The organism is Paenibacillus sp. W2I17 (assembly GCF_030815985.1).
Classification (GTDB): domain Bacteria; phylum Bacillota; class Bacilli; order Paenibacillales; family Paenibacillaceae; genus Paenibacillus.
Map to the genome: position 1 here is coordinate 2,652,891 of NZ_JAUSXM010000001.1, position 115,343 is coordinate 2,768,233.

At 46.4% G+C, this 115,343-nt stretch carries 106 protein-coding genes, 1 tRNA gene, 2 pseudogenes and 1 riboswitch (1 of these 110 only partly in view); of the genes and pseudogenes, 21 read left to right on the forward strand and 88 right to left on the reverse strand.

The features are described from left to right. Positions 1-277: 277 nt before the first annotated feature. From mqnC to metA, 4 genes are all read right to left on the reverse strand, one after another. On the reverse strand, positions 278-1,414 hold the full coding sequence (gene mqnC / locus QF041_RS11570) for a cyclic dehypoxanthinyl futalosine synthase (protein ID WP_307414215.1): 1,137 nt from the start codon (positions 1,412-1,414) through the stop codon (positions 278-280). Between the two features lie 241 nt (positions 1,415-1,655). Further along, a complete protein-coding gene (locus tag QF041_RS11575; protein WP_307414216.1) occupies positions 1,656-2,828 on the reverse strand; it encodes a trans-sulfuration enzyme family protein in 1,173 nt (390 codons plus the stop codon). Beyond that, positions 2,825-4,012, reverse strand: coding sequence for a PLP-dependent transferase (locus QF041_RS11580; RefSeq protein ID WP_091032745.1), 1,188 nt, complete (start codon positions 4,010-4,012; stop codon positions 2,825-2,827). The genes QF041_RS11575 and QF041_RS11580 overlap by 4 nt, the downstream gene beginning before the upstream one ends. A gap of 24 nt (positions 4,013-4,036) precedes the next feature. Then, the gene (gene metA, locus QF041_RS11585) at positions 4,037-4,954 is read right to left on the reverse strand and encodes a homoserine O-acetyltransferase MetA (protein ID WP_036610071.1); all 918 of its coding nucleotides are present in this window, start codon (positions 4,952-4,954) and stop codon (positions 4,037-4,039) included. A gap of 236 nt (positions 4,955-5,190) precedes the next feature. Further along, positions 5,191-5,314, reverse strand: a riboswitch (SAM riboswitch). A gap of 451 nt (positions 5,315-5,765) precedes the next feature. Here metA and corA point away from each other — a divergent pair. Continuing rightward, a complete protein-coding gene (gene corA, locus QF041_RS11590; protein ID WP_062833460.1) occupies positions 5,766-6,701 on the forward strand; it encodes a magnesium/cobalt transporter CorA in 936 nt (311 codons plus the stop codon). A 70-nt stretch (positions 6,702-6,771) separates the two neighbouring features. Here corA and QF041_RS11595 read toward each other — a convergent pair whose 3' ends face one another. The 8 genes from QF041_RS11595 to QF041_RS11630 form a co-directional block, all read right to left on the reverse strand. Next, the gene (locus QF041_RS11595; RefSeq protein WP_307414217.1) at positions 6,772-7,773 is read right to left on the reverse strand and encodes an HRDC domain-containing protein; all 1,002 of its coding nucleotides are present in this window, start codon (positions 7,771-7,773) and stop codon (positions 6,772-6,774) included. A 177-nt stretch (positions 7,774-7,950) separates the two neighbouring features. Further along, on the reverse strand, positions 7,951-8,829 hold the full coding sequence (locus QF041_RS11600; RefSeq protein ID WP_047842269.1) for an ROK family protein: 879 nt from the start codon (positions 8,827-8,829) through the stop codon (positions 7,951-7,953). Positions 8,830-8,901: 72 nt separating this feature from the next. Then, positions 8,902-9,588, reverse strand: a complete 687-nt coding sequence (locus QF041_RS11605; RefSeq protein WP_307414219.1) for an MOSC domain-containing protein — start codon at positions 9,586-9,588, stop codon at positions 8,902-8,904. A gap of 29 nt (positions 9,589-9,617) precedes the next feature. Continuing rightward, entirely contained in the window at positions 9,618-10,724 is a 1,107-nt protein-coding gene (locus QF041_RS11610) for a phosphodiester glycosidase family protein (RefSeq protein WP_301291341.1), read from the reverse strand. 5 nt (positions 10,725-10,729) lie between these two features. Further along, positions 10,730-11,623: a 5'-3' exonuclease gene (locus QF041_RS11615; RefSeq protein WP_307414223.1), complete on the reverse strand. Its 894-nt coding sequence runs from the start codon at positions 11,621-11,623 to the stop codon at positions 10,730-10,732. A gap of 138 nt (positions 11,624-11,761) precedes the next feature. After that, positions 11,762-12,127 (reverse strand): arsenate reductase family protein, encoded by a 366-nt coding sequence (locus QF041_RS11620; protein WP_017689621.1) that lies wholly within the window; start codon positions 12,125-12,127, stop codon positions 11,762-11,764. A 379-nt stretch (positions 12,128-12,506) separates the two neighbouring features. Continuing rightward, positions 12,507-13,490: an RluA family pseudouridine synthase gene (locus QF041_RS11625; RefSeq protein ID WP_307414225.1), complete on the reverse strand. Its 984-nt coding sequence runs from the start codon at positions 13,488-13,490 to the stop codon at positions 12,507-12,509. Continuing rightward, positions 13,487-14,062 carry a cob(I)yrinic acid a,c-diamide adenosyltransferase gene (locus QF041_RS11630; protein ID WP_036610088.1) on the reverse strand — a complete coding sequence of 192 codons (576 nt, stop codon included), beginning with the start codon at positions 14,060-14,062 and terminating at the stop codon, positions 13,487-13,489. The genes QF041_RS11625 and QF041_RS11630 overlap by 4 nt, the downstream gene beginning before the upstream one ends. A 148-nt stretch (positions 14,063-14,210) precedes the next feature. Between QF041_RS11630 and QF041_RS11635 the strand changes: the two genes are divergently transcribed. Then, positions 14,211-14,822 (forward strand): DedA family protein, encoded by a 612-nt coding sequence (locus QF041_RS11635; protein ID WP_074094303.1) that lies wholly within the window; start codon positions 14,211-14,213, stop codon positions 14,820-14,822. 85 nt (positions 14,823-14,907) lie between these two features. Here QF041_RS11635 and QF041_RS11640 read toward each other — a convergent pair whose 3' ends face one another. The 7 genes from QF041_RS11640 to QF041_RS11670 all read right to left on the reverse strand — a co-directional run bounded on the left by QF041_RS11640 (position 14,908) and on the right by QF041_RS11670 (position 19,174). Beyond that, positions 14,908-15,450 carry a bifunctional adenosylcobinamide kinase/adenosylcobinamide-phosphate guanylyltransferase gene (locus tag QF041_RS11640; RefSeq protein WP_076209196.1) on the reverse strand — a complete coding sequence of 181 codons (543 nt, stop codon included), beginning with the start codon at positions 15,448-15,450 and terminating at the stop codon, positions 14,908-14,910. Between the two features lie 37 nt (positions 15,451-15,487). Continuing rightward, on the reverse strand, positions 15,488-16,039 hold the full coding sequence (locus QF041_RS11645) for a type 2 periplasmic-binding domain-containing protein (protein WP_307414228.1): 552 nt from the start codon (positions 16,037-16,039) through the stop codon (positions 15,488-15,490). A 168-nt stretch (positions 16,040-16,207) separates the two neighbouring features. Beyond that, positions 16,208-16,429, reverse strand: a complete 222-nt coding sequence (locus QF041_RS11650; RefSeq protein ID WP_176872852.1) for an aspartyl-phosphate phosphatase Spo0E family protein — start codon at positions 16,427-16,429, stop codon at positions 16,208-16,210. 187 nt (positions 16,430-16,616) lie between these two features. Further along, positions 16,617-17,825 (reverse strand): aminotransferase class I/II-fold pyridoxal phosphate-dependent enzyme, encoded by a 1,209-nt coding sequence (locus QF041_RS11655; protein WP_036610094.1) that lies wholly within the window; start codon positions 17,823-17,825, stop codon positions 16,617-16,619. A gap of 13 nt (positions 17,826-17,838) precedes the next feature. Continuing rightward, positions 17,839-18,339 carry an Lrp/AsnC family transcriptional regulator gene (locus QF041_RS11660; protein ID WP_024628343.1) on the reverse strand — a complete coding sequence of 167 codons (501 nt, stop codon included), beginning with the start codon at positions 18,337-18,339 and terminating at the stop codon, positions 17,839-17,841. Positions 18,340-18,499: 160 nt separating this feature from the next. Next, positions 18,500-18,895 carry a spore coat protein gene (locus tag QF041_RS11665; RefSeq protein WP_124113698.1) on the reverse strand — a complete coding sequence of 132 codons (396 nt, stop codon included), beginning with the start codon at positions 18,893-18,895 and terminating at the stop codon, positions 18,500-18,502. Positions 18,896-18,940: 45 nt separating this feature from the next. Continuing rightward, positions 18,941-19,174, reverse strand: coding sequence for a hypothetical protein (locus QF041_RS11670; RefSeq protein WP_047842262.1), 234 nt, complete (start codon positions 19,172-19,174; stop codon positions 18,941-18,943). Between the two features lie 97 nt (positions 19,175-19,271). On the opposite strand from QF041_RS11670, the gene QF041_RS11675 reads away from it, so the two are divergent. Next, entirely contained in the window at positions 19,272-20,492 is a 1,221-nt protein-coding gene (locus QF041_RS11675; RefSeq protein WP_307414233.1) for an NAD(P)/FAD-dependent oxidoreductase, read from the forward strand. 94 nt (positions 20,493-20,586) lie between these two features. Here the strand turns inward: QF041_RS11675 and QF041_RS11680 are convergent, their stop codons facing one another. From QF041_RS11680 to QF041_RS11695, 4 genes are all read right to left on the reverse strand, one after another. Beyond that, on the reverse strand, positions 20,587-21,801 hold the full coding sequence (locus QF041_RS11680; RefSeq protein ID WP_307414235.1) for an MFS transporter: 1,215 nt from the start codon (positions 21,799-21,801) through the stop codon (positions 20,587-20,589). A gap of 130 nt (positions 21,802-21,931) precedes the next feature. Further along, a complete protein-coding gene (locus QF041_RS11685) occupies positions 21,932-22,498 on the reverse strand; it encodes a hypothetical protein (protein ID WP_307414237.1) in 567 nt (188 codons plus the stop codon). Positions 22,499-22,617: 119 nt separating this feature from the next. Beyond that, the gene (locus QF041_RS11690; RefSeq protein WP_223868827.1) at positions 22,618-23,037 is read right to left on the reverse strand and encodes a DUF350 domain-containing protein; all 420 of its coding nucleotides are present in this window, start codon (positions 23,035-23,037) and stop codon (positions 22,618-22,620) included. Positions 23,038-23,108: 71 nt separating this feature from the next. Further along, a complete protein-coding gene (locus QF041_RS11695; RefSeq protein ID WP_307414239.1) occupies positions 23,109-25,475 on the reverse strand; it encodes an endonuclease MutS2 in 2,367 nt (788 codons plus the stop codon). A 187-nt stretch (positions 25,476-25,662) separates the two neighbouring features. Here QF041_RS11695 and QF041_RS11700 point away from each other — a divergent pair, with 187 nt between their 5' ends. Together QF041_RS11700 and QF041_RS11705 are read left to right on the forward strand one after the other, a co-directional pair. After that, the gene (locus QF041_RS11700; protein ID WP_017689637.1) at positions 25,663-26,022 is read left to right on the forward strand and encodes a phage holin family protein; all 360 of its coding nucleotides are present in this window, start codon (positions 25,663-25,665) and stop codon (positions 26,020-26,022) included. Between the two features lie 217 nt (positions 26,023-26,239). Continuing rightward, positions 26,240-26,635, forward strand: coding sequence for a cupredoxin domain-containing protein (locus QF041_RS11705; RefSeq protein ID WP_373461337.1), 396 nt, complete (start codon positions 26,240-26,242; stop codon positions 26,633-26,635). Positions 26,636-26,739: 104 nt separating this feature from the next. Here the strand turns inward: QF041_RS11705 and QF041_RS11710 are convergent, their stop codons facing one another. The 14 genes from QF041_RS11710 to leuB all read right to left on the reverse strand — a co-directional run bounded on the left by QF041_RS11710 (position 26,740) and on the right by leuB (position 47,627). Next, positions 26,740-29,448 (reverse strand): hypothetical protein, encoded by a 2,709-nt coding sequence (locus QF041_RS11710; RefSeq protein WP_307414241.1) that lies wholly within the window; start codon positions 29,446-29,448, stop codon positions 26,740-26,742. A gap of 138 nt (positions 29,449-29,586) precedes the next feature. Beyond that, positions 29,587-32,040: a phenylalanine--tRNA ligase subunit beta gene (gene pheT, locus QF041_RS11715; RefSeq protein WP_307414243.1), complete on the reverse strand. Its 2,454-nt coding sequence runs from the start codon at positions 32,038-32,040 to the stop codon at positions 29,587-29,589. A gap of 82 nt (positions 32,041-32,122) precedes the next feature. Then, a complete protein-coding gene (pheS, locus tag QF041_RS11720; RefSeq protein WP_017689641.1) occupies positions 32,123-33,157 on the reverse strand; it encodes a phenylalanine--tRNA ligase subunit alpha in 1,035 nt (344 codons plus the stop codon). 634 nt (positions 33,158-33,791) lie between these two features. Beyond that, positions 33,792-35,684: a ribosomal protection-like ABC-F family protein gene (abc-f, locus tag QF041_RS11725; RefSeq protein ID WP_307414246.1), complete on the reverse strand. Its 1,893-nt coding sequence runs from the start codon at positions 35,682-35,684 to the stop codon at positions 33,792-33,794. Positions 35,685-36,200: 516 nt separating this feature from the next. Further along, a tRNA-Gly gene (locus tag QF041_RS11730) sits at positions 36,201-36,271 on the reverse strand. Between the two features lie 161 nt (positions 36,272-36,432). Beyond that, entirely contained in the window at positions 36,433-38,559 is a 2,127-nt protein-coding gene (locus QF041_RS11735; RefSeq protein ID WP_307414248.1) for a bifunctional diguanylate cyclase/phosphodiesterase, read from the reverse strand. A gap of 289 nt (positions 38,560-38,848) precedes the next feature. Continuing rightward, the gene (locus QF041_RS11740) at positions 38,849-39,805 is read right to left on the reverse strand and encodes an aldolase catalytic domain-containing protein (RefSeq protein WP_307414250.1); all 957 of its coding nucleotides are present in this window, start codon (positions 39,803-39,805) and stop codon (positions 38,849-38,851) included. Positions 39,806-39,888: 83 nt separating this feature from the next. Next, the gene (locus QF041_RS11745) at positions 39,889-41,202 is read right to left on the reverse strand and encodes a DUF4129 domain-containing protein (protein ID WP_307414252.1); all 1,314 of its coding nucleotides are present in this window, start codon (positions 41,200-41,202) and stop codon (positions 39,889-39,891) included. Then, on the reverse strand, positions 41,199-42,314 hold the full coding sequence (locus QF041_RS11750) for a DUF58 domain-containing protein (RefSeq protein ID WP_307414254.1): 1,116 nt from the start codon (positions 42,312-42,314) through the stop codon (positions 41,199-41,201). The genes QF041_RS11745 and QF041_RS11750 overlap by 4 nt, the downstream gene beginning before the upstream one ends. 4 nt (positions 42,315-42,318) lie before the next feature. Continuing rightward, a complete protein-coding gene (locus tag QF041_RS11755; protein WP_017689647.1) occupies positions 42,319-43,284 on the reverse strand; it encodes an AAA family ATPase in 966 nt (321 codons plus the stop codon). Between the two features lie 121 nt (positions 43,285-43,405). Continuing rightward, positions 43,406-44,512, reverse strand: a complete 1,107-nt coding sequence (locus QF041_RS11760; protein ID WP_307414256.1) for a PAS domain-containing sensor histidine kinase — start codon at positions 44,510-44,512, stop codon at positions 43,406-43,408. Positions 44,513-44,961: 449 nt separating this feature from the next. Next, positions 44,962-45,378, reverse strand: coding sequence for a hypothetical protein (locus tag QF041_RS11765; RefSeq protein ID WP_017689649.1), 417 nt, complete (start codon positions 45,376-45,378; stop codon positions 44,962-44,964). A 346-nt stretch (positions 45,379-45,724) separates the two neighbouring features. Next, a complete protein-coding gene (locus tag QF041_RS11770) occupies positions 45,725-46,264 on the reverse strand; it encodes a peroxiredoxin (protein ID WP_036610146.1) in 540 nt (179 codons plus the stop codon). 277 nt (positions 46,265-46,541) lie between these two features. Then, positions 46,542-47,627, reverse strand: coding sequence for a 3-isopropylmalate dehydrogenase (gene leuB / locus QF041_RS11775; RefSeq protein WP_133384120.1), 1,086 nt, complete (start codon positions 47,625-47,627; stop codon positions 46,542-46,544). Positions 47,628-47,860: 233 nt separating this feature from the next. On the opposite strand from leuB, the gene QF041_RS11780 reads away from it, so the two are divergent. Next, positions 47,861-48,841 (forward strand): aldo/keto reductase, encoded by a 981-nt coding sequence (locus tag QF041_RS11780; protein ID WP_307414259.1) that lies wholly within the window; start codon positions 47,861-47,863, stop codon positions 48,839-48,841. 261 nt (positions 48,842-49,102) lie between these two features. On the opposite strand, the gene QF041_RS11785 is transcribed toward QF041_RS11780, so the two are convergent. From QF041_RS11785 to ilvB, 4 genes are all read right to left on the reverse strand, one after another. Then, entirely contained in the window at positions 49,103-50,644 is a 1,542-nt protein-coding gene (locus tag QF041_RS11785; protein ID WP_307414261.1) for a 2-isopropylmalate synthase, read from the reverse strand. A 139-nt stretch (positions 50,645-50,783) separates the two neighbouring features. Next, a complete protein-coding gene (gene ilvC / locus QF041_RS11790) occupies positions 50,784-51,776 on the reverse strand; it encodes a ketol-acid reductoisomerase (RefSeq protein ID WP_036669754.1) in 993 nt (330 codons plus the stop codon). 261 nt (positions 51,777-52,037) lie between these two features. Continuing rightward, positions 52,038-52,520, reverse strand: coding sequence for an acetolactate synthase small subunit (gene ilvN, locus QF041_RS11795; protein ID WP_024628317.1), 483 nt, complete (start codon positions 52,518-52,520; stop codon positions 52,038-52,040). Beyond that, a complete protein-coding gene (ilvB, locus tag QF041_RS11800) occupies positions 52,517-54,268 on the reverse strand; it encodes a biosynthetic-type acetolactate synthase large subunit (protein WP_036610160.1) in 1,752 nt (583 codons plus the stop codon). Before ilvB ends, ilvN begins: the two co-directional genes overlap by 4 nt. Positions 54,269-54,872: 604 nt before the next feature. Between ilvB and QF041_RS11805 the strand changes: the two genes are divergently transcribed. Beyond that, positions 54,873-55,316 carry a GNAT family N-acetyltransferase gene (locus QF041_RS11805; RefSeq protein ID WP_036611020.1) on the forward strand — a complete coding sequence of 148 codons (444 nt, stop codon included), beginning with the start codon at positions 54,873-54,875 and terminating at the stop codon, positions 55,314-55,316. Between the two features lie 6 nt (positions 55,317-55,322). Here the strand turns inward: QF041_RS11805 and QF041_RS11810 are convergent, their stop codons facing one another. The 9 genes from QF041_RS11810 to QF041_RS11850 form a co-directional block, all read right to left on the reverse strand. Beyond that, the gene (locus QF041_RS11810) at positions 55,323-55,712 is read right to left on the reverse strand and encodes a hypothetical protein (protein WP_047842246.1); all 390 of its coding nucleotides are present in this window, start codon (positions 55,710-55,712) and stop codon (positions 55,323-55,325) included. A 215-nt stretch (positions 55,713-55,927) separates the two neighbouring features. Beyond that, positions 55,928-56,890, reverse strand: a complete 963-nt coding sequence (locus QF041_RS11815) for an ABC transporter permease (protein WP_062833426.1) — start codon at positions 56,888-56,890, stop codon at positions 55,928-55,930. Then, on the reverse strand, positions 56,891-57,970 hold the full coding sequence (locus tag QF041_RS11820; RefSeq protein WP_307414267.1) for an ABC transporter permease: 1,080 nt from the start codon (positions 57,968-57,970) through the stop codon (positions 56,891-56,893). It lies immediately after the preceding gene. Beyond that, positions 57,963-59,501 (reverse strand): ABC transporter ATP-binding protein, encoded by a 1,539-nt coding sequence (locus tag QF041_RS11825; RefSeq protein WP_036610171.1) that lies wholly within the window; start codon positions 59,499-59,501, stop codon positions 57,963-57,965. Before QF041_RS11825 ends, QF041_RS11820 begins: the two co-directional genes overlap by 8 nt. A gap of 300 nt (positions 59,502-59,801) precedes the next feature. Next, positions 59,802-60,842 (reverse strand): BMP family lipoprotein, encoded by a 1,041-nt coding sequence (locus tag QF041_RS11830; RefSeq protein ID WP_307414270.1) that lies wholly within the window; start codon positions 60,840-60,842, stop codon positions 59,802-59,804. A 579-nt stretch (positions 60,843-61,421) separates the two neighbouring features. After that, positions 61,422-61,781 carry a 50S ribosomal protein L20 gene (gene rplT, locus QF041_RS11835; protein ID WP_017689664.1) on the reverse strand — a complete coding sequence of 120 codons (360 nt, stop codon included), beginning with the start codon at positions 61,779-61,781 and terminating at the stop codon, positions 61,422-61,424. An 88-nt stretch (positions 61,782-61,869) separates the two neighbouring features. After that, positions 61,870-62,073 (reverse strand): 50S ribosomal protein L35, encoded by a 204-nt coding sequence (gene rpmI / locus QF041_RS11840; protein ID WP_017689665.1) that lies wholly within the window; start codon positions 62,071-62,073, stop codon positions 61,870-61,872. A gap of 24 nt (positions 62,074-62,097) precedes the next feature. Continuing rightward, positions 62,098-62,592 (reverse strand): translation initiation factor IF-3, encoded by a 495-nt coding sequence (gene infC, locus QF041_RS11845; protein WP_017689666.1) that lies wholly within the window; start codon positions 62,590-62,592, stop codon positions 62,098-62,100. A gap of 337 nt (positions 62,593-62,929) precedes the next feature. Continuing rightward, a complete protein-coding gene (locus QF041_RS11850) occupies positions 62,930-64,168 on the reverse strand; it encodes a glycosyltransferase family 2 protein (protein WP_307414273.1) in 1,239 nt (412 codons plus the stop codon). A gap of 710 nt (positions 64,169-64,878) precedes the next feature. On the opposite strand from QF041_RS11850, the gene QF041_RS11855 reads away from it, so the two are divergent. Both QF041_RS11855 and QF041_RS11860 read left to right on the forward strand, forming a co-directional pair. Then, on the forward strand, positions 64,879-65,406 hold the full coding sequence (locus QF041_RS11855; protein WP_017689668.1) for a phosphatase PAP2 family protein: 528 nt from the start codon (positions 64,879-64,881) through the stop codon (positions 65,404-65,406). Positions 65,407-65,456: 50 nt separating this feature from the next. After that, the gene (locus QF041_RS11860; protein ID WP_307414276.1) at positions 65,457-66,608 is read left to right on the forward strand and encodes an MGDG synthase family glycosyltransferase; all 1,152 of its coding nucleotides are present in this window, start codon (positions 65,457-65,459) and stop codon (positions 66,606-66,608) included. Between the two features lie 139 nt (positions 66,609-66,747). Here the strand turns inward: QF041_RS11860 and QF041_RS11865 are convergent. The 3 genes and pseudogenes from QF041_RS11865 to QF041_RS11875 all read right to left on the reverse strand — a co-directional run bounded on the left by QF041_RS11865 (position 66,748) and on the right by QF041_RS11875 (position 70,266). Beyond that, positions 66,748-68,302 (reverse strand): annotated as a pseudogene (locus QF041_RS11865) (ABC transporter substrate-binding protein). A 98-nt stretch (positions 68,303-68,400) separates the two neighbouring features. Further along, positions 68,401-69,264 (reverse strand): carbohydrate ABC transporter permease, encoded by an 864-nt coding sequence (locus tag QF041_RS11870; protein WP_370511436.1) that lies wholly within the window; start codon positions 69,262-69,264, stop codon positions 68,401-68,403. 96 nt (positions 69,265-69,360) lie between these two features. Continuing rightward, positions 69,361-70,266, reverse strand: coding sequence for an ABC transporter permease (locus tag QF041_RS11875; protein WP_017689672.1), 906 nt, complete (start codon positions 70,264-70,266; stop codon positions 69,361-69,363). 408 nt (positions 70,267-70,674) lie between these two features. On the opposite strand from QF041_RS11875, the gene QF041_RS11880 reads away from it, so the two are divergent. Beyond that, the gene (locus QF041_RS11880; protein ID WP_307414279.1) at positions 70,675-72,927 is read left to right on the forward strand and encodes an AraC family transcriptional regulator; all 2,253 of its coding nucleotides are present in this window, start codon (positions 70,675-70,677) and stop codon (positions 72,925-72,927) included. A gap of 130 nt (positions 72,928-73,057) precedes the next feature. Here QF041_RS11880 and trmB read toward each other — a convergent pair whose 3' ends face one another. Both trmB and QF041_RS11890 read right to left on the reverse strand, forming a co-directional pair. Further along, positions 73,058-73,813: a tRNA (guanosine(46)-N7)-methyltransferase TrmB gene (gene trmB, locus QF041_RS11885; protein ID WP_307414281.1), complete on the reverse strand. Its 756-nt coding sequence runs from the start codon at positions 73,811-73,813 to the stop codon at positions 73,058-73,060. A 152-nt stretch (positions 73,814-73,965) separates the two neighbouring features. Then, the gene (locus tag QF041_RS11890) at positions 73,966-74,166 is read right to left on the reverse strand and encodes a hypothetical protein (protein WP_036610190.1); all 201 of its coding nucleotides are present in this window, start codon (positions 74,164-74,166) and stop codon (positions 73,966-73,968) included. A gap of 318 nt (positions 74,167-74,484) precedes the next feature. On the opposite strand from QF041_RS11890, the gene mnmL reads away from it, so the two are divergent. The 4 genes from mnmL (at position 74,485) to QF041_RS11910 (ending at position 78,212) form a co-directional block, all read left to right on the forward strand. Next, the gene (mnmL, locus tag QF041_RS11895; protein WP_036669734.1) at positions 74,485-75,438 is read left to right on the forward strand and encodes a tRNA modification radical SAM protein MnmL/YtqA; all 954 of its coding nucleotides are present in this window, start codon (positions 74,485-74,487) and stop codon (positions 75,436-75,438) included. After that, positions 75,439-76,023 (forward strand): tRNA 5-(aminomethyl)-2-thiouridylate-methyltransferase MnmM, encoded by a 585-nt coding sequence (gene mnmM, locus QF041_RS11900; protein WP_036610195.1) that lies wholly within the window; start codon positions 75,439-75,441, stop codon positions 76,021-76,023. It abuts the gene before it with no gap. 189 nt (positions 76,024-76,212) lie between these two features. After that, positions 76,213-77,190, forward strand: a complete 978-nt coding sequence (locus QF041_RS11905) for a type I phosphomannose isomerase catalytic subunit (RefSeq protein ID WP_036610197.1) — start codon at positions 76,213-76,215, stop codon at positions 77,188-77,190. 41 nt (positions 77,191-77,231) lie between these two features. Then, complete coding sequence (locus QF041_RS11910; RefSeq protein WP_307414283.1) at positions 77,232-78,212, forward strand: alpha/beta fold hydrolase; 981 nt, start codon at positions 77,232-77,234, stop codon at positions 78,210-78,212. A 129-nt stretch (positions 78,213-78,341) separates the two neighbouring features. Here the strand turns inward: QF041_RS11910 and odhB are convergent, their stop codons facing one another. From odhB to QF041_RS11935, 5 genes are all read right to left on the reverse strand, one after another. Continuing rightward, positions 78,342-79,613, reverse strand: coding sequence for a 2-oxoglutarate dehydrogenase complex dihydrolipoyllysine-residue succinyltransferase (gene odhB, locus QF041_RS11915; protein ID WP_307414285.1), 1,272 nt, complete (start codon positions 79,611-79,613; stop codon positions 78,342-78,344). A gap of 5 nt (positions 79,614-79,618) precedes the next feature. After that, positions 79,619-82,492, reverse strand: coding sequence for a 2-oxoglutarate dehydrogenase E1 component (locus QF041_RS11920; RefSeq protein ID WP_307414287.1), 2,874 nt, complete (start codon positions 82,490-82,492; stop codon positions 79,619-79,621). Between the two features lie 624 nt (positions 82,493-83,116). Next, complete coding sequence (locus QF041_RS11925; protein WP_307414289.1) at positions 83,117-83,602, reverse strand: GNAT family N-acetyltransferase; 486 nt, start codon at positions 83,600-83,602, stop codon at positions 83,117-83,119. A 359-nt stretch (positions 83,603-83,961) separates the two neighbouring features. Beyond that, entirely contained in the window at positions 83,962-84,471 is a 510-nt protein-coding gene (locus QF041_RS11930; RefSeq protein WP_133384110.1) for an 8-oxo-dGTP diphosphatase, read from the reverse strand. 238 nt (positions 84,472-84,709) lie between these two features. Continuing rightward, positions 84,710-85,498: a DUF3891 family protein gene (locus QF041_RS11935; protein WP_307414292.1), complete on the reverse strand. Its 789-nt coding sequence runs from the start codon at positions 85,496-85,498 to the stop codon at positions 84,710-84,712. 194 nt (positions 85,499-85,692) lie between these two features. Between QF041_RS11935 and coaA the strand changes: the two genes are divergently transcribed. Together coaA and QF041_RS11945 are read left to right on the forward strand one after the other, a co-directional pair. Next, a complete protein-coding gene (coaA, locus tag QF041_RS11940) occupies positions 85,693-86,622 on the forward strand; it encodes a type I pantothenate kinase (protein ID WP_036610217.1) in 930 nt (309 codons plus the stop codon). A gap of 64 nt (positions 86,623-86,686) precedes the next feature. Beyond that, positions 86,687-87,049 (forward strand): DUF423 domain-containing protein, encoded by a 363-nt coding sequence (locus QF041_RS11945; RefSeq protein ID WP_307414294.1) that lies wholly within the window; start codon positions 86,687-86,689, stop codon positions 87,047-87,049. Positions 87,050-87,118: 69 nt separating this feature from the next. On the opposite strand, the gene QF041_RS11950 is transcribed toward QF041_RS11945, so the two are convergent. From QF041_RS11950 to QF041_RS12035, 18 genes are all read right to left on the reverse strand, one after another. Then, positions 87,119-87,670: a histidine phosphatase family protein gene (locus QF041_RS11950; RefSeq protein WP_307414296.1), complete on the reverse strand. Its 552-nt coding sequence runs from the start codon at positions 87,668-87,670 to the stop codon at positions 87,119-87,121. A gap of 24 nt (positions 87,671-87,694) precedes the next feature. Next, positions 87,695-88,477, reverse strand: a complete 783-nt coding sequence (murI, locus tag QF041_RS11955; protein ID WP_307414298.1) for a glutamate racemase — start codon at positions 88,475-88,477, stop codon at positions 87,695-87,697. 295 nt (positions 88,478-88,772) lie between these two features. Beyond that, complete coding sequence (locus QF041_RS11960) at positions 88,773-89,159, reverse strand: hypothetical protein (RefSeq protein ID WP_307414300.1); 387 nt, start codon at positions 89,157-89,159, stop codon at positions 88,773-88,775. A 28-nt stretch (positions 89,160-89,187) separates the two neighbouring features. Continuing rightward, complete coding sequence (locus QF041_RS11965) at positions 89,188-89,379, reverse strand: GNAT family N-acetyltransferase (RefSeq protein WP_307414302.1); 192 nt, start codon at positions 89,377-89,379, stop codon at positions 89,188-89,190. Beyond that, a complete protein-coding gene (locus QF041_RS11970; RefSeq protein WP_307414304.1) occupies positions 89,376-89,657 on the reverse strand; it encodes a hypothetical protein in 282 nt (93 codons plus the stop codon). The genes QF041_RS11965 and QF041_RS11970 overlap by 4 nt, the downstream gene beginning before the upstream one ends. Continuing rightward, positions 89,657-90,373 (reverse strand): GNAT family N-acetyltransferase, encoded by a 717-nt coding sequence (locus QF041_RS11975; RefSeq protein WP_307414306.1) that lies wholly within the window; start codon positions 90,371-90,373, stop codon positions 89,657-89,659. The genes QF041_RS11970 and QF041_RS11975 overlap by 1 nt, the downstream gene beginning before the upstream one ends. 2 nt (positions 90,374-90,375) lie before the next feature. Next, positions 90,376-90,744, reverse strand: a complete 369-nt coding sequence (locus QF041_RS11980) for a hypothetical protein (protein ID WP_307414308.1) — start codon at positions 90,742-90,744, stop codon at positions 90,376-90,378. 93 nt (positions 90,745-90,837) lie between these two features. Then, the gene (locus QF041_RS11985; protein ID WP_307414310.1) at positions 90,838-91,722 is read right to left on the reverse strand and encodes a serine/threonine-protein kinase; all 885 of its coding nucleotides are present in this window, start codon (positions 91,720-91,722) and stop codon (positions 90,838-90,840) included. Beyond that, positions 91,719-92,297: a GNAT family N-acetyltransferase gene (locus QF041_RS11990; protein ID WP_307414312.1), complete on the reverse strand. Its 579-nt coding sequence runs from the start codon at positions 92,295-92,297 to the stop codon at positions 91,719-91,721. Before QF041_RS11990 ends, QF041_RS11985 begins: the two co-directional genes overlap by 4 nt. Further along, a complete protein-coding gene (locus QF041_RS11995; RefSeq protein WP_307414314.1) occupies positions 92,294-92,875 on the reverse strand; it encodes a DJ-1/PfpI family protein in 582 nt (193 codons plus the stop codon). The genes QF041_RS11990 and QF041_RS11995 overlap by 4 nt, the downstream gene beginning before the upstream one ends. Positions 92,876-93,089: 214 nt before the next feature. Continuing rightward, entirely contained in the window at positions 93,090-94,010 is a 921-nt protein-coding gene (locus QF041_RS12000; RefSeq protein ID WP_307414317.1) for an SDR family oxidoreductase, read from the reverse strand. Positions 94,011-94,078: 68 nt separating this feature from the next. Beyond that, positions 94,079-95,407, reverse strand: coding sequence for a F390 synthetase-related protein (locus QF041_RS12005; RefSeq protein WP_307414319.1), 1,329 nt, complete (start codon positions 95,405-95,407; stop codon positions 94,079-94,081). Next, positions 95,404-96,264 (reverse strand): MBL fold metallo-hydrolase, encoded by an 861-nt coding sequence (locus QF041_RS12010; protein WP_307414321.1) that lies wholly within the window; start codon positions 96,262-96,264, stop codon positions 95,404-95,406. The genes QF041_RS12005 and QF041_RS12010 overlap by 4 nt, the downstream gene beginning before the upstream one ends. Further along, a complete protein-coding gene (locus QF041_RS12015) occupies positions 96,258-97,253 on the reverse strand; it encodes an NAD-dependent epimerase/dehydratase family protein (RefSeq protein ID WP_307414324.1) in 996 nt (331 codons plus the stop codon). The genes QF041_RS12010 and QF041_RS12015 overlap by 7 nt, the downstream gene beginning before the upstream one ends. Further along, positions 97,250-98,542 carry an ATP-grasp domain-containing protein gene (locus tag QF041_RS12020; RefSeq protein WP_307414326.1) on the reverse strand — a complete coding sequence of 431 codons (1,293 nt, stop codon included), beginning with the start codon at positions 98,540-98,542 and terminating at the stop codon, positions 97,250-97,252. The genes QF041_RS12015 and QF041_RS12020 overlap by 4 nt, the downstream gene beginning before the upstream one ends. After that, positions 98,532-99,533 carry a beta-ketoacyl-ACP synthase III gene (locus tag QF041_RS12025; RefSeq protein ID WP_307414329.1) on the reverse strand — a complete coding sequence of 334 codons (1,002 nt, stop codon included), beginning with the start codon at positions 99,531-99,533 and terminating at the stop codon, positions 98,532-98,534. Before QF041_RS12025 ends, QF041_RS12020 begins: the two co-directional genes overlap by 11 nt. A gap of 382 nt (positions 99,534-99,915) precedes the next feature. Next, positions 99,916-100,806: a TIGR01777 family oxidoreductase gene (locus QF041_RS12030; RefSeq protein ID WP_307414331.1), complete on the reverse strand. Its 891-nt coding sequence runs from the start codon at positions 100,804-100,806 to the stop codon at positions 99,916-99,918. Between the two features lie 116 nt (positions 100,807-100,922). Then, positions 100,923-101,444: a hypothetical protein gene (locus QF041_RS12035; protein ID WP_307414333.1), complete on the reverse strand. Its 522-nt coding sequence runs from the start codon at positions 101,442-101,444 to the stop codon at positions 100,923-100,925. A 167-nt stretch (positions 101,445-101,611) separates the two neighbouring features. On the opposite strand from QF041_RS12035, the gene QF041_RS12040 reads away from it, so the two are divergent. Both QF041_RS12040 and QF041_RS12045 read left to right on the forward strand, forming a co-directional pair. Further along, a complete protein-coding gene (locus tag QF041_RS12040) occupies positions 101,612-101,986 on the forward strand; it encodes a BlaI/MecI/CopY family transcriptional regulator (protein WP_076209251.1) in 375 nt (124 codons plus the stop codon). Positions 101,987-101,992: 6 nt separating this feature from the next. After that, on the forward strand, positions 101,993-103,345 hold the full coding sequence (locus QF041_RS12045) for a M56 family metallopeptidase (RefSeq protein ID WP_307414336.1): 1,353 nt from the start codon (positions 101,993-101,995) through the stop codon (positions 103,343-103,345). 100 nt (positions 103,346-103,445) lie between these two features. Here QF041_RS12045 and QF041_RS12050 read toward each other — a convergent pair whose 3' ends face one another. The 3 genes and pseudogenes from QF041_RS12050 to QF041_RS31275 all read right to left on the reverse strand — a co-directional run bounded on the left by QF041_RS12050 (position 103,446) and on the right by QF041_RS31275 (position 105,814). Continuing rightward, complete coding sequence (locus QF041_RS12050; protein ID WP_307414337.1) at positions 103,446-104,180, reverse strand: YdcF family protein; 735 nt, start codon at positions 104,178-104,180, stop codon at positions 103,446-103,448. Positions 104,181-104,231: 51 nt separating this feature from the next. Continuing rightward, positions 104,232-104,783: a nucleotidyltransferase family protein gene (locus QF041_RS12055; RefSeq protein ID WP_307414339.1), complete on the reverse strand. Its 552-nt coding sequence runs from the start codon at positions 104,781-104,783 to the stop codon at positions 104,232-104,234. Between the two features lie 213 nt (positions 104,784-104,996). Continuing rightward, positions 104,997-105,814, reverse strand: a pseudogene (locus QF041_RS31275) (AraC family transcriptional regulator). Positions 105,815-106,017: 203 nt separating this feature from the next. Between QF041_RS31275 and QF041_RS12070 the strand changes: the two are divergent. Together QF041_RS12070 and QF041_RS12075 are read left to right on the forward strand one after the other, a co-directional pair. Continuing rightward, a complete protein-coding gene (locus tag QF041_RS12070) occupies positions 106,018-106,548 on the forward strand; it encodes a TetR/AcrR family transcriptional regulator (protein ID WP_307414346.1) in 531 nt (176 codons plus the stop codon). Between the two features lie 88 nt (positions 106,549-106,636). After that, on the forward strand, positions 106,637-107,743 hold the full coding sequence (locus QF041_RS12075) for an MFS transporter (RefSeq protein WP_307414348.1): 1,107 nt from the start codon (positions 106,637-106,639) through the stop codon (positions 107,741-107,743). A gap of 26 nt (positions 107,744-107,769) precedes the next feature. Here the strand turns inward: QF041_RS12075 and QF041_RS12080 are convergent, their stop codons facing one another. Next, positions 107,770-108,378, reverse strand: coding sequence for a DUF1349 domain-containing protein (locus tag QF041_RS12080; protein ID WP_307414350.1), 609 nt, complete (start codon positions 108,376-108,378; stop codon positions 107,770-107,772). Positions 108,379-108,601: 223 nt separating this feature from the next. On the opposite strand from QF041_RS12080, the gene QF041_RS12085 reads away from it, so the two are divergent. Next, on the forward strand, positions 108,602-108,868 hold the full coding sequence (locus QF041_RS12085) for a SunI/YnzG family protein (RefSeq protein ID WP_307414352.1): 267 nt from the start codon (positions 108,602-108,604) through the stop codon (positions 108,866-108,868). 149 nt (positions 108,869-109,017) lie between these two features. Here QF041_RS12085 and QF041_RS12090 read toward each other — a convergent pair whose 3' ends face one another. The 6 genes in view from QF041_RS12090 to QF041_RS12115 are tightly spaced (at most 28 nt apart) and all read right to left on the reverse strand, a layout consistent with a single transcriptional unit that may run on beyond the window. Further along, positions 109,018-109,980 carry a glycosyl hydrolase gene (locus QF041_RS12090; protein ID WP_307414354.1) on the reverse strand — a complete coding sequence of 321 codons (963 nt, stop codon included), beginning with the start codon at positions 109,978-109,980 and terminating at the stop codon, positions 109,018-109,020. Positions 109,981-110,008: 28 nt separating this feature from the next. Continuing rightward, entirely contained in the window at positions 110,009-111,019 is a 1,011-nt protein-coding gene (locus tag QF041_RS12095; protein WP_307414356.1) for a carbohydrate ABC transporter permease, read from the reverse strand. 28 nt (positions 111,020-111,047) lie between these two features. Next, positions 111,048-111,947: a carbohydrate ABC transporter permease gene (locus QF041_RS12100; protein ID WP_076327086.1), complete on the reverse strand. Its 900-nt coding sequence runs from the start codon at positions 111,945-111,947 to the stop codon at positions 111,048-111,050. After that, positions 111,944-114,529: a DUF5696 domain-containing protein gene (locus QF041_RS12105; RefSeq protein WP_307414357.1), complete on the reverse strand. Its 2,586-nt coding sequence runs from the start codon at positions 114,527-114,529 to the stop codon at positions 111,944-111,946. Before QF041_RS12105 ends, QF041_RS12100 begins: the two co-directional genes overlap by 4 nt. Before the next feature lie 14 nt (positions 114,530-114,543). Further along, the gene (locus QF041_RS12110) at positions 114,544-115,164 is read right to left on the reverse strand and encodes a YIP1 family protein (protein WP_307414358.1); all 621 of its coding nucleotides are present in this window, start codon (positions 115,162-115,164) and stop codon (positions 114,544-114,546) included. Next, positions 115,145-115,343, reverse strand: partial view of an NHL repeat-containing protein gene (locus QF041_RS12115; RefSeq protein WP_307414359.1) — the 3' portion only. 1,268 nt of this gene lie beyond the right edge of the window; 199 of the gene's 1,467 nt are visible here — the last part of the coding sequence; its start codon lies beyond the right edge, outside the window; the stop codon is at positions 115,145-115,147. Before QF041_RS12115 ends, QF041_RS12110 begins: the two co-directional genes overlap by 20 nt.

A 115,343-nucleotide genomic window follows, 5' to 3' on the forward strand; every position in this document is an offset into this window, starting at 1 on the left:
AAATTATAGATAAAAAGATTGTTTTTAGAGTTAAAATGTAATTATAATACTAAATAATTCACTAAACCCTTATTAAACACATAATTATTTCCGATTTGAATTTAAATCAATTAAACATGGATATGTACGCTTGCTTTTTAAAATGGTAATATCTCCGGCTTTCTATGCGTCGATTCATCAATATAAAAAAAGCCCGCCAACTCTCTCCTAACGGAGCAGTCAGCGGGCTTATTGCTTAAACAAACACAGGCGAGTAATGAGTTATTAAAGTATTGTATTAGTTCTGCATCACAAAATCTTCATGAACGGCATTCTCTTCATCGAACATCCGCAGGATGTCATAACGGGTGTTACGTTGTGCCGGAATATAACCGGACTCTCGAATCAAACGCAGAATGGATTCAATGTTAACTTTGTAAGTTGCACCAGCAGCAGATACAACGTTCTCTTCAATCATCGTGCTACCGAAGTCATTACAGCCGAATTCAAGCGACTTCTTACCGATCTCCGGACCCATGGTTACCCATGAGGATTGAATGTTCTTGATATTATCCAGCACCAGTCGGCTGATGGCTACAGTCTTCAAGTACTCTTCCGGAGTCTGACGCTCCAGCTTAAGGTTGGTATTGTCTGGCTGGAACGTCCACGGTATGAACGCCAGGAAACCTTCGGAATCATACTTGTTCGCAATACATTCGTCCTGAGCTTCACGTACACGGAGCAAGTGTAATGCACGCTCTTCCATCGATTCACCAAGGCCGATAACCATTGTTGCCGTGGTGTTCATACCGATGCGGTGTGCAGTTTGCATAACGTCCATCCAATCCCGCCATGAGCCTTTCAAGCGGCTGATTTTCCGACGTGTGCGGTCATCCAGAATTTCAGCACCGCCGCCAGGCAAGGAATCCAGTCCAGCTTCGTGAATGGCACGTACAACCTCTTCCAATGTAAGGCCGTCGGATACTTCAACCATTTTCATAATCTCCGCTGGGGAGAAAGAGTGCATCGTGATGTTTGGGAAACGCTCTTTGATGGCTTTCAACAGGTCTGTATAATAGCTGAAAGGCAAGTTTGGATTCGTTCCACCTTGCATCAAAATCTCGGTACCATTCACATCTTCCGTTTCCTGAATCTTCTGGAAAATCACTTCGTCCGGAAGCACATAACCTTCATCCGAACCAGGTCTGCGGTAGAAAGCACAAAAACGGCAGTACACATCACACACGTTTGTGTAGTTGACGTTACGCCCAATTACAAATGTTCTGTATGGTTCAGGGTGCATGCGTTTCATAATGACATTAGCAGCTGCCCCGATTTTGTCCACTTCATTCGATTCAAATAGCTCAATCGTGTCTTCCAAGTCTAAACGTTCGCCCCGAAGGGCTTTATCTAAGATACGGTCTACCGTACTCATCGTAAAAAAGCCTCCCTCATGAAGAGAAATTATATAACGATCCGTCCCAACTTGTTCAAGAAAAGCAAGTTCTGGTAGCAACATCGTATTTCTGTACTCCACATATCGTAACACAGGTTACATGTGAAAAAAAGCACCTTATGTACAGGTGCTTTAAAAATAAGTAAAAATTTTTACATATGGAATGGAATTTATTCGAGATTAAGTGATACGCATCGGCGTATTCGGTCATCCACTTTTACTAGGATTCCTGAAGTGCTTGCTCCAAATCTACAATGAGATCTTCGATATCTTCCAGACCTACGGAGAAGCGCAGCAACCCATCTGTAATGCCACGGTCACGGCGAACCTCAGCCGGCATTGCCGCATGAGACATCATCGCTGGGTAGGACAGAATACTCTCCACAGCTCCCAAGCTTACAGCAACAATAGGTAGCTTCACCCGGTTAAGAACTGCTTTTGCGCGATCGCCTGAACCGACGTCAAATGAAACGACAGCTCCATATCCTGTGGACTGGCGCTCATGTGCCTCGCGGCCCGGATGATCCTCCAGTCCAGGATAAAAGACAGCGGTAATATCACTGCGCTCATTAAGCCATGCCGCCAGTTTGGCTGTGCTCCGTTCACTATGAGCCATGCGAGCCCCCAAGGTTTTCATCCCGCGCATCAGAAGCCAGGATTCTTGTGCCCCGAGTACAGTTCCAAGTCCATTTTGCAACTGTTTCAGTTGTACGCCAAGTGATTCCGTGCGAGCAACGGCTAACCCTGCCAGTACATCACTGTGACCTCCGAGAAACTTCGTAGCACTATGTACGACGATGTCCACACCAAGCTCAATTGGACGCTGATAGTACGGTGTCATAAAGGTGTTATCCAGAATCGTGATCAGGTCATGTTCCTTGGACCAGTCAGTTACGGCAGCGATATCCGTAATACGAAGTGTAGGGTTGGACGGTGTTTCCATATAAACTGCCTTGGTGTTTGGCTTGAGTGCCGCTTTTACTTCATCTATATTGGTCATGTCTACAAAGGTTGTCTCGATCTGCATACGGCTTAATATGGAAGTAAGCAAACGATACGTACCTCCATATACGTCTTCCGTTACAATCATGTGATCCCCTGCGGAGAACATCATGAACACGCTTGATATCGCAGCCATCCCCGAAGAATAGGCAAAGCCTCGTGCACCGCCTTCCAGCAATGTGATGTAATCTTCCAAAGCCTGACGTGTCGGATTACCCGAACGACTGTAATCATGCTGAGGCGGATTGAAGATATCAAAATGATGGAAGGTTGATGCTTGATAGATCGGTACACTGGAGGCTCCAGTGGTTTTGTCAATCTCATCGCCAAAATGGAGCAATTTGGTATCAAATTTCAACTGGGAATTGGGCTTATTGTTGGACTCACTCATGAGTGCACGCCTCCTTCCACTTCCTGCTGTGCAGCTGTCAGAGCATTGCCGAGATCTGCAATCAGATCATCCGCATGTTCAATGCCCACGGAGAACCGGAGCAGACGGTCATCCACACCTACGGCGTCACGAATTTCAAGCGGAATATCCGCATGAGTCTGGACTGCCGGATAAGTCATGAGTGATTCAACTCCGCCGAGACTTTCGGCAAAAGCAATGAGTTTGATATGACGCAGCAACGGTTCAACATAACGTGCATCCTTCACTTTGAAAGAGAAGATACCTGTATTACCCGTGGATTGTTTGTTCTGTATCTCATAGCCCGGATGATCGGATAGGCCTGGATGATACACTTCAACCACCGCTGGGTGCTCAAGCAAGTATTTAGCAATAGTAAGTGCATTGTGCTCATGACGCTCCATACGAAGAGCCAGCGTTTTCATACCTTTCATCAACTGGTAGGAGTCACTTGGAGATAATACCGCTCCAATGGAATTATGCAGGAACGCCATCTCTGCAGATAACGCCTCACCTTTGGTAATGATTAGTCCGGCCAACACATCATTGTGTCCACCCAGATATTTGGTAGCGCTATGAATGATGATATCGGCACCCAGTTCAATCGGACGTTGGAAAAATGGAGTCAACAACGTGTTGTCAACAATGGTCAACAAGTTGTAACTTTTCGCCCAGGAAGCCACGGCTTCCACATCGGTGATCATCATCAGTGGATTGGTTGGTGTCTCAATAAATACAGCTTTGGTATTCGGCTGACGAACCTTCTCCAGTGCTGCAAGGTCATTCGTGTCCACATAACTTGCAGTTACGCCGAAACGGGACAGAATACGTTCCAGCAGACGATAGGTTCCACCATACAGATCCAGCGACACAATCAGATGATCCCCTTGACCAAACATGGCAAAGATCGTTTGCAGCGCGGCCATTCCCGAGCTACAGGCAAACCCTGCATCACCGGACTCCAGCGCTGCGGCGGCTTCTTCCAATACTTTACGGGTTGGATTAGTCGTACGGATATAATCAAACCCAGTGCTTTGTCCAAGCTTCGGGTGGCGAAACGCAGTGGATTGATAGATCGGAAAGTTAATGGCGCCTGTTACCGGTTCATTGATGGACCCAATTTGTGCTAAGCGGCTTTCGATTTTCAACTTGTTGTTGTCTTCCATTGCTGCATCCTCCTGTAATCTCGATTAGATTTGCGGGCCAATATCGTAAGGTGTTTCTTGATACACATAGTAATTGAGCCAGTTAGAGAATAATAAGTTGGCATGAGCGCGCCAAGTAGCCGGTGGCACACGGGAAGGGTCGTCATTCGGATAATAATGTCTAGGCAATGCGATATCCAACCCTTTGGCTGCATCCCGGTCATACTCCCACTTTAATGAGAACGGGTCATACTCGGCATGTCCTGTGGCAAAAATCTGTTTGCCGTCTTTGGTAGCAACCAGGAAGATACCCGCTTCCTCGGATTCAGCCAAAATCTCTAAATTCTCATTCTTTTCAATATCTTCGCGTCTCACTTCCGTATGACGGGAATGTGGAACGTTGAATACTTCATCGAATCCACGCAACAACGGAACATGAGGTTTATTAATGGTATGTGGGAAAACGCCAAAACACTTTTCATCCAGTGCAACCTTGGGCACGTCAAAATGATGGTATAAACCTGCCTGGGAAGCCCAACATATGTGGAGTGTTGAAGTCACATTGGTTTTGGTCCATTCGAAGATTTCCTGGATTTCATTCCAATAGTTCACGTCTTCGAAATCCATCTGTTCCACCGGGGCACCCGTAATGATCATTCCATCGAAACGGCGGTGCTCAATCTCATCGAAGGTTTTATAGAACAGATCCAGATACTCCTGAGACGTATTCTTCGACGTATGGGATTTGGGATGTACGAGAACGACATCCACCTGAATAGGCGTGTTTCCCACCAGACGAAGCAATTGTGTTTCGGTCGTTTCCTTTGTGGGCATCAGGTTTAATATAGCGATACGGAGTGGACGAATATCCTGCTGATATGCAGAAGTTTCATCCATGACGAAGATATTCTCTCCTTCAAGTACTTCTTTTGCTGGCAGAGTATCGGGTATTTTGATTGGCATAGTAAGTCTAACTCCTCCTTGTGCATAGATAGATGCAGCCACCCCTGGCTTGATGTCTTCACATCAATACAGTTATAGACTGCCTTGAGCTTGTAAAAACATTGAATTGCTCTTTCATCCAACGTTACAAACAACCTCAAGTTCCTTAGCGAAAATCACTGCTGAGAAGTCGGGGCATATAACAAAGACCTTCCTCGGATTTCGAGAAAGGTCATATGTAAAAAAGATATGCGCCTCTCTCATCTCTCAGTTACAACAGTGCCACTTGACACTTAGTCGCTGCAAGAATTAGCACCGTGCGGTATACCGCCGGTTGCCGGGTTTCATCGGGCCAGTCCCTCCACCTACTCTTGATAAGATTTCGCTGTATTAGATTGTAATTAAATATGGTTCACCGTCTACTTTATTACATTAATGCCCTCACGTCAAGATGCAGTTCGATGTGTGCTTCCCAGATCGGAACCGTTCATCATCCATTGTCATACACTGCCTCAGGGCGCGAAATAGACACATTTTTGCGCTTGAAAGCACCTTGTACCAGCGGTATACTAAACAAGGTGTTATAAACCCTTATGTGAGAGGTGACATATTAAATGGATGGCGACCCGAGGCCTGACTGGCAGCCGAATTCCGACAAACTGCATAGAGAATTGACATCAGCATGCCGGCAGCGGGACGTGACTTCCGTTTGATTATATAGTGAACGCAGCCCTGATCTCCAGGCTCCGCTGCCGACCGGCTGATTTGTTCTTTTTGCGCCCATAATGATAATATCCGCCAAGTTGGCGGGTGCAGAAGGAGTAGATTAACGATGAAAATCCGGTTGGTAAACAACGGTGTATTTATTCCGGTGGACGACATTCAGCAGGCGCTGACTCCACCAGCGGAAGGATTTTACTGGATTGATGCAGACGTAGACGATTTGGCGGTACTTCAGCCGCTGTTCTTGATGCATGATCTGGCTGTGGAAGACTGTCTCAGTGACGAAGAACAACGTCCGAAGATTGAAATTTATGAGAACCATTATTTTATTGTGATTAATAGCATCCGTTTCGATGATGAAGAGATATTTCTACGTGCGGTCAACTTATTCCTCGGCAGACATTTCATTATTAGTGTTACCAAGCAAAAGGTCAGCGAATTGCGCACACTGAAACCAATCCTGTGGGAACAGGAAATCAGTACACCGGATCGTCTGCTGTATTTGCTGGTTGACTTGATTGTTGATAATTATTTCACCGTAGGTGACCGAATTGAAGCACGGATCGAGAAGCTTGAGGAAGACATTCTGATGCACACCAAAAAGTCACATCTGAATGAAATTATCGGGCTGCGCAGTGAGATTCTGTGGCTGAAAAAAGTGCTTGGACCTCAGAAAGAGGTCATTAACACCCTGAACAAAAAAGATCTGCGTCTCATCGATGATCAACTGCAAAAGTATTTCAGTGACATCTATGAGAATGCTGTAAAAATATCTGAAACCTTTGAGACTTATCGCGACCTGATGGGCAACTTGCGAGAAGCCTACCAATCCAGTATTGCAAACCGGGCGAATGAGATCATGCGTGTATTTACCGCCATCACCACGGTCTTCATGCCGCTGACGGTCATTACCGGTATATACGGCATGAACTTTACGAATATGCCAGAGCTTAATTGGAAATACAGCTATTTTGTTGTGATTGGCCTGATGGTTACTCTGGGCCTGAGCATGTTCTTCATTTTCCGCAAGAAAGACTGGGTATGAACTCGTATGAAATAACAAAGACGAAGCGTTCCTCCGGGAGAAACGCCTCGTCTTTTTTCATTTCTGATCATTAACCAACATTCTTCTCTGTCTCTGCGTGCCGACGAAAACGGATTCGAATCATGCGCAGTCTTTCATAGACCTGCTCCAGACTTCCTCCATCGGGTTTCTCTCCTCCATACACCTTATGTAATACTGGCTTCAGGAACGTATCTCCCAGCTCCTCATACGCACTCCATACGGCCTCTTGTTCGTTCTCTGGCATCACTGCCAGCTCCACATCAAGAAGACAATCGGTGTCATAACCTTCGTGATCCAGTGCCTCTAACAGCTCAACCAACTCGCGTCGGGATAATCCGGATCGATTAACAATCTCCTCTAACGTATACCCTTTCTTCATGCCTTCAAGCACTTGCTTGCGCGTGGTGAACTTATCAAGTTCCTGCTTATACTTCTGCTCTCTCTGCTTGTATAACCAACTCTCATACTCTTCTTCCTTCAGCGCCGTGTATACCCAGTCCAGCGGGAATGTCGTTGAACGCTCCAACCCGTTTGTAATCTCCATCCATTCCGTACCATACTCAGTTGCTTTGCTCTCTCCTACGCCCGGCAGTTGCATCAGTTCATCCAGCGATTGCGGAACAAAGGCACTGATCAAACGCAACAGACGATTTGTTGCAATAAAATACGGTGCCTTCCGGTCAGACACAGCTCTCTTCCTGCGCCATGTGCACAGATCCGTATATAATTGCTCATTGCCGTATAACTCACTGTAACAATGGAGCCGTTGTCCACCATAACTGCGTGACTTCAGATCATCGTTCTCATGAAATAACCCCTGCAACTGCGGTCGGTACCCCTCACTCATCTGTATGGCGAGCTGATGACGGTAAATATGAAGCAGCTCCTCCCAAGAAGTCCCTTCATACCAGATGCTGTCCTCACGCTCTCCTTCCTCGTAGCGACTCCATCCCAGCTGCCAACTATCTTCCTCTTCCCCAATCCATAGCTGTGCATACTCTGCATTCTGATCTGACATTTTGGACAATCTGTTCATGAAAATGACTTCCATTTTCTATTCCCTCCCTTTAACATTTCAGCCTATACGGGTTAGTTACGCTACCTACAGGCAGCACAAAAAAACACCCCTCCTGCAAAATCCATGCAAGAGAGGTGCTTCCTCATTAACCGTACTATGCTGTTGCCCATATCATACCACAATGGTAAAATTCGTCAATCCCTTAATGACCTATTTATTCAATGCCAACTTGGCAAGCGCCAGCGAACCACACAGACCCGCATTGTCTCCAAGTCCTGGTGACACAACATACTGGTCAATGTCGGATTGAAGCGCCGGATGCTGAACGTACCCTGCCAGCAACTCCTGCAGTTTGCTACGCACCATCGGGAACAAATGCTCCTGCTTCATTACTCCGCCACCCATGACGATTTTCTGCGGAGAGAGAATCAGAACATAATTCATCAGTGCATGCGCTAGGTAATGCGCTTCGATCTCCCAAGCTTTATGATCTGCAGGCAGTTCATAAGCCGGTTGCTCCCAACGTTTGTTAATGGCTGGTCCTGCTGCAAGACCTTCGAGGCAGTCACCATGATACGGACAGAAACCTTCGTATGTATCCTCCGGATGTCTGCGTACAATGATATGTCCCATCTCAGGATGTGACAATCCATGGACCATTTTACCGCCAACCACAGCGCCAGCACCAATGCCTGTACCCACAGTGATATACAGACAGCTCTCAAGACCTTGTGCAGCGCCCCAGGTTGCTTCTCCAAGTGCTGCACCATTCACATCCGTATCAAATGTCATCGGTACATCAAAATGCTCCTTGAGCTTGCCAATCACGTTATACTGTCCCCAATGTGGTTTCGGTGTTGTTGTGATATAACCATATGTTGGGCTTCCTTCAATCGGATCAATCGGACCGAATGAACCTACACCCAGAGCTTCAATGCCTTTGCCTTCAAAAAATGAAATCACTTGAGCCATTGTCTCTTCCGGTGTTGTTGTTGGAAAACTTACGCGTTCCAGAACTTCTCCGTTTTCTGTGCCAATACCACATACAAATTTGGTTCCGCCTGCTTCAATTGCGCCTAAGATCGTCATGTTAGTCACACTCCCAAGTTAGTTTAAAAAGGAATTTGGATTACTTTACTTGATGACACAATAATTACCCTGCTACTTGTTCTCCAGCTTGGACAATCGTTTCATTAATGTTTGCCTCCAGCTGTCTGACAGCGCAGGAATGGCCAGCAACGCCTGAATACCTTCGACATTTTCTTTCCCCTGATGCATAATTCGATTGGCTTCAAGAACCGTCATTGAGGCTGGATCGGTGCTGATCCGTCGAAATATCGATGAAGGCCCTACCTCACCTTCTTGCAGTACACGAAAGTAAAAGCCGGTATATCCACTCTCCTGAAAATAAACAGGCAGCTCCTTATAGTCATACCTCGCACCCAGCTTGAAGCAAGGTTGTCTGGGCTGACTGACCTGCACTGTGGCTTCGCCCAACTCGTACACATCACCAATCCGGACATCTTCTTCGGCACAGCCTTCAACCGTCAGATTTTCTCCACAAGCTCCCCAATCCAGCTTGCGATCCATCAGTTGTTCCAGCGCCGGATAACGACTGTAATCGTATACACAAACGGCTTTGTCAGGTCCGCCATGATGCACCAGATCCGCCTGCGCGTCCCCTGTCATTCCAGTGAATGACAGGAAAACCGCGTCGGATACAGGATGTTTCACAATGCCGCTCAGCACTTCACGCTTCTGCCCAGGGAGCGGCTGCGGCAGTCCTACATTAATGGCCAGAACAGCTGTATTGCCCTCCCCTGGCTTTCGATCAGATTTGAGTGTCATTTGCGTCATACCTCCCATAATACTTTCTTTTAACGCACAGAGCCGCCAAATACGAGTGTATTACTCAATAGCCGACCTGGAGAAGTCAGCATTTTGCCCCCGGCATACATACCCGAGGAAGCACCACCATCCAAATTCATGGCCTGTTTGGCACCAAGCTTCTGCATCACCGCTGCCCACTCCTTGATTGTTGCTCCGGAAACGGTAGCCAGCATAACAGAACCGTCCGCCATGATCGCAATACCACTTCTGGCTCCGGAAGCATTAAGAATCTTGGCATCTTTGAAACCTTCGCTCGTCGGATTTACAGCTACCTTGCCGTCTTTCACCAGACGGGGTCCTGCTCCCACAGCTGTCACTACATCTTGCCAAGGGATCTCTTTGCCTGCTGCATTCGTATACTTATAATTCATTTCTACGGTCGAACCAACGGTGAAACGGTCCGAAGAAGACTTCTGATTACCTGTGAAGACCAATACCGAGCCATTCTTAGGAATCGCTACATTGGTATTGGGCACTTTTTTGGTCACGATACCTTTTTCCATAACAACCGCAGTGCCACCTTTGAACCCGACTGTGGCACCTCGTTCAGGCGTATACAGCATTGTTATGCTCGCGTTCGCTGAAGGTGTTCGATTAATAAAGGTCGCATACCAACTGCGTGATTTACCTTTTGTATCCGTTACTTTACCTGTCAAACTCACCTGAAGTGAATCCATGATCGCCGAGCCGTCTTCCTTAAATCCGATGGATGTTCCGTATCTTCCAATATGTATGACCTTACCATTTGCTATTAACATACCGTATGGATCTGGTGCTCCGTTATATGCTTCAAAAAACGCTCCGTTAATGGCTGCTTGCGCACCATAGGCTTTCACAATCGATGGCAATGTTGCCGTCTGGCCAACTTGCTTCTTCGCGAGTCCCACGGTAACCGGTGTTCCCTTTGGAATCGAAACGGTCTGTACGGTAAAATTACGTCCTGCTGCTTTTACTTTCTGTACTTTGGTACTAATTGCTGCTTTGGCATCCACTGTCTGTGGTGCACTTACTGCTCCCGAAAGAATTACGGGCAAGGCCAGGACGAGGGCCATAGCCCCTGTCCACCACTTTTTCCCTGTTCGTACGTTCTTCATGTTGCTCACCCTATTGCCACTCCCATCCAAGAGCCAAGGCTCTTCATCTCAAGTTGTTCAAACTTGTCCATCACCATATCCGGATCAAGACGCAATTCACAGATATCCAGCGCACAGGCAACCGGAACAGCACAATGAATCTCTGCCAGTTTGCGGGACAGATGAAGCATGTCCAGATCATTCTCAATCTTGTTACGCACCGAAGGGGTCAGTTTATCCATGTTGCTCAAAATCCCTTCAATGGAGCCGTATTCCTGTACAAGCTTCAACGCTGTTTTCTCACCAATTCCCCGTACTCCCGGATAATTGTCGCTGGCATCTCCCATCAGACCCTTCATGTCAATCACTTGACGAGGTGTCAGTTGTTTCTCTGCCATGAGCGTTTCAGGGTTGTACACCATGTAGTTGCCATGGCCTTTTTTCATAATAATGATACTTGTGCGGTCATTGATCAGTTGCAACATGTCGTGGTCACCCGTCAGTACCATAACATTCATATCGGTCTCTTCGGTATAATACTTCGCAAGTGTCCCGATACAATCGTCGGCTTCGAATCCTTGTGCACCTATATTCGGAATACCCAGGCTATCCATGACTTCACGAATCAGGGAAAACTGGGGAATCAGGTCATCCGGAGCTTCGGCCCGGTTGCCTTTGTAGGCTGCATATTCTTCACCGCGGAACGTCTTACCGCCCATATCCCAACAACATACGACATGACTTGGCCCAAAAGTCTGAACCGCATCCCAGAAATAACGGATAAATCCGTAGACTGCGTTGGTAGGCACTCCTGCCTTTGTACGTCTGATATATCCGCTTGCAGATGTCGCATAAAAAGCACGGAACAACACCGCCATACCGTCTACCAGCAACAAAGTAGGTTCATTACGTTGATTCACTTGAATTTGTTCTCTCCTATCTAAATCTAGCATATAAAATACGAAACTAATTCTATCATTATAGCATAGTTCCGCCAACCATCGTTCAGCCAAAAAAGCCCTGAATTTTGAACAATTCAAGGCTGATATTCAGCGCGTTTATGCGTTATTCCATTCCTGCTCGTACGTTTCTTCCTTGAATCCAACCGTTACCTTTTCTCCATCCGTAACGATCGGACGTTTGATCAGACGACCATTGGAAGCCAACAAACGAATCTGTTCATCAGCAGACATGCCCGGAAGCTTGTCCTTCAATTGTTGTTCTTTGTATACTTCCCCACTCGTATTAAAGAACTTCTTTACTTCCAGTCCACTCTTTTGGATGAGTTCTGTTAGTTCAGATTCTGACGGCGGTGAGTCAAAAATAGGGATTAACTCCAGCTCATGTCCTTGAGCTTCAAGCCATTTTACAGCTTTGCGGCATGTGCCGCATTTGGCATATTGATATACTTTTAAGTTACTCATGGTATGTGTTCCTCCTGTGGCTCCGGTTTCGACTTCTCGCTTCCCTTGGTTTGCTTCGCAAATCCAAAAGTCGCTCCAAATCGATACCATCGCCATGTAATTTTTACTGACTTTTGCGAATGAGGATCAAAAACACACATTCGGCTATATTTTTTTGGATCAAAATCTTAAAAACTAAGAAATCAAGTTTAAGAGCTAAGCCCTTAGAACCTTTAGGACTAATGAGCCTACAATCCTAAAGATTAGCCTACGGCATGCTGTTCGGGTGCATTAAGCATTCCTCACAAGGGTAAGACAAACAGCGTTGAACTCCAAACAGGACAGGCCATGCAGGAAACTGCGATACGAGGTGCAGATCTAAGGGACTCGTCGCAGCTTCCTACAATTCTTCTCTGGGAGCTGCCTCATCATTCAAACGCTTCTCAAGCGCGGCCATATCTGTTGGAAAAGGAGCCTGGAACGTTATGCGTTCCTGTAGAATTGGGTGTTCAAACGTCAGCTCACAAGCGTGTAATGCTTGGCGTTCGATCCAGCTGTCCCGTTCTTCCCGGACAACCATGGTCTGCTCATCGATCTCGTGCACAGGTAGTGTCTTGTACATTCGATCACCGATCAATGGGCAACCGATGGACGTCATATGTACCCTGATCTGATGGGTTCTGCCACTTTCCAGCTTGAGACTTATCGCACTGGCGCTGCCCCCTGACCAACGTGTTACGGTCGTGTACAACGTTCTTGCAGCGTAACCATCAGGTGTTACGATTCGGCGGTGTGGCTCTTCAGGATCGCGATCAATCGGGCCATCTACTGACCCCTGTTCCGGGACAGGGCTGCCGTGCACAAGTGCAATATATTTCTTATCCACTGTCCCTGCAATCATCTGTTCAGACACATGCTGATGCACATAAGGGTTCTTGGCTATTGCGAGCACACCGGACGTTTCCTGATCAAGTCGATGAATCGGTCTGAATCGGAAGCGCTCGCCCTTGGTTTTCCAGTAATGAACGACTCCATTTGCCAAAGTACCCGTGTAATGTCCATGTGTCGGATGAACGATGATGCCCGCATCCTTGTTGACAATAAGCAAGTGCTCGTCTTCATACAGAACGGTAAAGGGAATAGGCTCAGGCAAAATATCATCCGATTCCTCTTGCTCCATCCGAACTTCAACGACATCACCCGCAGCCACCTTGACGCTAATGTATACGCGCTCCCCATTTAACATGACGCCTTGTTCAGTCAGCTTGATTTTGGACAAAAGCTTACGCGACACCAGCAGCCGCCGCTGAAGCACGGTCTTCAGCAGCCAGCCATCTTCTTGTTCGGTCACCGTGTAGACAATCGGCGAATAATATTGGCTCATTCTTTGCGGCGGAAGACTTTTTTGCTCCGCACATATTCAATATCCGCCACCTGTTGTCTCGCGTTGGCCGTCCGTGCAACCACGAAGAAATAATCAGATAGTCGGTTTAGATACCGTCGTACAGACGGATTAATATCTGTATGTTGTCCAAGTGTTACCGTGCGACGCTCTGCGCGACGACATACAGTACGGCACACATGAAGAGCAGAAGACAGCTGACTGCCACCTGGAATAATGAACCGTTCCACTTTTGGATTCTCTGCATCATACTGGTCGATCCATTGTTCCAGACGTGTGACCATTTCATCTCTCACCTTATATTTGGTCTCACTAATCTTCACAAAGGCCAGATCCGACCCGCAATCAAACAGTTCCTGCTGAACTTCCAGAAGATGCTCACGCAGATCTTCAAATTCCCCTTGAGCAGAGTCAATAAGGCTGATCGCCTGGCCTACAAAACAGTTTAACTCATCAATCGTGCCATAAGCCTCAACTCGGTCATCATCCTTGATGACGCGTCCACCGATGACCGAAGTCTGTCCTTCGTCACCTGTTCGTGTATATATGCCCATCGTTATCCCTCCAATTGGTAATATAATAATGAATACGGGAATGCCATTTTTTCAGAAACCCGTCTATCGCTTTACACGTATATAAGAATTGGTGTGCTCTGCCGAGTATACGACAAATCAAAGGAAACCAAAAGTAAAGGAGACGATTATGCAAAACTGGATAACCGATTTCATGGAACAATACGGCTACATAGGCATTGCACTCATTATTGCTCTTGAGAACGTATTTCCACCGATTCCATCCGAAATCATCTTGCCGTTTGGCGGATTCATGACCACCTATACCAGTCTCACTATTCCAGGAGTTATTATCGCCGCAACTATTGGCTCTGTCCTTGGTGCTGTGATCCTGTATGGTATTGGTCTACTCATTGACGTCGAACGCCTTGAGAAAATTGTGGAACGCTGGGGACATGTTCTGCGCATCAAAAAAGAGGATATTCACCGTGTCGATGCATGGTTTGACAAATATGGCATGTGGACCGTATTATTCTGCCGAATGGTCCCCCTCGTCCGTAGTCTTATCTCCATTCCCGCAGGCATGTCCAATATGAAATTTGGTTTATTCCTTCTCTTTACAACCATTGGTACATTGATCTGGAATGTCATTCTTGTCTGCGTTGGTGCTGCGCTTGGCGCATCATGGGAGAGCATTTTGCACTTTATGGACGTCTATTCCATTGTAGTGTATGTCATTCTGGCCATCATTGTCATCGGATGTATCATCTGGTGGATCAGACGTAGCAAAAAACAGAAATAAAAAGGATAGCTTAATAAATAAAGCCTCCTCGCCACCAATTCGTGGTTAAGGAGGCTTCTTTATGTCACCCGTTTATGTCATCTCGCTATCGTTCATCTTCATTTCGCATGCCCTGACTCTTAAGATCGATAGCCAGACCAGATACCAGCATGTACATCTTTTCAGCATGTATCTGCAGCATCCGATTAACCGAAGCCATTCTCGCTGTAAATATTCGTTCTTCCTCGGTAGGATGCAATGTACCATGCATTTCATTGGTAATCACAAGCAACTTCCCCTGATAAGACAATAAAGCATCAAGCAAAAGCTGTGTCTCTGAACGCTGATGATCCAGATCCTCTGTTGCCCTGAAACCGGCAGCCATCCAGGAGGTCAGACTGTCTACAATTACAATTCGCTGATCCGCCAAAAACAGATTGGATTCCCGATTAATCTGGGTGATCACCTCTGTCAGATGCTGACCGTTCCCGGCATGAATGGCACGATAATGAGCGGATGGCAATTCGGGAATAACGGGATCATGATCACCGGTGGATAAATATACACCCTCCCGGCTAATCCCGGCTGCGTACTTGAGGGCAAACCGGGTTTTACCACTACCTATGCCGCCTGTGACCGTAATCAGCAATCCGCTTCCCTCCTTCCATAGCCATTCTGAATTTTCTTTACTCTGTCAGCGCCTTCAGCACTTTTTTGGATTCTTCGACATTGGAAGATGACACTGGAATGGTGGCGAACAAATTGCTCGCAGCATATTCTACATCTTTAAACATTTTCATATCTTCAAGTGGAATGCCGTAAAGATGTGATTCTTGCTTGATGTCTGAACCTTCATCTCCTTCACCCTTCTCTACCAATACTCCACCCTCAAATACACCCCGTTCAAACATCTTGGGATCAAAGGTATCATCCAGCGGAACATTGGAGCCATTACTTCCGTATTGTTTCATGTCGGACTCAGGCAAAATGAAAATATCATGTCCTCCAGCCGCATATTCTACCATAATTTTCTGAACATCATACATCGCACTGGTGATCACTTCCACCTTGGGTTCCTCACCCAGTTTCTGTTGCAGATTGGCCTGTAACTGTTCTGAGATTACAGATGGATTTCCTTGGTTATCAATGATGAAAATGGAAAAACCATCTTTACCTCCACAACCAGCAAGCAGAAAAACGATAGAAATGATTGCAGTAAGCCCCCAAAATCTCTTCATTCCAGTTCCCCCTTTAGTCTCCTATGTCCAATATATCACAATTGTTCCACGCAAAAAAATAACCTGCCTTATCGGGGGATCACCCTGCCTTTACACACAAAAAAAGAAGACCCTCTCAGGTCTCCCTTTCGAATTCGATTAATGAAACGTTTCACTACAGCATAAACGTTATTTTCCTTTAATCGGGTTAGCCTTCATATATTCATTAATCTTTAAATCCAGCAAACTGCTGATTTCAATTACAATATCGGATGTGAATGATTTCTCTTCGAGGAAGATCTGTTCCATCTTGCGACGAAGCATATGAATTTCATCTTCCAAGGAAATGTCATGCAAAGATGCGTTATCGGGTTTCACCGACCATCGGTCGCCATGATCGCCTTCTGCCAGATAGTGCCCACGATTCGTCGGTAAATCATATTCAACACAAAACAAAGCTAACCCCTCCTTGGAAAAATGGTTTCCAAATTTATGAAAACTTATTTCAAATTGAAATTATATCACATTATTTTGTAAAAGAAAGTTATTTTTTTCAATAATAAAAATGTCACATTTGTAAAAAGATTCTACTTTAGTATTAACCCTCTTTTTGCAATTTGTAAACAAAGTTTCCGATTCGTTCCAAAGCTTCATTTAATTGGGTTACAGAAGTAGCATAAGAACAACGCAAGAAGCCTTCACCCTGAGGGCCAAAAACATTACCCGGAACAGCAGCCACTTTATTTTCCGTTAACAATCGCTCAGCAAACAGGTCGGAACTCATACCCGTCTTTTGAATGCTCGGGAATGCATAGAATGCTCCCTGAGGTTCATGACAATCAAGTCCAATATCCCTGAATCCCTGCACAATTAAACGTCTACGCTGATTATACGATTCTACCATCCGATCTTTCTCACCCAAACCATTCGTCAACGCCTCAAGTGCAGCAACCTGACCCATGGCCGGCGCACACATTACCGTATACTGATGGATTTTGAGCATGGCTGCAATAAGCTCAGGATGACCACACATGTAACCGATCCGCCAACCTGTCATTGCAAAAGCCTTCGAAAATCCGCTTACGAGAATGGTCCGCTCCTTCATGTCAGGGATAGCTGCAAAGCTAACATGTTTTTGCGTATACGTCAATTCAGCGTAAATTTCATCCGCGATCACAATCAGATCATGCTTTTTAATCACTTCAGCAATAGGCAGCCACTCTTCATACGTCATGATGGCTCCAGTGGGATTACTCGGATAACACAGAATAACCACTTTCGACTTCGGTGTGATGCCAGCTTCAAGTGCTTCGGCCGTTAACTTGAACTGATCTTTCGCGTAGGTTTCAACACCAACCGGTATACCGCCACCGATTGAAGCGATTGGTGAATAAGCCACGTACGAAGGTTCAGGAATGAGAATTTCGTCGCCAGGTACGATTAATGCTCGCAAAGCCAAGTCAATCGCTTCACTGCCACCCACGGTAACAATAATCTCATCCTTGGGATCGTATTTGGTATCAAACTGCGTATCCAGATATTCACTGATGGCTTCTCTCAACTTCGGCATACCTGCGTTGGATGTGTAGCTGGTCATACCTCTTTCCAGCGAGTATACACAAGCTTCACGCATATGCCAAGGTGTAACAAAATCAGGTTCACCCACACCCAATGTGATAATATCCTTGTTGTCTCCAACCAGATCAAAAAATTTACGAATTCCGGATGGAGGTATCTGCTGCACGAGGGGTGCCAGATAAGATGTCATTTTCTTGTTGTTCCCGGTTGTCTGTTCATTCACTATCATGACACATCTTCCTTTACGGCGAGATCATGAGACGGTTGTCTTCCTGATGGTCTTCAAAAATAATCCCGTCCTGTTTATATTTTTTAAGAATAAAATTCGTTTTGGTAGAAAGTACAGAGTCTATCGGAGACAGTTTCTCCGACACAAAATTAGCGACTTCACGCAGGTTGCCACCTTCCACTTCAACGAGCAGATCGTATGCACCGGACATGAGATATACGGACTTCACTTGCGGATAGAGATAAATGCGTTCGGCAATCCCTTCAAAACCACGACCACGCTCCGGCGTGATCTGCACCTCAATCAGGGCCGTTACTTTCTCATCATCTATTTTACTCCAGTTCACGACGGTTGCGTATTTTACGATGACGTGGTCTTGTTCTAGCTGTGCCACGGCGTTCTTGATCTTGTCTTCCGACTCCCCCAGCAGCGTCGACAGCAGTGCGGGAGTCCTTCTCGCGTCTTCCTTCAGCAGATCCAGAACTTTTAATTGCAGATCGTTCAAATCTTTCATGGTTTTCCCTCCAGCATCATCCAGGTTCCTGAAAATGAATTAATACTTATATTACATGAATTTGACGTTGATGCATAGACAAAAGACCGCCTGCCCTGAATTCAGGCAAGCGGTGGTATGGTCCTGTAACGTTAGGTGCTTCAAACCTCTTTTGCAAAGGTTACATGTAATAAGGGTTACCGTAATTCGGTTGATGCTGAGGCACATTAGGAGCTTGGCTATATGAACTGTTCTGCGTGTTCTTTTCTTGAATGAATTGCTGACACTTCTGTTGGGTCTGGTGTGCAGACTGGATTTGTTTGTCCACATCCTGACGAAGTGCTTTGGATGAAGCGGAATACATGTTGTTTTGTTGCATCAGGTTGAACAGTTCACCTTGCAGTCTTAATGTATCGTTCGTTAAATCATTGAACATTCTCCGGGTCGTGGGGCAGGAAGATTCAGTAGTTGCCGTTGTATATTCACGTGAAGTTCGTCTTAAATCTGCAAGAATCGACTTCAACAAATCTTGCTCTTGCATAAAATTCCCACCAGATGACAAAGATTGAGTGTACACGTATTTTCCTCCTATACTTTGAAATAACTTGTCATGTTTTGAACTTTACTGTGATTGCGCTGGTGCAAGAGATTGATGTTGCTGTAACGCATTGACAAGAGTATTCAGATGCTGCTCATGTGAGCGAACATAATGATTCAGCGCCTGTTGAATTTGCGGATTATGTGTGATGGAGGCTGTAGCTGCACATTGTTTGATTAACATTTCCTCATTGGAAATTGAATCCGCAATATAGTTCAGTTCCTTGGGGCTCAGTGCTTGCATTTGTGAGTTTTGCATGTATATCTGACCTCCTTAATCTAAAGTTATTGCGAATTTATTGTTACCCTAACCTGAAAAAGTATACTTCAACTACATTCAACAGAGGTGATCAATTATGGAACTTATTAACGGAAAAACATTTTGGCCAACTACCTTTACTTCCCATCCCCATTATCCTGTTTTGCAAGAAAACCTGTCCTGTGATTGTCTAATCATCGGTGGTGGAATGGGAGGCGCGTTGTCTGCCAAGCTTTTGACGGATCAGGGAATTGACACCGTTGTTATTGACAAAAGAGATATCGGTTATGGCAGTAGTATGGCAAATACGGGCCTGCTCCAATATACGAATGACAAAACGCTCACCTCTTGTATCCAGACATTTGGAGAAGAACGTGGTGTTCGATTCTACGAATTATGCCGGGATGCCATGCACCATCTCGAAAAAATTTCATCGAAGCTTGAGATTGATCCTTGGTTTGTGCCTCGCACAAGTCTCTATTGTGCCAGTCACGAGGAAGATGTAACGTTGCTGGAGGAAGAATATCGTAACCTGAAACATTATGGATTTGATGTGGAGCTGTGGGATCAGGAAAAAATCAGTGCACTATTCCCGTTCAGCAAACGTGCTGCACTATACACAAGCGGGGATGCTGAGGTTAATCCGTATCGTTTGGTTCACTCACTATTCCACTCAGCCTCACGTCAAGGAGCAAGAGTCTATGCTCATAGTGAATTCACCCATTGTGATTATGATGAAAATGGTGTCCTATGTTACACACCTCATGGCACTGTACGTGCCAAACATGTTATTTTCTCAACAGGCTATGAAACACAAGAAATCAAAAAGGACAGAGGCGCATACCTGCTAAGCACATATGCCATTGCTACCAAGCCACTACAGGATCTGAGCAGCTGGTATAAGCAATGCATGATATGGGAGACCGAACGACCTTATCTATATATGCGCACAACTCCAGACGGAAGAATTATTGCAGGTGGACTTGATGAGAATCTTCCTCGAGAAGAACAACGGGCGATCAAGGCGGTTCATAAAGGTGAGATTTTGCTTCAGAAGATTGCTGAGTATTTCCCATTACCTGATCTCGAAATCGATTACGCTTGGGAAGCTGTCTTTGGAAGCACCCATGATGGCCTCCCCCTGATCGGCACACATCCCGATTATCCGCATTCATATTTTGTGGAAGGGTATGGAGGTAACGGGACCGTATACAGCATGATTGCTGCTTCCTTAATTGTGGATGCTATTACTGGCAAACCAAACCCCGATATGGATCTGTTCTCACTCACACGTACAAGTAAGCCATCTCCTGTATAACCAACAACTGAACCAATACAACGACAAACAGGGTACAGCACACGGAAAGTTCTCTTTTCCCGCCGCTGTACCCTGTTTATATATTTGGAAGCTGCTAAGCCGAGGGCTCTTGCCCTTCCGTTCGGTTCAATAACTTGCGCATAAAGATCCATCCAATTAGCGGGAAAGCACCCAGAACGATAATAAGCCAGGTTAACATGCGCAGGGACGGACTATTCATGACCGTTATAATAAATATGATCAACCCAAAAAGTCGGCCAACCATCAGACATAACTCCCTCAATACGACAAGTTCAACCCTTTTCTCCACATTTTCGCCACTCGTGCCCATCATGTCGAATCCCGCTGATATCATAGGTAAAATATACAATGGCATCGCAACTGCACTTCCGATCCCCATGATTAACAGCGTAACATAGGTCACTTTCCACAGAAGAGGAATCAGCACAATCAGCAGAATCAGAGCTCCGATGAACATGCCTCTGGATCTATACTGTGGTTTGGACCATTTCCCTACTGCCCAATAACTTATTAATGCCACGGCAGAAGTGATGAGTGAGAACTGTCCCAACTTATACTCCTGTGCAGTGGCCACGTATACAAGCAGTGCAATCAGAAAGGCAAAGACCCCTTCACGCGCACCCTGAGCGAACAAACCCAAAGCCAAGGTCCTCCAGGGACTATCCGGTTTGGATAACTGTATCCAAGGCTCGGACCAGCGGTATGTTCCACTTACCTTTCTCTTTTTGAGAAAAAAACTAAAGACTACCGCGATAACATAAATGACGAGTGATACCGTAAAGATGAGCCGATATCCTGTATTGTCCGCCATTCGGGTAATAATCAGACCAGAGAACCATGGGCCTATAATTCCTGTCATCGAGCCAAGTAATCCGACCCAGCCATTGAATAGATCCCTGTTTTCCCGATTCGTTATTTCAAAATACACAACATTAAATGCGATCCAGAACAGCCCCAGGGAACAACCCAGTAGTATACCCAGAGGCCATATCCAGTCTACAGCTTTGGAACCGGCCCAGAGGACTATCATATAAAATATGCCGGACAGCGCAGTACCTAATCGTAGTGCACTCATTTTATTGTGTTCCTTGACCCATTTGCCAGCAAGCCAGAATGTCAGTCCAATGGCCAATTGCTGGCTGAGAGTGAACCACCCCAACATGGCATAATCCGGACGGCTTTTCCACAGAAACACATTCAAAAAGGTTCCCGACAACGCTCCGGCTAACGCAAACAATCCATTCACGCCCAAAAGCAGAATGGATTGTCGGCCTAAAGTAATCTTCATCTGCTCCTCCTTCATCCACCTGAAGTGAACTGTGTACAGGTAGGTCTTAGGGTTAACGTGCCCCAAGCAGGAGGAAAACATGATGAATCTTCAGGATTGCTTTGAAATTTGGTTTGAATCTCCGAAATGTTTATTCCTGCGTACTCAGATTCTTAATCAGACGCAGACGATCTTCCTCAGACAGACTGTATTGAACTTGGAAACATCCCGAACATACATAGGTCAATACCTTAAACGGTGGTGACAATAGTGACCCTTCGCCTGAAGCTGCGTTAGCAACTGGAGTAAAGTTATCCTGCGTTGCAGCTTGGGTACCAGCAAGAATCATGAATTCCCGACAATTCGGGCACTCCGGTACTTCTTCCTGATGATCAAGTTGCTTCTGGACACCTTGTTCATATTGAATCAGGTCATTACCTTCATCCGCGTATTTGGTTAACGTTCGCAACTCCGGCAATTTGAGCTCAACTTCGTCCCCCCACAGGTCTGAAAGATCCGTAGTCTGTTTCTCGTTCATTACATCGTCTACATCATAGATGTCGTCCTCAGCTTCATCGTTCTCTTCATCATCGATGTTAATGTTGAGCGTACGGTATCCTTTTAACTCATTGTGGCAATAAGGACACTCTTCTTCAGGACCGAGCTCCTCATCCCATACAATCTCCGTCTGACACCAAGGGCATACTGTTGTTTCCATATTGATCAACCTTTCTCTTTCATATAATCATGTATTCATTACATAGATGACACCGATGGCAAAAAACACGATCGATGCCGCAAACAGAATCCGTATCAATATCTTCATGACCGGTCCCCCTAGATAATGCTCGCGCCAATAACAAATGACAGCGAGACTGAAATAATCATGGATATCAATCCGACAGCTCGGTTATCCGCTTCGATCTCCTTATCAATGGAGAACACGGGTGTCAGGAATTCAAACAAAAAATAGGCAATGAGCAGAAGGATAAACCCTACGAATGACCACGTCATGGCTTCATACACCGAAGATTTCGCTTGTATGCAGAACCGCAATACGTTGCAGATCCCGAAGATCTTGCCTCCTGTAGCCATCGCAACGGCCACATTGCCCTTCTTGATCTCAGTCCAGCATTTATACTTGGTCACCAGTTCGAAGCAAGCCAGAAATACAAGCAGCTCCATAATCGCTACCGAGAAAAAACCGAGTACCATCCCCAAGGGATGAGACAGCAATTGGTCAATGCTTTCTATCACGCACCGTTCCCCTCTCCCCATCTGCGACCTTCATGAATAAGGTCGCAGAATATCATTGATTCATGGACCGGCTATTCCAATTCTGCGACGGTCACACCGTTCCCGCCTTCTCCGTAATTGCCCAGCCGGTAGCTTTTAATATGTTTATGCTTACGCAGGTAATCCTGAATACCGGAACGTAAAATTCCTGTACCTTTACCGTGAATAATATAAACTTGGCCCAGGTTGGCAAGGAAAGCTTCATCAATGAACCGATCTGTCTCCATCAGGGCTTCTTCCAGGTTGGTACCACGCAGATCCAATTCACTTTTCACATTGTCATCACGTGTACGTTTCATACCCGTTACCGGTTTTTGTTTCGGTTTGGCTGCGGGAGCCGATTGCTGCAGTTCCAGGTCATCCAGGGATACTTTCATTTTCATAATCCCCAGTTGTACCATAGCGTCTTTGCTGCCCGACATCTCTACAACATGACCTTTTTGATTCAAACTGTAGACAAGCACTTCATCACCAGGACCGATGGCACGAGTCTTCGGCGCTGTTGCCGTCTTCTTGACCGTTTTTCTGCGTTTCTCCGGTTCCGCCTCGTCCAGCTGTTTACGGGCAGCAATGAGTTTGTGCTCCTTCACGGAAGCACCTTCTTCCATAGCCAACAGGCGAAGATCGGTTATAATCTTCTCCGCTTCCGCGCGAGCCTTGTCCACAATGCTGCGTGCATCTTCTTCTGCTTTTTCAATCCGGCGATCACGCTGCTGTTCCAGCTTCTCCAGTTCGGTCTGATGACGACTGCGTAATTTCTCCATATCCTGGCGCAAGCTCTCTGCCTTCTCACGCTCTTGTTCAGCCGTAAGACGGTTCTCTTCAAGAGAAGCAATCATGTGCTCAATCCGTTGATCCTCTTCCTTCACTTCGCCACGGGCGTAGTCGAGAATGTAACCCGGCAGTCCCAGTCGCTCTGCAATGGCAAATGCATTACTTCGTCCAGGTACACCCACCAGAAGGCGATAGGTTGGACTCAGTGTGTTGATGTCAAATTCCATGCTGGCATTAATGACACCTTTACGCTCATATGCGTATGCTTTCAGTTCACTGTAGTGAGTAGTTGCAACCATGCGACATCCCGTCCGGTGCATATGCTCCAGCATGGAGATGGCCAGTGCGGAACCTTCAGCCGGGTCTGTCCCTGCTCCAAGTTCATCGAGCAACACCAAACTTTTCGGCGTCATGTTTTTCAGAATGCGAATGATATTGGTCATATGACTGGAGAAAGTACTCAGATTCTGCTCGATACTCTGCTCGTCCCCAATGTCTGCATAGATCGCATCAAATACACATAACTGACTGCCATCCTCAGCCGGAACAAATAAACCGGACATTGCCATCAGGCTCAGCAATCCAATTGTTTTAAGCGTTACCGTTTTACCACCCGTATTCGGACCTGTCACGATAATGGATGTGTAATCATTGCCCAACTCTATGTCGATTGGAACCACGTTTTCAATCGGAATCAGTGGATGACGGCCTTTCTTGAGCTTCAGGAACCCGCGGTCATTCATGCGAGGCAATGTTGCTTTCAGTTCACGAGCCAGACGTGCTTTGGCAAAGATAAAATCAAGTGATCCCAGCAAGTCGACATCATACAACAACCACTCCCCCTGCTCACTGACAAGTGCCGTCAATTTCTGCAAAATAATTTCTATTTCGCGTTCTTCCCGAATCCGGGTTTCGCGTAATTTGTTGTTCATGGCAACAATGGATTCCGGCTCAATGAACAATGTCGCACCCGAACCGGATTGATCGTGCACAATCCCACCAAAGTACGAACGATATTCAGCTTTCACCGGGATTACAAAACGGTCTCCTCTGATGGTGATGAGCTGATCCTGAAGCATTTTGGATACGGTAGAGGATCGAATCATGGAATCGAGTTTTTCGCGAATCCGCGCTTCTCCGCCTCGCAGTTCACGACGAATCTGCGCCAACGTTACGCTTGCACTGTCCGCAACCTCTGCATTATCGTCAATACAGATTTTGATGGCATCCTCGAGCGTTTTTTGCTCTGACAATTGATCACTGATATAGAACAATGATTCGATGGGCTCATCTTCATGCAAAGTACCAATCTGACGTTTCAATCGCCGCGCCGCAAAGGTTGTATTTGATATTCCCAAAAGTTCGTGAGGGTTAAGTGTGCCTCCAATTTCAGCACGTTTGATGGAAGCCGTAATATCTACAATTCCCCCAAACGACGGTGAACCTTTCAGGCGATCAAATGTGAAGGCTTCATCGGTTTGCTGCAGCAACCGCTTCACTTCTTCAAGTTCACTGCTTGGTTCAAGTTGCTCCGCTTTCTTTTTTCCCATGGTTGTCTGAGCAAAGCTGAGCAATGTATTTAAAATTTTGCGATATTCCAGTGTGTGTAAAATTTTCGTGTCCAAGTGTACAACTCCTTCCAAACTATATCTGTATTATAACGAAAGAAACTTTCTTACGCTATTTAACGAATCCTTCCACACATAACTTCAACCATAGCACCACAAACTACAGGTGTCAGGATTGTGCAACCTCTCCATCCCCTTGGAGTTGCCCTGCTCAGTTCAATCCGAATAAAAGGAGGTAAACACCATGAATTTCCTGGGACATGTCGTGCGATTTATCATCGCTGCAATTGTATTAATGGTGGTTAGCTGGATCGTTCCCGGATTCGCCGTTGGTGGCTTCTGGAGCGCCCTGTTGCTTGCTCTTGTTATTGCCCTGCTCGGCTGGATCGTTGAAGGTATCTTCGGCAAAAGAGTCAACCCGTTTGGTCGCGGTATTGTCGGATTTATCGTTAGCGCACTGGTGATTTGGCTTGGTCAATATGTTGTAGATCATGTTGAAGTCAGCCTGCTCGGTGCCATTCTCGCTGCGCTGGTTATCGGGATTATCGATCTCTTCATCCCGGTATCCACCCCTTTTGATGCCGGACGAAGCTCCAAAAGTTAATCTCCACTTCACCTTAACATCCCCATGAATTCTCCTAAACCTCTGAAGGCCCTGGGCCGGAAGGGGTTTATTTCATTCACCCAGTACACACGCTCTGCCGTACACGTACAATTTTCAAAAAAACGACATACGCAGCGTGTACAGGCATCCACATATTGCGGTATGATGACTGGAGCAATCATTCAAATTTTATCCATATCACGCTTTAAGGAGGCACATGATGAAGAAAGGCATAACATGGCTTGCTGCCTGTATGTTAATTCTGGTCCTCACTGCATGTGGAGGAGCAAAACAGTCCGCAGAATCTGGCAGCAATGGATCCGATGCTGATGCTGGAGTTACAGCCAGTGAAGAATTGGTCATCAAGGCGAGTAACTATGAATTCGATCAACCTGAGTACCATCTTAAAAAAGGCGTTCCCGTTAACATTGTTTATAAAAATGAAAACGGAAATCACGGTATCCTTGTGCCTGAGCTGAATCTTCAACTGGATACCAGAAATAGCTCCAAAGTCATAACCCCGGACAAAGTTGGTGAGTTTGAAATGTCCTGTTCTGTCTTCTGTGGTTCAGGACACAGCAGCATGATCTCCAAAATTATCGTTGAAGAATAGTATTCAAGACAAGGAGCCCCCGCAGCGACGGGAGCTCCTTCTTTAGTATAACAAATTGTACCAGAGTACATTGCCCAGGAGCCAGTTCTCCTACATTCATTCCGCTAGGCCTGGTCCTGTTCAATCAATTCAATCCATTCGTTATATTCCGTCTGCAATTTCGTATATTCATCATGCAACTGACGATATTCCGTGTTCAGCTGCTCTGCCTTCTCCTGCTCCATTTCACGTTCAACCTGTAACAAACGTAATTGGTTGGCCGCTAGTTCGTAACGCTCCCCCATCTCAAGCAGTTCAGTTTCCATGATCTCTTTCTCTTGGGTCGCTTCTTCACGTAACTTGTCCAGCTGCTGTCGTTCTTGCTCCAGTCCCTCCAGCAACTCACTACTTGCCGCACTTTCTCTCTTCCAAACCGTCAGTTCATTCTCAAGTGCAGCCCAGCGTTCCTGCCAGGATTGTTCCTGAGCCGCCCATTCGTCTGCACGGCGTTGCCACACCTGGTCGTTCTGCTCTGCTTGTTCAACGCTTGAGCGAAGTTCTTCTTCACGTCTTGTCAACTGCTCCAGACGGGATGCCAACTCGGCCTGTTTGGCTGACAGTTCTTCGTGTTTAATCTGCCATTCCAACGCTTCTTCCTCAGTCTGGGCTAGCCGGTTCTCTTGCTCCGAGTAACGCTCGGAAAGTTTAGCTGAAGACTGTCTTGCTTCTTCAAGTGCGCTCACAATCTCTTGTTTCTCCTTGCTCAATTCATCCAGCTTGGAACTATAATTCTCTTCCCGTTGTAATGCATCACTGTAATCATTACGGATTTGTTTATAGTTATCCTGAAGTTGGTTCAGCTCTTCCCGAACAACATTTAGCTCAACTTCAAGCTGATTGCGTTTCTCTTCCAAAAGCTCTACATCCTTCTGGTATTGCACAGCCTCTTCATGGTTGAAACGAGACTCTTCCTTCACCACGGACAATTCATCATGAAGGGATTGCACACCAGACTCCAACGTTTCATTTTGTTCAGCAACTTCAAGAATCTGATTCTCCAGGTCCCCGATCTCAGCCAATCGCTGCTCAGCAAGGTCCTTCCAGGACTGCTCACGTTCCGTAAGCGTGCCGATCTCATTCTGCAATGTACGCACCGCAGCATGAGCCTGTTCAAGCACTTTTTGCAGTCTGCGCTGTTCCTCTTCCGACTTCACTTCAGCCTCACGAAGCTTTTGGGCTTCCTGTTCAAGCTGTGCATGTTGCTCCTGAAGTTTGCGTAGCTGTGCTGTGAGAGAGGTTTCTCTATCCACAGTTTCATTATACTTCTGCTTCCATTGTTCCTGTGAATCACGGGATTGCTGGGCAGCCTGTTCCGTTTCACGCAGAAGCTCCTGCAACTGGGAACGGTCCTCTTTCAACTGCTCCAGTTGTTGTTCCAGTTCCGTAATTCGGCGAGTCTGAACTTCCTGCTCCTGTTTACGGACCCCATGCTCATGACGTAACGATTCCAATTGACCACGCTCGTGCTGAAGCTGCTGTTCTTGCTCTGCAACCATGTCCTGTGCACTGATGAGCTGGGTCATTACTTCTTCTAATTGTTCTTCGACATCTAATAGTCGAGTCTCCGCCTGTTTACGTTGTTCCTCAAGTTGCTGTTTGAGCTTATCCTGTTCTTCTTGCAATAAGGCCTCTGCCGCCGCTTCGGCTTCTTTCGCCTGGGACGCTGCTGCTTCCTTGGTTTGCTGCAATTGTTCCTCGAGGGCTGCTTCTTTCTCCATCCATTCGAGTTCCAACTGCTCGGATAACGCCTTGAACTCCGCATTCAACTGATTTATCTCAGTCAGGCGCTTCTGCTCCGCTTGTTCCTGCAAGTCAGCCCGCTCCTGATTCGCTTGATCCGCCAGAGCCTGAGTCTGTTCCAGCGCTTTTTCTTCAGCCTGCTGGAGCCGAAGTTCCATCTGTTGCTGAAGTTCATGATATCGCAGTGCCGCTTCTTCCTGAGCTTTCTTCAGATTGCTCTCCGCCTGCTCCAACTCAGACAAAATCGCCGACTCGGCTTCTTCCTTGGCTGTCTGAACCTGCTGCGCAGCTTTGGCTTCAATCTGTTGACGTTCTGCAACGGCACGGCTTTCGGCTTCTTTTAATTGAGCTGCAGTCTTGTCCTGCAACTCTTTATATTGCGCCGCAGCTTTGGCCTGCGCCTGCTGCAATTCGGCTGCAGAACGGTTCTGAGCTTCTTTGAGCTGGGAAGCAGCCTGTGCCTGTGCATTTTTAAGCTGGTTAGCCGCTTTCTCTTCCATTTCCTTCAGCTGTTTCGTTCCCTTGGCTTCTGCTTCCTTCAGTTGTGCCGTTGCTTGGGCCTGCAATTTCTGCACTCGCTCCGTTGCTTGAGCGCGTTCTTGCTCCAGCAGCTTATTCAACTTGGCTATTTCTGAATTTTTGTCCGATTCGGACTTTTGCAGCGCCTGCTCTGCTTCAATCTTCAGCTGTTGCAAATCAGCAAGAGCCTGGTCACGCCGTTCCAATTCTTGTTGATGTTCATTTTGTATGGCGTTTAACCGATTCAATTCGTTTCTCAGTTCTGTACGTTCTCCAGTAAGCATCTTCAGTTCATTACGGATTTCCTGAGTCTGAAGAGACTGTTCAGCCATATGTACAGCCGCCAGTACCGCAATACGCGGAGTATCCAGACGGGAATTTTGCTTGGAGATTGCGCCCATACGCTCATCTACCAGGTTAGCTACTTGTTTCATATAGTCGGCACTGCTGCCAACCAGTTTATAGGAAGTCCCGTAGATCTCTACGGTGACGCGTGTACGATCAGGTGTAGTCACAGTTGTGCCCTCCTTCAAGTCTGTATGTTGATTCTAAGCTGTAATCACAAAAAAGTCACATCGATCCTCTAATGCTAAGGATTCGATGTGACTTCAAACAATTCCTGCTAATCTTTGTTCAAAAAATCTTCTTTTGTCCTATTTACGCAATTCCGCTCCGAATTGCTCTTCCAGACGAGCCACTACACGGGCATGAACTTCAGTAACTTCCTCATCGGTGAGTGTACGTTCACGATTCCGGTATACCAGTGCCATCGCCACGCTTTTCTTGTTTTCACCCAGTTTACTGCCAGTAAACACATCGAATACCTGTACGTTTTGTAACAATTCACCCGCCGATTCACGAATGGCGCGCAGCATATCTCCAGCTTCAACATCCTCATTCACAACAACCGCGATATCACGTTCCATGGCTGGGAAACGCGGAAGTTCACGATAACGAATATCAGCGTCTGCTTCATTGTAGATCGATTCAAGTGCAATCTCTGCGATGTACACATCATTCAGATCATACTGCTGTTGCAGTTCCGGATGCAATTGACCCAATGTACCGATCAATGTGCCTTCTCCGCCATCCTTACCTTCCAGGTAAACCGATGCGGACCGTCCCGGATGGAATCCTTCAGGGCTGTTTGCTACCAAGCGAATGCGTTGTTCAAGCCCCACATAGGCGAACAGCTGCTCAAGAGCACCTTTCAGATCGAAGAAGTCTACTTTCTCCGCTCCAACATTCCACTGCTGGCTTGCACGATTACCGGTGAGCAGCAAGCCCAGTACCGGAATCTCATGTGGTTGCTTGGTCAACTGATCTTCTTCAGTGAAGAACACATTGCCCACTTCAAATACAGCCAGTGAATCCTGTTTACGGTTCATGTTATACACCGCTGCATCCAGCATTTGCGGCAAAATACTCGTACGAAGCACACTGCGGTCCTCGCTCATAGGCATCGCGAGTTTCACGGCTTTACTTCCTTGTGTCAACGCCGGGAACAGAGTCGCTTTATCCGGGTGTACAAAGGAGTAACTGATCATTTCCTGCCAGCCACTGCCGGAGAGCAATCCACGAATGGTGCGACGCATTGCTTGAGAGCGTGTATATGCCCCTGGAGTCGTTGGTCCTTCAATCCATGTAGTTGGAATGTTATCGTATCCGTACAGGCGTGCAATCTCTTCAAACAAGTCTACATCGAGCGTAATATCCCCTCTGCGTGTTGGCACTTCCACATCCAGCAATCCTTGATCAGCATCACCACATGCAAAGTGCAAACGAGCGAAGATCGTTTTTACCTCAAGCAAAGACAGATCGGTTCCCAGATAACGATTCAGTCTGTCCAGCGACAATTGAATTACACGTTTCTCCGCAGCTTCTGCTCCAGCTTCCACGATTCCCTGGTGCACTTCACCTTCAGCATAACGCTGAATCAGTTCAGCCGCACGATCCAAAGCCGTAATCACCGCACCCGGGTCTACTTCCTTCTCAAAACGCATGCTTGCTTCGGAACGCAGCCCCAGTTGGCGCGACGTTTTCCGAACGGTTCCGCCATCGAACTTGGCGGATTCCAGCAACAGATTCACCGTGCCTTCCGATACCTCGGAATTCTCGCCACCCATAACCCCAGCGATGGCTACAGGTTTCACGCCATCTGTGATAAGCAACATATGTGGCTCCAGCTTACGCTCTTGGCCATCCAACGTAACAATCGTTTCGCCTTCGTTGGCCATCCGCACTTCAATATGGCCCTTTTCCAGCTTATCCGCATCAAATGCATGTAGCGGTTGGCCGTATTCCAGCATGACATAGTTCGTGATATCAACGATGTTATTGATCGGACGAACACCAGCCGCCATGAGACGGTTTTGCATCCACAGCGGGGAAGCACCCAGCTTAATGCCGGTTACATAACGAGCTGCATAGTGACTGCAGTGCTCTTGTGCCTTAATCTCTACTGAGATATGATTCGCGGCTGCATCACCAATTTCAACCAGTTGCTCTTTGGGACTTGGCAGCTTCACTTCACGACCCAGAATGGCACCCACTTCATAAGCTGCACCACGCATGCTTAGACAGTCGGAACGGTTCGGTGTCAGGTCCAATTCAAGCACATGATCGTCGAGACCAAGAACCTGACTGATTGGCGTTCCAACCTCCGTTTGTTCCGGCAGAACGAGAATACCTTCCTGCTGATCTTTCGGCAACAATTTGTCGTTCATGCCCAGCTCTTTGGCGGAACAGATCATGCCAAGGGAGACAACACCGCGCAGTTTGGCTTTTTTGATATCCAATCCACCAGGGAGCTTCGCTCCAACCAGGGCTACGACTACTTTTTGGCCTGCATCCACATTTTTCGCACCACACACGATCTGAAGATCTTCTTCCTGACCAGCATCAATGACACATACATTCAGTTTGTCTGCATCGGGGTGTTTCTCCTTGCTCTTCACATAACCTACAACAACTTTATTCACGCCCTTGTTGCGGTTCTCCACTACATCAATTTCGACACCCGCACGGGTGATTTTCTCCGCCAATTCCTGTGGCGTCACACCTTCAAGGGAAATATAATCAGACAGCCAATCTGTCGATACTCTCATGGACGTTCACTTCCTTCATCTATAAATTGGTGTTCCCGGTTCATTCGCTTGCTCTATATGGTTAATCTTTCTTGTCTTAAAGTTACAGCCGTCCGAATTGCTTCAGGAAGGTCAGATCACTGTTGTAGAAGTGACGGATATCATCGACACCATACTTCAGCATCGCGATACGCTCTACGCCCATACCAAATGCAAAACCACTGTATTTCTCCGGATCATAACCACCCATTTCCAGTACTTTCGGGTGAACCATACCGCCGCCCAAAATTTCAAGCCAGCCTGTTTGCTTACATACGCGACAGCCGCTGCCGCCACATTGTACACAGGTTACATCCACTTCTGCACTTGGCTCTGTGAACGGGAAGAAGCTTGGACGCAGACGAATTTCTGTGTGGGAACCGAACATTTCGCGCACGAATTGCAACAGGGTTCCTTTCAGATCGCTCATACGAATGTTTTCGCTGATGACCAAACCTTCAACCTGGTTGAATTGGAAAGAGTGCGTCGCATCGTCGTCATCACGGCGGTATACTTTACCTGGGCAGATGACTTTGACAGGCACTTCGCCCTTCATGCTCTGCATGGTACGTACTTGAACCGGAGATGTATGGGTACGCATCAACAAGTCTTCAGTAACATAGAAGGAATCCTGCATATCGCGCGCCGGGTGATTCTTCGGCAGATTCAATGCTTCAAAGTTGTAATAATCCATTTCGACTTCAGGACCTTCCGCAACGCGGTATCCCATACCGATGAAAATATCTTCGATCTCCTGTACCACTTTGGTCAGTGGATGCAGTCCGCCTTGACGTCCACGACGTCCTGGCAGAGTCACATCAATTTTCTCGGATTGCAGACGCTTCGCCGTCTCTTCCTTCTGGAACTGATCCTGCTTGCTGTCGATGACTTCCTCAATGGCAGCCCGAACATCGTTGGCTACTTGACCAATAACTGGACGTTCCTCCGCACTAAGCGCACCCATACCACGCAAAATCTCAGTTAATGCACCCTTTTTCCCCAAATACTTTACACGCAGATCACCGAGCGTCTGCGGATCATTCACACCAGACAACTGCTCCAGCGCTTCGATCTTCAATGCCTCTAAACGTTCTTTCATGTGTAATTGCCCCCTTTTTGTGGTGTTTTTGCAACAAAAAAAGGCCTTCTCTCCCCTGAAGGGACGAAAAGACCGTGGTACCACCCTTGTTAGACATCCAATGCTGCGTGGCCCTTCTGGCCTGCAACTGGTTCTGTCTCACTTTGTACGGAATAACGACCGTTAACCGTTTGCCCCTACTGTTGCCTCTGTGTCTGCACACAAACAGGTTCAGGGAACCGCTTCGGAGTGAATTTCGGCAGCCTTGTTCTACAGAAACGCTCTCAATCTACGGCGCTTCCTCCCTGTCCAGAGGCACTGCTTACTTATCTCCATCATCACGTTTGCTTTTAAGTTAAACCTCTAGAGTTTGTCAAAAAGTCCGCTTTTGATTACGAATGATGCCTGGCGGCATCATCAGCGTCGAATATGGCATTCAGCCGAATAAGCAGATGCTTACGAAGTATGTTTCCTTCGGAAACATTGTAGTTGCTCACGTAGTTTTCCCTACGCTCCGCTACTCCATTTCTATCTTCATCCCATCTTCTTGGTACTGAAAACCGATCTTTTTGAACACTTACCTATATCGATGTAATCATCGATGATCGTTCATAATTATATGCAAAATAGATCGAAATAGCAAGCCGTCCATGTTCTAATTTATGCTTGCACCCTTATCTTTCAATTGTTTCAGGCGCTGCTGGATTTCGCGAATCTCAGCTGCCTCGACTGCTCGCTCATTCGAATGCTCGGGCTGTGTCAGACTGTCTCTTCCAGCAGTGCTTACAGGAGACAGCAACTCCGATAGTCGCATCTCCAATCGTAACCGCTCATCATCGGATTCTCGGGTCTCCAGCGCCACCTCCCGAAATTTGTTGGACTGCTCCCAATCCGACACACCTCCTTCAAACAGAGTTGCTGTGCCACCAGCCTCCAGATCGCATAATCGATTCGCAAGTGACTTCGTCAGCATCCGGTCATGGGATACAAGCACCAAAGCACCTGAAGCCTGTTTTAATACATTTTCCATGACTTCCTGGGTATCGATGTCCAGATAGTTCGTCGGTTCGTCCAGCACCAGCAGATTCGCTCCGCCAAAGTACAGTCTCAGAAATGCCACTCTGCACTTTTCCCCCATGCTCAAATCCCCAATGCGCTTGAACACATCATCTCTGGAAAATAGGAAACATCCCAGAATGGTACGTGCCGCACTTTGTGTCATGGATGGAAGAGTAAGCAAGCTGTCCAGCAGCGTCTGATTCTCGGGAAGCCCTTCCAGCTCCTGTGAAAAGTACCCGATTTTTAGCTGTGGATGCCGTGTGACCTTGCCTTGCGAAGGTTCCAGTTCACCAATCATCAACTTCAGCAGTGTTGTCTTGCCCGTTCCATTAGGACCTCGTACAGCAAGCCGATCTCCGCGTTCCACAGTAATCCGAAGATCACGCAGCAATGGTTTGTCTCCCGTATATGAAAAACTCACCTCTTCCAGCGCAAGCAACTGACGTGCAGCCAGTGGATTCATTTGTAATTCCATGTTCAACTTTGCAGCTTCACGAGGTTTATCTACCCGTTCCCGCTCCAAACGTTCCAGCTGTTTTTGTTTCGCATGGTAACGTGAAATATTTTTGTTGGCTTTGGCCTTGTAGAAGCTCTGGGTGATCTTCACCTCCACATCAGTCGCCGAATTATGCGCTTTATGGAACCATTCCTGATAATTTCGAATCGTTTCTTCCAGCGCCTTACGTTCCAATTCCTGCCTGCGGTAGATCGTTTCCTGTTCGCGTAATTCACGCTCTTTGTGGATCTTGTAGTCGGAGTATCCGCCCTTGTATTTAGTCAGGGCATCTGGACTGAACTCAATGACTCCTGTTGCTACCTGATCAATAAACGTACGATCATGTGATACAAATAATAGCGTACCTTCATATGAGGACAACCACTCTTCAAGCCAGCGCATGCTTCCCTCATCCAGATGATTCGTTGGTTCATCCAGGATCAGAAATTTAGGCTTGCTGACAAGCAACCCCGCCAAACGAGCCTTTGTTTTTTGTCCACCGCTCAAGGAATGATAGGGTCTATTCCAATGCTCTGCGGATAATCCGAGACGAGTCAGTACTTTCTCAACCTCAGTCTCCCACATATAACCGTTCAACTGTTCATATTGCTCCATCACTTGTGTATAAGCTGCAAGCAGCTCTTCATCGGCTTCAGTGCTCATGCTCAACCGTTGTTCCAGTTCTTCCAAGTTCCGTTTCACTTCATAGATCTGACCGCTCTCACGCCGGACCGCATCCAGTACATTCATCCCGGCCTCAATCTCCGAGCGCTGGCGCATGAACCCCCATTCCTGCTGAGGAATATGACGTTCAATCCGTCCGCCACCATGCTCCTCACCCAAAATGATGCGTAACAACGTTGTCTTGCCACATCCGTTTCGACCCAAAATGGCGAGTCGTTCGCCCTCATTAATCTCCAAATTCAATCCTGTAAACAATTCATTACCATTCCACTCTTTTGATACTTCATGTAAGCGTACCAATGTCATCATGAGGCCTCATCCTTCCTGCATCCTTTTTGCTGAACAAAAAAAACCGCTGGCATCAGCCGGCGGTTTGGCAATTCAGGGTTGGATCAAGCATTCAAAGACAGATCTAAGGTAAGCTACGGCATGAACAAAGAAACCCCAAATACAGGGTACACGTAAACCTTCAAGGCTTACTTGTTCCATACCTTTCCCATAGCTGAATTTGGACACACGAATCCCCTCATTGCTCAGCCGCTCTGGCTGACTGCGTCATAAAACCGTCTGCAGTTAACTGGGGTTAAATTCATGTGTTTTACTTCATGGGACGTATGGTTACCTCTCATTCATGTGTAGTATCAATTTCTCCGTTATTGTACCAGATCATTGTAAAAAAGCAAAGGGTATATAAATTAAACTAAAGAATACTTACTACTCTCCACTCCGAAGACAGAACAATCTTCTGCTCGCTGTTACCACGGGATTTCTTTTAAGACAGAAAAAAAGCCCTTGCATCGCAAGGGCTCCGGTACTGCTTCGTTAAGCGGGTGATGGGAATCGAACCCACGCTATTAGCTTGGAAGGCTAAAGTTCTACCATTGAACTACACCCGCATGATTGAAGATTTAATTGTTAAGTTCCTTAGGAATTTAACAGTGATTTTACAAATAATAATATACCATGATCCTCTATAGCATGCAAGTCATATTTCCCATTTTTTTCATTAAGCATCCATCAAAAAAAAGCAGGAGCACCCTCGCGCCCCCGCTGTTCCCTATCCTGTAGGCTTATCCACATCTCTCAAAAACTGCTTTTCAAATTCAGCGGCTTTAATCGGTTTGCTGAAGAAATAACCCTGAGCCTCGTGACAGTGTTGATTGCGAAGAAAGACCATCTGATCTTCGTTCTCCACGCCCTCAGCTGTGACTTTCAGTTGTAAATGATGCGCCATTGAAGTGATGGTAGATACGATCGCGGCGTTATTGCTGTCCTCCATGACTTCATTCACAAATGAACGGTCAATCTTGAGCCGATCAATCGGCAGATCCTTCAGATAGTGCAACGAGCTGTATCCCGTTCCAAAATCATCAATACTGATATGCACACCAATTTCTTTGATTTTGCGCAACTGTTCGAATGACCGGTCTTTATCAAATGTCATGCTCTCTGTAATCTCCAGTTCAAGCCATACAGGCTCTAGTCCCGTCTCTTTGAGAATGCCATTGATATTGTCCAACAAATGGGAGTGCCTGAATTGTCTCATCGACAGATTCACTGAAACACACAGTTTACGATAACCGGCTTCCTGCCACTGTTTGTTCTGTGCACATGCTTCACGAAGCACCCATTCGCCAAGCGGTACAATGAGCCCACTCTCTTCAGCCAGAGGAATAAATTCCGCCGGAGATACCGAGCCTCGCTGCGGATGCTGCCAACGCACCAAGGCTTCCATGCCAACGATTAGCCCACTTTGCAGATTAACCTGCGGCTGGTAGACCAGGTAGAACTGACCTCGATCCAACGCCTTGCGCAGATCATTCTCAAGCTGCAAACGCTCCTGTGCCTTCATCTGCATCGCATGGGCAAAACGATTCAGTTCCATTCCTTGTTCCTTAGCACTGTGCAAAGCCGTATCTGCATTCTGAATAATCTCCAGTGGTGACTCCCCATCATGTGGGAAAATGGCCATCCCGATTCCAAGTGTAAGATGGTACTCATTGCCATCAACCAAGACGGGCTTCTCAAAAAGTTGCAAGATGGATCTTGTCCGACGCAACGCTGTATCGGTTGAACTGAAATCTGTCATCGTTAATGCAAACTCATCTCTTCCCAATCCAAAGACTTCTTCTCCTGGAAGTGACGAATGTTTCAGTCGTTGACCTACCTGACGCAAAACCCGGTTAGCTGCTTGCTGTCCAAGCGAATCATTAATGGTTTTGAACCGATTAATATTCAGGACCAGTACACCAACAAGCTGTTCCTGCACCACGGCATCATCCATCATCTTTTTCAACCGCTGTGAAAGGCGACGACGGTTTGGAAGTCCCGTTACATCATCATGATGAGCAATATAGTTCATCTTGGCTTCCGCAACCTGCTGTTGCAGGAAAGGCGTGTCCACTACGGACGTATACAGTCCTTTTTGAATGAAAAAATATGCCATACAATTACTCAGCAATCCTAATAACAGATTGAGATCGTTCACCCCAGTTGCTGAAACAAAATAACATTCACCAAAAAAGAAACACAGAATGCCACATAGAATGGTTGGTAGATCAGCATCTTTGGTTTTTTTCCATTGCACAAACATAAGAACCGCAATAATGCCATAGAGCAATCCAACCATAAGATGAACTCGGGTGAAGATACCACCCAGCACTTTCCCGTCAAGCATACTCGGCAACATGCTCCATTCCTGAATAGCCAGTATGTACAGAATAACAAAGGTACCCAACGTCCCACTGAACAGTAAGAATTTGCGTGGTAATGCAATTTCTTTCTCATTAATGGTATACACGAGCAGTAAACCTACGGAACATACCAAAGATCCCATGGTTGACATCATTAAGGAGAACTCCGATTCCATCATGGCTCCATTTGGAATCTCTTCTGCAAATGAAACGATATGAACCAGTTCAAACAGACCAATCAATAAAAAGAGTGTTGTCAATAATGTCCTCCGAAGAGTTAGCTTCTGTGTCCGAAACAACCAGCTTTGATTATAGATGCCGATACAAGCCGCTACCGCAGCGAATCCACCCAAGAGTGTCAAAACCGGGTAACCCGATATGATCAGATCAGAGCTTGAAGAAGAACGAAACCATTGACTTGCGAGGAAACACAATAAGCCGCATACAGCGACCAAAATTATTTTTCTCTGATCTTGCAGATTAACCTTCATGCCGTGTTTTCCTTCCCGGGATCACCTATCCTGAATTACATTAACCAAACTTAAAAACTTACTACACAATTCGACAAAAAACATATTAACCAACGTTCAATTCACATGCATACACATGCTATCTGGTACATAATAACATTTAATTTTGTATACGTGAACTAAAAAATAGTTACTCCTAGGAATATTTATTCATAAATATAGAGATAAACAAGGCATTAAGAACTAAAAAAACATGGATCTCCAGTTAGAGTCCATGTTTTCCTATTTTGCAACTGTATTTCAGACTATATTACTTATCAAAATTCACTTCTGGTGTTGTTAATTTATCATAAAAATCAACAACCTTATCCTTGTCTTCCGATGAGCGAATCGCCATCGCTGAACGTGGATGCTCGTCCAACGCACCTGTAATCATGTAAGGCAGAATGTAACCCCATTCTTCTTTTTCTCTGAGTGGAACCATCAACTGTTCCAACACACCAAGTACTGGACGCAGATTGTATTTCGTTCCTTTCAGATGAGCTACGAGCAATTCGGTTGGACAGTTTCCTGCCGCACGGCCCATACCATACACAGAAGCATCAAGCAGCTCAACGCCAAGTTCCGCCGCAATCAATGTGTTAGAAAACGCAAGCTGCATATTATTATGTGTGTGAACACCAAGACGCTTGTTAGGCAAGTGAGTCTTGAACTTCTCTACCAGATATTTCACATCATTATGATCCAGACTACCGTAAGAATCTACAATGTAGACAACATCTACGGAGCTTTCTTTGATCAATTCAAATGCTTCCAGCAACTCATTCTCCATAACATTGGAGAGTGCCATAATATTAAGTGTAGTTTCATATCCACGATCATGGAATGTTTGAACCAGTGCAAGTGCCTTGTCCACATCTTTGCTGTAGCAGGCAACACGGATCAGATCCAGCATGCTCTCACTGCGAGGCAAGATATCATTTTCGTCCACACGACCTACGTCAACCAGTGCAGACAGTTTGGTATTGCCTTTTTGAGGGATAACTTTACGCAGGAAATCATCGTTCAGGAAACGCCATGGTCCTGCTTCCTCGGCACCTTTAAGCAACTTCGGAGAGTTCTTATATCCAATTTCCATATAATCAACGCCAGCTTCATTCAATCCAGCATACAGCTGTTGAACAAAGTCCACGCTAAAGTCCCAATTATTCACCAATCCGCCATCACGGATCGTACAATCTACAATTTTGCAATGATTTGTCTTCATTAATGTCTGCTCCTTTTCTGACCAACTTGTGTATTCCTCTCATGATACTTGAACGTGACAAGAAAAGTAAAGGGATTCCGGACTTATTTACTTCGATAAGATTTCCAGGTTCGGTCAATCTCAACCATATCGGAATGATCCGGAACCTTTCCTCCATACCGCACGCTGTTATACGTATCAGGAAGTCTCGCAGACAGCTCATCTTCTTCTAACTTCACACCATTCTGAATAATGGTCTGTGCAGCCTCGAGCGGAGTTTGCGTCCCCTGTATTTCCACGCCTCGATGAGCAGCTCTGTCAATCCAAGTCCGATAGTAATACCGAACACGTTCAGCATTCTGCGCAGGTGGCGCTTCTTTCTTCCGAAACCAATTCTTTCGGACTTTTGCTGGCGCATCAAGCGTCTCACTGACATCGATATACTCCGTCCGTGGTTCTGCCTTCTTTTCACCTGGTTGTAACATCCCCTTGAATCGATCCATAAGTCTGTTTATCGTTTTTTGTCCCACCCTCATAAGCAGCCACAGGATTGCTCCTGCTACAGCACACATCACTACCCATCCGAGGATGTTCCAGAAGACCGAGGGCTCGGATGGCGGCTCTCTCCAGTCATTCGGTATATTTAGCGGCTGATTGGGGTTGTCCATTGGTAATCGTGGCTCCTCGCCAGAAACTGGACCAAACCATCCCCTGATCCATGCAAGCAAGCGGTCACGTAGCGGCCCCAGCCAGGCAGCCAGACTTGGGAAAGCACCGATCGCAACGATAACAATAAACATCCACATGAACCGCTGATGATTTGCACGTGCAAAATCTCTTAATACCAATCTTCTCTTGCCGTCATTGAGTATTGCCTGATCCAGTTGCAGCATATATCGTCCAACCAGCCAAAAGGCAAAGCTGATCACACCCGCAATATAGATCCATACAGTGTAGGTTTGTATCGGCTGCATGAATTCCAACGAATTCGAAGCAATCATAAGCACGATTGCACTGATTACACCCATAATCTGCAAGCGCCATAACAACACAGAATGAAAGACTGGCTGGAAGGTCAGACCTGCATAAGCCGAGATGACTCCACACAGTACCAATGTGATGATATCCGGCAACGGGAGAATGAGGCTCATCCCAACAACGAGTGCGACGAGAAACCCTATGACGAGTGCCGTTACTCCACGAATGAATGTACTCTTCTCGCTAAGACCTGGAATTTTATGCTGAATGAACTGTCCCAACCAACCTACAAGAACAACCAGGATGAATAATGTGAACGGCAAATGTTCCATTGCGTAGAATGAAGCAAGCGTAAATATCGGAAAAAGGTATATACCAGCCATCAAGACGGCAAGCATTGCTATGAGTCCTTTGGTCGTCGCTACCGGTCTGTTCCTCATGCACTCACCGCCTTTGTATTACCCTTCACGTCCTCTACCGGGAGAATCGTCACACGATGTCCTTGTTCGTGCAGACGTGCAATCTCGTGCTCCATTGCGGCAGATACATAGGATGTAATCAGCAGATAGCTGCGGATTTGCTGTGCTTCTTCATTCAGACGTACTTCATCATTCAGAAATTGCTCCATGGGTACCATGCATTTCAACTCTGTCTCAGCCATAGCTTCCAGTAACCGTTCCAGATGGGGCGTGCCATAATCCGGCTCAATCCGAAGTGTATCGCGGCCTCCACCCACATGATAACCATTATGGGCGAAGCCTGCCGGCAACCCTCTACCGATGGCATCCACTGCAGCCGTGGCAGCGTAACGAAGTGCCCGTTCAATCTTTTCCGGTCGAGTAACAACACTCCACATATCTGCCGATTCCTGAATGTTGACTACAATCCAGGATTGCGGATCAGCCGTCCATCCCTGCTTGTAGACTTGTAATTCACCTGTACGTGCACTCGCTTTCCAGTGAATACGATTCATGGGGTCGCCTGCACCATAAGGCCGAACACCCAGGATCAAGAAAGGATCTTCAACGATCCATCGTGATACTTCCACTTCTCCCTGCCATACCTGATAAATTGCAGGAAGATCCTCTGCATTCACTAATGAAGGATACACAATCATAGACATTTGCAAAGGAATCGGTTTGGTGGAACGCCACACGCCAAAGAGATCCCCACCTGTCATCGTTGCTGTATTTAATGGATAAACTCCACGCTGAGTACATGTAAAAGGATGCTTACGCGTAATACGAGTAAACGGTTTTAACGTAAAAATACTCTTATGGTTCTGATAGATTTCGCCTTGACTAATATCCATACCTGAACCGGAACGAAATACAAACGACACTGGCATCATCGATTCAAGTCTGAGCCACGGAACGGAGACTCGTTTCTCATTTGATATCGTCTCCACCATCTCAAGTTCATCTCCAGCGTAACAACGCAGCTTGCTGAATTGTCTGCTGTACTTGAGTTTTCGCAGTGCAGGTCGTCCAAACCACACACCATGTATAACTACGACAATGCCTCCAACAAGGACAAGCCATAATAATGCCATAAGATTAACGCCCGCTTGTAGCGAGATTCTCCGTAGGCACTTCTGTCTGATTCAGAAGTTCCTGGATGATACGCTCAGCCAAGCCCTCTTGTTGTCTGATCCGGTTACGGAATACAAGTCGGTGGGCCAGCACAGGTTCCGCCAGAACTTTAATATCATCAGGCAAAACAAAGTCTCTGCCATGCAGCGCAGCCCAGGCCTGACTTGCCTTGAGTAATGCCTGAGCCCCTCGTGGACTTACGCCAAGCGAGAGCTCGGGATGTTGCCTTGTTGCTTCGGTTAACTGAATGATATATCGTAGCAAATCTTCGTTGATTTGCACTGTTTTATACGTATCCTGCGCCTTCAAAAGTTCTTCACGACTGATCACTGCCGAGAGATCATCAACTGAACGACTGGCTACCGTACGTCTCAAAATTTCTACACTCTCTTCACTGCTTGGATAACCCATGCGAATTTTCATCATAAAACGATCCATCTGCGCTTCAGGTAGCGGAAAAGTTCCCTGGTTATCTACAGGGTTCTGGGTGGCGATAACGATAAATGGCCGTTCCAGCTGTCTCGTTGAACCGTCAATACTGATCTGGCGCTCTTCCATGCACTCCAGCAAGCTTGATTGTGTACGCGGTGTAGCCCGATTAATCTCATCGGCTAGTACAAGATTGGCAAACAAGGGGCCGGGTCGGAATTCAAAATCCCCTTCTTTTTGATTAAAAAAATGAATTCCTGTTAAGTCAGAGGGCAGCAAGTCCGGTGTAAACTGTATCCGTTGGAATGTGCAGTCCAATGAAGAGGCTACCGATTTGGCGAGCATCGTTTTCCCGGTACCCGGTACATCCTCCAGCAGCACATGTCCTGACGCTATGATCGCTGTCATCACCAGCTCTATCGTATGCTCTTTTCCCACAATCACTTTTCCCACGTGATCCATCAGTTGTTGATTCATTCGTTCCATTCCTTGGATTTCCATCTGCATCTCATCCTTCCGTTATGGAGCTTATGTATTCGCATTCATTACTAACTATAACCCTTATTGGCAACATAAAACAAAGGAGTTGGCAAATGGCCAACTCCTTAACTCCCCGCTTTTCTCAATATACCAAGGGTAACATAATTATAAACCGCGTGCCTTCGCCCTTTTTGCTGTCCACAGAGATGGTGCCTCCATGGTTCTTGATGATTCGGTAACTCACCGAAAGTCCAAGTCCCGTTCCGCTCTCCTTGGTCGTGAAGAATGGATCAAACAGACGTACAAGCGTGTTATGGTCCATCCCTTGACCGTTATCCGCGATGGAGATCTGCACGAACTTGTTTTCCGTGGCGGTAGATATTCGAATTAGACCCGTATGTTCTTCGCCGACTTCCTCAATGGCATCCATTGCGTTTTTCACCATATTCAAAATAACCTGCTTAATCTGTTTGACATCAATGGATACATTCAACGGGGCATCCCCTTCATCCAGTACAATCTCGCATCCCTTCATCAAACCTTCGCTTTCGGTCAGCAAGACCACCTCTTTGAGCAAAGAGTCGACGGATATCACGGTCTTCTGTGGAGCTGACGGTTTGGAAGAATTCAAAAATTCGTAGATGATGTCATTCGCCCGATCAATCTCCGTCAGTATGATTCGAGCGTACTCGTCTTTGCCGAGCTGCAGCAAATGTGGCCTGAGCAGTTGGATGAACCCACGGATTGCAGTCAACGGATTACGAATTTCATGAGCAATAGATGCTGAAATTCGCCCCAGCATCGCAAGTTTGTCATTTTGATAAGCGGTCTGTTCAATTTGTTTATAATCAGATACATCTTTGACGCTGAACAAGAAGTCGCCATCCATCTGATCACCGTACGTCACAGTAACCAGCCAATGCCTTCCGTATTCATCAATCAACTCATGATAGCGCTTACGGTGAAAAATAGTTTCCCGATAGATACGTAAAATTTTCTTTTTCTTGAATCGGCTCATCTGTGGATGATGCAGCATTTGCATCAGGGTGCAGCCGCTCAACAGACTTCTTGGAAGTTCCAACAACTTTGCCATCTGAACGTTAATAAACGTCAATACACCGTGACTGTCAAACAACATAATACCGCTATCCAGATGTTCCAGTACATTCTCGTACTTGTTGTTATCCAGATGCACAGGCGGGAAACCATCCGTTGGTTGAGGCACTGTATCCTGAAATTCACTAATCATGTCAGGTTCCTCCTTTTCACGTAAATGATAAACTTGCCATTCGGACATCATATCATCACAGAAACAGGAAGGGCCGATTTTTATTTTTCATTACCGGTGCCCTTTCGTTGGGGGGCTGAGCCGAAAATATGGATGGCATGGCCGGAACTCAAGCTGGTCTATTCCCGGTAACCAACAGTCGATCCGGAAAATCATATACGTTTGTCCCATTCTGACCTTCTCCTATTCCCAAACACGAACATTTTTTTGCTCCGCCTCTTTTGCAAGTCTGTTTTTATCATAGACAAGTTTATAGAAGAGAGTCAATCGGAGAAAGTGTCGAATGGAAATTATTTTAAAAAAAACCTCGAATTAGTTCCAGAATACAGCACAAAAACGAAGCCGTTTCACCCAATAGGCAAATCAGCTTCGTTTTTAATATCTTTAATTGGTGATATATCCGAGATCATCTATAGTCCGGTCTTATTATGCTGAATTTTCAGTCTGCGCTGACTCATCACAGCTAATCGACGTTTAAGTTCGCTTTCCCACTTCTCGTCTTTGGTTTCCTTGGCGAGCCTGAGCAAATCCAGAGCCATATCAATCTGGCGTTGCACAATGACCATGGCATCCTCGCTCTCACGGTTTACACAGTTTTCAAAAATCGCATCCTCATCTTCTGTAACATAATCTTGAAAGTCGATCTCAGATGCACCGTCTCCATGCGCGTATTCAGCCAGAATTTCGTATTCGTTTTCCACTTTATAATGCACCTCAACCCGATGACACACCGGGCAAAACAGCAGGGGAACATTATGAACCTGGGTGCGGTAATGCTTCAGCGTGCCCTTCGTTCCAACCATACTTGCCCCACAACAGTAACTCATTTTTGTTCACCCTCCTTATTACGTGCCGGGACAAATGCCATCCCGTACACTTCCAGCACTTCCGAAAAGGAATAGTTCCATCAGTGTATCACATTCATGTACAGATTATAAATGCAGAGCACCGGAATATTTACCGGGTTTCCATACCCTATTCGCCTTGAAGGCCATCAATTCCTCTTTCAACAGATAAAAAGAAGACTTTCTTCTAATATATTATTAACACGCTTAGCTGCTTGTTCAAACACTTTTGATTAACTTCGTGATAACTTCCGCCAAAAGGGTGCAAAAAGCCCTCAATCCCTAACGGGATGAGGGCTTGAACAAAAACCGTTCAAGTTAACCTGGCTTACAGGTTAGTGTCGCCTGGTTTCCAGTTCATTGCACACAATCCGCCGGATTGCAGTGCTTGCAGTACGCGAAGTGTTTCTTCAACACTACGGCCTACATCGTTGTGGTTAACCACTTGATATTTCAATTCGCCTTCTGGATCGATGATGAACAGACCGCGCAATGCTACGCCTTCTTCTTCGATCAGAACGCCGTAATCTTTAGCCACTTGCTTCGTGATATCGGAAGCCAGCGGGAAGTTCAATTGACCCAGACCATTGCTGTCTACAGGTGTGTTGATCCATGCTTTGTGGCTGTGCACGGAGTCTACGCTCACGCCAAGGATTTCTGTATCCAAAGCTTTGAATTGCTCGGAAGCAACGCTCAAAGCTGTAATTTCAGTTGGGCACACAAATGTGAAGTCCAAAGGATAAAAGAAGAATACAAGCCATTTGCCACGATAATCGGACAGTTTAACGGAACCAAAGTCTTGTCCGTCTCCCGATACTGTTTCCATTGCGAAATCCGGTGCTGGTCTACCTACCAAACGTTCTGCCATAACTAAAAATTCCTCCTTTGGGATTATGTAAGCATCCTTGCGGATTGCTCATCATCAAGAAAAACGCGTACGCTTTTCCTGTAATTAAAATGATTTGATACTTGATAACAAGTACAAGTAAAATGTTATCATCCGGACTTCCCAAAGTCAAGATTATAAACATTATTTTTTTATAATCATTATAAATAAGGATTTTTCGTGGCAATAATGATAAAGGAACAGCCCTCTGTACATTCCATAACTGGAAACAAAGGGCTGCCTGTAGTTGGTAATATAATTACGCTTGTTTCTGAATAGCCGCCACGATCAAATCGCCCATTTCGGTCGTGCTGATCGCTGTGCTCTTGTCTACAGCAATATCACTTGTGCGGTGTCCTGCGTTCAATACATCCGACACAGCTGCTTCAATGGCATCCGCACCTTCTGCATAACCAAAGGTTGTGCGGAACATCAACGCCAAAGAGAGGATGGTTGCAATCGGATTAGCGAGGCCTTGACCTGCGATATCCGGTGCAGAACCGTGTACCGGCTCATAGAGTCCGAAGCTGCCCTCTCCCAGTGATGCAGATGCGAGCATACCGATGGAACCTGTCAACATCGCTGCTTCATCACTCAAGATATCTCCAAACATGTTTTCCGTTACGATGACATCGAAGCTGGACGGACGACGCAGCAATTGCATCGCGCAGTTGTCCACCAGTACATGCTCCAGTTCAACATCCGGATAATCCGGTGCTACCCGGTTCACGACTTCACGCCAGAGACGGGAAGTTTCCAATACGTTGGCTTTGTCTACTGAAGCCAGCTTTTTGCGACGTCCTTGCGCAATTTCGAATGCCTGACGAACGATCCGCTCCACTTCTGTTACATTATATGCACATGTATCTACTGCCTCTTCGCCCTGTGCACTTTCACGTCTGAATTTCTCACCGAAGTAGATCCCACCTGTCAACTCACGTACCACCATCAGATCTGTACCTTCAAGTACTTCTGGCTTCAGAGTTGAAGCATCCTTAAGGCAATCAAATACGACAGCCGGACGCAGGTTGGAGAACAATCCAAGTGCTTTGCGAATACCCAGCAGGCCTGTTTCCGGACGAAGCTCCTTGCTGTTGTTATCCCATTTTGGACCGCCAACTGCTCCAAGCAGGACTGCGTCTGCACTTTTACATACAGTCAGTGTTTCTTCTGGAAGAGGTGTACCCTTCTCATCAATCGCAATTCCGCCAAACAACGCATGCTCTGTCTCAAAACGATAACCGAATACTTCCTCCGTACGTTTAAGAACTTTCTCAGCCTCAGCTACGACTTCAGGGCCAATTCCGTCACCTGCAATAACTGCAATTTTTTTCACGTCTGCCATTGGGTTGTCCACTCCTTATATTTCATTCATTAATTATTCATAAAGTAACGTCTCATATTAACTCTCTCTTTTGTATCATATTCCAAGGTCATTTGACCAAGATATACAATCTATGACTTTAATAGATTTTACCTATAAGCCAATAGAGATTAGCCTTTCCAAGTTGTTCTGACCTCCCGGCTGGGTTAAAATATAGCTGAATTCAAATCAGGTACGCAGGAGGGATAAGCAACATGCAATATTCGTATTTGGGTAAATCAGGCCTCAAGGTCAGCCGAATCTGTCTCGGTACCATGAATTTCGGGCCTGCTACAGATGAGAAAGAGGCTTTCCGCATTATGGACGCAGCACTCGATGCAGGCGTGAACTTTTTTGATACCGCTAACATCTACGGCTGGGGTGAGAATTCCGGTCTTACCGAAGAAATTATCGGACGCTGGTTCAATCAGGGCGGTGGCAGACGTGAAAAAGTAGTTCTGGCCACCAAAGTCTATGGCTCCATGCATGATAATACAGACGGCCCCAACAACGAAGCCGGCCTCTCTGCATACAAAATCAGACGTCATCTGGAAGGTTCCCTCCGCCGCTTGCAGACGGATCATATCGAGCTGTACCAGATGCACCATGTGGACCCTGCCATATCGTGGAACGAGCTGTGGGGCGCATTCGAGAATGCCGTTCACCAGGGTAAAATCGGTTATGTAGGGTCAAGCAACTTTGCTGCATGGCAGATTGCAATTGCACAAAGCGAAGCCAAGAATCGTCATTTCCTCGGTCTGGTTTCCGAGCAACATAAATATAGTCTCAACTGTCGTTTGCCTGAGTTGGAAGTACTGCCCGCTGCCAAAGAGCTGGGCCTCGGCGTCATTCCATGGAGTCCACTGGATGGTGGATTACTGGGACGTAATGCGCTTCAGAAACTGGAAGGAACACGCAGCGGAGGCATCGCTGGGCGGATCGAGCAACAGCAGACTCAACTCGAAGACTTTGCGGCACTCTGTCGTGATCTCGGTGAACCACAGGATACGGTGGCTTTGGCCTGGGTTGCTGCCAACCCGGCAGTAACTGCCCCGATTATCGGACCGCGTACACTGGAGCAGTTTGAAACCGCACTCAAATGTCTGGATGTGACTCTGGATGAAGCCGTGCTCAAACGTCTGGATGAGATTTTCCCGGGTCCAGGTGGACATGCACCTAATGCATACGCGTGGTAATAGCTTGATAGTGTAAGCCAATTCGAGAGTTAGGCGTGCAACTTGCACTGTGTTTTACTGTCATAATCATATAAATAAAAGGAAAAAGAGTCTGACCCTCCACAGGAGAGTCAGACTCTTTACGTACCTCACTGAACGTAACAAAGTAAGCAGAACGATCTACTAAATCAATTAAATTAAAGATTAATCATTCTAGCAGCATATATGTGTCTCGGCTTATAGTTCAGTTGAATGAAGGGTTCGTGCTTGCTGCACCGGAGCCTACAGATTAACGTTTACACGGTTCGTATATGTCTTGCGCTTCTCAATCAATTGATTCAGACCGTCTACATAGGCACGTGCACTTGCACCCAATATATCTGTGCTTACGCCACGTCCTTGTACCGAAACCTGATTCTGAGTCAGCACAACATGTACTTCACCCAATGCATCCTTACCATGCGTTACCGATTTGATGGAATAGTCAGACAATGTTACGTCTTCTCCACTCACCTGGTCAATCGCATTGTAGATTGCATCTACCGATCCGTTACCCTCTGCTTGCTTCTCAAGCGTCTCCCCGTCAAGCGTTGCAATGCGGACTTTGGCCGTTGGTACCGATTCATCTCCGTACGTTACGAAGATGGATTCCAGTTTATACACCTCAGGTGCATCCTGCAATTTCTCTTCAATTACGGCAAGCAGATCTTCGTCAGTAACTTCTTTTTTCTTATCAGCCAGATCTTTGAACTGGGCGAAAGCCCGATTCAATGCTTCTTCTTCCAGCTCATATCCCAGATCAATCAACCGTTCACGGAAGGCATGACGACCAGAATGTTTACCCAGTACAAGTTTGCTTTCCTTCAGACCGATGGACTCTGGAGTCATAATCTCATACGTTGTTTTTTCCTTCAGCATGCCATCCTGGTGAATGCCGGATTCATGTGCGAAGGCATTTGCCCCAACAATGGCTTTGTTTCCAGGCACAACCATACCTGTCAAACGGCTAACCAAACGACTGGTCCGTGCAATTTCAGACAACTGCAGCGATGTTTTCGCCTGGAAAAATTCCTGACGTGTCTCCAGTGCCATAGCAATTTCCTCGATCGCCGTGTTTCCGGCACGTTCACCAATGCCATTGATCGTACCTTCGATCTGATCGGCTCCGTTGAGAATGGCTGCAAGTGTATTGGCCGTCGCCATACCCAAGTCATTATGGCAGTGGGCACTCAGCTGTACCTTTTCAATACCGTGTACATTCTCCTTGAGATGCTTGAAAATGTTTCCGTATTCATATGGACTAAGGTAGCCGACTGTATCAGGAATATTCACCACGGCTGCACCCTCTTCAACAGCCATATTCACCATTTCTACGAGGAAATCATACTCGGTACGACCTGCATCCTCAAGTGAGAATTCAATCTTCGAGAATGTTTTCTTGGCATAACGAATCGCGGAACGAGCTGTATCCAGTACCTGCGCTTTGTCCATGCGCAATTTATGTTGACGGTGAATAGGTGAAGTTGCCAGGAAAACGTGAATGCACGGGTCCTGTGCACCTTTAAGTGCTTCCTTAACCGCATCAATGTCTTGCTCTCTGGAACGGGACAAGCCAATTACAGTCACATTTTTGACCGCATTTGCTACTGCATTGACAGCTGCCAGGTCACCTGGAGATGCCGCCGGGAAACCCGCTTCCATCCGGTCAATGCCAAGCCGCTCGAGCTGATGGGCAATTTCCACCTTTTCACGAGTGTTCAGATTGACTCCCGGGGATTGCTCTCCATCACGCAGCGTTGTGTCAAATACATAGATTTTACGCACGCTTCGCACCTCCTGTACTTGTTATTATATGTTTCTCTGAACCAGCAATAGCGGCTCACGCATAAGCACGGCCGCTATTCCCAGTTAAAGCTCTAAGTTTACTTGATTACCTTAAAGTGCATGCTCAAGAAGTTAATGCTTACTTCTTGATCCAGTGCATCATCTCACGCAATTGTCCGCCAACCACTTCGATTGGATGTTCAGCTTCGTTACGACGAGTTGCTGTCAAGAATGCACGTCCGGATTGGTTTTCCAGAATGAAGTCGCGTGCGAATTTACCTTGTTGGATATCCGTCAGCACTTCTTTCATTGCTTTCTTCGTATCTTCAGTTACAACGCGAGGTCCAGTTACATAGTCACCGTACTCAGCTGTGTTACTGATGGAATCACGCATGCTTGAAAGTCCGCCTTCATACATCATGTCAACGATCAGCTTCAGTTCGTGCAGACATTCGAAGTATGCCATTTCAGGAGCGTAACCCGCTTCTGTCAATGTTTCGAATCCAGCTTTTACCAATGCACTCACGCCACCACACAGAACAGCTTGCTCACCGAACAGATCTGTTTCTGTTTCTTCACGGAAGGAAGTTTCGATAACCCCTGCGCGTGTACAACCGATACCTTTAGCATAAGCCAAACCGATTTCTTTAGCTTTACCCGTTGCATCTTGCTCAATCGCGATCAGGCCCGGTACACCAAAACCTTCCACATAAGTACGACGTACCATGTGACCAGGGGACTTAGGAGCTACCAGCAATACATCGCTGTTTTTTGGAGCAACGATTTGACCGAAATGAACGTTGAAACCGTGTGAGAAGAGCAATGCAGCGCCTTCTTTCAGGTTTGGTTCGATTTCGTTTTTGTATACAGAAGCTTGAGTTTCGTCTGGTAGCAAGATTTGAACTACATCTGCGCGGCTTGTTGCTTCAGCCGGGGACAGAACTTCAAATCCGTCATTTTTTGCAGTGTCGAAGGATTTACCTTCACGAAGTCCGATGACTACGTTCAATCCACTATCACGAAGGTTTTGAGCTTGGGCGTGGCCCTGGCTACCATAACCGATTACCGCGATCGTTTTTCCTTTCAATACGTTAAGCTCTGCATCCTGTTCATAATAAGTAGTTACTGGCATGTTTATAAGTCCTCCTTTGTATTGTAAAGAACCCTTCATTAATGAGCGGGTGTCTCAAGGGACCGACTCGCTTGGAGTGTCAAAAGCATCTCTGGTCTGATCCGATCCGTTCAGACACCCGCCCATTAATGCGGGAATGTAGCTATATTTTCAAGCGTTACATCACTAAAATGTTAAATTACAACTGTTAAGGGACTGACACTCACATAAGATCAACTGTATATGTTAGCTAACCGTCGTCCCTCTTCATTCATTATAGCTTTATACGTTGCCGCGTACCAATGCAGTTATGCCTGTACGGGACAATTCGCGAATGCCATATGGCTTGAGCAATTCAATCATAGCATCAATTTTGTCCGTATCTCCGACTACCTGCACAATCAGGCTGCCTGGACCAACATCTACAACGGATGCGCGGAATGTTTCTACCACACCCAGAATTTCAGGACGCTCGGAAGGCTCTGCTTTCACTTTGATCAGGGCGAGTTCACGGGCTACCATCGGTTTCAGGCTGAAATCAACCACTTTAATGACATCGATGATTTTGTATAATTGTTTCTCAATCTGCTCCAGCGTTTTATCGTCGCCAATGGTGACAATAACCATCCGGGAGAGTCCTGGTTCTTCCGATTGACCTACGGTAATACTCTCAATGTTAAATCCGCGTCGACCGAACAACCCTGATACACGCTGAAGGACGCCTGGCTGATCGTTTACCAATATTGAAATCGTATGTCTAATCATTCGTCAGCATCCCCCATCAGCATTTGATCAATTGTTGCTCCCTGCGGAACCATTGGATACACATTTTCATCCTTGCGTACTACGAATTCTACAACGACTGGTCCTGGTGTATCCAAAGCTTCCTGCCAAGCACGCGCTGCTTCTTCTTTATTCGTTGCACGCAATCCTTTCACGCCATATGCTTCAGCCAGTTTTACAAAATCCGGACTTCCTGCCAGATCAATGTGGCTGTAACGGTTCTCATAGATGAGTTCCTGCCATTGGCGAACCATTCCAAGGACCTGATTGTTAATGATCACAATTTTTACCGGTATATTGTTAATGGCACAGATTGCAAGTTCTTGGGAACACATCTGCATTCCGCCGTCACCGTTAATGGAGATAACGAGTCTGTCCGGGTTGGCCATCTGAGCACCAATTGCAGAAGGGAATCCAAAGCCCATCGTTCCGAGACCACCCGAAGTTACCCATGAACGTGGTTGATTAAACTTGTAATATTGTGCCGCCCACATCTGATGTTGTCCCACATCCGTAGTCACAATCGCTTCACCTTTGGTTGTATCATTCAACATTTCAACAACCCACTGCGGTTTCAGCACTTCGTCTGAATCCGTATAACTGTATGGCTTCTCTTGTTTCCACTGTTTGATCTGGTCTCTCCATGCATCTGCACGCTCTGCACGTCCAACTTCTTTGTTGGCTATTTCAAGTACGGTCTTCACATCACCAACGATTGGAATATCGGTTGCAATGTTTTTACCAATCTCAGCCGGATCAATATCGATATGAACGATTTTGGCATGTGGAGCGAATCCGTCCAGCTTGCCTGTTACCCGATCATCGAATCGTGCGCCGATATTAATCAGCAGATCCGACTGTTGGATGGCCAGGTTGGATGTGTACGTTCCGTGCATTCCTGGCATCCCTGTCCATAGTTCATGCCCACTTGGGAATGCACCAAGCCCCAGAAGGGTTGTCGTAATCGGAATGCCTGTCTTCTCAACAAACTCGAACAGTTCTTCATGTCCTCCCGAGTATACCACACCGCCACCGGCCAGAATCATTGGACGTTCTGCTTCCTGAATGGCCTGAGCCAAACGGTCAACCTGCAGTTTGTTTGGTACTGTCCGTGGATTGTACCCTCTTAATGTAACAGGTTCAGTACTCGGTTCAAACAAGGTTTTGTTGGCTGAGACATCTTTCGGAATGTCTATCAATACAGGACCTTTACGGCCGGTGTTGGCAATATGGAATGCCTCATGGATGATACTGGACAGATCCTTAACATCTTTTACCAGATAGCTGTGTTTGGTGATCGGCATTGTAATCCCGGTAATATCCGCTTCCTGGAAAGCATCCGAGCCGATCAGGCTGGAATTAACATTTCCCGTAATGACAACCAGCGGCACAGAATCCATATATGCCGTGGCTATTCCAGTAACCAGATTGGTTGCTCCCGGTCCGGAGGTAGCGATACAAACACCAACTTTGCCGCTTGCACGTGCATATCCGTCAGCTGCATGAATTGCACCTTGTTCGTGACGGGTTAAGACGTGTTTGAAATCCTCGAAACCATACATTGCATCGTAAATGTACAACACTGCGCCACCCGGGTAACCAAATACGCAATCCACACCTTCAAGCAACAAGCTTCTCAGCAGAATTTCGGAACCACTAATGACCTCCGGCTTCATCCATTTTTCACGTAATTCATCTGTCGATCGTACTTCTGGAATTTGAGCTCCCATTAGTCATCCTCCTCTCGGAATTTACACCATTCTGACATTTAAAGTTACAAAAAAAACCTTCCATCCCCTGCAAACAAGTTCATGCTTGCGAGGGACGAAAGGTTATCGCTTCCGTGGTACCACCCAACTTTGCCCGAAATTTCGCAATAACGGACCTTACCAGGTACAACAAAACGAATAGCTCAAACGAACATAGTCGTTTCCCATACCTGTTGTCTGTAACGCAGACATACGATTTTCCCTAATACGCTAAAGGAGTGACATCCAGTGCTTTTCAGGAAAACAGCTCCGAGGTGAGCTCGTATATAAGGGATAATGGTGGTGGTTTCAGCAATTCCAGCCACTCTCTGAGCAAAAGAGCCCTTAAAACTTCGTCCTCTTCATAGCCGATGAAATATTCTCGTTAAATGTTAGGAACATTATATGATTCCTCCAACCGATAAGTCAATACCTGTTTTGCATAAAAATTCAGAGAACCTTCCTTCCTCCCTCTTCAGCCTATAAGGTTGCTCTAATCCCAGCGCTTCATTCAGTCACCTTTTATCTTGCTTCGGGCATAGGATATACGAGCAGCACGACTGGTCCTGAAAGGAGGCTCCGCATGGTGATTCGGCAACGCACATCCAAGCTGGATGATGGCGCCATCATGAAGCTGATTGACACTCAACTTGTTCCTTTATCCCATATGAGCGAAAAGGAAATTAATAAAATCCGCAAAGAAATACCCCTGCGAATGAACAGGGGCATGACCTTTGTTGTCTCGCCGGAGCCAGACAAAGCTGCTGTGGCATTCATCCATTTTCTCATGCATGGGGAATTGCTCTATGTCGATATGATGGCCGTTAGTCCGAAAGAACAACGCAAACGTTACGGGCAAACTTTGTTGCTCAAAGCAGAGAGCTTTGCGGTATCTCGGGGTTGTCGAAGATCTAAAGTGATGGTGGATGAGGGCAATACCAAAGGGCTTCAGTTTTATCAAAAAAATGGATACAGCGCGATTCGATACATCATGATAAGCCGCTGCTACGAATTGGAAAAAACATTATAGAATGTCCTAGAAAAATCCTGGTGGACGTGGACCTGGACCATAAGGGCCGAATCCAGGACCAGGTCCATATCCGCCACCAGGTCCTCCAGGTCCATATCCCGGTCCGTAGCCTGGACCATATCCAGGGCCTGGTTTTGGTCCAGGTCCATATCCGGGACCGAAGCCGGGACCACCTCCATAAGCATAAGGCAGTGTGGCAATAGCGAGCAGGTCAAACAATACCAGTGGCAGAATCGCTTTTGTACGTACTTTTTTGCCATTCAAACGCTTGAGTACCAGTTTGTTGCCCGATACTTTCAACAGCTTTCCCGTAACCCGAGTGCCGTCTTTTTTGATTGCAACAATATTTTTGCCTATTAATTTCATCGCTTCATCACGCGTAACTTGTTGTTTCATACTTTCCCCTCCTCCTCGGATCGTTCAAAACAGTGTATTCGTCCATCACTGAATTCGCCTGTTTCTTTGTCCCTACCTGAAAATATGGGTATCTGCACGAGAACCAAGTTAAACGTGAAAAAGCGGCTTGGTGGTGCTCAAGAAAACAAAAAAAGGCCCGCACAAGGCGGACCCTTTTATCAAGCTTTTGGATAGTAAATTGACATATTGCAAGTTTACCTTTTACCCGGGTCATACGCTTCACCGAGTGCAGACGGAGCCGAAGAACGTCCAACCGCTGCAACGAGAACGATGATGGTAAGCAGGTAAGGCAACATAAAAATAATTTCCTGGGGAATACTTTGTGACCATTCAAACAACTGTACATAGTTTCGGATCGCTTGTGAGAATCCAAAGAAGACAGCCGCACCAAAGGCACCAATCGGATTCCACTTACCAAAGATCATAGCTGCAATGGCAATATAACCTTGGCCGGAAACCGTATTGTGTGAGAACGTACCCGTGGTCGTCAACGTAATCGCAGCTCCACCAATGGCCGCAAGCGCACCACTGATCATAACGCCAATATAGCGATAACGAAGCACTTTAACACCAACCGTATCAGCCGCACTTGGATGTTCACCTACAGAACGAAGGCGCAGACCAAATGGCGTTTTGAACATGATGTAATACGTCAGGAATACGAACAGAATGGCCAGATATGTCGTTGGATATACGTTCTTGAAGAAGGCTTCTCCAAGCAAAGGAATGTCTTTCAAGAATGGCACATCAAACTTGCTGAAGCCTTGAACCAACGGTGAATCACCAGAACCTTCAAACAACAGTTTAACCAAGTACAACGTACTTCCTGCTGCCAAAAAGTTAATGACGATACCACTGATAATCTGGTCTGCCTTAAATGTGATAGACGCAACGGCATGAATCAGCGATACCAGTACGCCCAATACAATCGCAAGCAAAACTCCCATCCAGGCCGATGTCGTTCCACCCATGCCCGCTTCTTGAGCATAATGCGCCCCGATTCCAGCTGCAAAGGCACCAAAGACCATAAAACCTTCAAGTCCAAGGTTGGTTACACCTGATTTCTCCGAAAAAATTCCGCCGAGTGATGCAAAAATCAATGCCGTAGCAAAGACAAGCGTCGTATTGATAATTTGCCCAATTGTCAACAAGTCCATCTACAACACCTTCTCTTTCTTACGCTTCGAATAGAACGGTTTGAGTATCCAGCGCACGATGCCTTGTGCCGCAATGAAGAAGATAATCGAACCGATCACAATCCGAATAATCTCAGGCGGAACATCCGCAGCAAAACTCATACCTGCAGATCCGTACGTGAGGGTACCAAACAACACTGCACCCAATAACACCCCAAATGGATGATTCAAACCAATCAGGGCAACCGCTATTCCGTCAAAGCCTGTTCCGGGTGAACCCGACATTACGGTCTGGTAATGGAACACACCAAGAACCTGGAAGGCACCACCAAGACCCGCAAGCATACCACTGATAAACATCGCTTTTACGATATTCCGGTTAACATGCATACCTGCATATTCAGCCGCATTAGGGTTGTAACCTACCGCGCGGATTTCATAACCTTGTTTTGTTTTCCACATATAGATATAAAAGAGCACAGCCATCACAAGGGCAATCAACGTCCCCATGTGTACACGGGAATTGCCCATCAGTTCAGAGAGCCATGTCAAACTAATCGAAGCCGATTCGCTGATATCCACGGAACGATTCTCGCCCTTCAACAGCAAGAATTGGCGAACGATAAGGTTGGCCAGATACAGACCAATCCAGTTCAACATGATACTACTGATAACTTCATTGACCCCACGTGCCGCTTTTAGATAACCAGCAATAGCGGCCCACAGACCACCAAATAATGCACCGGCAATCAAAGCCAGTGGCGCATGAAGGTAGATCGGTAAACCTGCAAATTTAACACCAACAAATGTTGCAGCGGTCATACCGACGAGAAATTGACCTTCTCCCCCAATGTTAAACAACCCTGCACGTGATGCAAATGCAAATGCAAGTCCAGTCATAATTAGTGGTGTCATTTCCCGTACTGCTTCACCAAAGTTGTACATGTCGCCAAATACCTTGGTGAACAATGCACCATAAGCTTCAACCGGATTGTAACCACCGATCAGCATGACAACTCCACCGAGAATAAGACCCATAATAATAGCTACTACAGGCAAAATAAATGAATCTCGGGTAAACCATTTCAATACGTTATTCATGCGCAGTACCTCTCTTTTGGGTGCTGCCCGCCATCATCAAGCCGAGCTCCCTGTCATTGGTTTCTTCCGGCAGCACCTCGCCAACGATCTGGCCTTCATAAATAACAGCAATTCGGTCAGATACATTGATAATCTCATCAAGCTCAAATGAAATCAGCAGAACAGCCTTCCCTTGGTCGCGCTGTGCAATCAGTTGCTTTTGCACGAACTCAATAGCCCCTACATCCAAACCACGTGTTGGTTGCGCAGCGATAAGCAGTTCAGGGTTTTTATCTACCTCACGGGCGATAATGGCCTTTTGCTGGTTTCCTCCGGACAAGGACCGAGCTTTGGTCTCGATGCTTGGTGTACGCACGTCAAATGCCTCAACAAGCCGCTTCGCCTGCTGTTTGATGGCATCGAAGTTAAGGAACCCTTTACGGGTGTATGGTGCTTTATAATACGATTCCAGAACGATATTTTCACTCACTGAAAAATCAAGTACAAGTCCGTGTTTATGTCGATCTTCCGGAATGTGGGCTACACCCGACTCCGAGATATGGCGCGGAGAATGATTGGACAGCTCCTTGCCCTCCAAAAGAATCGAACCGCTCTCTACTTTACGAAGTCCGGTAAGGGCTTCAATCAGTTCACTTTGACCGTTACCATCCACGCCTGCGATTCCGACAATCTCTCCTGCACGTACGTTCAGGTTAAGTTGGTTCAGAACCGAAATACCTTCTTTATTCTTGGCCGTTAATTTACTGACTTCGAGCACATTGGCTCCAGGTGTAGCCGGTTTTTTGTCCACTTTGAATGTGACATTCCGCCCCACCATTTTCTCTGCCAGCTCATTCGGATTCGTTTCCGAAGTTTTGACCGAATCAATCACTTTACCCCGACGGATAATCGTTACCGTATCGGAGATTTCCATGATTTCTTTCAGTTTGTGCGTGATCAGAATAATGGACTTTCCTTCAGCTACAAGCTTCTTCATGATGATCATCAGTTCTTTGATCTCTTGAGGAGTCAATACAGCTGTAGGCTCGTCAAAAATCAGGATGTCTGCACCGCGATACAACGTTTTAACAATCTCTACACGTTGCTGCATTCCGACAGAAATATCATGAATTTTGGCATGAGGATTCACCTTCAGTCCATACTGTTCGGAAAGACGCTGAACTTCAGCGGCTGCTTTTTTATAGTTAATATTGAGACCCTTCGTTGGTTCAGATCCCAAAATAATGTTCTCTGTTACCGTGAACGGCTGTACAAGTTTAAAGTGCTGATGCACCATGCCTATGCCAAGATCGATCGCTCGGTTAGGGCTGTCGATGATGACAGGCTTGCCATTCACTTCAATGGAACCTTCATCTGGCTGATAGAGACCAAATACAATATTCATCAACGTTGACTTACCAGCGCCGTTTTCGCCCAGTAGCGCATGGATCTCGCCTTTACGAAGCTGAAGGCTGATGGCGTCGTTGGCAACAATGCCTGGGAAACGCTTCGTAATTTGTTTTAACTCAACGACGGGGGTTGCTGCACCCATGTAATCACCCTTATAACTGATATAGTGTGGTTCCGCAAACGTAAAAAAAAACGTCTATCGACGTACTTTCAAAGAAGACAGACCGCGCTTAGCTGAAGTTTTTCTTGCGATAATCGAATGGTTCAGCTCATTAAGAACATATCAATTCCATTATCTTAAGAAAAGCTCCTACCGAAGCGTTGGTGCACAGTGACCTTGTACAATTGTTATGATGACTTGATCAAATGTTCCTGTTCTTGCAATCATAAGGCCGGTCAAGACCGGCCCCAATGATTAATTCATTTGTGACTAAGATCAAAATTACTCCGTAGGAACTTTGATTTCGCCGCTGATGATTTTTTCTTTGTACTCTTCCACTTTTGCAAGTGTATCAGCAGGTACATTGGCAGTAGAGGTATCAGCAATACCTACGCCGTTTTCTTTCAAAGTCAGGTTCTCGGAACCGCCAGCGAATGTACCATCAACTACTTCTTTGTTAACGCGCTTAACTGCTTCGTCAACTTTTTTGATCATGGAAGTCAAAGTGATCTCATCGCCAAACTCAAGAGATTGGTCTTTGTCTACACCGATAACCCATACATCTTGACCTTGTTTCTTACGAGCAATTGCTTCGTTAAACACACCGTTACCTGTTGCGCCAGAAGCGTGGAAGATAATATCTACGCCTTCATTGTAAAGTGTTGCTGCTGCTGCTTTACCCAAGTCAGGTTTATCAAATGCACCTGTGTAGTTAGAAATGAATTGAGCATCAGGGTTAACTGCTTTAACGCCTTCTCTGAATCCTACTTCAAACTTCTTGATCAGTGGGCTTTCCATACCGCCTACAAAACCAATTTTGTTGGATTTTGTTGTCAGACCAGCCACAACACCAACCAGGTAAGATCCTTCTTCTTCAGCAAATGTTACGGATTTAACGTTAGGAGCATCAACAACGCTGTCGATGATCGCGAGTTTAGCATCAGGGTTTTGCTCAGCTACAGTTTTGATTGCATCAGCCAATTGGAAACCGATACCCCAAGTCAGGTCATATCCACCTTTAACGAATTCGTTCAGGTTAGGAATATACTCTTCATCGGATTTACTTTGCAGGTATTTAACAGCAGTACCTGTTTCTGTTTCAGTCGCTTGCAGAGCTTCCCAAGCGGATTGGTTAAAGGATTTGTCATTAACTCCACCTACGTCAGTAACCATACCGATTTTGAGGTCGGATTTCGCTTCAGTGGATGTGCCACCTGTATCTCCTCCGGCATTTGTTTCTTCTTTCGGTTTGCTACCGCAACCTGCGAGCATAACCGATACCGCCAGCAACATTACCAAAGACAAGCTGAGCATCTTTTTCATTTCTCTTTTTCCCCCTTAATGATATATCCCTCATTCCAATCCAGCCTACAATTGAACGGTTAACAGATAGCAGGAATGACTTTTATGCAGAATGTATGGTTTCTTCGACATTAAAAGCGCATTCTCACCCTTGAAGCATCCTATCATCTGTCGAAAAACCGAACATTATGACATGGAGAGAAAAATCTAGGACTAGCCTACTAGAGGTGATTATACAATCAACCAGTGTTAAAATCCAGATGTTTCATCACCAAATATCACATATTTTTGTTCTTTTTTTATTGAAAACGCTTAATAATTTAGCGATTTAACACACTAACGTTACAACGATGTGATGTTATATAACAAAAACATATCGCGAACTTTAGTGATGAGAGGGATTTACCTGTTTTTATTTGTATTATTTCACCGTTCGTATTTTATGTATTTCCATGGAACGTTATTCACCAGTTATCTGGTTTCATTGTTCCCTTTCAGACTACAGCCTATTCGCTCTACTCATTCAGAGATTCATCTTCGAATTTCTTCCAATCCGTAAAAAAAGCCGCCATATAGGTACGGCGGCTTGTATTATACAATTTAAGCGTTGATTTTGCCTTTAGCTACAGTAGCCAATGAGTTGAACGCATTGATGTCGTTAACGGCCAGATCAGCCAACATTTTGCGGTTCATGTCTACTCCAGCAAGTTTCAAACCATGGATCAATTTGTTGTAAGACAAACCATTCATACGTGCTGCAGCATTGATACGAACGATCCACAGTCTGCGGAAGTTACGTTTCGTGTTGCGACGGTCACGGTATGCGTATACCAGGGATTTCATTACTTGCTCGTTAGCTGTTTTAAAAATACGGTGTTTGGAACCGAAATAACCTCTTGCCAGTTTCAAAACCTTTTTATGACGACGACGTACTACAAAACCGCCTTTTACTCTTGCCATATTAAAGAACCTCCCAAATAAATATAAATGTATCCGTGGTATGTGTACGGCCGTAGCCGATCCCCCATACGGAATGTACTAATTAGAATTAGCCTTTCAAGTTAGCCAAACCTTGTTTCAAACGTCTAACATCCCCGGCAGCCATAACTGGGTTACCGTTCAGAACGCGCTTAGCACGTTTGGATTTGTGGGAAAGCAAGTGGTTTTTGTGAGCTTTGTAACGAAGGACCTTACCGGAACCGGTAATTTTGAAGCGTCCTTTCAAACTGCTGTGTGTTTTCATTTTAGGCATTTTGTGTTTCCTCCTCCAATGTTATCAGGCTTTAGGAGCCAAGATCATGATCATACTGCGGCCTTCCAATTTTGGTTGACGTTCAACAGTACAAAGTTCTGCAACTTCTACCTTAACGCGCTCCAAAATCCGTTGACCAATCGCGGCATGTGCAATTTCACGTCCGCGATAACGAACAGAACATTTCACTTTGTCGCCTTCGTTCAAAAACTTAACTACATTACGAAGCTTCGTTTGATAATCGTGCTCCTCAATATTGGAACGGAACCATACTTCTTTAATATCAACAATTTTTTGGTTCTTACGGGCTTCTTTATCTTTCTTTTGTTGCTCATAGCGGAATTTGCCATAGTCCATAATACGACACACCGGCGGTTTAGCCTGTGGTGCCACATTGACCAGATCCAAATTCAGGTCAATCGCCATTTGCAGTGCTTCGCGAATGGGCGTAATCCCAATTTGTTCTCCTTCAGCTCCGACAAGGCGTACTTCCTTCGCCCGAATCTCATCATTAATCATGTGATCTTTACTAATAATCGTCCACCTCCAGGTCATTTTGAATATCCAGTTAAACAAAAAATAAAAGGGATGCCGGTTAAGCTACCGACATCCCTGTAATCAACACAATTCTTCATGAGTATACACTTCATAAATTATTGGGATCGTTGACCAGCCAACATGTTCGTTGATCAGGTGAGAAGTCGGACTTCTGCTTGTGATTCCATTTCTATTCGTTTTAAGGCACTTGAATACTATATCACCCACAAAACACATTGTCAACATTCTACACAACTTTTTTTTCGCAAATTATACATTTGTGATATCAGATGTCAACAAGGTATCGCATACAAGTTCCTTACCCTTGTTTGCTTTGCACCTCATCCAACCGTACAACACGTGTATGTTGAGTGTGGCTCCACTGTTTGTTGTTCTGCGTAAAGAAAGCGTAGAACGTAATCGGGTACCAAGACAGCAGGTAGATCGGGAACAAAATCAGATATAGATAAACTTTGGCAAAGGTAACCTTCTCCAGCGCCATGGACAACAGGAACGTCAGAATGTTCAAACCAATAGCCATGAACCCAACCCATAACGGGAAGTACCCATAAATATTAGCAATGTGCGGACCACTGAATATAGCCATGTCTACCCACATCACAGCCGTCATCAGGAACGTAAGCAACACCACATAGACATTGGCTCCATAGATAGCAAGGTCAAATTTCACCAGGCTTCTTTCCTTAATGGACTGCCAGAGCAGTGGGAAGAAGTATCTACGCGCAACTGTAAAGTGACCTTGCATCCAGCGCAGACGTTGTCTCGCTGAAGCTTTGAATGTTAATGGCTTCTCATCAAATACTTTGGCGTCATAGTTGAAAACAGGATACACATTACGTTGCACACTACGCATCGTAAACTCCAGATCCTCAACCAGACTTGTTGCGCCCCAACCAATTTCCTTCAACAGGTTGGTCTCAAAGCACATTCCGGTTCCTCCGAGGAAATTCGCCATATTCAAGTTATGACGAGACAACTGCCACAGACGGTTGATGTACCAGTAAGATACTCCGTAAGCTGCAGTAATCCAGGAATCCTCCGGATTTTTCGTATCAATGTATCCTTGGATAACACGCGAACCATTGTTCAAGTCATCATTCATCTCAAGCAAGAAGTTACGGTCAACCAGGTTATCCGCGTCAAACATAACAACTGCGTCATACTGACGTGGCAATTTCCACAGGTACTTAAGCATCCATTCGATGGCGTACCCTTTACCTCTTAAATCGGCATTAGTACGTACACATGCGTTTAATCCATGTTCTCTGACAATTTGAGCCGTTCCATCCGTACAGTTGTCACAGATGACAAACACATCGTACAGATCTTTCGGATAATCAAGTTGTTTCAAGTTCTCCATCAAGGCACCAATGACTTGTTCCTCATTGTGTGCTGCGACGAGTACAGCGAATGATTTTGTCGCCGGATAATGTTTCTTTTTCTTTTTCTTAATAAGACCGAACAGCGAAAACGTGAATTGGTACACGGCTAGCAGTGCCAGAATGACCTGCATCGTGACGAATATAGCGTCCAACATCGTTCTCTGTTACCCCCTTTTTTTCAAAACCCAGTTTACTCAAGCATTTCTCTTCCTGATTCTGCAATTTATTTTTTTTTGATCTGCAGAATATGACCCTGTTCTTTTGTGTACTACGTGATTATATCAGGCAATGTTTCAAAGCTTGGTTGCTATCAGTTGGCTGCTTTATCGATTCTGTATCCTTTTCAGTCATTTGTCAAAACCCCAATTCCACTTTCTGAAGCAGAAATGTGATCTTTAAACGCTGAATAGACACTTCGTGATACCACAACCTCGCATTCATGCCTGTTATATCTTATTTTCAGCCGTTTACTTGATTTTTATTTCTAAAGTCCCTGCTTTTTTCATCAGCATGTTATTCTTCGTCAGAGGCTCTATAACAAATAACGCAAACAGACCTCAAAAAGTTTGAAACAGAACTCACTTTTTTTTACCTCATTTCAGCCATGTTGAATCATTGTATCTTTTTTGGCTGACCGAAGTCAAAAAGTTAAGATGGGTATATATCCACTCTTTAACATGAATTTCACTTTCTTTACATGGGTTCTTCTTGAAAAGGACAACATTTAAAAATATGATAAACATATACCTGAAATAACCTCAAGTTCATGAAAAACGGTTATATACTAATCAGGACGAAACCGGATGCAGAAAATCACCGGAAATAATGCCGCCATTACGGGCGGCCTGACTGGCAGGAGGCCAATATGAGCCGTTTATTCTTAAAGTTTCAAGATTATGATCGAAATGTTTTTATGTGGATCAACGGCCGACTTCATAATCGTTTTATGAATTTTTGGCTGTATTATTTCACCCATCTGGGTGGAGCAACTTCATCTATTGCAATATCCTTGTTAATCTGGCTGCTTGCTCCAGCTCCATGGAGCACAACAGGACTCCAGGCATGTATCGCCCTTGCGGTCAGCCACATCCCTGTAGCCATCGCGAAAAAATTGTATCCCCGCATTCGACCTTATCTGGCCTTGCCGGATACAATTACGTTCCGTAATCCCCTGACGGATCACTCGTTTCCTTCAGGGCACACAACTGCCATTTTTTCGGTCACAGTTCCCTTTATGACCACTGATCCGATCTTATTGCTAATATTGTTGCCTGTGGCCCTTATTGTCGGATTCTCTCGAATTTATCTGGGATTACACTATCCTTCCGATGTTCTGGCGGGTGCCACAATAGGTACTTTAGTCGCACTTGCAACAGTTGCATTCTGGTCTTAAAGCCGATATGTTAGACTCAGAAAAACCTAGCAGGAACAGGTGAAGCAAGCGTGGAGAAAAAAAGAGTATTACTATTATCTGAAGGCTTTGGTACGGGTCATACTCAAGCCGCCTATGCACTGTCCAGCAATTTGCGAAAGCTCTCGCCAGACGTGCAGACAAAAGTGCTTGAACTGGGAAGTTTCTTAAATCCCAAGGTTGCACCTCTGATTATAACAGCATACAAAAAAACGGTTACCAATCAACCCAAACTTGTCGGATACGTATACAGACACCAATATAAAAAATCATTGAACAGGCTGACAACACTGGCACTGCATAAGCTGTTCTATACACATACACGCAGCGTTGTGCGCCAGTTACGTCCCGATGCGATCGTCTGTACACATCCGATTCCAAGTGCTGTCATATCCAGACTGAAACGTCTGGGTGTACAGGTTCCCCTATGCACAGTCATCACCGACTATGATGCACATGGGACGTGGATTAACCATGAAGTAGACCTTTATCTGGTTTCATCAGATGAGGTTAAGTCCAAACTAATGCAACGCGGCGTTCCTACAGACAACATTCGAGTCACGGGCATTCCGGTGCATCCAAATTTCTGGGAGCATCCCGGGCGAGAAGAGATTCGAAGCAGATTCAACCTCAAGAACATGCCTACTGTACTGGTGATGGGCGGCGGTTGGGGAATGCTCAACGACAAGCTGGTCCATCCGTTGCTGACACGCTGGCATGAAGATATTCAGATCATTTTTTGTCTGGGTCGCAATGATAAAGCACGGATCAGCATGGAACAGAACCCCATGTATCGCAAAGAAAACATTCACATTATGGGGTACACCAACGAAGTGGACAAATTGATGGAAGTATCCGACCTGCTGATCACCAAACCTGGGGGAATGACATGCAGCGAAGGCTTGGCCAAAGGAATTCCAATGTTGTTCCACAACCCTATACCTGGTCAGGAAGAAGAAAACGTCCATTATTTTACGGCAAGAGGGTTGGGAGAACCCATAACTTCGCTTGACGTAGTGGTCAAATGGATGAACAAGCTGTTGCATCACTACCCGGATGTTGTACGTAAACGCAAACGTCATCTGGCGGAAATCGCCAAGGTTCATCCGATGCAGAGCGCTCAAAGTATTATCGATCTGCTGGAGGACGTTCGTCCTTCATCCGCAGAAGAGGCCCGTTTATGAATTTATCCCATTAGGATGTCGCTTCCCGCATTCTTCGTCAATCATGCCTCTAACCAACGGCTTCAAACAAGCCTGCAATCACATTGAAAAGGTGCCTTCGGATTTGAAGGCACCTTTTCAATGTGAAGGAAAGTACAAACTATTGAATGCCTGTTGACTTCAAGTACTCCTGCCACTGCTTGGTGTATTCTGCCTGGATTTTTTCCAATCCTGCTTGTTTAGCCTTCTCCATAAATGTGTTCAGTCCAGCTTCTACGTCTGCCACCAAACCTACATTAAGCGGATACAAATATTGCTTTTCCACTTGCTCCAATGCAGCCTTCTCGGCTTGGTACGGAGTCCAGTCTTCAGCAAATCCGGTATAAATATCCGGCTTTTTGATTTTGTCGAGGTCTTCAAACATGGTCAGGACATCATCAAAGGTTTTATCATAGAGCATGAATTCCGGATTACGCCAAGCCCACCCATTCATGCCCTCACGCGGGAAAGCCGTTTGTTTGTGCATCTCCGACCATTTTGTAGTATCCATTATCTACCTCGAAGTTTTTGCCCTCAACGCCGTATTCAGTCAACCAGTTATATCGTTTGTCTGTCACCAGTTTCTCATAAAATGCCAATGCTTTTTCCGGGTTTTTACTGCTACGCGGAATCGCAAAACCATTGTGGATCGGGTGAACCGGTTGTGCAAACCCTTTTGCATTTGGGTAAGGGAAATAAGCCAGTTTCCAATCTGGATGAATAGACTGCACCTTGATTACATCTGCATTAAATTTGTTAGGGTTTTCCCCGGACAGAACAACTGCCGCTTTGCCATTTTGCAGCAACGAGTTGGATGTATCCTTTACATTCAGTACGTTTTTCGGGAAAAAGCCTTTGTCCATCCAACGTTTGTATGTTTTCAGGTCTTCGAGATGTTGCGCCGATCCCCAGTAGGACGTCACGGTTGTTGGTGTGTCATACATAATATCCAATCCATATGGAAGCTGACCTGCTGTATTAACCAGCTTGGATGTCAATTGACGAATACCATGGATATGGTTGGCATTGCTATCCGCAATCGGAATCATATTGGGTTCGTTGGCTTTGATGCCTTCCAGATACGCTTCGAGCGTCTCCAAGGATTGCGGTTTTGGAAGATTGTACTTCTCGCGCAAATCCTCACGGTACGCAATCCCCTCGGTTACATACTCAATCCAAGTTGATGGAACAGTATAGATTTTGTCATTGATTTTGACAGCATTCCACATGTCATCAGGTACATGAGCTTTCAGTGCTGGCGCTGCTGTAGGCAGCATTTCGTCCAGTGGCAGGAACGCACCCTTCTTGGCATAGGACTGATAGAATGTCCAATCCGCTGTGAAGATCAGATCGATCGGCTGTCCGGAAGACAGCAGCAGTTTATATTTTTGATCCCAGTCGGTCCATGAGGTGTAGTTAAATTTCACATTGACGTTCAGATCAGCCTCCGCCAGCTTATTGATCTCGGATTCAATAACAGGCAGATCTTTGGGAGCATCCCCAAGCATGTAAAATTGGAGCGTGACTTTCTCGCCTTTGTTCCCGGCTGTTCCTCCCTGCTCGCTTCCTTGCGTCGATCCCCCCGAACCGTTATTACATGCGGCAAGTACCCCGGCGAACAACATCAGGGCAAGTACCAGAGACAGGTGCCGAATTGTTTTGTTACGCATACGCATCCTCCCTTTTTGTGGTGAACCTTTATATGTTAGCGCAGACTCGCCATGCTTCAGACCGGAAATGATGTCAATGGCCTGACACCCAGCGTGTTCACGTTCTAACCTTTCACTGCACCAATGGTGAGTCCTTTGACAAAATAACGTTGTACAAACGGATACAGGAACAAAATCGGTCCCGTTACAACGATAGCCATTGCCATCTTGGTTGATTCGGTAGGCACATCCTGACTGAGTGTGATCCCTGTGCCAATCGCCATCTGGTCAATGAATGTAATCGTGTTCATCGTGTTGTATAGATAAAATTGCAGTTGGTACATATCCGGGTTGTTAATGAAGAGGGATGAGGTAAACCAGTCATTCCAGTAACCCAGTGCCAGGAACAGACCTACGGTTGCGATACCAGGCATCGCCAGTTTCAACACAATGCTGAAATAGATGCGGAAGTCATTCGCTCCATCAATTTTGGCGGACTCAATCAATTCATCCGGCACTGCCGAGCGAATGAAGTTTTTCATCAGGATAATGAGGAATGGCGTCATCAACCCCGGGAAAATAAGTACGGTGTACGTATCTGTGAGATTGAAGTAGTTCGCCAGCATAATGTACCAAGGCACAAGTCCCCCACCAAACAGGGTTGTGAAGTAGATAAAAAACGAGAACGTGTTCCGATATTTAAAATCCTTACGCTGGAGCACAAATCCGGCCATCGTGATGAGGAACAGCCCTAGCGTAGTCCCCACCACCGTTGTAAAGACCGTTACTCCATAAGCTTTGAGTACCTGAGTCGGGAATTTGAACACCATTTTGTAACCTTCCAGGGAAAAGTCCGTTGGAAAGAGGTGATAACCATCCCTCACAATGGACTCGTTGCTACTGAATGAACCGGATAGAATCAGCAGAAACGGTAGCAAGCACATGATTGATAAAATGATGATGAAGCTGTAGGAAATCAGTTGAAACATGAAAGTGAATTCCGAATCTCTGAGACGAGTATTCGTACGAGTGTGAGTATTCATGGGCGTGTTCATGATCGTTCTCCCTCCTGCCCTGCGGGCGTTCTAGAACAAGGCGTAGTCCTCATTTACTTTGCGAATAATATAGTTGACGGTCATGATCAAAATGAATCCAAACAACGATTGATACAAACCAGCAGCCGTTGCCATCCCGATATCAAACGTTACTTTCAGTGAACGATACACATACGTATCAATAATATCTGTAGCATTGTACAGCACCCCGTTGTTACCGATCAGTTGATAGAACAGGTCAAACTGCCCCTTCATAATGCTGCCGAGTGAGAACAACAACAGGATGACAAAGGTTGGCTTCAGCATCGGTACTGTAATGTACCAGATCCGCTGAAATATATTGGCCCCGTCGATTCGGGCAGCTTCATAATACTCGTCACTGATACCCGTTATGGCGGCCAGATAGATGACCATGCTGTATCCAAGATTTTTCCATAGATAAAAGATGATGATCAGGAACACCCAGATCCAGGGTGTATTATAAATGTCGACCGGGCCGGCCTCAAAACGTTTCAGCACCGTGTTCACAAAACCCGACTCGTAGTTAAACATGTTGTAAGCGATTACACTTAATAGTACAAATGAGATGAAATACGGCAAGAACATGACGGATTGCGTGATTTTTTTGAATAACCTGCCCCGGATTTCGCTAAGCATGATCGCACAGAAGATCGCCAGACCGTTTCCTAATATAATGAAGGCGAGATTGTAACCCACGGTATTGGTTGTGAGCTTGAGCAACATTCCGGATTGCCATAGGAACTTAAAGTTCTCCAGACCGACAAATGGACTGCCAAATAATCCGCCTTCAAAATCATACCGGGTAAACGCATAATAGATGCCGACCATCGGAAAATACGAGTTAATCAGAAAAAAGATCAGCGTGGGCAACAGCATCAGAAACATGATTTTGTTTTTGTTCAATTCTTTGAGCATGGCTCGATCCCTCCCGAATTTCTTGCGGTGCTGCGTGGTGGAGCTCTCTTTTTATTGTAGATGCTCCCTTCACTCACGGATACTGAAGCTTCCCTTCAGAAAATGAACGATTCTGCGAAATGAACTATGAACAAAATGAACGAACCATGAAATGAACAGACATCCACACACATCCGTTCACAAATGTTGATATCGTGCATAGGCTACACCTAGTGAACAATCCAGCGAAAGTTGAACTTTATGTAGACAAAACAGGCAAAATGGCCTGTCCAGCATTGATGTAAACGCATACATAATATATAATTCAAGTTACTCTTGCTCTTCTGCTCATCCATATATGAAACCTCACTTATGTATATGAAATTCTATGTTGTTCACCCAAAACAGGAGGTTCGAGGGGGAAGAAGAATGCGTAAACGTTCAGAGGACAGTCAGAAGGTCTTCACACGGATTCTGATCGGCATTATTATCAGTACCGTCGCTACCTTACTTGTGGCTTCTTCTATTTTGTATGTCAACTATAATCGGATTGCTCTTCGCCAGGTGTATCGTACAGATATGAACAGTCTTACTCAAACCAGCCGTGAAGTGGCCAAAATGACCGAGACTGCAAAATCATTGTCATATCAGATTTATCAGGACTACACTATCTCTTCATTACTGCTCTATTCCAAACCAAATATCTATGAGATCACATCGGCGATGGAGCAGCTAGACAACTACCGTATGTCCCTTCCCTTTATCGAATCCATCTATGTATATAACTCCAAAAGTAATGAATTCTTTATCAGTTCCAACGTGCGCAATGGGCAGCAGTCCATCTCGGAGATCGATGATCAGGGGATTACAAGCATCCTCCAACGCTTCCATGACTATAAACCTTTTGTGCCCATCCCTCGTAAATATCAGGTCGGCTCTACCGAAGCAACAGAGGTTAACAGCTACACCTATCTCTGTTATGACACGATTAATGATAACGCGAAGCTAAACTATGCTGTCATCGTTAATATCAAGGATGATTGGCTCAGTCCGAATATGAATGCTGTGGATCAACCAGGCAAAACCTTTATCGTGAATGAGAATGGAGACCTTTTATCTGACTTTGGCGACCGTGCATTGATGAAAAATCTCTCCAGCGAAGCTTTTATGAAACCAATTATGCAGGATACGGAGCAGTCAGCTTACTTTACCGAGAAGGTCGACGGAGAAAAATCTCTCATCACCTATACCGCTCCCGATGACCTGGGTTGGCGTTATGTGAGAATAACACCTTATGATCTGATTACCTCAGATATACGAAGTATGCGAACACATACCGTTCTGTTTTGTGTTGGACTTCTCTTCGCAGGGTTGCTGCTCTCTTACCTTGTGTCCCGAAAACTATATCTCCCTATTGATAAGGTGCTTGTTCGTTTACGTGTGATGGAAGCAGAGCGACGTGGCAGTCTTCATTTGTTACGGCAGGATTTTCTGCGGGGGGCTCTGCAGGGCCGTGAAACAGTAACTGGAGGTATGCTGGAAGAACGGATGAAGTTCTATGGTTCCTCTATTGACGTTCAGCGTACATCCAGGCTGGTATTGCTGCGTATTGACCATTTTACCGAATTCTACGAAACGTACCGTGATGAGACCCAGCTTGTAAAATACGCCATGATGAACATATGCACCGAGACAGCCGATCTCCACTACAATGCAGAAGCTGTGGACATGGGCGGTGATCTGATCACACTCATCTTCAATGAAAAAGCGGAAAGCCATGAACTTGGGCAACCTGCTCATAACCGGATCGAAGAGCTGCTACGTATGATGCAGGCTGCTGTAATGACCCATCTGAAATGCTCCATTTCCTGTACGATCGGCACGGAAGAAGATTCATTGGAAGACAGTATTGCATCCTACACCAGATCAGCCGAAGCCTCACTGCATCGTTTGTTCATGGGACCGGGCTGTCTGATCTATACCGCTGACATCATGGCTTATCACGCCAAGGAGTACGCATTCCCAGCAGGTAAGGAAAGACAGCTTGTCGATCATCTAATGACAGGCAGGACGCGAGAAGCAAAACAAGTCTATGCAGATATCGTCGGCGAAACAGCCGCATATCCATTTACCGTCTTCCAACTAGCCTTATCCCATCTGACGATGACACTGAACCATGTACGAAACACCCTCAAGAAGAATAATCAACTCACGCTTGATTCAGTCTCGGATGGTCTAATGCTGCCTGTCAAAGACGCGGAAGACATCAGTGAAGTACATGAACACTTCTACCGGATGTTTGATGAGCTTGGTTCCAAAGTCGAGGAGAAACGTACACTGAAGCACGAAGAGTTGATTCGTAAAATCAATGGCATTATTGAGCGGGACTATGCGGACCCCAATCTATGTCTAACTTCTATCGCAGATGAGTTGGGCATGTCGCCCATCTATGTAAGCAGGCTCTACAAACAGCTCACCCTGAAAGGGCTCACGGACGTGATTAACGAAACCCGCATAGCCAAGGCCCAGCATCTGCTGGTAGAGACAGAGAACTCTGTTGCCGATATTGCCGAGAGGACCGGATTCACCAACAGTTCATACTTTTATCGCATGTTCAAAAAGTTTAACGGGGTTACACCAAACGATTATCGCCGCAAAGAATTTCATTCAGAAAACTTCTGAAATCATCCCAGACTTGAGTTTATGGAGTAATGCACATGAATTGTTAATGCAAAAAAAGAGCGACCTATGAGAATGAATCATTCACCTCATGTGTCGCTCTTTTTTAATGAGTTTAAGTTAGATTTCGATTTTAGTTCTGATCCTGATCTTCACCAGATTCATCTGTTGCTTCGCGGACTTTATACTTGTCCAGACGTGTCTGCTGATACTCCCGCAAAGCCTCTTCACCAACAATCACTTCAACCCGGTGAATGTTCATACCTTTACCCATGAATTTTTGCTCGTACTCTGTCATCACATGTTCTTCATTCAAACCATCACGATGCAGATTCAAAGAAATATTGGTCATTTGCAGGCCGAAGTCGGCAATGGCGTTGAGTGAGAAATCAAACAGCGTCTCCGAATCGGTTTTGAAATGAATCTGACCTTTGGGATTAAGCAATTCCGTGTATTTCTTCAGGAAGCGTGGATGCGTCAAACGACGACGTGCATGCTTTGCTTTTGGCCAAGGATCACTGAAGTTCAAATAAATGCGTTCCAGTTCTTCCGGTTCAAAAACTTCTTCGATCTGTTCGATATTTGCCAGCGCAAGCTTCAGGTTCGGAGGTGTCTCCACATCAGCCTGACTCCACGCATTACGAGCTTTCTCACTGGCACGACGCACCAGTTCATCATACATATCAATACCGATGAAATTAAATTCCGGATATTTATAACTCATTTGGCTGATAAATTGACCTTTACCCATACCAAATTCCACGAAGATCGGATGGTCATTGCCAAACAGTTCAGACCATTTTCCTTTATGTTGCTTCGGGTCCAGTACAACAAGATCAACTTGTTGCTCCAGATTTTCTCTTATCCCTTTTCTGCCACGTAAACGCATTTTATTCCTCCGTTTGTCCCATACTTGTCTCAGACTTATTTTGCCGAAGAACTAGCAAATTGTAAAGAGCAATGAAAAGGGAATCTTCGGATCTGCCACTTTGGGCAAATCTCAAAGATTCCCTCTTCGATTTATTTGGAATTGGGGTCCAACTACTTTAGTAGTTCATAGTCTACCTTATCTTGGTGTGAAAAATCAAATGTCTTTTCGAAAGCATCGCGAACTTTTTGTCTTGCAGCCGCTTTCACTTTCGGATTACCATTAAAACGAACACCTGTTAAAGCCAGTGCTTCTTCTGCCGTCAATTCAACAGACACATGATTCAATTCATTGTTTTTAACTTGGGAATTCATTCATATCACCTCACGGTATAGTATGGTCCATGACGTCAATCTTGATTCAAATGCTATGATGAATAATACCCACTAGATGGTGTCTGACGCTGATTTAAATATAACATAAGGTGTAAACTATAGCAAGGGAAAAACCTTGATTTTACGGCCTATTTTTGCGTTTCGATTCCCTTTTTTTTTAGTTTTTTGATACAATGATAAAAGTTCATGAAGACACCTATAATCGCTATCCATCGTCTATGACGGAAATCGCATAGCGCTTCTTCTTTTGTTCACGTATGATTACGGTAATTCGACAGCCAAAGGAGTACCCTGAAGATGAATGCACCTGCATTACAGTCCCCTCTGTTGTGGGGAGATAAACGATTCCATACCTGGAATTATGAGATGCGCGATCAATTTAACAATAAGGTTTTCAAAGTGATGCTGGATGCTGGATTCACCTGTCCCAACCGCGACGGTTCCATTGCCAAAGGTGGTTGCACCTTCTGCAGTGCGCGTGGATCAGGCGATTTTGCTGGCAGCAGACGTGAAGATCTGGTCACCCAGTTTAATACAATTCGAGATAAACAGCACCTCAAGTGGCCTAAAGCCCATTATATTGGATACTTCCAAGCCTATACGAATACGTATGCTCCGGTTGAGGAGCTGCGCGAATATTTTGAAGAAATTCTTGAGCAACCCGGTGTTGTTGGTTTGTCCATCGCTACTCGCCCGGATTGTTTGCCAGATGACGTTGTTGATTATTTGGCTGAACTGAACGAGCGCACCTACCTGTGGGTTGAGATGGGGCTTCAAACCATCCATGATTCCACATCAACATTGATTAATCGCGCGCACGACACGAAGTGTTATGAAGAAGCGGTTGAGAAACTGCGCAAACGGAATATACGTGTGTGCACACATATCATATATGGTCTGCCTCAAGAGACACATGAGATGATGCTGGACACTGGACGGGCAGTTGCCAATATGGATGTACAGGGAATCAAGATTCACCTGCTGCATCTGATGCGCAAAACACCAATGGTGAAGCAATACGAAGCTGGTCTTTTACGTTTTCTGGATCAGGACGAGTATATCAAGCTGATCGTAGATACACTGGAGATGCTTCCACCGGAAATGATCGTACACCGTCTTACAGGCGACGCACCACGTGATCTGTTGATTGGACCGATGTGGTCCATGAACAAATGGGAAGTGTTAAACTCCATTGATCGTGAGCTGCGAGAGCGGGATTCATGGCAAGGTAAGTATTGGAGGCGAGCATAGATGGGCTTTCTTTCGGTTCTCAGCTGTGCGCATCAGTGGATTGCTTCCCGTCTGCAGCCAGGTGATCTGGCGATAGATGCAACGGTGGGTACAGGAGCAGACACACTATTTTTGGCACAACAAGTTGGCCGGCGTGGTCAAGTCATTGGATTCGATATTCAAAGTGAAGCCCTCACGCTGGCACAGGCCCGGATTCGAAAACAAAATGATGAAGCCAAGCTTGGCTCCATCTCCATGCTTCAACTAAGCCATGATCGAATGGCAGAAGCAGTTCCTGAGTCATGGCTTGGTACGGTTGGTGCAGTTATGTTCAATCTGGGGTACCTGCCTTCAGAAAGTGCAGATTCCTCCATCATCACCGAGACTGACAGCACGATCGCTGCACTCGAGGCTGCACTCGCTTTATTACGTCCTCGCGGAATTATTACGGTTGTGCTCTACCCCGGTCATGACGGAGGGGCACAGGAAGCAGAAGCTGTATTGGACTGGTCCTCTGCCCTTCCGGTGGAACAGGCACAGGTTGTGATCTATCGCCAATTGCAGCGAGAAACTTCTCCTTTTCTGATCGGAATCGAGAAAAAATAATTTCCTTTGTTCACCAAATACAATAAACTAGACACAATCGCAAGGCGAGCTATTAACGGCTTTTTCTTACTGCGATCTGTGTTCTACATCTACATATGCAAACGTATTCACTTGTTTGCTCATGGCGACTACATGCCCATGACTGATTAAAGCGATCCACCATTTCATATACTAGAGGAGAGATTACTGATGTCTACGCCATACCCATTACAATTCCAACCTGAGTTCAAAGAACGTGTGTGGGGCGGTCGTGCGCTGGAGCAATTCGGCCTTACGCCCCCTGAAGGACATATCGGAGAAGGATGGATGATTGCGGATCATCCCAACGGTACAACCAAGGTATTAAATGGAGCACTGGCTGGCAAAGGTCTGGATGAAGTTCGTGAACAACTGGGCACCGAATGGCTTGGAACCAAAGGCGTCTCTGAAAAAGGCGGCCGTTTCCCCCTTCTGATTAAGCTGCTTGACTGCAACGATGACCTGTCCGTTCAGGTTCATCCAACAGACGATTATGAGGCACTTCCTCCAGGCGAGCTTGGCAAAACAGAAATGTGGTATGTACTCGACGCAAAACCGGGCGCACACATCATCTATGGCTTGAACGACGGCGTTGATCGGGCAACATTAAAAGAAGCATTGGAAAACGGCACGGTGATGGATACCCTTCGTCAGGTACCTGTAGAGGCCGGCGATACGTTCTTTATCCCTGCGGGAACAGTGCATGCGCTCTGTGCAGGTGTCGTTGTCGCTGAGATTCAGCAAAACTCGGATACGACGTACCGCATATACGATTATAATCGTCCAGGGCTGGATGGCAAACCACGTGAGTTGCATGTTGAAGACTCATTAAATGTCACCGCCTATGAGGGCGCAGGTGCCTCAACGATGAAAACAAATAACGCTACTCCTGGTGAATGGCTCAAGCTTGCGGAATGCCCTTATTTTGTAGTTGAAAAAGGTATTGTGAATAAACGTTGGGAACTCTCCACCAATCCTGACAGCTTCACGATTCTCGTTGTCTGTGAAGGAGAAGGAACTTTGGAGTGGGCACATGCTGAATCAGACAGCATTGAATTGAAAGCTGGACAATGTTATCTCTTGCCAGCCAATCTGGGTTCTTATACATTGAACGGGAATACCACTGTTCTTCGCTCTTATCTACCCTAAATCAAGCTTATATGTGACCTGTGAAGGAGGAATTACACGAGATGCAGGAATCTACCTTTGCCTTGGTCGCTAGTGAAGGTACCCGTATTCATGTGTACCGCTGGCTTCCCGATCCGGATTGTAACGTTAAAGGTGTAGTGCAAATTGCACATGGCATGGGCGAAACGGCAGCCCGATACGCCGAATTTGCCGACATCCTTACCCAAAATGGCTATGCGGTTTATGCCAATGACCATCGGGGTCATGGCAAAACTGTGGAGAATGCCAAGTTGCTTGGTAATGCTGGTATCGATGCCTTCCGCTGGATGGCGAGTGATATGATCAATCTGGGCGAAGTAGCCGCCAAGGAGAATCCTGGGGTGCCCCTGTTTCTAATGGGACACAGCATGGGCTCATTCTTGGTACAACATCTCATGTACGCTGGTCATGAGCAGTACCATGCCTTTATTTTATCCGGGACAAACGGCAGACGCGGTCTGCTCCGGTTTGGAGAGAAACTCGCCTTTTTACAATGCGGCATTCAGGGGGCTACCCACCCCAGCATGCTGCTCAACGCGATTGTATTTGGTGGATTTAATCGCTCTTTCCGCCCTGCAACTACACCGTTTGATTGGTTGTCCCGGGACTCACAAGAGGTTCAGCGATTCATTGATGACCCCCTGTGCGGAGCCGTCTGTACAGCAGGCTTTTTCCGCGACTTTTTCAAATTGCTGCTTGAAGTCCATCTTCCACACAATATGGAGCGCATACCCAAACACAAACCCGTATACCTGTTCTCAGGTGAGAAGGACCCTGTCGGACTTCATGGCAAAGGCGTTCTTAATCTGGTCTCGCAGTATAAGAAACTTCACCTGGAGAATATTGAGTATCGCCTTTATCCGGATGGACGCCATGAAATGCTGCATGAGATTAACCGAACAGAAGTGGCCCAGCACGTTGTGAACTGGCTAAAGCGGAATACCCCTGACTCGAATACACCCCCTAGTCCGTTGAACCTGACTGAGACGGCTGACTCTATATAATAGAGTCGGAGACAACATACCAAGAGCCAAAAGAAACCCCTGAATCGGATGTACAGCTCACGCTGCGCTCCAGTTCAGGGGTTTTCTTGTTAAGCGATATGAATGATAGCTATAATCAAACGTTATGGATTAACCTTCAATTAACAGGGATTCCGGGTCTTCAAGCAGTTCTTTCACGGTCACGAGGAAACGAACAGCTTCACTACCGTCGATAATCCGATGATCGTAGGACAACGCGATGTACATCATTGGACGGTTTTCCATCCGCTCTGCATCAATCGCCACTGGACGAAGCTGGATCTTATGCATCCCCAAAATACCCACTTGAGGTGTATTCAGAATTGGCGTAGACAACAAGGAACCAAATGTTCCACCATTGGTGATGGTAAACGTTCCACCTTGCAGATCAGATAACGCCAGCGTGTTGGAACGAGCTTTGGATGCCAGGTCCGCAATGCTCTTCTCGATCTCGGCAAAGCCCAGACGATCGGCATCACGCACAACCGGTACAACCAGTCCTTCCTTCGCAGATACGGCGATGCCGATATCATAATACTTTTTGAGTACAACATCTTCGCCATCAATCTCTGCGTTAATTGTAGGGAACTTTTTCAGAGCCCCCACAACCGCTTTGGTGAAGAAGGACATGAAGCCCAGGTTAATCTCATGTTTCTCTTTGAACTTGTCCTTACGGCGTTTACGTACATCCATGATCGCAGTCATATCAACTTCATTAAACGTAGTCAACATGGCTGCTGTTTGCTGAGCCTCTACCAGACGTTTCGCAATGGTTGCACGACGGCGAGACATCCGCTGACGCTCCACTGGTTTGGTATAGGTAGAACTTCCAGCTGCCGGAGCACTTGGTGCTGCTGGAGCTTTACTCGCAGGTGGAGCAGCAGGAGCAGGCGCCTGATTGTTATGGCTCTTCACATCATCCTGGTATACCCGTCCAATCGGATCTTTGCTCTGAACCTGATCCAGTTCGATACCACGTTCACGTGCAAGCTTACGGGCAGACGGTGAAGCCGTCTTAGCACTATCAGATGACTCTGGCGCTGCCGCAACAGGTGCTGGTGGTGGTGTTGGAGCTTCAGGTGCAGGAGTAACGGCCTTTTTCTCTTCAGCTGCTGGTTCGGAAGCGGGTGCACCGCTTCCTCCTCCAGAACCAGCTGAGAGTGTACCGATCGTTTCACCGATCACTACCGTCTCTCCTTCCTGACGAATGATCTTCTCCAGCACGCCACTTTCTTCTGCGCTGATCTCAATATTTACTTTATCCGTTTCCAGTTCAAGAAGCACATCACCCTGATTAACGGTATCCCCTTCTTTAACCATCCATCTGGATACAGTTCCCTCAGTTATTGACTCACCCATTGCAGGTACTTTAATTTCACTCACAGCTGTTACCTCCCCAGTGGAATATTATTCTTCGTCGTTTGTTTCAACGCAGATGTAATAATCTGTTGCTGTTCCATACTATGCACAAGCTGATAACCGCTGGAAGGACTTGCGTGTTCCGGGCGACCTTCGTATCTAACGGTTGTGCCTTCAGGGGCAACTTCACGAAGACGAGGCTCCATGTATGTCCAGGCACCCATGTTTTTGTTTTCTTCCTGTACCCATACCAGTTCTTTTACATTGCTGAAACGTGCGAGTATGCGTTTAATCTCTTCTGCCGGGAACGGATATAGCTGTTCCACTCGAATGATGTGAAGCCATGACCAATCTGCTTTATCTTTTTCAAAAGCATCTTCCAGGTCAATGGCAATCTTGCCACTGCACAAAATAATGCGCTCTACGCGATCCGGCTGTGTACCCAGTCCAGCTTGCTCCAGCACAAGCTCAAACTTGCCTTCACTGAATTCGACTGCCGGTGAAGCAACACGCGGATTCCGAATGAGACTTTTTGGTGACATCATCACAAGTGGACGAGCATCTTCCGTTTCAGTCAACGAAGCTTGACGACGCAACAAGTGGAAGTACTGCGAAGCACTCGACAAGTTGGCAACCGTCATGTTGTCTTCTGCACAAAGCTGCAGGAAGCGTTCAAGACGAGCACTTGTATGCTCAGGTCCCTGACCCTCATTCGCATGTGGAAGCAACATGACCAGACTGGATTTCTGAGACCATTTGGCACGACCCGCTGATACAAACTGATCAAAGATAACCTGTGCACAGTTGGCAAAGTCACCGAATTGAGCTTCCCAGATGACCAGTGTATCGGGTGAATATACGTTATATCCGTATTCGAATCCAACAACGGATTCTTCAGACAACGGACTGTTATAGATTGCAAAGGATGCTCTTGCCTGTGGCAAGTGATGTAATGGGCAGAACTTTGCTCCATTCTCCGAATCATGCAACACCAGATTCCGATGAGCGAATGTAGCACGCTCGGTATCCTGTCCACTAATCCGAATTGGCTTGCCATCTGCCAGAATGGTTGCAAATGCGAGTGTCTCCGCAAGGCTCCAATCCACTTTTTCCCCTTCGTTCAGGGAAGTGCTCCGGCGTTGCAAAATTCGCTGTAACTTCGGATACACATTGAAGTTCTCAGGCCATTTCAGCAGATCGGCATTAATGCTGCGAAGATTCTCAAGCGGTACCGCAGTCGGAGTAATCGTAACAGCCTCCGGCTCACTGATTTTCCGCTGATAATATTCATGTACTTCATTTTTCTTCATCTGGTCATAAGCTTCTTTTAATTTGTTCGTTACTCCATCGCGAATGCTCGTAATGGATGCATCATCGATAATCGATTCCTCTTTCAACTGATCCTGATACAAGTGACTTACCGTTGGATGGTTTTTCACCTTGTCATAAACGATAGGTTGAGTCGTTTCGGGATCATCGGTTTCGTTATGGCCGTAGCGACGGTAACCGATCAAGTCGATCAGGAAATCCTTTTTGAAACGATTGCGATACTCGGCTGCCATACGAATGGCTGCAATACAAGCTTCCGGATTGTCCGCATTCACGTGTACAATCGGAATTTCGTACCCTTTAGCAAGGTCACTTGCGTAATACGTTGAACGGGAATCACCGCTATCTGTAGTGAAACCCAGACGATTGTTGACGATAATATGGATGGTTCCGCCATTCTGATACCCTGGCAGAGCTTTGAAGTTAAGGGTCTCTGCAACGATCCCTTCTCCAGGGAATGCTGCATCACCGTGCATCAAAATGGTAGCTGCCTTTGTCACGTCCTGCTTCGGATATCCAGGGTCACGACGGTCATCCTGAGCCGCACGTGCAAACCCTTGTACAACCGGATTAACGTATTCCAGATGGCTCGGGTTATTCGCCAGAGTAAGGCGTGCCTGTACAGTTTCCCCGTCTTTTACAAAACGGTTGGCACCCATATGATATTTGACATCCCCCGTCCAACCGTAGTTGATTCCAGTCGAACCTTCCGATGGAACCAAATCTTTGTTCGGAGCATGATGAAATTCAGAGAAAATTTTGCTGTACGGTTTGCCCAAAACATGAGCCAGTACATTTAACCGTCCACGGTGGGCCATCCCCATCAGAATGTGGCTTGATCCGGCTTCTGCCATGATGCGAACAGCTTCGTCCAGCATCGGCACAAGCACATCGTTACCTTCGATGGAGAAACGTTTCTGCCCAACAAATGTTTTGTGAAGATAATCTTCAAATTGCTCGACTTCAACCAAACGTTCCAGCAAAGCCTTACGTTCTTTCGACGTAAGCGGAGCTGGTGATGTCCGGGATTCCGCACGACGATTCAGCCACTCACGTTCTTGTACTTCGTGCACATGACTGAATTCATAGGCCATGGGTCCAGTGTAAATCTGACGCAAGCGTTGGATTGCATCCCATCCGGTTGCTGTCTGCCCATCTGCACCTTCCCAGATCAGGGAAGCAGGCAAAGCTTTCAGATCTTCTTCGTTTAATTCAAAATGCTGAGGTTCCAGCAAAGATGTGTCTGTATCTTCACTGATTCCAAGCGGATCTATATCTGCAGCAAGATGACCATAGGTACGGATGTTCCATACCAGTTTACCCGCTGTAACCGCTTTCTGTAATAGTTGAATGTCTACGCTTCCGGAAGCAGATTGGGCGTTGCCGGAATTCAAGGTTGTGCGTGCATCCCTGCCAGACATCGGCGGTGCACCCCATTGTTCAAATAGTTCACGATAAGCCGGTGTAACCGAACCAGGGTCTTGAGTGAATAATTCATATTGTTCCTGTACGTATCCCATATTGGGGCCATAGTAACTTTCCCAGGGCTTCTTGTTGCCTTCCACGATCGTCATCGACGTTCCCTCCGTCTTGATTTAGTCATAAGTTTTTGACGGAAATCATTGACTAAGCCGTAATTTGCGTTCGTTCAACATTTTAAGCGAAATTTTTCATGAAGTCCAATAATCGTGCTGTTGGTGGTAGTAACGTTAGTCCGACGCTCCCGTCAAGGTTTGTCTGCGTTTTCAAAATCAAAGTAAAACAATGATTGTATATACCGTCGCACAGATGTCGAATACTGTCCTGATCCGTTCGAAGGTTACACTTTCTCCTCTTCTTCAAGTGAAGTCCATGTTCTAATATCTATTCTATAAACTTTTACGCTCAGGAGCATTTCCTATTTTTAGTTCAATTGATGCATAAATTAGATGAATCGAATAAATCGATCAATTTGGGTAGAACAACGAACGCTTAATTACAACAAAATAGGCTTACGATCTCCCATTTTACCTCCTTAATTGAATTGTGGTCCATTATGTTCAAAAACAAACCGTCAAGTTAAACATTAACCATTTGACGTCACATTCAACAAATAATTGGGGTTTTCTTCAGGAGACCCACAGCAAAAAGCTGGCCCAGACATGAATTATCCGAGCAGCTTCTTTGGATTCAGCAAATTTCACCCCAGCGATTACTTCCTATTTCTTTTCATCCTCTATAACAGCATCCAGATCTATGGCCAAACGGATCATATCCACACAGCGGATACCATCCTCTATAATCTCTTCCTCATAATGCCTCACAAAGAAGTCACGGTCTACCCCGATAATGCGGAAACCGCAACGTTGGTATAACTTCAATTGATGAAAGCTGGAGTTGCCCGTCCCTATCTCGAGAATCCGGCAGCCCAATCTACGTGCAGCTTCCATCGCTTCCTTAATCATGTGTTTGCCTACACCTTGTCCCTGCAGTTCTTCCTGTACGGCAATATTAACAATCTCCGCAGTCTCTGGACGAGTCTTCAACAATACGAACTCCCCAACCATCTCTCCTTCATACTCGGCAATAAAACAAACACCCCGACTCAGGTACTCATCCACAATTGCTTTTGAAGGATCAGCCATCAATAAAAGTTCGTAGGGTCTCTCTTCTTCCCAGTCCAAAATCCGGAACGACAATTTCATGCCAATCTCCACCTTTTCATCGTACAATATTCATTTACGTCCTGTTTGCAGAAGCCTATGTATGGCAAATCCACAAATATATCATTCTTCATTTCGACAAACTAGTTTACTCAATCTATTAATCACACACTATTACCCACAGACTAGTCATCTCCTATAAAAATAGTAAACTTCATTATATCATAATATTTGGATATAAATATATAGATATGGATGATACATTATGAGGCATTATTTTCATCCTAACCTAAGCTTAAATGTTCATGGATTAATTTCCATTCCCCATCAAGCGTCGCCGCAATGTATCCTTGCAGGGCATGCTGGTATCCCATGATTTTTCCTCCTTCTGACGTTTTAACTTATCGGGTCCCACTCTGTTCAAGTACGGAATCGCTATACACCATAAATGTCTCTTGCAGCGTACGTCCGGATGACTTCTCCCAGATCACGCTCCGCTCAAAAGTGCCTTTTTGGAAAAAACGCGGGAAACGTTCAGCAAACCAATCCTGCATAGGCAGCTCAAAAACCCGCTTCATAGGCACCCATAACAGTTCGCCTTCGGGCGGATCTTGCAATAACTGACCCTCGAATGAAGTCGCCAAATAGTTAAATACCATGTACCGCAATCCTTGTTCGGGATCACAGAACTCATCAAGCCCTTTATACGTAATTTCATTGACTACTAGCCCCGTCTCCTCCAGAACCTCCCGCACGGCACCATCCACGATACTCTCCGGAAAGTCTACCTTCCCCCCAGGAGCGATGTATCCCGGAAATCCTTTGCGGTCCGGCCGATTCATTAACAACACCTGATCATTCATTTTGTCCCATACCATACACATCGTTAATATCTCTATTCTAGTATCCATATTTGTCCTCCTGCTAACATGCGCTTCTCTGCTGTACACTAACATTTCTGGAAATAACCTATGTTTTCCTTCTTTATTCCCACTCTGATTCATTGGTATTTTCATCGGTCTCACAGTATGGTCTATGATGATATATATGCATACGAAAGGCGGACGCCCTGTACACCTGTACATCAGAAGCCCGCCTGTTTTGTGATATTCTATGCTGCTCTTTCCTCAAGCCTGGAGTTTCCAGTTCTCAGTTCAATTCCGTAATCAACACACGACGTTCTTTCCACTCAGCTCGGCGATAAGCCTGTTGCATACCGAATTTTCGGATACTTGCCTTTGGTACCGATTTGTAAGGTAAAACGACTGTAAAGTCCTCATCAAACGGGAAAAAAGACAGGCCTACTTTTTCATTGGATAACCACTCTGCCTGAATCGGTTGTCTGGAACAGGCATCAAATGTACAACTGAGCCCTTCTGCAAAAAAATCATAACGCGCAGCAGGTGTTCCAGGTTCCTCCATACAGAGAAACAGACTGAGCTGATCACAAAAAAGCATGATCTCCACATCACTTTGCAGCCTCTGTTTCAGTGCTTCAGCATCACCACCAAGCTGTTTCTCCCAATCCAGCTGACGTTCGTGTTCTTGTTGCAGATAATCTCGGATGTCATCATCATCCTGAGCATTGGCCCCCAGATTTTTCTGAAATAGCTCCGTGTACATCAAGCTACACAATAATCCGGCGTAGAGGTTTTTCTTACGAACTTCTTCAATCCCTTTATGGTAGAATACAAAACGCGGACGCAATGGAAAGTCACGAAACGAATACGGCGATTGACTGTAATCATTCCAGAACGGAGATGAATCCAGTTCAATCCAGCCACGGTCATGTTCCTTGGCAGCTAGAATCAATTCATCCCGATGCGCAGCATCGGCTAGTAATTCATTTTTCCAGTGGGAAGCCATCTCTCCCGCTACTAATCCATGCTCATGCTGTGCAGTCAAAACAAAATCATGCTCTCTCTCATATACGATCATTTGCTGTCACCCTTCCGCATGGTATACGTTGACTTTAACATAAATTGGGTTAAACTTTCCTATAAGTTGTTTTTCGCTCCATTTTGACGAAAGGCATTATGAAAGGCACAATGTAAAGGTGTTGTCAGTTTCCTGAAATTTGATACACTAAAGGTTGTGTCCACAATTATATTACATACAGAAAGCGGGATCTCATGAATTTATACTCTCCTTACATCGAGTTTAACCGCAAGGAATGGGCTGAACTTAAAGAACATCAGACCACTCTTCCACTGACGGAAGCCGAATTAGAACAGTTAAAGGGATTGAATGAAGAGGTATCGATTCAAGAAGTCGAAGATATATATTTGCCTCTTACCCACTTTATTGACCTATATGCAAGAGTTTCACGAGAGCTGAATCAACTGACGGCCTCCTTTATGAAAAAAGAAGCCCTCCCCACCCCCTACATCATTGGAATCGGGGGTAGTGTTGCCGTGGGCAAAAGTACTGCAGCCCGCTTGCTACAGGCACTGCTCGCCAGAGGTAAGAATAGCCCGAAGGTTGACCTTGTCACAACCGACGGTTTCTTATATCCCAATGCGGTGTTGCAAGAGAAGGGCATCATGAACCGCAAGGGATTCCCGGAAAGTTATGATATCAAATCCCTGATTCAGTTCATGGGTGATGTGAAATCTGGCAAACCCGAAGTGAAAGCACCCGTCTACTCTCACCTCGCCTACGATGTCATTCAAGGAGAAGAGAAGCAGATCTGTCAACCGGATATTCTCATTATTGAAGGTATCAATGTACTTCAGATCAAAAAGGAAACGCCTTTGCTGGTTAGTGATTTTTTCGATTTTTCCATCTACATTGATGCGGAAGAAGAGCATATACGACACTGGTACGTCGAGCGTTTCAAGCTGCTCCGCAATACAGCGTTCCAGAACACGGATTCCTTTTTCCATCAACGATTCGCCAATATCGATGAAGAAGAAACCGTACGTACGGCCAACCAGATCTGGCAAGATATCAATGCCAAAAACCTGCATGAAAACATTTTGCCAACCAAAGGGCGTGCCAGACTGATTCTGAAAAAGGAAGCCGATCACTCCATTGGACAGATTCAATTGCGCAAACTGTAGACAACACTCGTGCAGTACACTTTGATGTTATATCTAATTACCCTTAAAAGGAGAGAAAAACACATTGCAAACCCTGATTATACTCGGCAGTATTATGATGTTCCTGGCTGTTGCTTTGGGTGCTTTTGGCGCACACGCGCTCAAGCGCAAACTATCCGCTGACATGATCAAAATCTATGAAACCGGTGTTCAATATCACCTCATCCACGGACTTGGGATCATCCTGATCGGACTGCTGGCAGACCGCCTTGAATACTCTTCGCTCGTCATGCTTGCCGGGTGGCTGATGTTCGCCGGGATCATCCTGTTCTCTGGCAGCCTGTACGTTTTAAGTGTAACGGGGGTTCGCAAATTGGGAGCCATTACCCCACTTGGCGGAGTCGCATTTTTGGCTGGATGGGTTATGATCATGATTGCCGCATTGTAAACTTGCCCCGTGGATAAACGAAAAGAGTGTTCTGGCTGATATAATATCGCTGGAGCACTCTTTTACTGTTTAATCTGTCCAAATTCTTCGAATGGTGGACAGCCCTTCATCTGGTCGTTGTCTCTCCAGCACATACACATCCGGGTTAGACAGTTTGGCCCACTCTTCATAACCAAAGGATGGTTCATACTCACGAATAAGCAGTGATAATAAGTTCCCATGTGTAACCACGGCCCCATGCTGTTCCGGTCTGCTCCACAACTCTTCCAGTAGTGCCATCCCCCTTGCAGCCGCGTTTCTCGAAGATTCCCCGCCTTCTTCCACCCAATCCACATCATCGTATGTACGTTTCAATACATCCATCCAGTTAGGCAGATCAAGAGAGCTAAGTACCCTCTCCTGGAGACGTTCATCCGTACGTATATGTTGCAGCATTGCTATGCCCAGTGGCATAGCAGTCTGAACGGCCCTTTTCCATGGACTGGAGACAATATACGTTATGGAATGATGAGCCAAGATATCTGCAAGCTTTTCAGCCTGCCTGATCCCTTCATCTGTAAGCTCTGCATGGGGTTCCTGCCCTGTGGCCTTGGCGTGACGGATAAGATAAATGGACTGCATAGCTATCACCTCCTATGGTGTAACCTACTTCGAGTTCATCTCAAGATATTGAAGTGCACTGTACATCTTCTCCTGCTCTTCCGGTCGGCCTGATGAACTGAGGAAAGTGACTTGTTTCCCTGTTCTGTCTCCATGTTGAGCCACCAGTCCAAGCCGCTGCTTCAGATGGTTCACTGTACCTGTACTGCCATCAATAATCTGTATATGATCGGGCAGAACCGTGCGCAGAATGGACGTATAGAATGGATAATGCGTGCAACCAAGCACCACTGTGCCATACCCATGAAGATCGAGATCTGCCAGCTTGAAGCGGAAATAAGCAGCGATTTTGCCCGGATCAAAATCCAGCTGTTCACACCACTCCACAAGTTCCGGCAACGCAATAGAATCCACACTGTGGTGATCATCAACACGTGATACCAGTTCGTTATACTTGGTTTGGCTCAAGGTGAGGGCCGTGGCAAATACAAGCACTCTCTTCCCACTATCACGATTCATCTCCACAGCTGGTTTCACCGCAGGCTCCATGCCAATGATCGGGATATCGTACTTGGCGCGCAGATCCTTCACAGCCAGACTTGTTGCTGTATTACAAGCAATCACGATTGCTTGAACATCCTCCTGAACGATGGCTTCAACACAATCAAAAATATGTCCTCTAACCTCATCCGCAGACTTGGTTCCATACGGGACATGCAGGGTATCCGCGTAATACAGAAATTTTTCTTCCGGAAACTGTTGTAATGCCTTATGCAAAACGGTTAAACCACCGATGCCTGAATCAAAAAAAGCAATTTTCTTAGTCAAGGATTTCACCTCTATAATGTATTCTTTCGGGTTCCAAGAACCTCTCAATGCTGCTCATGCTGACTGGAGGTGAGGTTTGTACTTCCGGCTCATCACACACTACAGTGCTTGACGGCTTGCGGGAACCATTCCGGTTACGGATCGTTCTTCTGATCGCTGTTGTCTCCAAATTTTCTTGAATAACCTTATAGATGTATAAATTCGGAGACAAAGGCGAACGCTATCGCTTCTTCAGAATCGATTCCGCCCCCTCCATTACTTCCGCTAAGTCAGGTACTATAGAGAAGATAAGCCATTATTCTACGCTCATTTTATACTGTCTGAGCCAGTCCTTGCCACTATGCCACGCCTCTACAGGGTTAAGCTCTCCGAGCAGTTCAGTACTTGCCTGAGCCATGATCCATTCCTTGAGACCATTATCTGGACTGAATTCGAGCTGCTGTAGCAGCAGATGCAATCCTTCCTCACCCGTATTCAAGATGTCGTCGTAAGCCTCACGGTTACCAGCAATATAATCATTGGGATTACTGCTGGTCAGGAGGACAGGGGCGCTAACCATCTGCTGCAGGTTACTTTCAATTGTTGCTGATAATGCTTGGTCTTCTGTCCGAGTCGAACATGCTGCTACCGTCAATGCTGTGCATACGGATAACAAACCCAGAATCAGTCTTCTGCGATTCACTGTACCACTCCTTTCAACAACGAGTTAACTACAGAACAAGTTCCCATTGTTCTTCGGTAAGCTCCTGACCTGACAACATCTGTTTGCGGACTTCCTTCACTTCAAAGCCCACAGATTGATATAATCTACGCGCGCCGATCAAAGACTCATTGGTCCACAGGATCACGGATGTGTAGTCATTTTCTTTTGCAAAAAGAATTGCCTGTTCGATAAGCTTCACGCACATCCTGCACCACGTGCTTCCGGTTCGATCAGAAACCAGCGAAGTTGAGACGTATTTTCATTCACCTGAGTAAGTCCTATGGAACCGGAAGCTGTCTGATCTAACTCAACAATCCATAACATCTCCCTCGCGTGATTGCCTTTAAGTCCAAACGAATTCACCGCGTTGGTGATAAATTCAGCAAAGTTATGATCATAATTATACTCATTTCGATAAATTCGGATGTGCGCTTCAATGACATACTGCAGATCCTTTTGTACGAAAGTGCGGATCATCAGACATCACAGTCCTTCCTCAAATCTACAGTTGTGATACTGAAATCCACACCGAACTGAATTAATCCCAGTTTACGGGCAACTTGCTGTGAAGCGAGATTATCCCAAGATGTACTGTAGATTGGCATGCGTCCACGCTCCTTGACATAATACTGCCAGCACTTTACCGTTTCCGCTGCATATCCATGTCCTCTATAACCCGGTGCCGTATATAGACTCGCTTCCGCCCCATAATCGGAGAGCCTTGCGGAGCAGCACACTGCCACAGCAGAATCACCAATAACATAAGCGGCAACAGGGCTTTTTTCATACAAGTGATCTGTTAATTCAGGGAAATGCTCTGCCACCAAATAATGCTGCTCCTGACCAATCAACTGAACCTTCTGATTCCATTCGTTAGATGACTCAGGAAAAGCATAGGCGGGTCCCATCCATACATGGTTAACTGGCTCAAAGGTTTCCACCTTTCGAATCAGTTTTAGAATATCCAATGGAAGCTCGCAATCCTTACCCAACTCATCCATTAGATTAGGCGGTAACTGCTCATGATAATAGATCAGTGAACCAGCAGAAGTCATGCCGATAAAAATGGCTGGAGCCTGCCCGCCCCCCGGCTCGTTAATGCTTAGTAGACGCTGCTGCTCATTGATTGTATATAACGTGCTCACCTGTATTTTCAACATTTCCATAGACGACAGGTTGGATTTTGGAACCATAACTATGAAGTTAACCTTTGCAATAATCGTTTGCCTTCACTGCCTTTACCAGCTTCTTGCTGCTCCAGAAAATCGGATAATTCACGTAAATCAGCCGGGCGATATCCAGCCCCGCACCCGCAATTATGATAGGTATAACCATGACGATACAGCATCTTCACTTTGGTCCATTGTTTGGTATCATTTTGCTTGGGCGCCTGGAAATCGTGTCCCATGCTAACCATAGACGTGGCACATTGCGGGCATTTATATTCAAGTTGTGCCACCACCTCGGGGCTCAGGTCATGTTTGGAAACTTGTTTAAATGATTTGCGACAAATGAAACATGCATAGATGTCTTTATATGGTCCTGACATGGCATATCTGCACATCGTCTGCACCCCCCCTTAATAATTTCCATTATACGGGATTTCACACGCACATACGAATGGAATTTGCACATTTGCGAAAATTACGCCACTCACTCATTGACCTTTAATCGCAGCTTTTTCCCATGCCTCACCGAGTTCCGCAATCGTTGCGTACCTCTCGGACCGCTCGTCGCTCACTGCACGCATCACAACGTGATACAACGCTTCTCCGGCATCCCATCTCTCATAGGAACGATCCTTCTCCCCGCCAAGCAAACCAAACGCCATTGCCCCCATGTTGAATACATTGGTAACCACATCTATGGGTGCGCCTAGCTCAAACTCTTCGGGTGACATAAAGCGGGAAGATCCCCACATACGCCCCATGTTATTGGTAAAAGAGCCCTTCCGATACAAGTCGATATCACAAATTTTCATAAAGTTTCTGTCAAAATCATAGATCAGACTGCCATCATACAAATCAACAGCCACATAACCTCTCCGTTCCACCTCGATATGAAAATCCAGAATCTGTTCCATCGCCCGAATGCGTGTATCCACTGGAAGCTGTCTGAACCGATAATAGGGCGAACGCGGATCTTCATACTTAGCCGGAGGTGGGAAATACCAGTGGGAATGCAGACACTCCCCATCCACCCAATCGAATACACAGGCATACCCCTCATCCGTTGCAAAATGATCCGTTAGTCGAATCAACGTGTCATGTGCCAGATCCTCGTAGACGGAAACAGATGATTTCAGATTACGAATGGCTTCCGGGGGACTTCCCGTATGATTCGCATGAATTGTATGTGCTCCCGCATATTTAACGAACAATCGCTTTCCATCCTTTTGCACAATACCGAAGGAGAGATTCCCTGAATCCTGCTGATCGAATACGCGAAAGACCGTACCCAAGGGCCGTAACCAATCGAAAGAATGAGATTCTTTCAAGACAAAGGAAACACCATCGATCTCATGTTCAACATGATCTGTCATCGGACTCCTCCTGTGCTGATATCTTCGTTCAATGTTGAATGCTCCGTATAAAAGTAATTCATATGCGCCTCATCATATCCCTGACCGTAGACTTCCAAGGCGTTACGCTCGATGCCGTAAACTTCAAATCCATATCGCTCGTATAAACGTCGGGCTGATTCATTGGTTGTCACTACACTCAGATTAATCTGCTTGATACCTTCCAGATGTCTTCCCCGATCCAGCACCTCGCGGAGCAAGAGCGAAGCCAGCCCACTTCCCCGATATGGCGGAGCAACATAGACGCCCCAAATCATGCCTTTGTGCCTGAGCTTTAGGCCGTACTCCCTTTTGAAACCCATCATTCCCGCCAAGGTTCCTTCTACTGTATATGCTCCCAGAATATAATCATCCGGTTCATTATGTATGCGCTCCTGCACTTCACTCATGGGGAGTTGAATGGACAACTCAAACGAAGCCCCAAAGGCTTCAGGGTGTGTTTTCAATGCTTCCAGTCGCAAAGGCCAGTAGATGTCTGCTTCATCCCGCTGAATATTGCGAATGATATAGGTCTCTTGCTTTCGATCTTCGTTCATTCTTCGACCACTCCCTGCATTTCATAAGGATAATCGATCTGAAGTTTTACATTCGCCGCCGCTTCCTGTCCTGCAAGCAATCCAACAACATAAATTCCCAGGTCAATGGACGTGGCTACTCCACCGGCAGTAATTACATTTCCATCTTTTACAATCCGCTTTTGAATCACCTCGGTGACATACGGCTCAAGCAATTTATATGCACGGGGATGTGTTGTTGCTTTTTTGCCGGATAAAAAACCAGCTGCACCCAGCAGCAGAGAGCCTGTGCACACCGAAACCTTCAAAGGCACAGACTCTGCCTGTTTCAGCCAACCTACAAAGGCCTCGTCATATCGAAGCTTGCGCGTTCCCATGCCTCCGGGGATAAACACGAGATCATATTCCGATAGGTCAGGCTTCACCCGATCCACCTTCAACGTTAGACCAGACTCATCCGTGACCTGCTCTGTCATTGCACAAGTTTCCCACGTCGTTCCTTGGGTAGGTTCAAAGAAATTCAACCGATTAATCACATCATAAAACCCTGCAAAATCAAGGAAAGTCAGTCCATCAAACAAAACGAATGCAATTTTCATTGGTAACCTCCGCGTTTTAATTTGGAGCATCCTGATTATGTTTCTGATTCCGATCACGTTCCATTGCTTCCTTCACCCGGTCACGCGCTGGCAGCTTGCTATTGATATGGAAGAGCAGACCCACAATCGCAAGAAGTAAAATAATGACGATGAATTCGAATATGGCTAACCCCTCCTTTTCGGAAATTACGCAATCGTGACTCGTACCTTATCTCTATTTTAATCCACGGGCGATGATCCACTCCAGCCACTTCCAGGGTAGCACGGCTTTGCCTAAGATCAGCACACGCGAACCTTTCCCGAGCGCATATCGAAGCCTTGGTGCACGCATCCGTGCAATTCGGCCGATCAGATCAGCTACCTCCTGTGGATCAGGCGCTGTCTCGCTCGCATGTTTGGAATAACGAAGAACCGCGTCCAGCTTATGCTTATACGGAGAGTCCTCGCTCCGGTGAATCTCACCCAAACCTTTATTCCAGATCGGTGTGCGATAAGCACCTGGTTCAACCAATACCACCCGAACACCAAACGAAGACATCTCATGCCGCAGACTTTCCGTGAATCCTTCCACAGCGAATTTGGAAGCAGCATAGGGCGCATACCCTGGAAAACCGGACAACCCACTGACGCTGGACAAGTTAACAATTAACCCCTGCTTCTGTTCACGCATCACAGGCAGGACCGCACGTGTCACGGCGATTAATCCAAACAGATTCGTTTCCATCTGGCGCCGCCAATCCTCCATTGACACTTCCTCAATGAACCCGCCCACCGCAAATCCTGCATTGTTCACCAGCATGTCGATTCGGCCATTATTAAGAAGTACGGACCCCACAGCTTTCTGCACCGATTCAGTATCGGTCACGTCCAGTTGCACATATTGCAAACGTTCGGATATCCCTGCCTGTTCAGCCAACCTCACCAATTCTTCTCTTCGACTCAGATCACGCATTGTAGCAACAACAAGATATCCCTGCTTGGCAAGAGTGATTGCGGTGAGCATACCAAAACCACTGGAGGTACCCGTAATTAAGGCCACCCGAGCGTTCGCTCTCTCCTTTGTCTTCTTCACTGCATCAAGACCCGTGTTAATTCGTACCTGGCCATCCTTTGTTAAGTGTTCCTCTGCTGTCACGGTGTGTCCTTCTTTCCTCGGTAAATTACTTACTTCCGTTCCTACCTATACCGCACGGCCCCTGCCGCTTAATACGCCACTCCGTTATCTCGTCTCTCCACCCTGCGCAGCTTCGTAAGTCCCGGTTCAAACGTATATGGAACAAATCTGATCTCAGGTAAGGTGCATTCAAGCCGCTCTCCCAGCTTCATCAGTTCACCCCGTACATCCGTCTCGACCTGCTCCATCACTGCGCTCCCGCCAAGCCGAAGAGATACTTCCATTGTTCCGTCTCCTTGCTGCACCACACGATAATGTTCAATATCCGGCGAAGCCGCAATGACCGAACGGGTAACGAAATCCGGAAAGACCGGTACAGCCTCACCCGTATGTAGTTGTGTAAAATAAAGCGTGTCATCACAGCGGCCTTCAATCCGCTCAATGGCGGTAAACGGGGAACCACAGGCACATGGTAGCGCCGCCTCGGTCAGAATATCATTCAACCGATATCGGATAATTGGCTGTGATGTTCTGGAGAAGTCCGTAATAATGGGCACAAACCGCCGGGTGGCGGGATCAATGAACTCTTTTTCAATATGCACAATGTCTTCGTTCAAATGCAGGGTACCATAACGACAAGTAGCACCCAGGAACCCTTCTGTACACTGATAGACTTGATGAACGGTCTGTCCGAAGACCTGCTCCAGCACTTTGCGATCCAGGGGGTCCAGCACCTCGGCAACAGAGATGATTTTATCCGGTACAGCGGTCAGCTGGCCTGCTACATAGGCGTCCGCCAACAGACGCAGCATGGATGGAGGAGCCACCCACACGGTAGGTTGGTAGGTTTCCAGCCGATTCACCAAGGTCTCCACACGTTCCAGCAGATCAAAGTACTGAAACTGCAATTTGCCACGTTGCACCGATTCATACAGATTACTGTTGGCCCGCAGGAAAAACGCAATCTTCGCAGGTTTCCACAGTCCACCAGGCAGCAACTTAGCCAGTACCGTTCCCGTCCACGCATCCTGCTCCCGATCACTCACCAGAAATATTCCCCGGTTCCCTGACGTGCCCGAAGACAGTCCAACCGTCACGCCTTGAATGGAAGGTTTGAAGTCACGCGTTTCTTCACTTTCGCCTGCAAGAGCCAGCGCTTCGTCCTTGGTAATGCCCACCGTGTTCAGTGTATCGAAGTGCTCCATCATGATCGATTTGTCAATCAACGGAAATCTTCTCCAGTCGGATGCGTTCAAGCTCCCCCACCACTTCCGGTAAAATGGGGATCGGGCACGAATCTGATGAACATGCCGAATAACCCGGCGTTCTTGCCAGCGCTCCAGTTGTTCTCGCGTTTTCCACTTTCTCAGCCCACGTGCGAGAGCATAATGAACCACTATACGAAAGGTATTACTCATCGTTTCGGCCCTCCTACACCCCAAGCGTCCAGTACACCTCGACAATGACTCGGCACAATCCGAATGTGGGAAAACTGCTGATGCAGCTGAACCAGTCGGTCAAAGTTCCGGTGGTATTCCTGTCGATTCGACATAATGATCCCAGCAAGAATATTCGGTCTGCGCTGTTCACGAAAAGCCCGACTCGACCACACCGCGTCCGCGCACAGGAAATAGTCATCTTCTTCTGTACGCAGTAGAAGTCCCATCATGCCTTCCGCATGACCGGATACATCCACCCCCAGCAGACTGCCATCGCCGAAGATATCGTAGAATTCATCAAAAGGGAACTCTTTCCCCGCTCTCGTCCATCGCTCAGGCTGACACGTAACAGGCAATGATCTGGCCATAAAATCCTCGGGCAACAACCCGGCAAGAAAACCTGCCTTCACAGCCGCAATCGGACCAAGTGAGCGCACAGCATCATAGGCCCTTGGCAGATAAATGAATTGTGCCTCTGGGAAATCTCGTACACCCGCGATATGATCGCCGTGAAAATGAGAGAGGATGATATACCGAATATCGGAAGCTTTCAGTCCAAGCCCAGCCAGAAAATGAACGGCACTATCCTCCTCACGATAGACCACTGGTGTAATATGACGATACATTGCATTAGGCAAATGAGCCGTTTCCTCAAAAAAGCGGGAACTATATCCCGTATCCAGCAGGATCGGTCCATGTACGGGATGAATGATGCAAGCAAATCCTGCCGGGAAAGGTACTGGACTCAATCGACCACCACGCAGCGTCAGAAACTCTGGATGTGTACAGTAACCCGCCGCACCCAAATATAGTTCTACTGGAGTTGTCGTCAGCATGATTCAGCCCTCCACCAGTCTGCAAATTGTTGCAATCCCTCTTCAATGGACACCCGAGGGATGTATCCCAATTGCTCCCGTGCATCCGTAATATCCAACGTCTGTGGGATGGATAAGGAGCCGACTGTATACCGTGTTAACGCAGGTTCACCCAACGCAGGAATATAGCCATGAACTCGCTCCAGCAACGCTGCCACACCATATGCCATCCGATAAGGAATGTTTCGACGACGCAAGGGCATATCCAACATGCCAAACAGGCTGCTCACCAACTCACTGAACGCCCTCGGATCGCCATTGGAAATATTGTAGGCTCTGCCAAGTGCTTCTGCATCGACATCGCGGCACAACAACAAGGCATCCACCACATTATCCACACATGTCAGATCGATTAACGCCTGTCCACCACCGATCATGGGCACGCCCGATTTTGCGTTTGCTGCGACAATTCTGGGAAACAACGTCTGATCATACGGACCAAAAATGGCTCGCGGTCGAATCATGATTGACGGAAGCCCCTTCGCATGCCCCTCCATCACAACCTGCTCAGCGAGAAGCTTCGTGGCTGCATAATGATTGGCTGGTTTGGATGGCAACGGATCATTCTCATGTACGTTATATCGCGGGTTGTAGTTAAAATATATACTCGGAGTTGAGACATGTATGAATCGCTGCACCTCATTATGCAGGCAGCCATCAATGAGGTTTTGTGTGCCTTCCACATTGCTGCTGTAAAAGTCACGATATCTGCCCCATGGCGAGGATAGTGCCGCACAGTGAAACACCATATCCTGCCCCGCACACCCTTCGTTTACTGCTGCCTCATTCCGTATATCTCCACTCAGGAATCGGACTCCTGCCAATTTAAGTTCTGCACCAACCTTTGGCTGTCGGCCCATGCCAGTGACTTCCCATCCCTCTTGGGCAAGCCGTATCGCCAGGTGCCTGCCCAGACATCCCGTAGCTCCTGTAACCAATGCTCTATTCATTGTTGTTCACCGTTCCATTCTATGTCATGAGTCAAAGCTTCAGTCAGCGAGCACTTCTGCGATCTTGCCAGACGCCATGCAGCTAGCACCACTCCGAATTGTTCAAATAAAGGCTGGATATCCTGCCGCACATAGACCACATCCCTGGCTCCACGCCACGCAGCTATCCATGCACGGAGCTTCCCTTTGCCAAAGATCTGCTGTACTCCGCTTCCTAACATGGGAAGCATGAGCATGGCTTTGCTGCCCCGTGCGGGCGTGATCATTTTTCCTTCCTTGACCAACGTCTCCGGTTCAGTCAATGCACGCACCAAGTCATCTCCGGGGTGAAACAGATGAATCCCACTCGTTGCCCTCGGATTACACTCAATTGCGTATACTTGCCCATCCGGACCTTCTATAAAATCAAACCCAATCTGTCCACTAAAACCCGTTGCCTCAACAAATTGTCTCACCCACGCAAGGGCACCTTCATGTTCCACCTGTTCAAAAAAAACACTGGCTCCCACGCTTCCTGTACGATAGCGACTGTCGTAAGTGGCATGTGCAACCAGTTGCCCTTCATGCGCTATGCTGTATGTACATAACATCTGACCAGGAATGTAGGCCTGTGCAACCCAAGGTGAAGCAACGGATAATTCCCCTTCTTCCGGAGGATCGTTACGTAAATGTCTATGTTTCTTTTCGCTTACGTTTCCTTCCTGATCCGTCCCTACCCCAGCGTCATCGGTCATGAGTATTGGCATGCGAACTTTAGCTGCGAAGCGGGAATACACCGGTTTCCACACCCAATCTCCTACTTTTCCCAGAACAGACTGAGCTTCCATCCATTCCTCCCGACTGTTGATCAGACATGTATCCGGAACCGAAAGACCGAGTGTTACTGCAAGCTGGATAAAATTATATTTATGGTGCAGCTCATGTAGCTGCTCCAGAGTTGTAACCAGGACACGACAATATGCACGCAGTCTGTCTGCCCCTTGAGCAACATAGAAGACTTCTTCACACATCGGAATCAACAGGTCAATCTGCCAATCCTGAACCAACCGTTCCAACTCCGCCAGATACGTACCTGTGTCATGACGTGGCGATGGAACCACAGCACACTGTTCCACTGCACGAGATAATCTGGTCAGATGCCGTACGGCACTCTCCGCGACATAGACCCGATGGCCTGCCCGATGAAGCATACGTGCCAGATCCAGCGTTACGGGAGCCCTTCCGCCTGTAAGCAGCACACGGAGAGAAGCAGCTGTACGATGTCTGGTTTCCCCAGATCTAGTAGTCAAAAATGAGTCCTCCCAATGATAATCCGGCAGCCGTGCCAATCATCAACACCCGATCTCCACGCTGAATACGCTGTTGTCTAATCGCTTCATGCAGACCCATCGGGATCGATGCCGCAATCGTATTGCCGTGATTTCGTGTGATATCCATAAATCGATCTTCAGCAATGCCAAGCTTCTTGCGAATCAGTCTCATCGCCATGGCACTTCCCTGATGGGGAATGACCAATTGGAAATCCTCCATTCGATTCCCGGTCGCTTGCAGCATATCACCAATGAATCCAGGCAAAAGTCTGGAAGCCATGCGGAAGATCGCCTGTCCATCCATATGAAATAGGTAGGGTTCAGGCTGATCTGCCTTATAATTCGAAGCATGCATCCGTGTACCTCCTCCTGCAATCTCCGAGAAGCGAGCACCTCGGCTGTAGGTTCGAAGGGAAGCATGGACGATCTGTGAGGAGGACCCTTCAGGCGAACGCTCAATAATAACAGCGGCCGCTCCATCTCCGAACAGGGCCGCACTCTCTTTATCAGACCAGTTCAGTCCGGCTGAGGCAATCTCGGTGGCTACGAGCAATACTCGCTGGTAACGTCCGGCATCTACCATATAGGAGATCACATCGAGTCCGTTCAGGAAACTCAGGCAGGTTGCATCCATATCAAAGGCAGGTACGCCTGAATCTTGCTGTCCCATGGCCTGCTGGATAAATACCGCCGTACTTGGCAACGGTTGTTCCTTCGTGCCACTGGTACACACCAGACAGTCGATATCCCCGAATTGTAATCCAGCAACCGCAAGTGCAGCTTCTGCAGCCCGCGCGCCCATGAAAGAGGAGGTTTCTTCACCCGAAGCATAATGGCGTACACCTACACCTGTGGCTTTGCTGACCCAGCCCGCAGGCACGTCCAAGCGGCGATCCAGTTCCTCATCCGTGACTTCCTGTTCAGGCAGGTACTTCCCTGTTCCTGCGATCCTTACTCTTCTAAGTTGCATTTCCCCAACCTCTTTCTGTTCATCTGACTGATATATATAAGTTCAGCTAATTAGTATTTACACTGACACTCCGATGACAGAATAACCTTCCGATCGCTGTTATCCCCAGATTTTTTTGATTCCCTTCTTAAAAAGGGAAAATCCGGGGATAAGCATATGCTTCCGATGCAGCTTTCTTTCAGAAAGCTTTTAGGCGACCGCTTCGCTTCTTCAGTTTTTTCTGCCCTCTCCGTTATTGTGTAAATGTTTAGTTGAACATATATAAATGAAATGAATCCTCCACCTCAAATGGCGAAACGCCATTATCAGAAAGCTTTAGAATATAACAGAAGGGCAGATGCCTCTGCCCTCCCTGTTGTGTTTTATTATTTATACAGTGTTGTCATTTCTTCTTATTCAGAATCTCGGCAAGAGCGGTATCTAGTGTACCGTATGTGAAAGTGAACCCTTCCCTCTCCATTCGTTCGGGAATCACCCAACGACTTTTGAGAACCAGTTCCGTCTCGGTCTGAATAAAACGTGCGCCCAGTTCAAGCATCCAACGAGGAGAAGGTAGTCCGATCCGAACACCCATCTGTTCTCTCAGACGCGCCATTAGCTCCCGATTCGTCACCGGATGCGGCGAGGACGCATTAAACACACCATTTAAGTATGGATGCTCTTGCAGATAGATTACCATGCGGAAGAGATCCTCGATATGAATCCAGCTGAACTGCTGTGTTCCTGCGCCTTGAGATCCTCCCAGTCCAAAACGAACCAGATTTGTCATAGGCACCATCACGCCACCCTCGCCCAGCACAATCGCAATCCGCAGTGCAATCTGACGCGTAGACGGCAGACTGAATTCAAAGAAAGCCTGTTCCCATGCCTTGGCAACGTCGACCGAGAATCCGGAGCCAATCTCGCCCTCTTTTTCCGTCATGGGACGATCTTCAGCATGTCTGTATATGGTCGCTGTACTCGAATTAATCCATAGTTCGGGAGGTTGATTACAAGCCAGGACGGCTTCGCCGAGAATGCGCGTTGTACGGGTTCTGGATTCCAGAATGACTTTGCGATTCTCATCCGTATAACGGCAGTTCACCGATTTACCTGCCAGGTTAATCAACATTTCTGCTTCTTCCAGTGCCCCTATAATTCCTGCACGATCCTCCCAGGCAATATGACCGGGCTGACGCGAGATAATTAACACCTCATACCCCAGCTTTCTGAATCTTTGGGCAAAATCCTGTCCAACAAATCCCGTTCCACCAGCTAATACAACCTTCTTCACGGTATCCCCTCATTTCCCATACTGGGTAAAGAATTCGTAAGGTATAGATTGGAATGTTTCTATGCATGCAAAATGCAGATATTAGATTAACACCGCCGGTGACCCATTGGTTTGATTTATTTCGCACCCAGAGCTGCGTACAAGCGATCCCGCTCTTCGATAGCCCAAGCGTTTGCAGGGTTTTGTTCCAACTGATATCGGAGTTCATCATAAAAATCATGGATCATGAATCCGTCTGGCAGATTGCCAAGCATGGCTGTAAAGTTGTACTCGGGCAGTGTTCTCTTTCCTTCACTGATCTGCTTCAACCAATTCATCCAATTTGCAAGAGTAAGCACTTCCTCCTGCCATAACTCAGCCTGTAACCCCAGCGCATCCTGAAGTTGCTCGTACGCCAATGGATCGGCGAAGACGCGGCAGGCCTGAACAGCCAGTTCGTACAACTCGGTCACTGCACGGCGTACCTCATGCTTAAGTTCGACCTCCAAGCCTCCCATGTAATCCTGAACCTGAATGCTCTGTCCATCATCGTATAATAGCGGTGCCTGGGCCAACAGGCGTACAATCTCTTCCATCTCGTGCATTGAAACTCGCTTCTGCTCATAGAGAGCAGGTAATTGATATGCTGTAATGATCATTCACTCCTACATCGTTCTTCTATTAATGACCTATATTATAACATGGTTTGGCAATCATCTATCAGGATAACTTGACTATCCACTACAAGTTGTAGTAGTTTATACGTACTACGTAGTGTAGTAATACGATCGTTATGGACGCATAACGATGTTAAGGAGTGTTCACTGTGAACCAGATTCAAAAATTATCCGAAACAGAAATGGAGTTAATGGTTGTTATATGGTCATGCGATCCACCCGTCACTTCGACAGAACTATTAGACATATTTGCTGAGAAGGGGAAAGCGTGGAAAGCGCAGACCATGTCTACCTTTCTGTCACGGTTGGTGGATAAAGGCGCTCTTACCGTTACGAGACGTGGACGGACCAATGATTATGTACCTCTTCTACAGCCCGAAGATTACAAACTACAGGAAACGCAACATGTTCTTGATGGACTGTATCAAGGTTCAGTCAAAAATTTGGTTTCGGCCATGTATGATGGCGACAAGCTTTCTGACGATGACATTTCAGAACTGAAAAAATGGCTCTCGGAAAAGTAGGTGCAGATGATGAATATCTTTTTTGAAATTCTGTGCAGCCTGACCGTGGCGGGAAGTATCGTTTCTGTTTGTATTTTGGCACTACGACTTATACCCGTATCTGTTTTTCCGACCAAGTGGCTCTACAGACTCGGTAAAATGGCTATCTTGTTTTATCTGTTCCCGGTATCTCTTGGCCTTTCATGGCTTTTGGATATTGCATTCCAAACGACATCAACTATACCGGGTACGGAGAATGCAGCAGCTTCGGGCGTAGTTGCAGGAACGTTTATCCCGGAACAAACCATTTCGGTAACGACAGCCTGGTTCTTGTTATGCGTATGGGGCATTGGAGTCATTGGTTTTTCTGCATGGCAGATGTACTGTTATCGAAGGTTTTTGAATGAATTATCTCGTACACGTACCCCAGTCCTCTGTCATAGTGAAGCAGCTATACAGCTACCATTAATCAAAGAGGCTTTGGGTCTCAAACGCAATATCACGCTTGCTCACAGCACGCTAGTACGAAGCCCTATACTGGTTGGCTTGTTTAAACCCACGATATATCTGCCACCCGAAAATACGGTGAAAATGGACATCAGCATGGTAATTCATCATGAGTTGGTACATCTGAAACATAAAGATCTGTGGGTCAAAGCTTTGACCTTGGGGGTTAGTGCCCTGCACTGGTTCAATCCCCTGATTCATATGATTCGCCGGGACATTCATACCTGGAGCGAGTTGGCCTGTGATGAAGATGTGGTGAAAGAGATGTCGCATGAAGAGCGAAGACGATATGGTAAGACGATTTTAAATGTGATGGCGGGAACCAAGAAAATACCTGCTCAATTTTGTTCGTCTCTATCGGGTGAAGGCAAACAATTAAAAAGGAGATTGATGATTATGTTTAATGTAAAGAAACTGAAAAAGAAACATTGGATGTTAAGTATGGGAGCCCTCCTGCTTATTACAGGAGTAAGTACGTCCACCGCCGTATGGGCATCAAACCACACAGTTAAAGTAGAGACCCATGCTACTGAAACCGTGCCTGTTCCTTCTACTGATGGATCTTCAGAAATCGTAACTTCTCCCAACAAGGTCGGAATTTCCGAAGCTGTAACTGCTCCTTCTACTTCCGAAACTCCTGAAATCGTGGCTCTCCCTGAGGATGAAGTTTCCGAAGCTGTGCCAGTTCCGTCTGCTACTGTACCTTCTACTACTAAACCTTCTGAGGCTAAAGTTGTAGAAGCAGTCACTGTTCCTTTTAAGGGTGAATCTCCTGAAGTCGTAGCCGTTCCTTCGAATACCCAATCCCCCGAAATCGTAGCTCTCCCTGGGGATAAGGTTTCAGTAACTGTACCTGCTCCTTCAGAAAAATAACCTATCGTTAAGGAGCAATAGCCATCCTTATATGCAAACAGGACGAAGCATAGATCATAGATCTCCGCTTCGTCCTGTTTCCGCTTTTCTGTCATATGCATTAGATAAATGTTTTGATCGTAGCAAAATATTCACGGATCATGTTGACGGGTTTCAGATAACCCGGTGACGGGGCCGATATGCCATATTCTGCCGCATAACCGTTCTTGGCAGCGATGTACTTGGAGCGAAACATATGATAGTCACTGGTGACAATCATGATCTCAGGGTGCTCTAACCCGGATTCAAGAATGATTTTTTTGGAAAAGGCCAAATTCTCCTGTGTACTTGTAGAGCGATCTTCCATAATGACTTGGGCAGGGCTAATCCCCTGTTCAATCAGATAGTTTTTCATGGCGAGTGCTTCAGGAATGGATTCTCCAGGTCCCTGCCCACCTGATACAATGACGGGTGTCTGAGGGTGACTGCGAATATAGTCCAGACTGGCATCTAACCTTTGTTTTAGGGTCAATGACAATTCCGTTCCACGGATGCCTGAACCCAGAATAATGACATAGTCCGCTTCTTCCGGATCATTCGCACCAAGCTGTGTGAATACAAGTGCTTCAATAATGACAAAAGAGACGGCAGCCACGCTAATTCCAGTAAGGATAATCCGTTTCAGAATAACATGCTTCTGATAGTCAATCCGTCTTAGAACGATAAAAGCCACCGTGATCATTCCGAAAAACATGACTGGGAATCTTTGGCCCCAAAAGGCCAGAAATGCCGCAAAACATGCCAACAGGACAAGATCAATGATCAGTCCATTTTTTTGTAAGAACTTTTTTATCAAATCCGTAGACACTCCTTCTTGTACCCACTATTCCGCAAATCACTTATTATTTCAAGCTGTTATTATCGTTAGATTCGGCCATTGTTCCTGCCAGTGCTTCTTCTGTACTCTCTGATTGTAATAGTCAGCATCCGTGAAGAACGGACTTTTGCGGACTATAAGGTGATACAGATCATGCAAACCATGCGGAGCACAGATGTTCACCCGATCCTCTTCATCCAACTGTACGCCTATAGCAGTCACAACTTCTGGCCAATAGCGAAGAGCATCTTCAGTAGAATGATAAGGAAGTGTACCATTGCGCAGATGCATTCTCGCCTGATTTTTGACCGACCACTTCGAACTGCCCGTCTCCTCACGAAGCTGTTGTTCGAGCTGTATGTCTCGCTCCTCACGCAAGTCTTGCGCATCATAATAGACAACATCAATATCGCTGTGAAGTTCACGAAGATCATATCCATGCAGAACATCCCAGATATAATTACGAATATATCCTGCACCTATGTAACTTTGAGGTAAATGGAGACTACGAACTCTCCGCAGGTCATGCATTAATTGCTCGTATTTGATGATCGTCTGAATGAATGGGTTCTCATATAACATATCTGCCTCCTGCGGTTTACCTCATTGTCTCTTATAGCTGTTAACCTTCATTCCAATATATCATGTTTACCTGGCTGCAATAAAATGAACAACGCTTGAACATCCTCTGTACAACTTCGAATCTCTGATTAATCACAACCAAATAACCCATAAACAGCTTCGGTGATCTGAATGTTTATGGGCTACAATGATCGAGTTTGAAACGGTTAAAATTTATTTAATCGGTATCCAGATTTGTGGCGGTTGATTTGGCCCCGGGTATACTTCCAGCTCCTCATACGGGTTGGATGGGAACCATTCCGAAATAATCCGTTTCCACAGAAGCTGCATACTTTCCGGCATCGGGCCTTCTACTTCAAATACACTCCATTTGGAAGCAGGCATGGTGAAGCTTGATAATCCTTCAGGTACTTCACCATCGTAAGTTGTAGCAATCCAGTATTGCATCTGTTTCTCCTGTATTTCGCTCTGATCCACAACGACGCCAAGTAACCCTGGAATATCCCCGTTGTTCAGTTCAAATAAACGCTCGTCCACGCTTCCTGCCACATCTTCCCGATTCCTTGCAAATGTTCTTGATCTGCATAGGAGAAAGTTTGCTCTACTCCGACCAACGTAAATTCGGGATGTTCAACGATTTTATATTTCATCGGCTCTGCTCCTTTTAGACTCACTTGAATCACCAGACGATTATACGATTTGACAGCGTTACTATTCTTACGAGCCTCACTGGGTGCGATACCATGTTGTCTACGAAATGCTTTGGAGAAGGATTCCGGTGTGTCGTAACCGTATTTAAATGCCAGATCAATGATTTTGTGATCACTTTGCAGAAGCTCATGTGCCGCCAGTGTCAATCGTCTGCGTTTTATGTACTCGGCTACAGTAACATCAGTTAATAAGGCAAAGGTACGTTGAAAATGAAAAGGAGAGATATGGGCCTGCGCTGCAATCTGCTCCATCGTCATATTTTCAAGCAAGTGGTCTTCCATATATTGAATAGCGACCTGTAATGCGTTGATCCAGTTCATGTAATAATCACTCCCTGATGTCTAATATAACGGATAAACCACCCAAAAACCTGTCATGTTGTGCTCTCATATGTCCGGTTAATGTGCAAAGACGAAGTTCATATAACGCCCTGCTCACAGAATTTGACAATGTAAACGATTTACTATAGCCTACGAGTATAATGATCGTTCTATCTTATTTCGAAGGGAGAGTATCACTGATCATGAGCAGCAAAAAGGAAATGCTTTTAAACGTGGCGGAAGAATTGTTCTACCTTCACGGCTTCCATTCCATTGGCTTGAAGCGGATTATCACGGATGCCGGGATTGCCATCATGACGTTATATAATCATTTTGAGTCCAAGGATGATCTCATCGTCCAAGTGCTCCTGCGGCGCGAACAGCGTTATTTAGAACAACTCCGGCAATATGCAGACAATAAAGCACAACCCATGTTCCTCAAGCTGGCTGAAGGACATGCAGCCTGGCTGAAAGAGCACGAATCAAGAGGTTGCTTATTTTTACGCGCCAAAGAAGAATTCGGAGGTCATGCAGATCATATCATCGTGCAGACAGTGAATGCGCACAAAAGACATATGAGAACGTTAATTCAAACATTGGCGCCTGCTGCAAGTGATCGAGATCTATTGCAATTCTCCCTGCTGCTGGAGGGTTCCACGGCACTTGCTGAGACAGAAAATGTAAATAACGTCTGCCGTGAACTGATCCATATGACGCAGAACAGTTTCAAGTAATGCTATTCCGGGTGAGTTAGTAGTTCAACTCACTTTTTTATTTAATGAGAAATATAATGATCGTTCTATCTAAAAGGCGGTGGATTTAATGAAAAAAATTATCTTTCCAGGCATTGCACTAATCGCTGTATGTTATGCATTCGGGCGATTCAGTTATGGACTGTTTATGCCGGAAATTTCGGAAGCCTTACAATTGAATGATGCAGCCTCTGGTGCGATTAACTCAGGAACGTATATTGCCTACTGTCTGTCCCTTCTAACTGCACCACTGTTAATTAATCGCAGGGGACATCATTATGTCATTCAGTTGGCAGGGATCAGCGCAGTGCTCGGATTAACCGGCATTGCCCTGGCTCAGAATGCCTGGGTTCTTACATTTAGTATATTTCTAGCCGGTTTGAGTACAGGCTGGGCCTCTCCAGCCCTCGGTAACACGATTAATGCCGAGCTTGCTCCCGAGCTACAAGCAAGAGGCAACAGCTGGATTAACACAGGGACCAGCTTCGGGATTGTAATATCGGGTCCACTCTACTGGCTGTTCACGGATTACTGGCGTCTAACCTACATCCTGTTTGCTGTGATCGGTGTTGTAGTTCTGCTGTGGAACAGACGTGTTATTCCACCTACGAAGACACTGCCTTGCACCAAGTCTATCTGGACATGTATGAAACCTACCAGACCAGGGTCTGCTCTGCTCATGGCTTGTCTGTTGACAGGTTTCAGTTCTGCAATCTACTGGACCTTTGCCCGGAACTTCCTCACAGACGAGAAAGGGGCCTCCGATTCGGAAGCCGTGTTGTTCTGGATTGTGATGGGGGTTATGGGGATACTCGGTGGATGCGCTGGTCGCATTATTGAACGTATCGAGATTGGGTGGTCCTACCGAATAGGCATACTTTTATTGGCTATCTCACTGGGGGTAATCCTTCTTCCATCCATGACTGCCAGTCTCATCTCTGCGATCATATTTGGCAGCACGTATATTTTCCTGACCAGTGTATTTATCGTTTGGGCGACGAGACTATTCAGTCCAAATGTGTCCATCGGAATTAGCCTTGCCTTTCTCGCGCTGGGTGTTGGGCAATTCCTTGGTTCATCCATGGCAGGTTACACGATTGAAGTGTTTTCCAATACAACGGCATTTCTGGCCTTTGCTGTACTCGGCCTGTTTGGATTGTTAATTCGGGTGAAATAAATGACAGAACAACCTTCTGATCGCTGTTATTTTACCCGGCGAACACTTCCGGTCACTCCATGTTGAAGCTGTAGGTCTGTAAAAGTAACCGTGGTCCCTTGCCCAATGGGGGATTGGGCCACAATGCCAACTTTGATCTCTTCCGGGCAGTCGAGTCCGAAATAACGAACCAGCTTCCACTTCTCTCCATCCTGAGAATAATGGAAAGCAAAGCTGTTGCCTGCCCGGGCTACACGTAAATAAGGCTTGTTAACCTCTACAGGTGCTGATACACAATCATCCGAGTTACCACGAGTAACGACACTAAGAATGGACGGCTGTTCTTCGAAATACTCAAAACAGACTTTAGCCCAATTCGTATCGTCCACCCTCACCATCAGGCAACCCGAATCATACTGTTCTTTCATATCCACCTGTACTTGAGTGACGATGCTGAAATCTCCCTTGACTATCGTATGTAAAAATGGAGCTGAAGCTTTCACCGGCTCACCTCCCGGATCAATGAAAAAGTCACTGATCGGCGAAACGGTTATCGTTACTTTGCCGTCTTCAATGGACCAATCTGCTGGCTCGTTCAGCCATCCCAGATTGGCAGATAATGTTTGACCTGAACAATGTTCGAATAGATTCGTCATGTGGCACACCCTTTGTGTTGGAGTATAAGTTCTCTAATTTCTCTATTTGTATTCGATATGTATCATGGTTAATCCTGTATGTTTTACATCAAGTTCCCATCCCTGATATCAGTTGATAGAGATCGTCACTCTTTATTATTAATAAGGTAATTTTATCCAAAATATGATAAACTGGACATACGATATTACTTCAATAATTTGAATCACAACAGGAGGTCATCCTATGTTTGGTGTTAACGTGAAAAAAGTAGAAGATCAACTGGTCATCCGCTGGCAGTTCTCCAAAATTGAAATTCCCATCACACATATCACATCGGTCACCCTGGATGATACGTACGGTGGAAGCGAACCATCTGCCATTCGGATCGGTCCAGTCAATGGCACAAGCGAGAGGATTCTGATCCGTACAGTGAATCAATCGTATATTTTATTCACTTCCAGCGTGACTTTATATCCCAATATCCAAGCTATGTTACACCCGTCAAACTAGATTGTTGCTCGAACCAGATTTTCATGTTTCTCGGAAGAGGGGCCCCATGTACATATGCACACCAACAAATGAAGCGTTAGTATTCGCTGTAAGAATTAATGCGAATACTAACGCTTCATTGATTCCAATTTAAGTTGAAAGTGGGGTTCTTATGTCCAACTCCACTTCGGTAACTGATCAAGCGTAATGACCTCTTTGCTATGGTACAATTCCTTCAAAAACGTTAGTTCATTATGCGCCCCGTCTCTCAGGAATCCACCTGTCCAGGTACAGAACCAACTCCAGTGTACATCCTGTTCCTTCATCTGCTTGGGATCCGGAATGGAGCCGTTCTCGGCCAGTGCAATGATTTTGCTATCCTTCACAAGCTCTCGCAGGTTAGCGTAACGTGCAGCCAACGGGCTGTGGTCTCCTGCTTCCGGGTATACATCCACACTGACAATATCCACGACATCATCACCCGGATACCATTCCGGTTTTTCCGAGTTCCAGACCCAGATAAGATTGTGCAGCTGATGTTCTTGAACCAATCGATCATACAACAAACGATATAACTGTTTGGCAGGTTCAGGACCTTTCGCTCCCCACCAGAACCAGCCACCCTCCGCTTCATGAAGTGGTCGGAATAATACAGGTACACCCGCATCTTTCAACTCTTGCAAGTGGGCTGCAATCGCATCGATATCCCGAATCAATAACCGATATGCTTCCGATTCAGTATCAGCTAGCGCGGAGGCAATATCATAGGTTGTCGCATCCGTATAGAACCCCCGCCACCACTCTTTACCTGGTTCATCGATCAGATCCGTTGGTGCGTTCCAGTGCCAGCATAGCGTCACGATCCCGCCTTGTTTGTGCCAGTCTATCGCATCCCGAATCTCCTGGGAGACCGCACCACGCTCTGTTCTTGATGGCGAATATTCCATGAGATCAAAGCCAATCACAGCTGGCTTCTGGCCTGTATTTTCATTAATCCAGTTCAGATTGCTGTAGTCCTGCTGACCTGACAACATCCCTTTTCCATAACGCTCAACCAGAAACGTCATTAGTTCTCTCGCTTCAGGTGTCGCTGCTTCATTCACCGGAACACTGCTGATCTCACGCACTGTCATCTCTACACCTCCAATTGGATTTACCATGTTAACCCACTACACCAGAACGTTCAATGCTCTCAACGAAATAGCGCTGTACAAACAGATACAGAATAATCAGCGGTGCAATCGCCAGCAAAATGCCTGTATCCACGATCATCGCCACATAGTTCGGATCAGCCTTGATGCCCGAGTTAGAACCAAAGCCCATCAGTTGCGGAATCAACTGGTTCGCCTGTGCAGGCAAGGAAGCCACCTTCAGTGAGATCAGTGGACTTTCACTCATGAATAATGCCGAATAGAAGGTATCGTTATACTGCCATACAAACGAAAACAGAATAACCGTAATCAACGGCGAGATTGCATTGGGCAGCATGATTCGGGCAAACGTTTTGAATCCGCCTGCACCGTCAATCAGTGCGGCCTCCTCGATTTCCTTCGGCATCCCCTTGAAAAACTGCCGGAAGATATAGATGAATAGCCCCGCCTTCAGCCCTCCTGCCGTAGCAGCCGTAATCATTGAAGGCCAGTACGTATTGAGCAGGTTAATCCCGTTTTTCCCCGTGAACAACTGGATGATGCCCATAAAGTCGAAGCTGCGGAAATGCAGATACATCGGTACCATAAGCGTACTTGTCGGAACCAGAATAGTCAGAATCACCAGGATGAATAGCACATTGCTACCCGGAAACGAGAACCGGGCGAAGCCGTATCCGGCAAGTGCACAGGATATGGCTGTCAGAAGCGTTGTGATGGTAACAAAGAATAAGGTGTTCGCCAGCAAGGGCATAAAATCCATCACTTGGGCTGCAAGCCGGATGTTATCCAGTGTAAAATGCTGGGGAATCATATAGATCGTCGGATTGTAGATATCCTGCTTATCCTTGAACGCGACTGAAACTTTGAGAAATAACGGATATAAAATAATAAATGAAATGCCGATGACCAGTGCATATCTGAAAATGGAATAGAGAAGGTCCGATGTCTTGTTTCGTACCCGCTGCATGTGGTAATTCTGTTTTGGAACCACCACCATGCGATCTGTTCCTGACGCAGCCATAATCTGAAGCCTCCCTCAACGTTAACCGTCAGTTGTAATGAACCCGCCTTGACAACACCCAGCCCACTACGATCAGTACAAGGCCAATCACCAGTGTGTACAGCCAGGACATCGCCGAGCTTAAGCCAAAGTTCTGGGTTTTGAATGCGGTCTGATAGATGGCCTGTGTGACTGGACTCCCGGCAAATGAATCAATAATGGTATAGATGACATTTGTCAGAATCAACGGACTGACCATGGGAAATGTAATCTTCCAGAATGATTCATAGGCAGTAGCCCCTTCGATCTTCGCAACCTCATACATTGATCCCGGCACCGATTGCAGCGCGGCGAGGAAGATCAAAATCTGGACGCCAGAGCTGCTAATAATCTCATAGATCCGCATGATGGCTTCTACAATGTAATCCACATAGGCCATCGGCAATCCCACATCCGCCAGCATCCGCACAATGGACACCACATTGAACGAAGCCCCGCCATCTGCAGATGCATCGACCGCACTTGCATCTCCCATCAGATTGATTAATCCCGCAGATTCAGCTGCTGCAACTGCACTGGAAGCCAGAATAACCGGCAAGAAGAAGATTGCACGTGCCATCGTTCTGCCTCTGAACTTCTGGTTAAGTAGTGTCGCCGTAAACAGACTGAAGAACAAAATCATCGGCACATTCAGCAGCATCGCTCCAACCGAGTCAACCAGAATCCGGTTGAACGTCGCATCAACCAGAAGCGCATCCTTAAAATTTTTAAATCCAACGTATTCCAGAACGTACCCGCCCGGAGCAACGGACAGATTACTCAGACTGAATCGAATCGATTGCAGGAGTGGCGTAGCAAAGAGGAAGATGAAACCGACCAGCCACGGCGATATAAATGCAAGTCCAAGCAGCGCTCTCCGTGACTTCAGCGATAATCGAATGGTTCTCATCGGTTCACTCCTCCCACCACATAGTCCGTCCCGCCAACCGTTGTTCCATCCACGGTTACTGCATCCGCATTGTAATTCACAAGGATGGATGTACCGCCAGTATAAGTGATCCGGACCACGCCATCCTGGATGCGTTCATGCTTCAGGATCTGCTCATTCTCCAGTTCTCCCAGCACTTCATTGGCCTGCTTATACAAGGCAACAGCGTCATCTACCCAATATGCATACTCCGTTGCGTAGGCCGAATCATAATTCGTCAGCTTCAGCCTGGATGATGGTTCATAGGTCCATTGAAAATACGGAGCTGCCCCAAGCTCCAGGCTGCGCAGTAACTGTTTGCGGAGATCCTGATCCCCCGACGTGTTCATCGGAGATGCCGCATAGTTCATGTATCCATGAATAACCATCGCATAAAAAGGAACTTCTTCATCGGTAATATTGAAGCGACTTGATCCTGCGGGTACATTCACAACATGTTGTGCATTTCCCCAAGCGTAGCTATTTGCGGCAGATATCATCAAGTTCGGATAGGACTGTTCCAGCTGTCCCAGCTGTTCCTTCACAATGTGCTTCGCCGTCTCCCGATGAATCACCCGGCTATCCCGATAATCGGAAGTCAGGACTTGCCCAAGATCACGGAGGGATAATCCGCCGAGGTCCAGTTGATTGTATTTGTCAGCAAACTCACCCACTACATAAGGAAGCTTGGCCGCTGAGAGCAAATAATAGCTGTCCCTACTCTGATCCATGCGATTAAGCGCAGGATTGTATGGATACAGTTCTGCTGTCTCCTTTGTGACAAACCGCGCTGCATCCGAGGAAGGGGCAAAACGCATATCATCGTGATAAATGTGCTGGAAAGCCACATCCGGGAACAAAGCTCCACCCGACTGCTCAAGTTTAGCGGACAACGCTTGCAGCTCGGAACGACTGCCTACTTCACTGTCCAACTTCACCTGGGTTGGCGTATGATGGCTGATGCCACCACCGAACCATCCCTGATACCGCATTTGTACGCGGTTCACACCATCCTGCTGTAACTTCGCCGCCATTTCGGTGGCCTGTTCGTACGTCGTCATGGCTAAGGTGGTCCGATAGGGCACACTCAGGAACGAAGCCTTTTTGTCCACTGCACCAAGTACATCCAGATAGAACGGCAACTCCGTCTGTTCTGGGAGCGGCTTCAGTACATCCTGCTCGATCAACTGCTGCTGATACAGGCGGGCCATACCCGAGTAACTGGCATCTTCTCCATGAAGGAAATGATAACGGACCTGAATATCTCCACGGAAAGGCTCATCGCTAAGCAGCTGAATCTCCTGCATTTTCTGCGAGGTGTACATCTCCAGTTCATCCTCCCCCCGCAGGGAGAAGGTCGCATGAACGTGGTTGTAACTGTTCTGCCTGCCTCCAATATCCGCAGAGATACTGGCAATGCCGTCCCCTTTTTCAATCACCGCAAACCAGGCATTCTCCCCGTTCTTCAGACCAAACACAGGCATATACGCGGATTCACTAACCTGAGGACGACTGAGCGAATTATCATTGGGATCTGCGCCATAGACACGCTGTACATACTGCTCTTCCTGGGTTTTCCCGTTGTTCAGGTGGATCAGGCTGCCGGAACCGTCAGGCACGAGCATATAACCCTCGCCCTTTGTATCCGCAGCACCAAAGTAAGCGAGCAAATCAATGTTCCGAATGCGGTATTGCCCACTTTCTTCTATTTGGCCCAGAGGTACAGTCACAACAAGCGCCCCTTGATCCAGCCGGTATTCGACAGAAATGACGAAGCTGGGCTTATCCGACACACCTCCGCCTTCAACCCCGTTCTCCTGATTGTCAAAAGCCAGATCGTCCGCCGTGTAACCCGCCGTCTCAAAGGCACCCAGCATCTTGTTCAGCACAAGTTGCTTCGAAATCTGTCCATCCAGCCGTTCCAGAATATCCGGATTGTTCTTGGTTGGATAATATCGGGCAGATGTGTATCTTGCGACAGTAGCATCCAGCTTGGAAAGAACCTTCTCCTCCAGTCGCTGCTTGCTGATCAACTTCGGTAGTGCATCAATACCAAGTGATGTATCACCAAGCGTATAGTTCACCCGAATGCCCTGATCAATCTGGCCCACTGTGAATTGTTTGTTGCTAATACTCGAACTGAAATTCGGAAAATTCTCCAGTGTGCCCATCGCATCCCGGAAAGACACGTTCAACTGGGAGGACAGCACTTCTTTTTCATACGCGGAAGCAAGAGCGTCCTCAGCCCGTTCTTTCGGATTGCTGTACCAGATCTCTCCACTTTCCCCGTCACGTACTGCAATTTCCGTTGTCTCCTCGTTATAGTACAGGGCGAGTCTCTGATCTTCGGCGACCAGCTGCATACCAGGTACACCCTGCGAAGAGTCGCTAAGGAACTGCAACGGGTCCTCCGTGACGGGCATGGCTGTGGTTGTCGTATCCAGATAAGCCGCGGCTTCAACGGCTGGAACCCCCCTGTTGTTTATATACAGCAGCCCGGCTGCAATCATGATTACAGCTGCACCACCAGCCAGCACCGTATATAGTCGTTGCCTTTTGTTCACGGATGCCGCCTCCTTTAGGTCCGAAAAATCAACTCACGGTAAATGTTATAACCGAATTCGTACAACTGTTGCAGCATGCTGAAGACGAGAGCACCAAGGAATACGATAATGCCCATCACAATGAGCGTTAGAACCATCGTAATGATCGTTCTAATCACCGTGTACTGGTGCACCGTCATCATGCCAATGAACAGAAGCAACACAAACCAGAAGAACGCGATGCTATTAAAAAGATAATAAAAAGCAGTCTCCTCCTGCACCATGAACCGGCTGATTACGATCATCGGGGCATAGATCAGAATAACCGGAATGAGCGAGTAACCTGTCGCCAGAACGATTTCTCTGAATTTCCCTTCCCCTTCCATCAAAGTCGTTACTGCCCAATTGGCTGTGCACCATAGAAAGAATGGCACTGCAACCGTGGCGATCTCGATGATGCTGTTAATCGTGCGAGGATCGATGTAATTGACGAGAAATCCTGCATACTGCTTCTGCAAAATCATCATGATGATGGTGAGCACGAGCGCTGCAAAAGCAACGAGCAACCGTCCCCGGTTATCCGACTTGAGGTCCCAGAATGCATCAATGGGGTGAAAAATGAGATGCAGCGGAAACTTAATGAAATCCTGCTTCACGATCAACCTGCCTCCTCCGTCTCCATTTAACCGCCACTCGGGTCAGGATCAGAATGACAATCAGCGCGATTACAGCGGTCAGGAATGTACCAAAATGTTCCTTCATCATCTCTCGCCGATGCCTCTTGAACGCCACAGAATAACTCTTGCGATCCATCCCAAGTTCGAAGTAACCCAGC

Bases quoted from the DNA above. Each gene is read 5' to 3' on its own strand.
- mqnC (WP_307414215.1), bottom strand. From the start codon at position 1,414: ATGAGTACGGTAGACCGTATCTTAGATAAAGCCCTTCGGGGCGAACGT.
- QF041_RS11575 (WP_307414216.1), bottom strand. From the start codon at position 2,828: ATGAGTGAGTCCAACAATAAGCCCAATTCCCAGTTGAAATTTGATACC.
- QF041_RS11580 (WP_091032745.1), bottom strand. From the start codon at position 4,012: ATGGAAGACAACAACAAGTTGAAAATCGAAAGCCGCTTAGCACAAATT.
- metA (WP_036610071.1), bottom strand. From the start codon at position 4,954: ATGCCAATCAAAATACCCGATACTCTGCCAGCAAAAGAAGTACTTGAA.
- corA (WP_062833460.1), top strand. From the start codon at position 5,766: ATGAAAATCCGGTTGGTAAACAACGGTGTATTTATTCCGGTGGACGAC.
- QF041_RS11595 (WP_307414217.1), bottom strand. From the start codon at position 7,773: ATGGAAGTCATTTTCATGAACAGATTGTCCAAAATGTCAGATCAGAAT.
- QF041_RS11600 (WP_047842269.1), bottom strand. From the start codon at position 8,829: ATGACGATCTTAGGCGCAATTGAAGCAGGCGGAACCAAATTTGTATGT.
- QF041_RS11605 (WP_307414219.1), bottom strand. From the start codon at position 9,588: ATGACACTCAAATCTGATCGAAAGCCAGGGGAGGGCAATACAGCTGTT.
- QF041_RS11610 (WP_301291341.1), bottom strand. From the start codon at position 10,724: ATGAAGAACGTACGAACAGGGAAAAAGTGGTGGACAGGGGCTATGGCC.
- QF041_RS11620 (WP_017689621.1), bottom strand. From the start codon at position 12,127: ATGAGTAACTTAAAAGTATATCAATATGCCAAATGCGGCACATGCCGC.
- QF041_RS11625 (WP_307414225.1), bottom strand. From the start codon at position 13,490: ATGAGCCAATATTATTCGCCGATTGTCTACACGGTGACCGAACAAGAA.
- QF041_RS11630 (WP_036610088.1), bottom strand. From the start codon at position 14,062: ATGGGCATATATACACGAACAGGTGACGAAGGACAGACTTCGGTCATC.
- QF041_RS11635 (WP_074094303.1), top strand. From the start codon at position 14,211: ATGCAAAACTGGATAACCGATTTCATGGAACAATACGGCTACATAGGC.
- QF041_RS11645 (WP_307414228.1), bottom strand. From the start codon at position 16,039: ATGAAGAGATTTTGGGGGCTTACTGCAATCATTTCTATCGTTTTTCTG.
- QF041_RS11655 (WP_036610094.1), bottom strand. From the start codon at position 17,825: ATGATAGTGAATGAACAGACAACCGGGAACAACAAGAAAATGACATCT.
- QF041_RS11660 (WP_024628343.1), bottom strand. From the start codon at position 18,339: ATGAAAGATTTGAACGATCTGCAATTAAAAGTTCTGGATCTGCTGAAG.
- QF041_RS11670 (WP_047842262.1), bottom strand. From the start codon at position 19,174: ATGCAAAACTCACAAATGCAAGCACTGAGCCCCAAGGAACTGAACTAT.
- QF041_RS11675 (WP_307414233.1), top strand. From the start codon at position 19,272: ATGGAACTTATTAACGGAAAAACATTTTGGCCAACTACCTTTACTTCC.
- QF041_RS11680 (WP_307414235.1), bottom strand. From the start codon at position 21,801: ATGAAGATTACTTTAGGCCGACAATCCATTCTGCTTTTGGGCGTGAAT.
- QF041_RS11685 (WP_307414237.1), bottom strand. From the start codon at position 22,498: ATGGAAACAACAGTATGCCCTTGGTGTCAGACGGAGATTGTATGGGAT.
- QF041_RS11700 (WP_017689637.1), top strand. From the start codon at position 25,663: ATGAATTTCCTGGGACATGTCGTGCGATTTATCATCGCTGCAATTGTA.
- QF041_RS11705 (WP_373461337.1), top strand. From the start codon at position 26,240: ATGATGAAGAAAGGCATAACATGGCTTGCTGCCTGTATGTTAATTCTG.
- pheT (WP_307414243.1), bottom strand. From the start codon at position 32,040: ATGAGAGTATCGACAGATTGGCTGTCTGATTATATTTCCCTTGAAGGT.
- pheS (WP_017689641.1), bottom strand. From the start codon at position 33,157: ATGAAAGAACGTTTAGAGGCATTGAAGATCGAAGCGCTGGAGCAGTTG.
- abc-f (WP_307414246.1), bottom strand. From the start codon at position 35,684: ATGATGACATTGGTACGCTTACATGAAGTATCAAAAGAGTGGAATGGT.
- QF041_RS11735 (WP_307414248.1), bottom strand. From the start codon at position 38,559: ATGAAGGTTAATCTGCAAGATCAGAGAAAAATAATTTTGGTCGCTGTA.
- QF041_RS11740 (WP_307414250.1), bottom strand. From the start codon at position 39,805: ATGAAGACAAATCATTGCAAAATTGTAGATTGTACGATCCGTGATGGC.
- QF041_RS11745 (WP_307414252.1), bottom strand. From the start codon at position 41,202: ATGAGGAACAGACCGGTAGCGACGACCAAAGGACTCATAGCAATGCTT.
- QF041_RS11750 (WP_307414254.1), bottom strand. From the start codon at position 42,314: ATGGCATTATTATGGCTTGTCCTTGTTGGAGGCATTGTCGTAGTTATA.
- QF041_RS11755 (WP_017689647.1), bottom strand. From the start codon at position 43,284: ATGGAAATCCAAGGAATGGAACGAATGAATCAACAACTGATGGATCAC.
- QF041_RS11760 (WP_307414256.1), bottom strand. From the start codon at position 44,512: ATGATTAGTGAATTTCAGGATACAGTGCCTCAACCAACGGATGGTTTC.
- QF041_RS11765 (WP_017689649.1), bottom strand. From the start codon at position 45,378: ATGAGTTACTGTTGTGGGGCAAGTATGGTTGGAACGAAGGGCACGCTG.
- QF041_RS11770 (WP_036610146.1), bottom strand. From the start codon at position 46,264: ATGGCAGAACGTTTGGTAGGTAGACCAGCACCGGATTTCGCAATGGAA.
- leuB (WP_133384120.1), bottom strand. From the start codon at position 47,627: ATGGCAGACGTGAAAAAAATTGCAGTTATTGCAGGTGACGGAATTGGC.
- QF041_RS11780 (WP_307414259.1), top strand. From the start codon at position 47,861: ATGCAATATTCGTATTTGGGTAAATCAGGCCTCAAGGTCAGCCGAATC.
- ilvC (WP_036669754.1), bottom strand. From the start codon at position 51,776: ATGCCAGTAACTACTTATTATGAACAGGATGCAGAGCTTAACGTATTG.
- ilvN (WP_024628317.1), bottom strand. From the start codon at position 52,520: ATGATTAGACATACGATTTCAATATTGGTAAACGATCAGCCAGGCGTC.
- ilvB (WP_036610160.1), bottom strand. From the start codon at position 54,268: ATGGGAGCTCAAATTCCAGAAGTACGATCGACAGATGAATTACGTGAA.
- QF041_RS11810 (WP_047842246.1), bottom strand. From the start codon at position 55,712: ATGAAACAACAAGTTACGCGTGATGAAGCGATGAAATTAATAGGCAAA.
- QF041_RS11815 (WP_062833426.1), bottom strand. From the start codon at position 56,890: ATGGACTTGTTGACAATTGGGCAAATTATCAATACGACGCTTGTCTTT.
- QF041_RS11820 (WP_307414267.1), bottom strand. From the start codon at position 57,970: ATGAATAACGTATTGAAATGGTTTACCCGAGATTCATTTATTTTGCCT.
- QF041_RS11825 (WP_036610171.1), bottom strand. From the start codon at position 59,501: ATGGGTGCAGCAACCCCCGTCGTTGAGTTAAAACAAATTACGAAGCGT.
- QF041_RS11830 (WP_307414270.1), bottom strand. From the start codon at position 60,842: ATGAAAAAGATGCTCAGCTTGTCTTTGGTAATGTTGCTGGCGGTATCG.
- rplT (WP_017689664.1), bottom strand. From the start codon at position 61,781: ATGGCAAGAGTAAAAGGCGGTTTTGTAGTACGTCGTCGTCATAAAAAG.
- rpmI (WP_017689665.1), bottom strand. From the start codon at position 62,073: ATGCCTAAAATGAAAACACACAGCAGTTTGAAAGGACGCTTCAAAATT.
- infC (WP_017689666.1), bottom strand. From the start codon at position 62,592: ATGATTAATGATGAGATTCGGGCGAAGGAAGTACGCCTTGTCGGAGCT.
- QF041_RS11850 (WP_307414273.1), bottom strand. From the start codon at position 64,168: ATGTTGGACGCTATATTCGTCACGATGCAGGTCATTCTGGCACTGCTA.
- QF041_RS11855 (WP_017689668.1), top strand. From the start codon at position 64,879: ATGAGCCGTTTATTCTTAAAGTTTCAAGATTATGATCGAAATGTTTTT.
- QF041_RS11870 (WP_370511436.1), bottom strand. From the start codon at position 69,264: ATGTTTCAACTGATTTCCTACAGCTTCATCATCATTTTATCAATCATG.
- QF041_RS11875 (WP_017689672.1), bottom strand. From the start codon at position 70,266: ATGCTCAAAGAATTGAACAAAAACAAAATCATGTTTCTGATGCTGTTG.
- QF041_RS11880 (WP_307414279.1), top strand. From the start codon at position 70,675: ATGCGTAAACGTTCAGAGGACAGTCAGAAGGTCTTCACACGGATTCTG.
- trmB (WP_307414281.1), bottom strand. From the start codon at position 73,813: ATGCGTTTACGTGGCAGAAAAGGGATAAGAGAAAATCTGGAGCAACAA.
- QF041_RS11890 (WP_036610190.1), bottom strand. From the start codon at position 74,166: ATGAATTCCCAAGTTAAAAACAATGAATTGAATCATGTGTCTGTTGAA.
- mnmL (WP_036669734.1), top strand. From the start codon at position 74,485: ATGAATGCACCTGCATTACAGTCCCCTCTGTTGTGGGGAGATAAACGA.
- mnmM (WP_036610195.1), top strand. From the start codon at position 75,439: ATGGGCTTTCTTTCGGTTCTCAGCTGTGCGCATCAGTGGATTGCTTCC.
- QF041_RS11905 (WP_036610197.1), top strand. From the start codon at position 76,213: ATGTCTACGCCATACCCATTACAATTCCAACCTGAGTTCAAAGAACGT.
- QF041_RS11910 (WP_307414283.1), top strand. From the start codon at position 77,232: ATGCAGGAATCTACCTTTGCCTTGGTCGCTAGTGAAGGTACCCGTATT.
- QF041_RS11920 (WP_307414287.1), bottom strand. From the start codon at position 82,492: ATGACGATCGTGGAAGGCAACAAGAAGCCCTGGGAAAGTTACTATGGC.
- QF041_RS11925 (WP_307414289.1), bottom strand. From the start codon at position 83,602: ATGAAATTGTCGTTCCGGATTTTGGACTGGGAAGAAGAGAGACCCTAC.
- QF041_RS11930 (WP_133384110.1), bottom strand. From the start codon at position 84,471: ATGGATACTAGAATAGAGATATTAACGATGTGTATGGTATGGGACAAA.
- QF041_RS11935 (WP_307414292.1), bottom strand. From the start codon at position 85,498: ATGATCGTATATGAGAGAGAGCATGATTTTGTTTTGACTGCACAGCAT.
- coaA (WP_036610217.1), top strand. From the start codon at position 85,693: ATGAATTTATACTCTCCTTACATCGAGTTTAACCGCAAGGAATGGGCT.
- QF041_RS11950 (WP_307414296.1), bottom strand. From the start codon at position 87,670: ATGCAGTCCATTTATCTTATCCGTCACGCCAAGGCCACAGGGCAGGAA.
- QF041_RS11970 (WP_307414304.1), bottom strand. From the start codon at position 89,657: ATGATCCGCACTTTCGTACAAAAGGATCTGCAGTATGTCATTGAAGCG.
- QF041_RS11975 (WP_307414306.1), bottom strand. From the start codon at position 90,373: ATGGTTCCAAAATCCAACCTGTCGTCTATGGAAATGTTGAAAATACAG.
- QF041_RS11980 (WP_307414308.1), bottom strand. From the start codon at position 90,744: ATGTGCAGATATGCCATGTCAGGACCATATAAAGACATCTATGCATGT.
- QF041_RS11985 (WP_307414310.1), bottom strand. From the start codon at position 91,722: ATGACAGATCATGTTGAACATGAGATCGATGGTGTTTCCTTTGTCTTG.
- QF041_RS11990 (WP_307414312.1), bottom strand. From the start codon at position 92,297: ATGAACGAAGATCGAAAGCAAGAGACCTATATCATTCGCAATATTCAG.
- QF041_RS11995 (WP_307414314.1), bottom strand. From the start codon at position 92,875: ATGAAAATTGCATTCGTTTTGTTTGATGGACTGACTTTCCTTGATTTT.
- QF041_RS12005 (WP_307414319.1), bottom strand. From the start codon at position 95,407: ATGAGTAATACCTTTCGTATAGTGGTTCATTATGCTCTCGCACGTGGG.
- QF041_RS12010 (WP_307414321.1), bottom strand. From the start codon at position 96,264: ATGCTGACGACAACTCCAGTAGAACTATATTTGGGTGCGGCGGGTTAC.
- QF041_RS12015 (WP_307414324.1), bottom strand. From the start codon at position 97,253: ATGAATAGAGCATTGGTTACAGGAGCTACGGGATGTCTGGGCAGGCAC.
- QF041_RS12025 (WP_307414329.1), bottom strand. From the start codon at position 99,533: ATGCAACTTAGAAGAGTAAGGATCGCAGGAACAGGGAAGTACCTGCCT.
- QF041_RS12035 (WP_307414333.1), bottom strand. From the start codon at position 101,444: ATGATCATTACAGCATATCAATTACCTGCTCTCTATGAGCAGAAGCGA.
- QF041_RS12045 (WP_307414336.1), top strand. From the start codon at position 101,993: ATGATGAATATCTTTTTTGAAATTCTGTGCAGCCTGACCGTGGCGGGA.
- QF041_RS12055 (WP_307414339.1), bottom strand. From the start codon at position 104,783: ATGTTATATGAGAACCCATTCATTCAGACGATCATCAAATACGAGCAA.
- QF041_RS12070 (WP_307414346.1), top strand. From the start codon at position 106,018: ATGAGCAGCAAAAAGGAAATGCTTTTAAACGTGGCGGAAGAATTGTTC.
- QF041_RS12075 (WP_307414348.1), top strand. From the start codon at position 106,637: ATGAAAAAAATTATCTTTCCAGGCATTGCACTAATCGCTGTATGTTAT.
- QF041_RS12080 (WP_307414350.1), bottom strand. From the start codon at position 108,378: ATGACGAATCTATTCGAACATTGTTCAGGTCAAACATTATCTGCCAAT.
- QF041_RS12085 (WP_307414352.1), top strand. From the start codon at position 108,602: ATGTTTGGTGTTAACGTGAAAAAAGTAGAAGATCAACTGGTCATCCGC.
- QF041_RS12090 (WP_307414354.1), bottom strand. From the start codon at position 109,980: ATGACAGTGCGTGAGATCAGCAGTGTTCCGGTGAATGAAGCAGCGACA.
- QF041_RS12095 (WP_307414356.1), bottom strand. From the start codon at position 111,019: ATGGCTGCGTCAGGAACAGATCGCATGGTGGTGGTTCCAAAACAGAAT.
- QF041_RS12100 (WP_076327086.1), bottom strand. From the start codon at position 111,947: ATGAGAACCATTCGATTATCGCTGAAGTCACGGAGAGCGCTGCTTGGA.